Here is a 113758-nt window from a genome sequence, read left to right as displayed (position 1 = left end):
GGGCGGGCCACGCTGGCGGCTGCCGGCCTGGGGGCGGTGGCCTATGGAGGTTACCGAGGCGGGCGTTGGTTGATAGGCCGCCAATCACCTCGCAGCCAGCGGCAGGCGCGCAAGGCAGTTGGCGAGCAGTGGCAAGACAGCCGCGTTGATGCAGTGGGCAAGATCACCAAAGCGCTGGTTAGCGCCGACGATGGCCGCCAGGCTGCGCGTGGTGCTGGCGCGGCAGTGGGGGAAGCCGCAGGGCGCTTGCTCGGAACGCTTGTGCCACTGCTTGGCAAGACGGGTGGCAAGCGCAAAGCAAGTAAGGCGCAGCGTGACCAGTTAAGCAAACTGGGTGGTTATCTGGGCGAAGCATTGGGGGATGCAGGGGGCGGTATTCTGCATGATTGGGTCAGGGCTGAACCTGCGCGGGTAATAGCCGCCGAGCCTAGCCCTGGCGCTTCGTTTTATGCACAAACCGCTGAACCCGGCGTTGAGCAGCAACCGCCTTCAGCCCCAGGGCTTGGTCATGCGTTAGCTGGCGGCCTATCGGCCGTCGTCGCCGGGCATGTTGTTCGCAACCGCGTGCGCAAACTGCCGCGTGCTACCCGACGAAGCGCTGCCAATGCATCGCGTCAGCAGTGGCAAGCGACCCGCATCGATCTGCTCGGTGAGGTAGGCAAGGCGCTGATAACCTCTGACGACAATGAACAGCGGGCACGCGGAGTAGGCAGCGCGCTGGGCGGAATGGCCGGTCGGATGCTCGGGGCTGCCTTGCCGCGACTGAGCAAAGGCCGCTGGGGTAGAAAGTACGGCAGCAAGCTTGGCGGGTATGTGGGCGAGGCCATTGGTGATCTGGCCGGGGCAAGTGCGGTCAGAGGGTTCACCAAGGACGATGCGCAAACCCCACGCAGTGATGCGACGCTGCCAGCGCCAGGGCAGGCGGCAGAGCTGCCTGGCATGCCGCAGCCCGCTCAGCCGTTAACCAATAGCGAGCCTAGCGGTGTCTCGCCCATGTTCGAAATGCTCATGCCAGCTGCCCTTACGCGGCTTGCCCCAGCCGGCCCGCTGCTCAAGCGGATACCGGCGTTGGCAGTTTTGAACGCTGCCGGGCAGATCGCGCAGACCGCCAGTGGCGAGGGCAGCACAGCCCAGAAAATGGAAGGCTATGGCCGCGCGGTCGGTGGGCTTGGTGGCAGCTTGGCAAGTGTTGCGGCTGGCGCGGCACTTGGTTCGGTCATCCCGGGTGTAGGCACCGTGATAGGTGGCCTGGTGGGGTGGGCGGGCGGTGCGTTGTTGGCAAACGGCGGTGAGGCTGCTGGCGGCTGGTTGGGCAAAACCCTTGCAACGGTACTAGGCGCTGGCGATTCCCCTGATAGCCAGCAGGCCGAGCAACGCCCGGCTCAACCTCCGGCTGCCCAGCCGCTCACTGGCCCCCAGCCTGTGGCCACGCCACCGGAGGTGACCCAGCATTTTACCTTCACCGCCAACATGCCAGTGACCTTCAACAACAGCTTTGAAGACCCTAACACCCTGCAGCAACTGGAAGCCATTGCCCGTCGCGTGCTCGACGACCTGATGCGCCAGGCGCGCGCGGTGCAAATGGCCGATCAACCACAGCCCTGAGGAGCACCCATGACCTACCTGGATGAGTTGCAAGGTGGCTTGCATGCACTGGTCAAGGCCGGCGAGCAGGGGCGGCGGCGTGCCGATGCCATGCTCGACCCCATGAACCAGGCGGTTGGCCATGCCAAGGAGGCAGCCAGTCAACTCCAAGCCTTGCCATGGATCGGCCCGCAAATCGGCAAGCGTTTGCAACGCACGATGCGCGCCATCGATGTCGCCAAGCAGCGCGTGGACAACGTGGTGGCCAAGTATGACCAAAGCCTCGAAGTGGTGCGCAAGGTGCGCGACCGCGTCGATGCCTTCGAAGAACACCTGGGCAAGGCCGGCGCGGCTATTGGGCAAGTGGTGGGGGACGTACGTTCGGCGGCCAACGGGGTACTTTCGACCTTCGGCTTCGCGCCGCAGGCAACCCCAGCAGCCGAAGCGATCAAACCGTTCCCGCACCTTTTGGTCTTGCAGCCGCTGCAGCCTAACACCGCACCGTACTACTTCAACCTCGATACCACCGCCTTCGATCAGCTGCGCCGTCAGACGCAATTTCGTTGGGCCGCTCAGGAGCGCTTGAGCCGTCAGAGTGCTCAGCAGGCGGTCAGCCTGGGCGATGAAAGCATCAGCATTCGTGGCGCGATTTTCCCTGGCTTCAAGGGCGGTCTGGGCCAGTTGCAGGCACTGCGCAGCATCGGCCGCCAACTGCTGCCCCTGTCGCTTACCACAGGCTACGGCGAAGTGCTCGGCACCTGGTGCCTGACCCGCATCGAAGAGGAACAAGGCGCTTTGCTGGCCGGTGGTATCCCCCGAAAACAAGGATTTTCACTGGAGTTCATCAGCTATGGACAAGATATGCAAAACCTCTGAGGGCGACCTGCTCGATACCCTTTGTCAGCACTTCTACGGGCATCTGGACGGCAGCGTCGAGGCCGTTCTACAAGCCAATCAGGGGTTGGCTGAACAGGCCCAGCCGTTTCGCAGTGGGGTCATGATCCGCCTGCCGCCGTTGACACCAGCGCCGGCCAAAGTCGTTCAGCTGTGGGACTGATGCCATGCAACCGATATTTCGTATTCAGGCCGACGGCAAGGACATCACCGCGCTGATCAACGACCGCCTACTGTTGCTGCGTACCACCGACAAACCGGGCATGGAATCGGACGACTTCGAGCTGCGCATCGACGCCCGCGAAGGTGTCGTGGCGTTGCCAGCGCGTGGTGCGCTGCTCGAAGTGCACCTGGGTTACGCCGGCCAACCGCTGACCCGGCTGGGGCGTTACACCGTCGATGAGGTTGAGTTGTCCGGCCCTCCCGATACCCTGGTGATTCGCGGCAAGGCCAGTGACCTGCGTGGCACGGGCAGGACCATCCGCAGTGGGAGCTGGGAGGCGGTGCCACTGCAGCGCATCGTTGCCGACATTGGCGCGCGCAACGGCTGGCAGACGGTGTGCCCGGTTCTGGTGAAGGTGCCCAGGGTCGATCAGTACAACGAGTCGGATTTCAATTTCATCACGCGCCTGGCCCGCCAGTATGACTGCACGGCCAAACTCGGCGATGGCCAACTGCTGGTGCTGCCGCGTCAGGCTGGGCTAAGCGCCTCTGGTAGGCCTCTGGGCGTGGTTGGCATTGCCCGCAGCGAGGTCAGTCAGTGGCATTTTCGCTTGGACGACAAAGCCGCCCGCAAGGCGGTGCGCACCCGTTACCAGGACACCGGCACTGGGGCATCGCAGACTATCGAAATGATCAACGAGCAGGCTACCGAAGGCGGGCGGCCGGAGCACACCGACCGGCACCTCTACCCCAATCGCGCGGCTGCCGAACAGGCTGGGCGTGCTCGCCTGGCCAGTTTCAACCGCGAAACCGCTCAGGTTCGCCTGGACCTACCGGGCCGTACCGACCTGTTCGCCGAGCGCAGTGTCGAGCTGCAGGGTTTTGCCGATGGCCTTGATGGGCCTTATCAACTCGATGCTGTGGAGCAGGTGTTCAGCGCTTCGGGTTGGCGCACCACAGTGCAGGGCAATGGCGGTAAGGCGGGCAAGGTCAACACCAAAGGACCTGCGCCCCGCCGTCAGGCCGCGCTTAAGGCTTGAACGATGATACAAGGAGTGTCAGACATGCTCACCGAAACGCAATTGTTGCAGATTCTGCCGAACGCCCGCCCTGTTGCGGGCGTTTTTCTTGCGGCACTCAATATCACCCTGCCACGCTGGGAGATCGACAATCCTATGCGCGTGGCGGCTTTCCTCGCCCAGGTTGGCCATGAGTCCGGCCAGTTCCGCTATGTGAAGGAACTGGGCAACGACCGCTACCTTGCGCGCTATGACACCGGCAGCCTGGCCTTGCGCCTGGGCAACACACCGCAGGCCGATGGCGACGGCCAGTTGTATTGCGGGCGCGGCCTGATCCAAGTGACCGGGCGTAACAACTACCAGGCTTGCAGCCGTGCGCTGTTCGGCGACGAGCGCTTGCTGGTGCAACCGCAGTTGCTCGAGCAGCCCCGCTGGGCCTGCGAATCGGCGGCATGGTTCTGGCACTCCAGAGGGCTCAATACCCTGGCCGATCGCGGCGAGTTCAACCGCATCACGCGGCACATCAACGGTGGGCTCAATGGGTTGCAGGCCCGGCTGAAGCTCTGGGCGCGTGCACGTGAGGTGCTGTGTTGAGAAGTGTGCAGTTGGCGCTTGGCACGCTGCTGCTGGCGCTGGCTGCCGTGCTGGCCTGGCAGGTGCAAGGCTGGCGCTACGGGCGGCAATTGGCACAGTTGGAGCAAGCACAGGCCAGCGCCGAAACTGCCCGGCTGCTGGCTGAGCGCGAGCGGCGTCAGGCACTGGAGCAGCGTCTGGCGGAAAGTGAAACCCGTCATTTCAAGGAGCTTGCCGATGCACAACATGCTCAGGCTCGCCTGCGTGACCGCCTTGCTACTGCCGATCTGCGGCTGTCGGTCCTCGTCGAGCGCGACACCCTCTGCAGCCCAGTGCCCGCCGCCGCCAGCGCCGGCGGGGTGGATCATGCAACCGTACGCGCCGGACTTGAGCCGGCGCATGCTCGACGAATTATCGCCATCACCGACGACGGCGACAGAGGACTGATCGCGCTGCGGGCCTGTCAGGCGTATGTTCGTGGCTTGCGGCCCTGAGCCCTTGCCTGGCGCTATCAGGGTGGTAGGGTAGTGCGCAGCCTTGAAGGAGCTCGCCATGGACCCGATCACCGCCTTATCCACCCGCCTGGGCGAACATCTGCGCCTTTTGAATGCCCAAGTGACCACAGCCGAATCTTGCACTGGCGGCGGCATTGCCGAGGCCATAACCCGGGTGCCCGGCAGCTCGGGCTGGTTCGAAGCCGGCTACGTGACCTATTCCAATGCCCAGAAAACACGGCAGTTGGGCGTGCCCGAGGCGCTGTTCGCCCAGGTTGGTGCGGTCAGCCAGGAGGTAGTGGAAGCCATGGTTCGAGGTGCCCAGGCTGCCAGTGGTGCGCGGTTTGCGGTGGCGGTCAGCGGCGTGGCCGGGCCCGATGGCGGTTCGCCCGCTAAACCGGTGGGCACCGTCTGGATCGCCTGGGCCGATGGCAGCCAGGTCAATAGCGAGCGCCGGCACTTCAACGGTGACCGTGACGCCGTGCGCCGACAGACGGTGATCGCCGCGTTAGACGGCTTGTTACAGCTTGGTGCCGAGTAAATCGACGACAGGGGTTTGCTCGCGCGCTTGCCTGTGGAATAATACTGGCTACTTATACAGGTATTCCGGCCGTCAGGGCCAAGTCGAACACGTGAGGATTTCAATGGACGACAACAAGAAGCGCGCCTTGGCTGCGGCCCTGGGTCAAATCGAACGCCAATTCGGTAAGGGCGCAGTCATGCGCATGGGCGATCACGAACGTCAGGCCATCCCGGCGATCTCTACCGGCTCCCTGGGCCTGGATATCGCGCTCGGTATTGGCGGTCTGCCAAAAGGGCGTATCGTCGAAATCTATGGCCCGGAGTCTTCGGGTAAAACCACGCTGACCCTCTCGGTCATTGCCGAAGCCCAGAAAAACGGCGCTACCTGCGCATTCGTCGACGCCGAACACGCACTCGACCCCGAATACGCTGGCAAGCTGGGCGTCAACGTCGATGACCTTCTGGTTTCCCAGCCGGATACCGGCGAGCAGGCGCTGGAGATCACCGACATGCTGGTGCGCTCCAACGCGGTTGACGTGATCATCGTCGACTCCGTGGCTGCACTGGTGCCCAAGGCCGAGATCGAAGGCGAAATGGGTGATATGCACGTGGGTCTGCAGGCGCGCCTGATGTCCCAGGCGCTGCGCAAAATCACCGGTAACATCAAGAACGCCAACTGCCTGGTCATCTTCATCAACCAGATTCGTATGAAGATCGGTGTGATGTTCGGTAGCCCGGAAACCACCACCGGTGGTAACGCCCTTAAGTTCTACGCCTCCGTACGCTTGGACATCCGTCGTACCGGCGCGGTCAAGGAAGGCGACGAAGTGGTCGGCAGCGAAACCCGTGTCAAAATCGTCAAGAACAAGGTTTCGCCTCCGTTCCGTCAGGCCGAGTTCCAGATTCTGTACGGCAAAGGTATCTACCGTAACGGTGAGATTATCGACCTGGGTGTAGCTCAAGGCCTGGTCGAGAAGTCTGGCGCCTGGTACAGCTACCAAGGCAACAAAATTGGCCAGGGCAAAGCTAACGCCGCCAAGTACTTGCACGAAAACCCGGCTATTGGCACTGAAATCGAGCGTCAGATTCGCGAGAAGCTGCTGAACGCGGGCGCTGTTGCTGCTGCGGGCAAGGCTGCTGCCGTCGAAGCCGATGCCGACGACATGGCTGACGCCGACGCTGGTTACTGATAGCTGCTGGTATGTCCGCCGTGCTAGACACCCCCGTCGCCGTCAGGCGGACAGCCATGGACCTGCTCGCTCGTCGCGAGCATGGTCGCGTCGAGTTGACGCGCAAGCTGCGTCAACGCGGAGCGTCGGACGAGCTGATCGAGACTGCGCTCGATCGGCTTGCCGAAGAAGGGCTGCTTAGCGAAGCCCGGTATCTAGAAAGTTTCATCCGATACCGCTCCGGTGCTGGCTATGGCCCTGCGCGTATTCGCGAGGAATTGGGCCAGCGCGGCCTGAGTCGTAGCGATATCGAACAGGCACTGCGTGAAAGCGAAGTGGACTGGGCGAGGCTGTTGCGCGATACCTGGCAGCGCAAGTTTGCAGGGCAGCGTCCCCATGACCCTCGAAGTCGTGCCCAGCAAACTCGGTTTCTTGCCTACCGCGGGTTTCCCATGGACTTGATCGGCCGACTGCTCAGCGGTCGGGATTTGGACGACTATTAGGTCAGGCTTGTAACCCCATAGGCGCTTCGCGCCGCCACTAGCTGACCTTCAATGCCTCCCGCGCCCGCTGGGTGGTATGCATCGGTTCTGGCTTGGCCCAGTTTTCTGGCAAGTTGATGAAATCCACCAGTTCCCTAAGGCGCCCTTGATCACGGCCATTGAACGCGAATGTCAGGCGTGTGAGGTGGCTGAAGTTGCCTACCTCGTTTTCGGCTCCGCTGTCGGCCTGTTGATGATACCGACCGCTCAGGCGCAAGTCGGCAAATCCCTCCTCGATGTCATGCAATGCGGCTTCGTTTAGCCGGTGATGCATGCGAATCACGAACTGATTTTTCAGCCAGCGGCTGGAGTGGTAGTTACTGTAGAACTGGTTGATTTCTTCAACGGCCTCGTCAGCGCTATGCACCAGGCGCACCAGCTTCAAGTCAGTGGGCAGGATATAGCGGTTCTCTTCGAGTTGATGGCTAATGAAGTTCAGGCAGTCGCGCCAGAATGAGCCACCTGGGGAGTCCAGCAACACCACCGGCACCAGCGGGCTTTTGCCGGTTTGGATCAGAGTCAGTACCTCGAGTGCTTCATCCAGTGTGCCGAAGCCGCCGGGGCAGAGTACCAACGCGTCTGCTTCCTTGACGAAGAACAGTTTGCGGATGAAGAAAAAGTGGAACGGCAGCAGCTTATCGGTGCCATCAACCGTTGGGTTGGCATGCTGTTCGAAAGGTAGGGTGATGTTGAAGCCAAGACTGTGGTCACTGCCGGCGCCTTCGTGGGCCGCAGCCATGATGCCACCCCCTGCTCCGGTAATCACCATGAGGTTGGACCGGGCGAGGGTTGCTCCAAGCTCCTGGGCCAGTGCATACATGGGGTGTTCCACAGGCGTACGAGCAGAGCCGAACACGGTGACCTTGCGACGCCCGCGGTAGCGCTGAAGCATTCGGAACGAGTGGTCCAGTTCGCGCAAAGCCTGCAGGGTGATCTTCGCGTTCCAGCGGTCAGCGTCGTCATGGGCCATGCGCAAGACCGTTAGCATCATGTCGCGGTAAAGGGGCAGGTTAGGGCTATTGGGGGCGACCAGTTGCAGTTGTTGGTCGATCGTACTCAAGTCGATGCCGTGTTCTCTGAAGTGATTGAACAGCAGCTCATTGGATTGGTAAGGCATTCAACGTCTCCTTCTGCAGCAAAACCTCTGACCGGGCCGATGATCTGGCTCGGCCGCGACACTACGTGTGTCGCTGGCTGCCGTGACTCGAGTGTGCATCTCGAGCATTGCAGTGGGCCTTCAAGGCCGTGATGCAGGCTGTTTTGATTTTTCAGGGGCTTCGCTATCAATCTAGACCGTTGCGCTTCATCGCGCCGGGCCGAATGACTTGGCCGCTCGTCGGCCCGCAACCATGGGCACGGAGGGTTTGGTTAACTGGAGAAGCGAAAGGTGCCGATGCGGGAGGTGGCGGTATGCATCGCTTGGTCATCGAAGTAGACCGGCAGCTCTACCAGCAGCTGGAAAATGCCGCTCAGGCACACCATGTAAGCCTGGAAGTTGAATGCCGCCGTAGGTTGGCAGCGCTGGAGTGCCAGTCACGTTATGTGCAGGCCGTGCTGGCAGAGATGCGCGCCGAGGAAGAGCCGCAGCGCGCGGCAGGGGAGCAGGCGACCTAGCTACTTCTTTTTGTTGCCAGCGGTGCAACTGGCAGCATCGAAGGCCTGGTCCATGACCGGTTGATTGGTCTTGTACACGCTGAACCGGTAGACCATCACCGCACCTTTGGACATCAGGTTACGGAACCCACTATTGCGGCAAACGCTATCGCCCAGCTGGCTACGCACTTGCGCAGGGTTTTCCTGCATACGCGCGGCATGCTCGGGGCGCACGCTCAGGTGGTTGACCAGCGCCTTGCCTTCAACGGTGTAGCCCTGGTCGAGGATGTCTTCATTGATGGCGCGGGGAGTGCCGACACTGCTTTGAGTGGCCACCTTCTGCAGCAGCTTGTTGAGCTCGAACTCCTGCTTGGAGGCGGCCTGGGCTACCAGTGGCAGGGTCAGCAACAGGCTCAGGGCCGGGACGATAAAACGCAGCATGAATCTCTCCTGGTTCGATAACTGGCGCTTTGACATGCGCCGGCGGCGGGCGTTCCATGAAAGGCGCTGCATCGCAGGCACGTCCAGGTTGGCCAATGACGCCGATTATAGGGGCACGCCCCCCTCGCTGCACGGCCAAATGACGCGGGCTCTGCTAGACTAGCGCTTTGCTTTTGCCGAGTTACCCCCCGTGTTCAGTTACCATCCCGTCACCGGTTCGCGAGCATGAGCCATGCAGTAGCACGCTTGCGTGCCGAGCGCCTGGCGCGTAGCAACAAGCCTTTCATCGCCCGTGGATCGCGCGCCGAGCGTTGCCCCGATTGCCGGGTGATCGCCACCCATTGCTTATGCGCCTGGAAGCCCAAGGTGCAGGCCGACTCAGGCGTGTGCTTGATCATGCATGACACCGAGCCATTGAAACCGACCAACACCGGCTGGTTGATCGCTGACCTGATCGAGGACACCTACGCCTTCGGCTGGTCGCGCACCTCGGTGGATGACCGCCTCTTGGCGCTGCTCGACGACCCGCAATGGCAGCCTTTTATCGTCTTCCCCGGCGAGTTCGTTGCCCAGCAGCGGGTGGTGAGCAAGGTGGTAGGTGAACCGGGCAAGCGCCCGTTGTTCATCCTGCTCGATGCCACTTGGACCGAAGCTCGCAAGATGTTCCGCAAGAGCCCGTATCTTGATCGGTTTCCGGTTCTGAGCCTGCAAGCCGAGCAGATGTCACGCTATCGCCTGCGTCGGTCCAAACGCGATGACCATTTCTGCACTGCCGAGGTCGCTGCAATGTGCCTGGACCTGGCCGGGGACACTCAGGCTTCGCAGGCACTGGATGCTTATTTGGACGTATTCAGCCTGCATTACCTGAGCGGCAAGCGGCGGCTGCCGGTGGATGAACAGGACGACATCCACCAGCGTTTGCATACCTTCCTATAGTCCAAGGGGCATAGACCCTTATTTGGTACATAATGTTGGGGCTGGCAGCTAGGATGGGCAAGCAGGCAGGGGCGTGGGTATGCCCTCCGTGCTCGGTATCCCTGGCGCCGATTCCCCCCAGGCGCTTCCCTACTCTATGCGCCTGGAACAGAACAGGATCCATAGATAGATGGCCACTTACGAAATCCTGATAGCCGATGACCACCCGCTGTTTCGTAGCGCTCTGCGCCAGGCCGTTACCCTTGGCCTGGGTGCGGACGTGCGCCTGGTTGAGGTGGCGAGTATCGCCGAACTGGAAACCCGCCTGAGCGAAAAAGCCGATTGGGACTTGGTGCTGCTCGACCTGAACATGCCGGGGGCCTATGGCTTCTCAGGGCTGGTGCTGCTACGTGGTCAGTATCCGCAAATTCCGGTGGTGATGGTTTCGGCTCAGGAGGAAGCCGCGGTTGTGGTGAAGTCCCGCGAGTTCGGTGCCAGCGGCTTCATTCCCAAGTCCAGTGGCCTGGAAGTCATTCAGGACGCTGTGAGGAAGGTGCTCGATGGCGAGGTCTGGTGGCCAGCGCAGGCTTTCGAAAAGGTCGATGTCTCGGCCGAAGCCAAGGCTGCCAGCGAAGGGCTGGCCAGCCTCACGCCACAGCAGTTTCGGGTGCTGACCATGGTCTGTGAAGGCTTGCTGAACAAGCAGATCGCCTACGAGCTGAGTGTGTCCGAAGCGACCATCAAGGCCCACGTCACGGCGATCTTCCGCAAGCTTGGGGTGCGTACCCGAACCCAGGCCGCGCTGCTACTGCAACAACTTGAATCGGTTGCCAGCAGCTGAGCGCTTCAGTGTTCACGCTTTTTTGACCCCTGCCGCACTAGTCTGCGGCCTTTCTGCTGTGAAGTGACTCACATGACGCCATCGCCATTCAAAGGCCAGACCGGCCTGAAACGCATCTTCAACGCTGCCGGCTATTCGCTGGACGGCCTGCGCGCCGCCTTCAAGGGCGAGGCCGCGTTCCGCCAGTTGGTATTGCTCAATGTAGTGCTGATCCCGATCGCTTTCTGGCTGCCGGTCAGCCGTGCAGAGCGGGCGATCATGGTAGCCGTGTGCCTGCTTGGGCTGATTGTCGAGTTGTTCAACTCGGCAGTGGAGGCGGCCATTGATCGCATTTCGCTGGAGCGTCATCCCTTGTCGAAAAACGCCAAGGACATGGGTAGCGCAGCACAGTTGGTAGCCTTGACGATGGTTGCCCTGGTGTGGGGCGTGATTCTGCTTTAGGCAATCGCCGGTAGGACGATTTCGTCACTACGGGTGAAGCCGGCTGTGAAGTTGCGGCACAGATCCAGGAATTCACGCATCGCCGAAGTCTGGTACTTCTGTTTGTGCCAGATGAAGTAGAACTGGCGCATCAGGTCCAGCTCCGGGGTTTCCACAGGTACCAGGCTGCCGCGGCGGAATGCATCCCGCAGCGCCAGGCGCGAGATGCAGCCAATCCCAAGGCCGGATTCCACGGCTCGCTTGATCGCCTCGGTGTGTTCCAGTTCCAAGCGGATGTTCAGGCTTGTGCGGTGATGTCGCATGGCCTGATCGAAGGTCAAGCGGGTGCCCGAGCCTTGCTCGCGCAATATCCAGGCCTCCTGCGAAAGGGTTTCGACATCGGCGTGCCCGGCTTTGGCAAGGGGGTGTTGCGGTGCGCAGAACACCACCAGTTCGTCCTCTACCCAGGGCTGCACTTCCAGGTCCGGGTGGTTGCAGTCGCCTTCGATAAGACCCAGGTCAATTTCGTATTGCGCCACTTGGTGCACGATGTGCGCGGTGTTCTGGACATGCAACTTCACCTGGCTTTCCGGGTGAACCTGCATGAAGCTGCCGATCAGCAGCGTGGCCAGGTAGTTGCCGATAGTCAGCGTGGCGCCAACTGCCAGTGAGCCGAAGCCGGACTTACCATTGAGCAGGTCTTCGATCTCTTTGGCTTGGTCCAATAGGGCAACGGCTTGGGGCAGCAACTGGTGGCCAAGGGCATTGAGGGCCAGACGCTTGCCGGCGCGGTCGAACAGTTGGCAACTCGACTGACGTTCCAGCTCGGTGATGGATGTGCTGGCCGCAGACTGCGAAAGCGATAGCACGCTCGCCGCCCGTGACACGCTCTGGTGCTGGGCGACGGCGACGAATACCTGGAGCTGGCGTAGAGTAAATCGCATATCGATATAACCGATAACACATATCTTGATAATTCAGTTAACAGATATTGTGGCTGCCCCTAAACTATCGCGCAACTGCGCGTCTTACGCGCTGCGTTTTTCTTCAGGAGCCCTTTACATGAGCAACATGAACCACGAACGTGTCCTCAGTGTGCATCACTGGAACGACACCCTGTTCAGCTTCAAGTGCACCCGCGACCCGGGCCTGCGCTTCGAGAACGGTCAGTTCGTGATGATCGGCCTGCAACAAGACAACGGCCGTCCGCTCATGCGCGCCTACTCCATCGCTTCGCCGAACTGGGAAGAGCATCTGGAGTTCTTCAGCATCAAGGTCCCGGACGGCCCGCTGACCTCGCAGCTGCAGCACCTGAAGGAAGGCGATGAGATCATCATCAGCAAGAAGCCTACAGGTACCCTGGTACTCGACGACCTCAAGCCGGGCAAGCACCTGTACCTGTTGAGCACTGGCACTGGCCTTGCGCCGTTCATGAGTGTCATTCAGGACCCGGAAACCTACGAGCGCTTCGAAAAGGTGATCCTGGTTCACGGTGTTCGCTACGTCAACGAAGTGGCCTACCGCGAATTCATCACCGAACACCTGCCGCAGAACGAATTCTTCGGCGAGTCGGTGCGTGAAAAACTGATCTACTACCCCACCGTGACCCGCGAACCCTTCGAGAATCAGGGCCGTCTGACTGACCTGATGCGCAGTGGCAAGCTGTTCAGCGACATCGGACTGCCGCCGATCAACCCAGAAGACGACCGCGCCATGATCTGCGGCAGCCCGAGCATGCTCGACGAGACCAGCGAAGTGCTCGACAGCTTCGGTCTGAAGGTTTCGCCGCGTATGCGTGAGCCTGGCGACTACCTGATCGAGCGCGCCTTCGTCGAGAAATAAGACGTATGTCGGATCGAAAAAACGCAGACCCAGGTCTGCGTTTTTTTATTGGTGCAAGGCGGTGAGCTCAACCTTCCTTGACGACCTCCAGTACCTGTATGTGGCCTGGCTGGGGATAGTGCCAGCGCACCTGCACGTCCCAGAACTTCACCCCGTACACCCGCTCAGGCGGTGGCACCTGATAGGCGGGGCGGGGGTCCTGTGCCAGGCACTGCTCGATCAGCTCCATCAGCGGCTGGCCAAGGCGTAGCCCATGTGCATGGGCCTGGGGTAGGGCACCGTCGTTCCAGCTGACTTCGATGGCCGCAGGTGGCTCGCTGGCCATCAGGTTGCTCGCCCCGGCAACACTGTCGGCATAAGGTACATAGGGCTTGATATCCAGTACCGGAGTACCGTCCAGTAGGTCGATCCCGGATAACAGCAGCCGCCCTGGTTCCACGGCTTCCAAGCGCACCACCGATTGGCCGATACCATTGGGGCGGTGGGTGGCGCGGGTGGCGAATACGCCCATCGTCTTGTTACCGCCCAGGCGCGGTGGCCGAACCTTCAGGCGGGGCTTGTCTTCCAGTGCCTGGTGGAACAGGAACAGCAACCACACATGGCTGACCTGCTCCAGCCCAGCCACCGCATCGCCCTGATCGAACGGCGGCAGCAATTCCAGCACCCCGCGGGCGGCTGGCGCCAGCTGGGGCTGACGTGGGATGGCGAACTTCTCCTTGAAGCAGGAATGAACGATGCCGACCGGCTCAACGGTGTGCTGCATGGTCACTCAGCCGCGCACGCGAAGGGTCAGGCCCTTGAGGAAGTTACGCAGCAATTGGTCGCCACATGGGCGATAGTTGTCATGCCCGACCTTACGGAACAAGGCGCTCAGTTCCGGCTTGGACACCGGGAAGTTGACCGACTTGAGGATCGAGTGCAAGTCCTCTTCCTTGAGCTCGAAGGCCACCCGCAGCTTTTTCAGGATGGTGTTGTTGGTCACTGGCAGCTCGACCGGCTGCGGTGGGCGGCTATCGTCCTTGCCACGGCGGTGGATCACCAAACCGTCAAGAAAGTGTGCCATGACCCGCTCCGGGCAACGCACGAAGCCGGCTTCGTCTTCTTTCTTGAGGTAGGTTGCAAGCACGATCGGGTTAACTTCGAGGCCGGACAGCGCGATGATTTCGGCCATCTTGGCGTCGTTCACCTTCAGCATGTAGCGCAGGCTGCGCAGGACATCGTTGTGGTTCATTGCTGAAAAATCCTGTTCAGTAGCCACGCCGGGGCGTGGCGTATTGCTTAAAAACGTTCGGTGGCCGCCAGGTAGCGCCACTGCCCAACGGGCAGCTTGCCCATCGACACACCCCCCATGCGAATGCGGCGCATGCCTAGCACCTCCAGGCGCAGGTAAGCGCACAATTCGGCGATCTGCCCAGGTTGCGGGTTTTTCACGACCAGGCGCAGGTGGGTCTCGTTCTGCCAACTGGCCTTGGCCTTGGGCAGCTCGCGGTCATTGCGCGTGGCGCCGCGCGCCAGGCGCTCCAAGGCTTGAGCAGTGGTCTGGCCGCGAACTTCGATGATGTATTCCTGCTCCATGCGGCGCAGGTCGGCGTCGATCTTGCGAGTCACTCGCCAGTCTTGGGTGAACACCTGCAGGCCGCTGGCGCCACGTTCCAGCGGCGCCAGGCAGGACAGCCGAGCAAAGTGGCCGTGCAGGGGGCGTACACCCTCGCGGTGAGCCTCGCTGAGGTTGCCCATGTTGAGGTGGGTGCGGGTTGTCTCGCTGTCAGCACCGGCCGCCTGATGCGCCAGCAGGGTGACAGGGTCCAGTGCTTCGGCGCGCGCTCCGGGCAGCAGCTCGACCTGTTGAGTGTCGACTTTGAACTGAGGCTGCTCAACTACCACGCCATCGACCGCGACCCAGCCGCCTTCGATGTACAACTCGGCCTCGCGGCGTGAGCAACCGAGCTGCTCGATGAGGCGTTTGGACAGGCGGACGGGTTCGGACATGGGGGCATTCGCAAGGCAGGGAAAGGCCACCATTGTACCTGCCTGTACGCCGTTGATGATGGGAATCTCTGCCGAATCGGCCATATTGGGCGCACGGCACGACATTTTCAGACGCGACCTCAACGCGTTGTAGGAATATGCCTCATGTGGAGTAGGGGATATGGCTGCCCCAGGCCATCCGTTTCCGAGCGACCGACCACTTCAAAGCCTTCGTGCAAATAAAACCCAAGGGCTTGGGTGTTCTGCTCGTTGACATCCAGGCGCTCGGCATTCAGTTCGCCAACCGCATAGCGCAGTAGCCGCCTGCCAACACCCATGCCGCGACAATCGGGTGCCACGAACAGCATGTGTACGCAACCGTTGGCGACACCTGCAAAACCGTGGATGCGCTGGCGATCCCTGCAACAGACCAGCATTACCGCGTCCAGGTAGCGGCGCAGAACGTGCTCGCGCAATAGCAGAATGTAGGCGTCGGGCAAGAAGTCATGGGTGGCGCGTACCGAGTCCTCCCAAAGCTGCACCAGCTTCTCGTAGTCGCCGTAACCAGGCGTTTGCAGCGTCGGCATCGAAGCCATGGCGGTGATTCTCCCAAGGGGTAGAAGAACCATAGCAGGCGTGCTGCCGAACGGCTTATGACAGGCACTGCGACGAGAACAAAAAAGCCCCTGCCGGTTGTTCCCGAAGCTGGGAGGCCGGCAGGGGCTTATTACGCAGCGCCGGGGTTAAACCGGCTCGGCCCACATGTCGTACTCATCTGCATCCACCACACGGCAACGGACTTTGTCGCCAGGCTTGAAGCCGTGGTCACCGTCGATGAACACACTGCCATCGATCTCAGGTGCGTCGAAGAAACTGCGGCCGACCGACCCCTGCTCTTCGACTTCGTCGATCAGCACTTCGATTTCCTTGCCGATGCGCAGTTGCAGGCGGGCAGCACTGATGGCCTGCTGGTGGGCCATGAAACGGTCCCAACGCTCCTGCTTGACCTCATCCGGTACTTCTTCAAGGCCCAAGTCATTGGCCGGGGCGCCTTCGACGGGCGAGTACTGGAAGCAGCCCACACGATCGAGCTGCGCTTCGGTAAGCCAGTCCAGCAGGTATTGGAAGTCTTCTTCGGTCTCGCCCGGGAAGCCGACGATGAATGTCGAGCGGATCACCAGCTCAGGGCATTGCTCGCGCCAGTTCTTGATGCGGGCCAGGGTCCGGTCTTCGAAGGCCGGGCGCTTCATCGACTTGAGCACCTTGGGGCTGGCATGCTGGAACGGGATGTCTAGGTACGGCAGGATCTTGCCGGCGGCCATCAGTGGGATTACGTCGTCGACGTTCGGGTATGGGTACACATAGTGCAAACGCACCCAGGCGCCCAGGCTGCTCAGCGCTTCGCACAGTTCGAGCATACGGGTCTTGACCGGCCGACCGTTCCAGAAGTCAGTCTTGTACTTGACGTCCACGCCGTAGGCGCTGGTGTCCTGGGAAATTACCAGGATCTCCTTGACGCCGGCCTTGACCAGGCGTTCCGCCTCGCTCAACACCTCGCCAACCGGACGGCTGACCAGCTTGCCACGCATCGACGGGATGATGCAGAAGCTGCAGCTGTGATTGCAGCCTTCGGAAATCTTCAGGTAGGCGTAGTGGCGCGGGGTCAGCTTGACACCTTGGGGCGGCACCAGGTCGATCAGCGGGTTGTGGTCCTGGCGTGGCGGCACGACTTCGTGCACGGCGCTGACCACCTGCTCGTACTGTTGCGGGCCAGTCACCGACAGCACGCTTGGGTGCACATCACGGATACTGCCCTCTTCGACACCCATGCAACCGGTGACGATGACCTTGCCGTTCTCCTTGATCGCTTCACCGATCACTTCAAGGGACTCGGCCTTGGCGCTGTCGATGAAGCCGCAAGTGTTGACCACCACTACATCGGCGTCCTCATAGGTAGGTACGACTTCATAGCCTTCCATGCGCAGCTGGGTCAGGATGCGCTCGGAATCGACCAGGGCCTTGGGGCAGCCCAGGCTGACGAAACCAACCTTGGGGGTGGCGGGAGTGGTGGACATGACTAACCTCGGTATTGAATGCCGTGCGCCCGGCCGTAGCCGGGTGCGAGCTTGACGGGCGCTTTTGGCGCCTCTGATCAAAAAGTGCGCAATTCTAGCGAGCGTACGGTCGCTTGACCAGCAGAAATACGACGAACGCTGCGCTATGCTTCGCGCCAGTGCGTCGTGGCAATTGCATGCCCCTGACGCACCTGTGAATTCTACCGGTCTAGATGGCCATGTGCGGGAGTGTTCGATGGTTCAGGCAAGCAGTCACGCCGAAGGCGGGCACGCGGGCGAGCAAGGCGCGACCAGGTCTTTGGGCCTGCTGGTAGCAGCCGTTGGGGTTGTCTATGGCGACATCGGTACCAGCCCGTTGTATACCCTGAAGGAGGTATTCACCGGCGGTTATGGGGTACCGGTCAACCATGATGGTGTACTTGGGATCCTCTCGCTGATCCTCTGGTCATTGCTGTGGGTGGTGTCGTTCAAATATGTGATGTTCATCCTGCGCGCCGACAACCAGGGCGAGGGCGGTACCATGGCGTTGACCGCGCTGGCACGCCGGGCAACGGCGGCCTACCCGCGCCTGCGCACGCTGATGGTGGTCTGCGGGCTGATCGGCGCTTCGTTGTTCTACGGTGACAGCATGATTACCCCGGCGGTGTCGGTGTTGTCGGCGGTGGAAGGTATGGGCCTGGCGTTCGACGGTATCGACCACTGGGTGGTGCCCATTTCGCTGGTAGTGCTGGTGGCGTTGTTTCTGGTGCAAAAACACGGCACGGACAAGATCGGCAAGCTGTTCGGGCCGATCATGGTGGTCTGGTTCCTGGCGCTGGCGGCATTGGGCGTGCTTGGCATCTCGCAGAGCCCCGAAGTGCTCAAGGCATTCAACCCTGCGTGGGCGGTGAACTTCTTCGTCGTCCACCCTGGCATGGGCGTGGCCATTCTCGGTGCCGTGGTGCTGGCGCTGACCGGAGCCGAAGCGCTGTATGCCGACATGGGCCATTTCGGCCGCAAGCCGATCGCTCGCGCCTGGTTCGCGCTGGTGCTGCCGGCGCTGGTGCTCAACTACTTCGGCCAAGGCGCGCTATTGCTGCAAAACCCCGAGGCTGCTCGCAATCCCTTCTATCTGCTTGCGCCGGGCTGGGCACTGCTGCCAATGGTCGGGCTGGCTACCCTGGCCACGGTGATCGCTTCGCAGGCGGTCATCTCCGGGGCCTTCTCCCTGACCCGCCAAGCCATTCAACTTGGTTATATCCCGCGCATGCAGATCCAGCACACCTCTAGCCAGGAGCAAGGGCAGATCTACATCGGCGCGGTGAACTGGACATTGATGGTCGGCGTAGTCCTGCTGGTGATCGGATTCGAGTCTTCCGGCGCTTTGGCGGCGGCTTACGGGGTGGCCGTGACCGGGACCATGCTGATGACCACCATTCTGGTGTCGGCGGTGATGCTGCTACTGTGGAAATGGCCACCGGTGCTAGCGGTACCGATCCTGGTGGGCTTCCTTTTGGTCGATGGGCTGTTCTTCGCCGCCAACGTGCCGAAGATCGTCCAGGGCGGCGCCTTCCCCGTGTTGGCAGGCGGTGTGCTGTTCCTGTTGATGAGCACCTGGAAGCGCGGCAAGCAGATCCTGGTAGAGCGTATCGATGAGGGCGGGCTGCCGCTGCCTATCTTCATCAGCAGTATCCGCGTGCAACCGCCACACCGGGTCGAAGGCACGGCAGTGTTCCTCACTGCGCGAGCTGATGCGGTGCCCCATGCGCTGCTGCACAACATGCTGCACAACCAGGTGCTGCACAGCCAAGTGGTATTGCTGACGGTGGTCAGCGAGGATCGACCGCGGGTGCCGGAGCAGGAGCGGTTCGAAGTCGATGCCTACGGCGATGGCTTCTTCCGCGTGCTGTTGCACTTCGGCTTCATGGACGAACCAGACGTACCGGCGGCCCTGAAGCTGTGCCACTTGGACGACCTGGACTTCAGCCCAATGCGTACCACGTACTTCCTTAGCCGGGAAACCGTGATCGCTTCACGCCTCGAAGGGATGTCACGCTGGCGGGGTAACCTGTTCGCGTTCCTGCTGAAGAATGCCAACGGTAACCTGCGCTTCTTCAACCTGCCGCTGAACCGGGTGATCGAGCTGGGCACCCAGGTAGAGATATGAGTGGGCGGGGCCGCCTGGCGGCCCCGCCTTTTTCAGTTCTGTGCAGCCACGCTGGACTTGCCTTGGCGGGTTTCGATTTCGTCGATCAGGCGCTTGGCGAGCGCGGGGTAGTTTTCGTCGAAGTGGTGGCCGCCTGGCAGCTTCATGCGCTCACCGACTGCAGTTTTGTCGGTGCAGCCACTTTCGTCGGTTTCTTCCACGCCGTACACGCAGACCACCTTGGCCGCGGGCAGTTTGGCCATTTCCGGCCCGGTAGGCGCTTCCTGGCCTTCCTTGCCCAGCCAGCCCTCAACTTCGATCTCGAAGCTGCCGCTGCGCGCGAAGGCCAGCAGCATCACTGCATCGATACGCTGCTGATCCTCTACCGGCAGGCGGTTGTAGATGGCCGGCAATACATCGGCGCCGAACGAGTAACCGGTCAGCACGAAACGCTTGGTGCCCCACTTCTGGCGATAGTGCTGCATCAGCTCCGACAGGTCGGCGGCGCTTTGCTCTGGAGTCTTGTGCTGCCAGTAATAGCGCAAGGTGTCGATGCCGACCACCGGATACCCGAGCTTGGCCATTTCGCCTGCCACGTCGCGGTCCAGGTCACGCCAGCCGCCGTCACCAGACAGGAACAGGGTGACGGTATCGGTGGTCTGGCCGGCTGGGACTTCTACCACCGGAATGGCCAGGGCGTTGCCGTCGCGGCCCACCAAGGCTTGGGTCAGCTGGGCCTTGAGCACTTGGGGCAGGTGGATGTCGTAGTCGCTGATGCTGGTTTCGGCGTTGGCCTGATCGCGTACGAAGGCGGCGCTGGCGTCGTCCGGGTTGTCGTTCCAGGCCACGTTCCAGTGGCCGTGGGGGGCCGACTTCGGCAGCTCGACCTTGCAGCCAGGCTGCTCCAGGATGAAGTCCACCGAAACCGCCCGCGCCTTGTCATCGGTTTGGCTGGCCAGCCAGCGCCATGCCTGGGCAGCCCCTGGGCCAATGCCGGCGACCAGCGTCGGTTTGTCAGCGAGCTGGGTCATTGCCTGATCCATCACCGCTTGTTGCTTGGCGCAGTCATTGGGCGGCAGAACCACCTGAACCAGCTGCGCCTCGGCCGCTTGGCTGAGGTCGAGCAACTGCTTGTCGGTCAGGGCCTGGTCCTGGGGCACGCCAATGGCGACCCGGGCCTTGGCGTGAACGCCTGGAGTGACCCGGGTGATGCGGGTGTCGTTGAGGGTCAGTTGCTCCAGCCTTGCCTCGGGCGCAGGGCGGGTCCACAACCAGAAGCCCGCTGCGCCGCCCAGTACGGCCAGCAAAAGAGGAATCAGTACGTAAAGCCAATAGCGTCGGATCATCAGCGTTTCACCAATCCAGTCAGGCCGCCAGCAATCAGGGCGGCAGTATCGGCCAGTGCTACCAGCGGGTCGAGCCCGGCCGGCACGGCCATGTAACGAGGTTCCCAGTCCGGCTGGAACTTGTCCTTGAAGCGCCGCAGGCCTTGGAAGTTGTAGAGCTGTTCACCACGGCGGAACACCATCGAGCCCAGACGCTGGGTCAAGGGCGCGCCACGCCGTGGCTGCAAGCCTGAAAGCGGGACCATACCCAGGCTGAAACGGCCGTAATCATGGCTTTTGTAATGCAGGATCAGGCCGATCATCATGAACTCCATGGTCAGCTTCGGCGCCTCGGGGTGAGCGCGCATCAGGTCGAGGCTGGCCAGTTCGTTGCTGTGGGTTTCCAGCAGGTTGGCAAATGCCACTGGCCGGCCTTGGAAACGAATCAGAGCGATACGGAAGTGCTGCAGATACTCGGGGCTGAAGCGCCCTAGCGAGAACCCTTTTTCGCGTACGTTCTTGCCATTTAGCCAGGCGTCGGAGATTTCCTTGAGCTCGGCCAGCGGCGCCTGGCCGGGTTCGTGGATTTCCAGGCTTAGGCCATCGCGCCCACCACGGTTCCAGGTGTAGCGCAGGTCCTTCATCTCTTTACCCTTGGCTTCGAGATCGAAGCGGCGCAAGTCGACCCGCGCTTCTTCGCCCAGCTTCAGGGCCGTCAGGCCGATATCCATGTAGAACGGCAGGTTTTCCGCGCGCACCTGGTAGAACACCGGGCGGGCATGGTGAAGGTCGCACAGGTCGCGGAACTGCCAGATCATCTCGGCGCGTTCCTGGGCCGGGCCGATCGGGTCGTAGAGTGCCACCAGGCTGCGGCCGCGACGGGCATACATCAGGAAGGCATTGTCATTGGGGTGGAAAAGCAACGCCTTGTCGCCGGTCAACGCCAGACCGCCGTCGGGTTGGTCAGACGCCTGCAGGATGCGGTTGGCACGCTGCAATTCGGTTTCATCTGGCAGGTGAATGACCGGGCGTGCAGTGCGCAGCAGCCAGGTGAGGGCGACGATCACCAGCAGTACTGCGCTACCCAGTGCAGCACGCAGACCCCGCGGGGCATCGGCGTCCAGGGTGAACTGCCACCATAGCTTGTGGGTGTAGGGCACGTCCTGATAGGCGAACAGCAACAGCCATACCGACGCGCCGACCACGCAAGCGCTGGCCACCAGGTAAACCGGTGAGAACGGCAGCTCGAGCAGCCGGCTCGGCCGATAGAACGAGCGGCGGAAAACGGCCAGCAGCGCGGCGGTGAAGGTCAGCAGGCTGGCCTCCTCCCAGTCGAAGCCTTTGAGCAGCGAGAGTAGTGCGCCAACCAACAACAGCACGGTAGTCAGCAGCCAAGCCGCAGACAGCCTACGGCGCAGGCCTTGAGCCAGTAACAGGCAGAGCACGCCAATCAGGCTGGCGCCAAAGTGCGATGCATCGATCAGCCGGTGGGGTACCAGAAAACCCATGTGTTCGAGGCGCGTGTCGATCTCTGGCGTGGCGCCGGAGAACAGCAGCACCACGCCCGAGAGGAACACCAGGATCGCCAGAATCGGCGCACCCAGCCCCGAGGCCGCCTTGATGGCTTGCTGGGCGTAAAGCAGGCGGCGCGCCTCGTTGGCCAGCAGCAACACGCAGGCCAGCAACAAGGGCAGTACCACGTAGATCAGCCGGTACAGAAGCAGGGCCGCCGCCAGCGGCGCGGCACCCAGTTGGTCGGCGAAAGCCGCCAGCAGGATCGCCTCGAATACACCCACGCCACCGGGTACATGGCTCAGCACCCCAGCGGCGAGGGCCAGCAGGTAAACCAGTACGAAGGCACCGAAGGGCGGGGCCTCAGGCAGCAGCAGGTAGAGCACGGTCGCGGCAGCGGCAACGTCGAGTGCGGTGATCAGCAACTGCAAGGCGGCCAAGCGGCCATCAGGCAGGCGCAGGGTGCGGCGGCCCAGCTGTACCAGCAGATTGTCGGCCAGCGGTTGCTCCGGCAGGCGTCGGCGGTAGAGCCCGATCACCAGTATGGCGCTCAGAGCCAATACAGCGATGGCGATGCCGGCCAGCACTGTTGTAGGCAAGCGCAGTGCAGCTGACGCTGCGGGAAGGTTGCTCAAGGTGGCCAGTGCAGCCAGAGGTGGCAGCGCCGTACCCAAGGAAAGGCTTGCAAACACGGTCATGCGGGCGACTTCGGCCGCACCCAGACCCTGGCGTGCATACAGGCGGTAGCGCACAGAGCCGCCCGATAGCATCGACAAACCGATCGCGTTACCGATGGCAAAGGCGCTGAAGCCGCCCATCACCAGCGTCCTGGCGGGTAACTTGACGGCTGCGTAACGGCTAGCCGACCACTCGTAACCCAGCAGGATCACGAAACCCGCCACCGTTGCCAGCAGCGCACCGGTCAGAGACTTTGCCGGGACCTCCAGCATGGCATCGTGCAAGGCATAGATATCCAGTTCACTCAGCAGGTGCCGGCATGCGATCAGCGCCATGGCAAACAGCAGCAATGTCACGGCCAGGCCGATTGGCTGACGGTAACGGCTCACGCGTTCCAGCCAGGGCAAGCGCTGAGCAGCAGTGGGCAGTGCTGCGGCCAGAGGCACTTCAGGTTCAGGGGTGTGCGATGTCATGAGATGCCTCGGGCGTGGTGCGCGAGGACGGGGAGAGCTGCGGCCAAGTGAAAGTCCCTTTGGTAAACGTATCCGGATATTACTCCGGACAACGTTACTTTCAGTCGTCCGGCAGCGTTAAAGATAGTTCATCCACACGTCGTCATCTCAAACGCGCTGCTTTGACGGTGTTGGAAGTTTTTTCGGGTGACTGAACGCAACGAACCCCGCGCTGTTTTTACACAGGCGGGGTTCGTTCTGACGAATATGGTTGCGGGAGCCGGATTTGAACCGACGACCTTCGGGTTATGAGCCCGACGAGCTACCAGGCTGCTCCATCCCGCGTCAGAGGTGCGCATTGTATAGAGTAGGGCATGTAAGTCAAGCACTTACTTCCATCTGGTTCACTATGGTTGGTTTTGCTTTTCTTCGGCCAATGAAAAAGGCCACTGCGTTAACAGTGGCCTTTTCTTGAATCTGGTTGCGGGAGCCGGATTTGAACCGACGACCTTCGGGTTATGAGCCCGACGAGCTACCAGGCTGCTCCATCCCGCGCCTGTGAGATCGAATTCTACGCAATTCCTGCTCCATGTCAACATATATCGTAAAAAATCCTTTTTCGTTCAGACTCTTAGCCGCGCTCATGGGCGGCGCAGACGTGGCGGGGCCGCAAAGCCGATGCCTCGGGAGACTGTTTCACGGGTGTCGCTATGCGCTACTATCTGTATGAATTTACAGTGGTGGCTATCATCAATGTCCGTGCGCAAGATCATCCATATCGACTGCGATTGCTTTTACGCCGCGATCGAGATGCGTGACGACCCGCGCTTGGCCGGGCGGCCCATGGCGGTGGGTGGCTCGGCAGAGCGCCGTGGGGTGATTGCCACCTGCAATTATGAGGCCCGCGCCTACGGGGTGCGCTCTGCAATGTCGTCCCGGCATGCGCTGAAGCTTTGCCCTGACCTTGAAATCGTCAAGCCACGATTTGAGGCTTACCGGGAAGCCTCGCGGGAGATTCATGCCATTTTCCGTGACTACACCGAATTGATCGAGCCGCTGTCATTGGATGAGGCCTACCTGGACGTCAGTGAAAGTCAGTGGTACGCAGGCAGTGCCACACGAATCGCTGAGGATATTCGCCGACGGGTCGCCCGTACCCTACACATAACCGTCTCCGCGGGTGTCGCGCCTAACAAGTTTCTGGCCAAGATCGCCAGCGACTGGCGCAAGCCCAATGGGTTGTTCGTGATCACCCCCGACCAAGTCGAAGCCTTCGTAGCGGCCTTGCCGGTGGCCAAGCTACATGGTGTTGGCAAGGTCACCGCCGACAAGCTGAGCCGCCTGGGGATAGACACCTGCCTTGATTTGCGTGAGTGGTCACGGTTGGCACTGGCCCGTGAGTTCGGCAGTTTTGGCGAGCGGCTTTGGGGGTTGGCCCGAGGGATTGATGAACGAGCCGTGCAAAACGATAGCCGCAGGCAGTCGGTGAGTGTCGAAAACACTTATGACAACGACCTACCGGACTTGGCCAGCTGCCTGGAGCGCTTGCCTGAACTGCTCGACAGCCTCAATGAGCGGATCGCCCGTATGGACAGCAGTTATCGGCCCGATAAACCCTTCGTCAAGGTCAAATTCCATGACTTCAGCCAGACGACGATGGAGCAGGCGGGGGCGGGCAGGGACTTGGAGAGTTACCGTAAATTGCTGGGGCAGGCTTTCGCCCGTGGTGGCAAGCCGGTGCGTTTACTGGGAGTAGGGGTCAGATTACGCGACCTGCGCGGTGCCCATGAACAATTGGAGCTGTTTCCCGGCAATTAAAAAGGGCCGCGTTGCGGCCCTTCATCTAACGTGCTGCTTACTGCGCACCTGGGTCAGCAACAAGGCGGCCGGTAGCCTTGGTCAGGGCTGACAGAAACTCCTGCTGCAGCTCTGGATCATTGCGCGTCAGCTCGATCAGGCTTTGCTCCATCTCGCTGGCTTCTTCCTCAAGGCCCAGTTCGGACAAGCGCTTCACCCGATGTACCCACTGCCCGACATCGTCATCTTCCAGGTCATCGAAGATCAGCTCATGGGCTTCGCGCAGCTTGTCGCGCAAAGTAGCGCTGACCAGCAGACTTGCATCGCCTCGTACGCCATTGTCCTCGTCCACCACCTGCAGGTGCAGGGTGCCGACGTGGTTCAGATGCTGTTCCGAGAACGGACTGTCCAACAGGTTCAAGCGCAGCACGCCGTTTTTGTCGGTAGTCAGCTCATGGGTCATCTTGCCAGCCTTAACTTCGACCAGTCGCTCGCTCCAAGGGATGCTGGTGAACTCTTCGCGCTTGTCCTTCTGCACTTCGCTGATGCCTGCCAGATTCTGTTGCGCGCGGCCATTGGATGGTGCATTCATGAACGGATTGAGCCCATCGACGCCGTAGCTTAGCCAGTCATGGGTCATGCTTTGCGGAAGATTGCCCAGAGCGAACACGTTCACCACATTGGCGCCGATGCCTGCCACTACGGCCACTGCACCAAGCGGGATCTCATAGATTTCCCGCCAGGGTTGGTAAGGTGTGTAGCGATCGTAGCGCCGGGTCACTTCGTAGTCGGTGACCTCGAAACGCTTCTGTTCATGGATGCGCACCCGCCGTTGCGGAAGCTCCATCACCTTGGGCTCGCCGACATCTATCTGCAGGGTGTGTTCGAGCAGCTTGCGCTCGACGCGCTCCTCATGGTCGCTGCGCTGAGACATCTGGTTGGCGCAACCACTGACGAGCAGAGCACCGCACAATGCGGTGCCCCCCAGGGTAAAGGTACTTCGCTTGGACATGATCACTCGTGCATTGATTATCAGCGGCGAACGCGGGCCTGCAGGAAGCTAAGCACTTCGTTGAGCGGCAGCTGCTTAGCGTCCTGCTCGGTGCGGTGCTTGTACTCCAGATTACCGTCGGCAAGGCCCCGGTCGCTGACCACGATCCGGTGCGGGATGCCGATCAGCTCCATATCGGCGAACTTGATGCCGGGGCTGGTTTTCTTGTCGCGGTCGTCCAGCAGCACCTCGTAGCCGGCTGCGGTCAGTTCGGCGTACAGCTTGTCGGTGGCCTCGCGTACCACGTCGGTTTCATAGCGCAGCGGCACCAGGGCGATCTGGAAGGGCGCCAGGGCGTCGTTCCAGATGATGCCCTTGTCGTCGTAGCTCTGCTCGATCGCGGCGGCAACTACGCGGGACACGCCGATGCCGTAGCAGCCCATGGCCAGAGTGACCGGCTTGCCATTCTCGCCCAGTACCTGGCACTTGAGGGCCTCGCTGTACTTGGTGCCCAGCTGGAAGATGTGACCCACTTCGATGCCGCGCTTGATCACCAGGGTGCCCTGGCCATCCGGGCTTGGGTCGCCTTCGACGACATTGCGCAGGTCGGCGACCTGCGGAACTGGCAGGTCACGCTCCCAGTTCACGCCGAAGTAGTGCTTGTCGTCGATGTTGGCGCCAATGCCGAAGTCGCTCATCAGTGCGACCGAACGATCGATTACGATTTCCAATGGCAGGTTCAGCGGGCCGAGTGAACCTGCACCAGCGCCAATGGCCTCGCGCAGTTCGGCATCGGTGGCCATGACCAGTGGGTCGGCAACCTGTTCCAGCTTGGCGGCCTTGATTTCGTTGAGCTCGTGGTCGCCACGCACGATCAGGGCGACCAGCTTGCCTTCCTCGGCGCCACGCACGATCAGGGTCTTGACGGTCTTTTCGATCGCCAGGCCGTGGTTTTCCACCAATTGCGCGATGGTCTTGGCATTAGGGGTGTCCACCAGGCGCAGTTCTTCGGTTGGCGCAGGGCGCACGGTTTCGCGCGGGATGGCTTCGGCCTTCTCGATGTTGGCAGCGTAATCGGAGCTGTCGCTGAAGATCACGTCGTCTTCGCCCGATTCGGCCAGCACGTGGAATTCGTGGGAGTAGCTGCCACCGATGGAGCCGGTGTCGGCCTGCACCGGACGGAAGTCCAGGCCCAGGCGGGTGAAGATGTTGCTGTACGCCTGGTGCATGCGGTCGTAGGTTTCCTGCAGGGAAGCCTGATCGGCATGGAAAGAGTAGGCATCCTTCATGATGAACTCGCGGCCGCGCATCAAGCCGAAGCGTGGGCGGATCTCATCACGGAACTTGGTCTGGATCTGGTACATGTTGAGTGGCAGCTGTTTATAGCTGGACAGCTCGTTGCGGGCCAGGTCGGTAATCACTTCTTCGTGGGTCGGGCCGACGCAGAACTCGCGCTGATGGCGGTCTTTGAGACGCAGCAGCTCGGGACCGTACTGCTCCCAGCGGCCCGATTCCTGCCAAAGCTCGGCAGGTTGGATGCTTGGCATCAGCACTTCCAGGGCACCGGCGGCGTTCATTTCCTCGCGCACCACGGCCTCGACCTTGCGCATTACCCGCAGGCCCATTGGCAGCCAGGTGTACAGGCCGGAGGCCAGTTTGCGGATCATGCCGGCACGCAGCATGAGCTGATGGCTGATGACCACTGCATCGGCAGGGGTTTCTTTCTGGGTGGCGAGCAAATATTGACTGGTGCGCATGGTTAGCCGTGTCGATTGCCTAAGACGTTGAAATAGCCCCGCATTGTACGGGGGTGAAACGAAGGCGTACAGGATGCCCCAGGGCGTGGCAGTTGTCAGCCAAGAAAAAGCCCGGCAACTGGCCGGGCTTTTCAGGTGCGGTGCACTATAAGCCAGGCTTACAGGATGCTCAGCGGGTACTCGACGATCAGGCGCAGTTCGTCGATCGAGCTCGAACCGTAGTAAACGCCATCGCTGGAGCGGTAGGTAGCCTGACGCACGCGGAAGCTCAGGTCCTTGGCTGGGCCTTCTTGCAGCACGTACTTGACGTCTACGTCACGTTCCCATTCCTTGCCATTGCTGGTGGAACCGGTGTTGGCATCGCTACCACGTACGTAACGGGTCATGAAGGTCAGGCCTGGCACGCCGTATTCGGCGAAGTTCAGGTCGTAGCGAGCCTGCCAGGATTTTTCGTCTTCAGCGTTGAAGTCGGAACGGGCCACGGAGTTGGCCAGGAAGATGGTGCCGCCGCCGTCCACGCCGTAGCCGTAGTCGCCGTCGCCGGTGACTTTCTGATAGGCCAGGGTGAAGGTGTGAGCGCCGATGTTATAGGCGCCGGACAGGCTGAAGGCGCGGTTGTCGAGCTTGGTCACGCCATCTTTCTCGGCGCGCTGCAGGCCCTGGCCATCGCTTTTGGTGTCATAGATGTTGAAGTCGAACACCAGGCCTTGCTTGTCCGAGAGTGGCAGAGCCCAGTTCACGTTGGCGTAGTACTTGCGCCAGTAGTCTTCGACCTTGGAGTAGTACAGGCTGGTGGAAACGTTGTCGGTGAAGGCATAGGTGCCACCAATGACGTCGGCTTCTTTAAGGTGCAGGCTGTCATGGAAGGTCTGGGACTGAGCGTTCAGCGCGGTGAAGCGGCCGGCGTTCAGGGTCAGGCCCTTGATTTCGCTGCTGGTGATCAGAGCGCCTTGGGCTACCTCTGGCAGCAAGCGGCTGTCATCGGTGGCGAACACTGGCATGGCAGTGAACTGATCGCCGACTTTCAGCACGGTATCGGAGATGCGCAGCTTGACTGCGCCGCCGCCTTCGGAGAATTCATCCTGGGCACGGCCATCGGCGTCAGTCGGGAACTGGCCGGTGCTGTGGCGGCCTTTGCCGCTGTCGAGTTTCAGGCCGAGCATGCCGATGGCATCGATACCCACACCGACGGTGCCTTGGGTAAAACCAGACTCATAGGTGCCCAGGAAACCAAGGCCGGTTTCTTCCACGCGGCTTTGAGAGCCTGGCGCGTTGTTACGGAAATCGCGGCTGAAATACAGCATGCGAGTCTTGACGTTCAGCTTGCTGTCTTCGAGGAAGCCCTTGGATTCGTCCTGGGACGAGGCTACGGCCATCTGCGAGGTCCCTGCCGCAACGGCCAGGGCGATCATGCTCCACTTCATCACGCGCATCGTGACTTGCTCCTTTGGTTTTTAGGAAGAGTACCGCTGCGCCCAAGTTTTTTAGTTATATGGGGCAGCTCTTTCTTGTTATGTCGGCGGAAATGTATAGCACGCTGACTGTTGTTGGCGATATGGCAAAGATCATCTTTACGGAACTTTTTGGCCATGTCGCTTTTAAGTAATTCCCTGTCGCAAATCACGCTCCGGTTTAACGGTTCGTGAAACTCCAGCGCTGTCCCAATGCCTGGATTCTGCAGCTTTGCAGCCTCCTGACGAATGAAACTCCCTGGTGCACCCATTTCGCTGTGGTTGTCTGTCGCGTCACCTGACATTGCAGGTGTCGTGCCGACTTGGCGTGGAAGGAATGCAACAAGCGTGCACAAAATTAACAACGGCTAATGAAATTTTCACAAATGCGGTGAGGCTCAGCGCAAAACCGCCGAAAACACGGGCTAGGAGCTGTCAGATGGTGTGCCAGCTTAAAGGTCGGGCGCCAGGGAAAAAGCTGCCATAAAAGTCAATGTGTTACCGGCAACTGTTGATCCACAGTCACTCATGTGAGTAGAAGTGTGGTGCTACACCTATTTGCGGCATCATTTTGGTGCGAAAAGTAGCGCTGTGTTACCGCAATTGTGCGTGACCTGCAGGTTGGCTAGTTTCGGCCTCCATCGCGGGCGGTTTCATGCCGGTTCAAGCGAAGCACGGTATCCTTGGCGCATCCTGTTAAGAGTGGAGACTTTTTGTGTTTGATATGGATTCGCGTTTGCAACAAGATTCCCTGGTGCTGGGTGATTTGCCGTTATGCCGTTTGTTACTCAGCAAAGATGCCAATTATCCCTGGTTCATACTGGTGCCCAGGCGAGCAAATGTGAGCGAAGTGTTCGACCTGAGCGCGCAAGACCAAGCGCAGCTCTGGAAAGAAACGAGCAACCTTGCCCAGGCGCTTAAACAGGAATTCGCAGCAGACAAGATGAATGTCGCGACCCTTGGAAATGTGGTCGGCCAGCTGCATATGCATGTGATTGTTCGCTACGAGACTGACGTAGCGTGGCCTGCACCGGTCTGGGGCAAAGTGCCGGCAAGCGAGTATATTTCGGGGCAGGTCGACGCGATTCGTCAGCGCCTGCGCACAATTCTGACCCAAGATTATCAAGAGGCTCCCTATGTCGCCGGATGAGCGCATCATCGAGCTGGAGACCCGTCAGGCCTTCCAGGACGATACGATTCAGGCACTCAATGATGTGGTGATCGAGCAGGGGCGGGTGATCGAGCGCTTGCAACTGCAAATGGCCGAACTGATCAAGCGCTACGAGGAGATGGTGGGGCAATACGGTAGTGAAGGAGAAGAAGCGCCGCCGCCACATTATTGATAGGCCAGCCCTGGGTTGCTCCAGGGCTGGGCAGTTCAGCGACGGTTGACCGCGACCACGTCTTCGGCCTGCAGGCCTTTGTCACGGTGCATCACCGAGAATTCGACGCGCTGGCCTTCGACCAGAATGCGGTGCCCCTCGCCACGGATGGCGCGGAAGTGAACGAAGATGTCGTCACCCGAATCGCGGGAGATGAAGCCAAAGCCCTTGGATGTGTTGAACCACTTTACGGTGCCGGTATCGCGGGTGCCGGCTTGTGCGGCTGTGCCTTGGCTGGTGCGACCCTTTTTGTTGCTGCGGGCAAATGCGGCTGTCAGGTGCAAGGCAACTGCCAGTGCGGCGCAGACCAGCGCCGCCAGGTTCCCCATTTCCGGGCGTGCCAGCAACGTCAGGGCCTGCAGTACAACAGCCACCGCGAGTAAGGCACACGCCAGGTATTGCAGCTGTTGTCGCGCGCCGCGGTAGTAAACCGGCACGACGGGGGCTAGCAGCAGGTTGAGCAGGCCCAGCAGCGCCAAGTAGACCGCGTCGGGTTGCTGCAGGAAAGGGGTTGCCTCGGTTCTAAGGCTGGGCACGAGCGCGAGCAGCAAAGCCGCAACGCCCGTCACCAGATGGACGATCTTGAACATGGTATGGCTCACAGTTGATTAGGCCGATCACAGGAAGAGCTGGGTGCACGGTGCGCATGAGGTATTGAGCGCGAACACATGGCGGGCCAGCCTATGCACCCGGGCAATAACTGTCCGCACGGGTGGCACGTTGCCTATTTAACAGCAAAGGCACGGGCTTCTCAAACCGAAGGCCGCCGCGCGGTCGTGCGTTGGTCTAGATGCATTTATTTGCGCGGGAAGGTTTTGCCGCTGCTTCCCGCGCCTCGCTCGGCGCTTCATTGAGCCCCAGTTGAGTGAGCTGAGGATGTGGCCAGATGCAAGCAGTCAAGCGTACGGTGAGGGCAGGGGGGTGGCCTGGCAAGCACTGCATAGACCCGTTCAAGGCCGATTTCGATATGTTGCAGACCCAGCCGGTTTCGCGCTCGGTACGGTTGAACGGTTTCTCCACCTGCCTGCGTCTGGAGGCAGTGTACTGGGGTATCCTGGAGCAGATCGCTGCTGTCAATCAGTGTTCGATCAGTGCCGTGCTGTCTTATGTCGATCGCGAGGTGCATCTGCGCCAGGGCGGGGTGCGCAACTTCAGCGGTTTGATCAGAGTGATCTGCGTCGCTTGGTTGCTCGACCCCCCGAGCGCACGCTGATCGCCCGGCGGGCTGCGCAGTGTCGGTTAACCATATATAATCCCGCTTTTTGCTGCCCCCGGCAGCCAGCGTTGTGGTTGACGAGAGACGTTCATGCCCCTTTATGACTATCAATGTGCTTCCTGCGATCACCGGATGGAGGTGCTGCAGAAAATCAGCGCTTCACCGCTGACCGACTGCCCCGCCTGTCAGGCGCCGGCCTTGAAGAAACTGCTGTCGGTCCCTGGCTTTCGCCTGAGTGGCAATGGCTGGTACGAAACCGACTTCAAGACCGGGGCAAAAAAGAACCTGGCCGGTGGCGATAAAGCCGACTGAGTTGAATTGAAGTAGCCGGGTCTTGCAGTATTAGCCCTCTGGGCGGCCAAGGCCTCCAACGAATACACGAATCACGAGAAGCGAAACCACCATCATGATGCGCAGCCATTATTGCGGCCAACTGAACGAGAGCCTGGACGGCCAGGAAGTCACCCTTTGCGGCTGGGTCCATCGTCGCCGCGACCACGGCGGGGTGATCTTCCTCGACATCCGTGACCGCGAAGGCATGGCCCAGGTCGTGTTCGACCCGGATCGCGCCGACACATTCGCCGCTGCCGACCGCGTACGCAGCGAGTACGTCGTGCAGATCACCGGCAAAGTGCGCAAGCGCCCCGACGGCGCGGTGAACGCCAACATGGCGTCTGGCGCCATCGAGATCCTCGGCTACCAGCTGAACGTGCTCAACGAAGCGGAAACCCCACCGTTCCCGCTGAACGAGTACTCCGACGTCGGTGAGGAAACCCGCCTGCGTTACCGCTTCATCGACCTGCGTCGCCCGGAAATGGCCGACAAGCTGCGCCTGCGCTCGCGCATCACCAGCAGCATCCGCCGCTTCCTCGACGAAAACGGCTTCCTCGACGTCGAAACCCCGATCCTCACCCGCGCCACCCCTGAAGGTGCGCGTGACTATCTGGTGCCAAGCCGTACCCACGCGGGCAGCTTCTTCGCCCTGCCGCAGTCGCCTCAGTTGTTCAAACAATTGCTGATGGTTGCCGGTTTCGACCGCTACTACCAGATCGCCAAGTGCTTCCGCGATGAAGACCTGCGTGCAGACCGCCAGCCGGAATTCACCCAGATCGACATCGAGACCAGCTTCCTCGACGAAACCGAGATCATGGGCCTGACCGAGGGCATGATCCGCAAGCTGTTCAAGGAAGTGCTCGACCTGGAGTTCGGCGAGTTCCCACACATGACCTTCGAAGAGGCCATGCGTCGCTACGGTTCCGATAAGCCAGACCTGCGTAACCCGCTGGAATTGGTAGATGTTGCCGACCAGCTCAAGGACGTGGATTTCAAGGTCTTCGCAGGCCCTGCCAACGATCCGAAGTGCCGTGTCACCGCCCTGCGCCTGCCAGGCGGGGCCAGCATGCCGCGCAGCAAGATCGACGAATACACCAAGTTTGTCGGCATCTACGGTGCCAAGGGCCTGGCCTACATCAAGGTCAATGAGCGCGCCAAGGGCGTTGAAGGCCTGCAGTCGCCAATCGTCAAGAACATTCCTGAGGCCAACCTCAACACCATTCTCGACCGCGTTGGTGCAGTTGATGGTGACATCGTGTTCTTCGGTGCCGACAAGTTTAAGGTCGTCAGCGAAGCTCTGGGCGCGCTGCGTATCCGCCTGGGCCACGACTTCGAGCTGCTGACCTGCGAGTGGGCACCGATGTGGGTGGTCGACTTCCCGATGTTCGAAGAGAACGAAGACGGTAGCTTCACCGCGCTGCACCACCCGTTCACCGCCCCCAAATGCACCCCGCAAGAGCTTGAGGCCAACCCGGCCACTGCCTTGTCGCGGGCGTACGACATGGTGCTCAACGGTACTGAGCTCGGTGGTGGTTCGATTCGTATTCACCGCAAGGAAATGCAGCAAGCGGTATTCCGCCTGCTGGGGATCGAGGCAGAGGAGCAGGAAGAGAAGTTCGGCTTCCTGCTCGATGCACTGAAGTTCGGTGCACCGCCTCACGGTGGCCTGGCGTTTGGCCTGGACCGTCTGGTCATGCTGATGACCGGCGCTCAGTCGATTCGCGAAGTGATCGCCTTCCCGAAAACCCAGAGCGCCGCGTGCGTCATGACCCAGGCTCCTGGCATGGTCGACGCCAAAGCCCTGCGCGAGCTGCACATCCGTCTGCGCGAGCAGACCAAGGTCGAGTAATCGGCCCTGGGCGCATCCGGCGGGTGCGCCCTGGCGCTTCGGCGCAGTATTCCCACGTTCCGCCCTTCGGGGCGGAACCTGTTTCTGTTTCAAGGATTCGGAGTCGTTATGGCTGGTCATTCCAAGTGGGCGAACATCAAGCACCGCAAAGAGCGCCAGGATGCCAAGAGAGGCAAGATCTTCACCAAGTGGATCCGTGAGCTGACCGTTGCCGCCAAGCAGGGTGGTGGCGATCCGGCCTCCAACCCGCGTCTGCGTCTGGCGTTGGACAAGGCACTGGGTGCCAACATGAGCCGCGACATCATCGATCGCGCTATCGCCCGTGGCGCGGGTACCAACGAGAGCGACAACGTCGAAGAGCTCAGCTACGAAGGGTACGGGCCCGGTGGCGTGGCGATCATGGTCGAGGCCATGACCGACAATCGCAACCGCACCGCCGCCGCCGTACGCCATGCCTTCACCAAATGTGGCGGCAACCTTGGCACCGACGGCTCGGTGGCCTATCTGTTCGAGCGCAAGGGGCAGATCAGTTTCGCTCCGGGTATCGAGGAAGATGCCCTGATGGAAGCCGCCATGGAGGCCGACGCTGACGATGTAGTGGCCAACGACGACGGTTCGTTCGAGGTCTTCACCTCGTTCAACAGCTTCTACGCGGTACGTAACGCGCTGGAGGAAGCAGGCTTCAAGGCCGCTGACGCGGAAATCGTCATGCAGCCGACTACCAGCGCCGATCTCGACCAGGACGGCGCCGAGAAGGTGCTTAAGCTGATCGACATGCTCGAAGACCTGGACGACGTACAGAACGTCTATTCCAACGCGCAGATTTCCGACGAGATCATGGAAAAACTTGGCTAAGGTGATTTGGCATTCTGTGCCATCGCCGTGAGCTTCCCAGCGCCTGTGCCGGCCCCTTCGCGGGTATGTCTGTTACCACATTGTGTGTGGATGCAGGCATAACAGCGAAGGGGCCGGCAATCTTTTTACCAATGTAACCTCTGAATGACAGGCGCTATGACTCTGATTCTTGGTATCGACCCCGGCTCACGCATCACTGGTTACGGAGTGGTCCGCCAGACCGCCCGCGGCTGTGAATACGTCGCGTCGGGGTGCATTCGCACTGGCAGTGGTGAACTGCACGAGCGGCTGCAGATTGTTTTTCGCGGTGTCAGCGAGATCATCGCCCAGCACGGCCCTGTCACCATGGGCATCGAACGGGTATTCATGGCACGCAACGCCGACTCTGCGCTCAAGCTCGGCCAAGCCCGTGGCGCGGCCATCGTGGCGGCGGCCGAGGCGGGGCTGGAGATTGCCGAGTACAGTGCCAGCCAGGTCAAGCAAGCTGTTGCCGGTAGCGGTGGGGCCAATAAAGAGCAGGTGATGCTGATGGTCATGCATTTGCTCAAGTTGACTCAGAAGCCGCAGATCGATGCTTCCGACGCCTTGGCCATCGCCTTGTGTCATGCCCATACCCGCTCAAACCTAGTGCCCCACGGCCTGGCAACCGCTAGGCGGCGTGGCGGGCGCTTGCGTCTGTAACCGCTTCATGCGCTGATACACATTTTGTTCGGGTGAAACGGTCACCCGACACTTTTGCTGATAGGGTTGAGCGGTCTTCGACCGGCTCCCCGAGAGGAAGGAACGGAACGTGATTGGACGTTTGCGCGGTACCCTGGCGGAAAAACAGCCTCCGCATCTGATTATCGACTGCAACGGTGTGGGTTACGAACTGGAAGTGCCCATGACGACCCTGTATCGCCTGCCCAAGGTTGGCGAGCAGGTGACCGTGCACACTCATCTGGTGGTGCGCGAAGATGCTCACTTGCTTTACGGCTTTGCCGAAAAACGTGAACGCGAGCTGTTCCGTGAGTTGATCCGCCTCAATGGAGTAGGCCCCAAGCTTGCTCTGGCGTTGATGTCAGGCCTCGAAGTGGACGACCTGGTCCGCTGCGTGCAGGCCCAGGACGCAGCGGTGCTTGTGCGCGTGCCAGGTGTCGGTAAAAAAACCGCCGAGCGCCTGCTGATCGAACTCAAGGATCGTTTCAAGGCCTGGGAAACCTCCCCGGCAATGTTCACCCTGGTTTCCGACGGCCCGCTGCCACTTGCCAGCGAGTCCAGTGCCGAAGCCGATGCCGTCAGCGCCCTGGTTTCTCTGGGTTACAAACCCCAGGAAGCCAGCAAAGCCATTGCCGCCATCAAAGACAAGGCCGGCCTTAGCAGTGAAGAACTCATCCGTCGCAGCCTTAAAGGGATGATTACCAAGTGATCGAAGCCGACCGCCTGATCGCTGCCAGTGGCCGCGACCGTGAAGAGGTACAGGACCGGGCGATCCGCCCCTTGCGCCTGGACGAGTACATCGGCCAGCCAGTGGTGCGTGAGCAGATGGCTTTGTTCATACAGGCAGCGCGCGGGCGTGGCGAGTCGCTTGACCACACACTGATATTCGGCCCACCAGGGTTGGGCAAAACCACCCTGGCCAACATCATCGCCCAGGAAATGGGTGTTTCGGTCAAAAGCACCTCGGGTCCGATACTTGAAAGGCCGGGTGACTTGGCGGCCATGCTCACCAACCTGGAACCGCACGATGTGCTGTTCATCGATGAAATTCACCGCCTGTCCCCAGTAGTCGAAGAGGTCCTTTATCCAGCGATGGAGGACTTCCAGCTGGACATCATGATCGGTGAAGGCCCCGCCGCCCGTTCGATCAAGCTCGACTTGCCGCCGTTCACGCTGGTGGGCGCTACCACGCGCGCGGGGATGCTCACCAACCCGTTGCGTGACCGTTTCGGTATCGTGCAGCGCCTGGAGTTCTATAGCGACAAGGACCTTGCCACCATCGTCAGTCGTTCGGCCAACATCCTGGGCCTGGCAATCGAGGATCACGGCGCCTACGAAATCGCCCGGCGCGCGCGCGGCACCCCGCGAATCGCCAACCGCCTGTTGCGCCGAGTGCGCGACTACGCCGAGGTGCGTGGCAAAGGCCAGATCACCAAGGCGGTAGCCGACATGGCGCTGAACCTGCTGGACGTCGATGAGCGCGGCTTCGATCACTCCGACCGGCGCTTGTTGCTGACCATGATCGAGAAGTTCGACGGTGGGCCGGTGGGCGTGGACAACCTGGCCGCAGCCATCAGCGAGGAACGTCATACCATCGAGGATGTACTCGAGCCCTACTTGATCCAGCAGGGGTACATCATGCGTACGCCCCGTGGGCGGGTGGTGACCCGGCATGCTTACCTGCACTTTGGCCTGAACGTGCCTGGCAGCTTGGGGGGTGCCGGTGATTTTTCCGATCCAGGCGATGAATGACAGATCGAAACGGGCTTTTCGTGGTCCTACCGCTGGCATGCCTACCGAGTGCTGGCACTACGACATTGATGATGAAAAAACAGTTGCCGAGGCGGATTGGCAAGCTGAGGAGTAAGCACTAGAGTATGCGCGCGCTAAATGGCCTGGAACCGTTCGCACACCGTTGTCGTGTCTATTACGAAGATACCGATGCCGGTGGCGTGGTGTATTACGTCAATTACCTGAAATTCATGGAGCGCGCGCGCACCGAGCGCCTGCGGCATCTGGGGTTTTCTCAGGCGCAGTTGGCCGAGGACAACCTGCTGTTCGTGGTCCATTCCAGCGAAGCCCGCTATCACGCGCCGGCACGCCTGGACGACGAGCTGAGGGTCACCGCGCAAGTACTTGAACTCAATCGCGCCAGCCTGCGCTTCGTGCAGCAGGTCTGGCGGGAAAAAGATGAAACGCTGCTCTGTGAAGGGCAGTTCCTGGTGGCCGCGGTGCGCGCCGACACTTTCAAACCCCGAGCCATACCGCCCCAGTTGCGCGACGCCTTTGCGGCGGACGGCTGGGGGAATCAATCGAACGCAGGAGAATAAGCGTGGAAGCTAACGTCGTCGACCATACCTCCATGTGGAGTCTGGTCAGCAATGCCAGCGTGGTGGTACAGCTGGTAATGCTGACCCTGGTGGCCGCCTCGGTCACTTCATGGATCATGATCTTCCAGCGCAGCGCCATGCTGCGCGCTGGTCGTCGTGCGCTGGATGCCTTTGAGGAACGCTTCTGGTCGGGTATCGACCTGTCCAAGCTGTATCGTCAGGCAGGCAGCAACCCAGACCCGGACTCGGGTGTGGAGCAGGTGTTCCGCGCCGGCTTCAAGGAATTTTCGCGTCTGCGCCAGCAGCCGGGCGTAGATCCTGACGCGGTGATGGAAGGCGTGGGTCGTGCCATGCGTGTGGCCATTTCCCGTGAAGAAGAAAAGCTCGAGCAGAGCCTGCCGTTCCTTGCCACGGTCGGTTCGACCAGCCCGTACATCGGCCTGTTCGGCACCGTTTGGGGCATCATGAACTCCTTCCGCGGCCTGGCCAGCGCCCAGCAGGCTACCCTGGCCACCGTGGCCCCGGGTATCGCCGAAGCACTGGTCGCCACGGCCATCGGCCTGTTCGCTGCCATTCCAGCGGTCATCGCCTATAACCGTTTTGCGGCGCGCAGCGAAGTGCTGATCGGCCGTTACTACACCTTCGCCGACGAGTTCCAGGCGATCCTGCACCGTAAAGTGCACACCAGCGAAGAGTAATCAGGTACAAGCCCATGGCCCGAGTTCGCCACAAACGCAAGCCCGTCGCCGAGATGAACGTGGTGCCCTACATCGACGTGATGCTGGTGCTGCTGGTCATCTTCATGGTGACGGCGCCCATGCTCAACCAGGGCGTGAAGGTCGACCTGCCCAAGGTTTCCAGCGAAGCCTTGCCGCAGGACAACAACGTCCAGATCCTCACAATATCCATCAAGGCCGACAAGACCTACTACTGGAACCTTGGCAGTGAAGTCGACACCGACAAACAGATGGACAAGGCCATGACCTTGCCGGACATGACCAGCGCAGTGACCAAGATCATTGCCGCCGGGCGTGACCAAGGCAAGCAGACCCAGGTGTTCATTCGTGGCGACAAGGCTGTCGACTACGGCGCCGTCATGGGCGCCATGGGCGGGTTGCAGAAGGCCGGTGTCGGTAACGTTGGCCTGATTACCGAGGCGCCCTGATGCAACAGCGAGAGCCATCCGCCTCGGAAAGTTACTTCTGGCCCAGTATCTGGGCCATTGGCCTGCATGTACTGGTGTTCGCGCTGCTTTTCGTCAGCTTCGCCATGACGCCTGAATTGCCGCCTTCCAAGCCGATCGTTCAGGCTACGCTGTATCAGCTCAAGTCCAAGAGCCAGGCGACCACCCAGACCAATCAGAAGATTGCCGGGGAGGCGAAGAAAACTGCCTCGCGCCAGACTGAAGTCGAGCAGTTGGAACAGAAGAAAGTCGAGCAGGAGGCAATAAAGGCCGCGGAACAAAAGAAAGCAGACGCCGCTCAAAAGGCTGAGCAAGCCCGCGAGGCCGCCGAGGCCAAGAAGGCTGAGGAAGCAGCCAAAGCGGCCGAAGCCAAGAAAGCCGCCGAGTCCAAGAAGGCCGAGGAAGCCAAGAAAGCTGCCGAAAAGCAGCAGGCTGACATCGCCAAGAAAAAGGCTGAGGAAGAGGCGAAGAAGCAGGCCGAGGAAGAAGCCAAGAAACAAGCCGCCGAGGAGGCCAAGAAGAAGGCCGCCGAAGACGCGAAGAAAAAAGCAGCCGAGGACGCCAAGAAGAAAGCGGCGGCCGAGGAAGCGAAGAAGAAGGCAGCTGAAGAGGCCAAGAAAAAAGCCGCTGCAGACGCTCAGAAGAAAAAGGCACAGGAAGCGGCACGCAAGTCGGCAGAGGACAAGAAAGCTCAGGCCTTGGCAGAGTTGTTGTCCGACACCACCGAGCGGCAGCAGGCCCTGGCCGACGAGCAGGGTGACCAGGTAGCCGGCGATTTCGACGACCTGATTCGCATGCGAGCGGCCGAAGGTTGGGCTCGTCCGCCTTCCGCGCGTAAGGGCATGACGGTGACTCTGCAGGTCAACATGTTGCCAGACGGCACCATTACCGGCGTCAGCGTGATCAAGTCCAGTGGTGATGGTCCGTTCGATAGTTCGGCGGTGGCAGCAGTGAAGAACATTGGTCGTTTGACCGAGATGCAGGGTATGAAGCCGAGCGATTTCAACCGTTATCGTTCGTTCAAGATGACATTTACACCTGAGGATCTAGCGTTGTGATTAAACTCCTTCGAGGAATGCTGGTCATGCTCTGCTGCGTGGCTGGCATGGCCATGGCAGAGGAAAAGAACATCCTGGTCACCAGCGGCAGCGATCGGGCCACGCCCATTGCGGTAGTGCCGTTCGGTCTACAGGGTGGCAGCGTGCTGCCAGAAGACATGGCCGATATCATTGGCAACGACCTGCGCAACTCCGGCTACTATTCGCCGATTCCGCGTCAGAACATGATCAGCCAGCCGACCCAGGCCAGCGAAGTCATCTTCCGTGACTGGAAAGCGTTGGGTGCCCAATACGTCATGGTCGGCAGCATCGTGCCGTCGGGCGGTCGACTGCAGGTGCAGTACGCGCTGTTCAACGTCGCCACCGAGCAGCAAGTGCTGACCGGTAGCGTGGCGGGCACCGCCGACCAACTGCGCGACATGGCGCACTACATTGCCGATCAGTCATTCGAAAAACTCACCGGTATCAAGGGCGCGTTCTCGACTCGCTTGCTGTACGTGACCGCCGAGCGTTTCTCCACCAACAATACCCGCTACACGCTGCAGCGTTCGGATTACGACGGGGCCCGCGCAGTCACCCTGTTGCAGTCCCGCGAGCCGATCCTGTCGCCACGCTTTGCGCCAGACGGCAAGCGTATCGCCTACGTGTCGTTCGAGCAAAAGCGCCCACGCATCTTCGTTCAGAACATCGATACGGGTCGTCGCGAGCAGGTGACCAACTTCGAAGGCCTCAATGGTGCGCCGGCCTGGTCGCCTGATGGTTCGCGTCTGGCGTTCGTCCTGTCCAAGGACGGCAACCCGGACATCTACGTGATGAACGTGGCCTCCCGTCAGATCAACCGTGTAACTGCAGGCCCAGGCATCAATACCGAGCCTTTCTGGGGCAAGGATGGCAACACGCTGTACTTCACCTCTGACCGCGGCGGCAAGCCACAGATCTACAAGCAGTCGGTCAGCGGCGGTGGGGCTGAGCGTGTAACTTTCGTAGGTAACTACAATGCCAACCCGAAACTCTCGGCCGATGAAAAAACGCTGGTAATGATTCATCGCCAGCAAGGTTTCACCAACTTCAAAGTGGCGGCACAGGACTTGCAGCGCGGAAGTGTAAAGATTCTCTCGGAAACGAGTCTTGATGAGTCGCCCACTGTTGCGCCAAACGGCACCATGCTAATCTACGCCACCCGCCAGCAGGGCCGGGGAGTCTTGATGCTCGTGTCGCTTAACGGCCGCGTGAGGCTCCCGCTTCCTACCGCTCAAGGCGAAGTCAGAGAACCGTCCTGGTCCCCTTACCTGAACTGATTGCGGCGTATAACGTTTTTGCTTAACACACTGGGGTTTCATTAGGAGTTTCACGATGGAAATGCTGAAGTTTGGTAAATTTGCTGCGCTGGCTCTGGCCATGGCCGTAGCTGTAGGTTGCTCCTCCAAAGGCGGTGACAACGCTGGTGAAGGCGCTGTTGACCCGAACGCTGGCTACGGTGCAAACACCGGCGCCGTTGACGGTTCCCTGAGCGAAGAAGCCGCCCTGCGCGCAATCACCACCTTCTACTTCGAATACGACAGCTCGGACCTGAAGCCAGAAGCCATGCGCGCTCTGGACGTTCACGCCAAGGACCTGAAAGCCAACGGCAACCGCGTTGTCCTGGAAGGTAACACCGACGAGCGCGGCACCCGCGAGTACAACATGGCTCTGGGTGAGCGTCGTGCGAAAGCCGTTCAGCGCTACCTGGTTCTGCAGGGCGTTTCCCCTGCTCAGCTGGAAGTGGTTTCCTACGGCGAAGAGCGTCCAGTTGCTACCGGCAACGACGAGCAGTCCTGGGCTCAGAACCGTCGCGTAGAACTGCGTAAGTAAGTTCTTATGCGTATGTGCCGTCGTGCTGTAACCGTCCTCGCACTCAGCCTACCGCTTTCGGCGTGGGCTGCGGTTCCTGTAGTTGATGACAACGGGGGTGCTTATCCACCTTCCGGTTATGGCACGAGCGGCGCCTATGCCGGCGCAGGGGCTTCGGCCCCTGCTTCGGCGCAGGGCCAGCTGTTCATGCAGTTGCAACAGATGCAGGATCAACTTTCCCGCCAGCAAGGCATCATCGAAGAGTTGCAGAACGATGTGTCGCGCATGAAGCAGGAAAACCTGGAGCGTTACCAGGACCTTGATCGTCGCATCAACAGTGGTGCCGCGCCTGCCGCGACTCCCGACAATTCTTCCACCGGTGGTGCATCCAATGCTGCCGTCGGTGCAGCAGCAGGCGCCGCTGGCGCTGCTGCGCAACAACCGGCCGCCAATAGCGAGCCCGGTGATCCGGCGAAAGAAAAGCTCTACTACGATGCGGCTTTCGACCTGATCAAGCAGAAAGACTTCGACAAGGCCACCCAGGCGTTCAATGCCTTCCTGCGCAAGTATCCCAACAGCCAGTACGCTGGTAATGCGCAGTACTGGTTAGGTGAAGTCAATCTTGCCAAGGGCGATCTGCCTGCGGCCAGCCAGGCTTTTGCCCAGGTCAGCCAGAAGTACCCCAAGCACAGCAAAGTGCCTGATTCGCTGTACAAACTGGCCGACGTCGAACGCCGCATGGGCCATACCGACAAGGTCAAAGGCATCCTGCAGCAGGTCATCAATCAGTACCCTGGCACGTCTGCCGCGCAACTGGCGCAGCGCGATCTGCAGAAGCTATAAGCTTCACCCATGAAATAAACCCGCGCTTGCCGCGGGTTTTTTCGTTAGAATCACGTCCCTTTTATAAACACGCTGTCACGGATAACGCCATGTCGAGTCCGAGGCAGTGCCTGACGGAGGCGGACAGCCTGTTTAGCTGTCACGCCCGTGGCGAGCATGCAAGACACCTTACGCATCACCGAAGTCTTTTACTCTTTGCAGGGTGAAACACGAACGGCTGGGCTGCCCACGGTATTCGTGCGCCTGACCGGTTGCCCCCTGCGCTGCCAATATTGCGACAGCGCCTACGCCTTCACTGGCGGTACGCTTCGTACTCTTGATTCGATCCTGGAGCAGGTTGCTGGCTTCAAGCCACGCTACGTCTGCGTCACCGGAGGCGAACCCTTGGCTCAGCCCAACGCGCTGGCGCTGTTGCAGCGCTTGTGCGATGCCGGCTACGAGGTCTCACTGGAGACCAGTGGCGCTCTCGACATTTCTGGCACCGATGTGCGTGTCAGCCGGGTGGTCGATCTAAAGACCCCAGGCTCGGAAGAGTCGCATCGTAACCGCTACGAGAACATCGAACAGCTGACCCGCAACGACCAGGTCAAGTTCGTCATTTGTTCCCGCGAGGACTATGACTGGGCGGTGTCCAAGCTGATCCAGTACAACCTTGCCGAACGTGCCGGCGAAGTATTGTTCTCGCCCAGCCACCATCAGGTGAGCGCCACTGACCTGGCCGACTGGATCGTTGCCGACAACTTGCCCGTACGCTTGCAGTTGCAGTTGCACAAGCTGCTGTGGAACGACGAACCCGGCCGTTGATTGAGGAGTGAATGAGATGACGGAAAAACGCGCGGTAATCCTGCTGTCCGGCGGCCTCGACTCGGCCACGGTCGTCGCCATGGCCAAAGCCGAAGGCTATAGCTGCTACACCATGAGCTTCGATTATGGCCAACGCCACCGTGCCGAGCTCAACGCTGCGGCACGCGTGGCCCGGGACCTTGGCGTGGTCGAGCACAAGGTCATCGGCTTGAACCTGGATGGGATAGGCGGCTCGGCCCTGACAGACAGCAGCATCGACGTGCCAGAGGCGCCGGGTGAGGGTATTCCTGTGACCTACGTGCCTGCCCGTAATACGGTGTTTCTTTCACTGGCCCTGGGCTGGGCGGAAGTGTTGCAAGCCAGAGATATCTTCATCGGCGTCAACGCCGTGGACTATTCCGGTTACCCGGATTGCCGCCCCGAGTTCGTCGATGCGTTCGAACGCATGGCCAACCTGGCGACCAAGGCTGGCGTGCAAGGGCAGGGGTTCCGCATCCAGGCGCCGTTGCAGAACATGAGCAAGGCGCAGATCGTGCAAGCGGGTATCGCCCGTGGCGTAGACTACAGCCTGACGGTCTCCTGCTATCAGGCCAATGATGAAGGCCAGGCGTGCGGCAAATGCGACAGTTGCCGCCTGCGTGCCGAAGGTTTCAAAGCGGCGGGCGTCGACGACCCAACGCGCTACTTCTGACAAAAGGCTGCCGCAAGTATTGATTTCCCGTTAGAAATCAGTATTATACGCGCCATCCAACGGGTCGTTAGCTCAGTTGGTAGAGCAGTTGGCTTTTAACCAATTGGTCGTAGGTTCGAATCCTACACGACCCACCATATGCAGTAGCCAAAGCCCGCAGCCAGAATTGGTCGCGGGCTTTGTCGTTTCTGGCCCCGTGTTTTGTGTGGCCTGCGAGAGGGGCACTCCGCGCCACTGATGTTCACTCCGCCCACTCGGGGTCGCCGGTGAACACCACGGTAATCCAGCGATCCGGCCCTTCGCCGCCTACCGCCTCGCCAATTTCATTGCGCCATGCGTCCCATTCATCAATGGTTTTCGCGGCCATGGCCTTGGGCACGATGAAATACAACTCGATTTCCCGGGAGCGCCCGACCTTGGCCACATAGGCTCGGTATGACTCCAGCCCGTGGCGTGCAACGAAAGCCCGCGCGACTTCGTCGACATGCAGCTTAAGGTCGCCCGGCGTCACCAAGAAAATCTCCGCCAGGGCCTGACGCACCACCGATAGTGGCAGCGGGATGATCACTAAGCACACCAGCGCCAATACTGCCGGGTCGATATAGGGCGATAACCATTGCCATTGCGTGCCCTGGACGGCATAGCCGAAGCAAAATGCGATCAGCAGCGCTGCGGTGATGCTGGCCGACATCACCCAACCCTTCACGTCCATGCGCACGAAGTCCGAGTTCAATACACGGTTGGCGCGCTGCTCGACCACCGCGATGGTGGCGCAGGCTATTACCGTCAGCGCCGCGTAGACCATGGCAATGCCAAACTCCAGGTGGCGACCGCCCTGCAGCAGGCTGCTGACTGCGTTGATCAGTGCGTAGATGGCAACGCTGCTCAGCAGCATACCGTTGAGCGCCAGTACCATCGGCTCCAGGTGCCAGAAACCCATGGTAAAGCGTTCGCGCAGCTTGCGTGAGAGTTGCAGGCTGGTGGCGTGGGAGGTGATGAGTTTGACCACCACCAGCGACAAGCCACTCATGCTGGCGTCGACCAGTGAATAGACACCGTCGAAGACGATCGAGAACGACCCGGAGGCCAGCCCGAAGCCGATGCCGATCGTGGCGATGAACAGGGTGACGGCAATGGAGGTGCGTAGCAGGCCCTGTTCGCTGTGTGTATCGAAGAAGGGGGATCGGGTAGTGCTGTGCATGTGCTGTGCTCGGTAAATGACGCTCTTGCTGTATTGTCTGCTCCGGCCTGCTTCGCGGGTGAAACCGCCACCGGTACCGTGCTGCCCGTCAGTGCAGCGATCCGCTTGTGGCAGCAGGTTCAACTTTGATGCAGGCGCCCTGGCCCTTACAGGCTAGACGCGAAACTGTTCCATCAATGCTTGTTGCTGGTTGGCCAGCCGGTTCAGGTCCTGGCTGATCCGCGCCGATTCATCGGCCTGGCCCGACAGCGACTCGGTCACATCACGGATGCCAGCTACGTTGCGGTTCACCTCTTCGGCCACGGCGCTTTGCTCTTCGGCTGCCGAAGCGATCTGCAGGTTCATGTCGCTGATCACCGCCACGGCCTCACCAATGCGCTGCAGTGCTGGCAACGCCTGTTCCATGCCCGTGGCGCTTGCCTGAGCCTGGCGTTGCCCTGCATGCATGGCGCCCACCACGTCCTGAGTCCCCTGCTGCAACCCTTCGATCACCTGACGTATTTCTTCCACCGACACCTGAGTGCGTTGGGCTAGGCTGCGCACTTCATCGGCAACTACGGCAAAGCCACGGCCGGCCTCGCCTGCACGGGCGGCTTCAATCGCGGCATTGAGTGCCAGCAGGTTGGTCTGTTCGGCAATGGCGCGGATCACCTCCAGTACCGTACCAATCTGCTCGCTGCGCTGCTCCAGCGCCCGCGCTTCGTCCATGGCCTGATCCATGCCGATGGCCAATTGATCGATGCTCTGGCGGGTGCTGGCGATCAACTGCAAGCCCTCCCGGCTGGCCTGATCGGCGCCCCGCGCGGCCTGCGCTGCTTGAGCCGCATTGTGAGCGACGTCCTGGGCGGTGGCACTCATTTCGTTGGCCGCGGTAGCGACCTGCTCGATTTCGCGCTGTTGCTGTTGCATGCCGTTGCTGGTCTGGCTCGCAATGGCGGCGGACTGGTCGGCGGTACCCCGAGCCTGGAGCACGGAGCCTTTGACTTGGGCGATCACTGGTTGCAGTTTGTCGAGGAAGCGGTTGAACCAGCCCGTCAATTGGCCGAGCTCGTCTTGGCGGGCATAGTCCAGGCGACGGGTGAGGTCGCCTTCACCGCTGGCGATGTCCTCTAGGCGCGCCGCCACCGCAAGAATCGGCCGTGTGACGCCCCGCGCCGTCAGCCACACCAACAATAGGCCGACGACCGCCGCGCTCAGGCCGATCAACAAGCTGGTCAGGTTGGCGCTCTGATTATGGCTGCTCAAGCGCTGATTGAGGGCCAGGGCGGGTGCTTGCAGCACGGCCTCGGGCAGTTCCACCTGCACCTGCCATGGGTTGGCGTCTGGGATGGGAGCGAACGGCTCAGAAACCCGCAGCAGGCCCTGTTGGACTTGCTTGTCGAGCGGCTGGCCCAGCTTGCCAGCGTCGCGACTGTTTCCTGCGAGCAGGCCAGTGGCGCTCACGATGCTCACTTGGCCCTGGCCTTCGAACAGTTCCTTGCGCCCCTCCAGGCTCAATTGCTGAAGGTTATCCAGGCCAATGTCCAGGCCTACCACGCCTACGACCTTGCCGTTTTCCAGCAGGGGCAGGGCGATACTGGTCATCAGTACCTGTTGGCCGTTGACCTCGTCGAGATAGGGTTCCAGCACGCAGGCCCTCGCGGTTTCCTGCGGGCAGGTCAGCCAGCGATTCTTGGCCTGACCGTTGCTGCCGGCTGCGTTGTCGCCCAGCATCGATTCGGGCATCGCTTCGAGTTCCAGAGCGCCTGGGCGAGGCTGGGACCAGTACAACGAGAAGCGCCCTGTTTCGTTACTTGCATCACTCTGCTGGCCGATGAACTGGCTATCCAGATGATCCAGCGCATTGGGCTGGAACACCAGATACAAGCCGATCACGTTCGAGTTGCCGGCAAGGCTGGTGCGTGCTTGACGGGTCAGTTCAGCGCGCAGGTCGCTGCCGCCCCTGGCCCTGAGCGCCTGGACCAGGCGAGCGAAGCCGTTGCCGTATTGGTAGGCATCCATGAAGTAGCGCTGGACCCGAAGTGCCTGGTTTTGCGCGTGGGCCTGCAAGCGCAGACGCGCACTGTGATCGAGCATTTCGCTGCTGGCCTGGTTGACCAGTGCCGCGCTGCGCCGAGACTGCGCCAGAGAGCTGGCTACCAGCAACACGACGATGGCCAGCAGGCAGAGGCCGGCGAGCAGGGTGATTTTCCATTGGATGGACAGGCGGCGCAGCAGCATCTGGGGCATTCCTTCTCGGGCAAGTACAACGCCCGCGTTCAGGCGCGGGCGTTGGCAGTGGCTCAGGTCATTCGGCAACGTAGTTAGGCGGTGCGACGCGAAACGCCTTGGTCAGCCAAGCCAGGTGCAGCAGCCCGGCGAGCGCCCAGAGACCACCGAAGATCAACGAGTGTTCGTTGAGGTCGAGCCAGAGCTTGGCAATGATGCAGAAGCCGATGGTCGGCAGTACCAGGTACTTCATCTTGTTCGCCAGCCCCCGGCGGTTGCCTTCGCGCAGGTAGCAGTGGTTGATCACCGACAGGTTGACGAAGCTGAACGCCACCAATGCGCCGAAGTTGATGATCGAGGTAGCGGTGACGAGGTCGAAGAAGATCGCCGAAAGTGCAATCACACCGACCACTGCAATGTTCACAACCGGGGTCTTGTAGCGCGCATGCAGGCGGGCGAAGACAGTGCTTGGGATGACGTTGTCCCGGCCCATCACATACAGCAGGCGCGACACGCTGGTCTGCGAAGCCAGGCCCGAGGCGATGGTGTTGATCACCGTGCAGGCGATGAAGATCGACTGGAACAACTTGCCACCCACATACAGCGCAATTTCCGGCAGCGCCGCTTCCGGGTCGTGGAAGCGGGCATTGGTGGGGAAGTAGGCCTGCATGAAATAAGACACAGCGATGAACACCACACCACCGATCAGTGCAGTGAGGAAGATCGCCCGTGGGATGATCTTGCCAGGCTCTTTGGTTTCTTCAGACAGGCAGGTAACGGCGTCGAAGCCCAGGAACGAGAAGCACAGAATGGTCGCGCCGGCAGCCAGCGCACTGAACTGCGTCTGCGAGTCTGCGAAGGGGGTCAGGCTCCAGGTGGTGCCCAGCCCTTCGCCTTGGCCCAGGCCGCGCACGCACAGGTAGATGAACACTGACATGATCGCCAGCTGCACAACCACGAACAACAGGTTGAAATGCGCCACAAGGTTGATGCTACGCATGTTGATCAAGCTGATCAGGGTGACGAAGCCTGCCACCCACATCCATTCAGGCACCTCGGGAAACATGGCCGAAAGGTACAGTTTGGCCAGCAGCGCATTGACCATCGGCAGCAACAGGTAGTCGAGCAGCGAAGCCCAACCGACCATGAAGCCTGCATGCGGGCTGATGGCGCGTTGGGTATAGGTGTAGGCGGAGCCGGACTGCGGGAACCGCCGAACCAGCGTGCCATAGCTTACCGCAGTGAACAGCACACCGGCCAAGGCCAGCAGGTAGGCGCTCGGCACGTGGCCGGAGGTGACGCCGGAGACGATGCCGAACGTGTCGAACACGGTCATGGGCGTCAGGTAAGCCAGGCCGATGATGACTACGTGCCAGAGGCGCAGGGATTTACGGAACTGGCCATTGCCGGTGGCGTTTTGGTCATGCTGCATGCTGGTGTGGCCCCATGTTGTTCACCTTTTTGTTTGGAGCAGAGATAGGCGCGTGCTAGGCGCCGGCATCAGGCTGGCAGTGCCTTGGCGAGGAGGTTGAAGCGTGCGGGCAGGGGCATCCGAGCATCTTGACGGCGCGACTTTTTCTTCTTCGTGGATCGGGCGCTGAGCGAGGTGGTGAAAATAAAAAACGATTGATAGCAGGGCGTCAAGTTAAACATGACAAAATGTTGCTATCTCGAGAGGTTTATCGATTAGATGGCTGAAATGTTCAATTTTTGCGCGTTTATTTGCGTTTTTGATCGTCTTTCGTGTCCGTAAAAATTAACAAATGGGCGCGGTGAAATGCCGATTCAGAACATTCTCAAATAATGGATGATGCCGCCTCGGCCGCCACTATGAGGGGAATAGGGTGATATTCTTTGGCCCCAGTGCGGCACAGACCGCGAATTCGCCCATATGGACATCGATCGGTTCTATTCATGAAGAAATCAGTAGGCATTCTCTGCGGCCTGGCCATTGCCATAGCCGGGATCACTACCGCTGGCGCCTGGTACACCGGCAAGCAGCTGCCTGAGCAGCTCGATGAGGCGGTCAGCCGCAGCAACGAGCAGCTCAAGCGAGCGCTGGTCAACTATGGCGGTAGCATGACCGTCGAGCTGGTCGCGCTCGATCGGCACTGGTTCAGCAGCTCAGCGCAGTATCGCCTAAAGGCCAAGGACATCAACCTTGGTCATGGCGAGATCGTCAGTTTCGACCTGGGAGTGACCGATCAGATCGAGCACGGTCCCTTCCCCTGGTCCCGAGTCAAGGCATTTAAACTGCTGCCGGTAATGGCGGTGAGCAATAGCCGCCTGCAGAAGGACGAGCTCACCGCACCGTGGTTCGCTGCGGCGGGTGAGCAGTCGCCGGTCAGTGCCCATACCAGCCTGGGGTACACGGGGGATGTCGACAGCACCATCACCCTGGCGCCGCTCAAACGCAACGAGGCCAATGGCAGCAGCCTGAACTTCTCGGGCATGACCCTGCAGGTCAGCGGTGATCAGCAAGGTAAGGCGTCAACCTTCCATGGCAGTGCAGATCGCCTGGAGATGAAGCTGGTCGGCGATGACCATCCGCCCGCCACTTTCGAGCTTTCGGGGCTCAAGGTCGGCGGTAACCTGGCGGCCAGCAAGCATGATGCCGTGTACGTCGGCAATGTCGACCTGCTGCTGGCCGAGGCCAAGGCAACCCTGGGCGCCAGGCAACAGCAACTGGTACTCAAGGGTATCGAACAGAACCTGCTGCAGACTGTGGATGGCCCTGACACAGTGGGTGGTCGTGCGGATTATCGGGTGGCTGACATCACCTGGGATGGCCGTGCGGTTGGCAGCCTGCAGATGGGGGTGAGCGTCAAGTCGCTCAATGCCCCGGCTTTGCAGTCGCTGTCGCAGTGGTATCAGGCCCACTTGCCGGAGTTCGAAGCGGCCCAGGCTGCCGGTCAGCCGGTGCCGGTGATTCCGATGGACGAAACGGAAAAGGCCAAATTCCAGGGCGACTTGCGGCAGTTGCTGGCGTCCAAGCCCAAACTGGCCATCGAAAACCTGGCGCTGCGCACCGCCAATGGTGAGAGCCGTTTCGACTTGTCGATGGATTTTGCCGAACCGGCATCGTTCGACTTGCCGTCTGATGAGTTGAGTAAGCAATTGATCACCGAGGTCAAGAGCAAGCTTTCCCTATCCAAACCGATGATCGGTGACCTGGCTACATTGCAAGCGCTGCTGGAAGGCCAAACCGATGCCCAGGCGATTGCCGCGCAATCTAGCCAGGCCGGTGAAATGGTCGGGTTGATGGCCTTGCAAAGTGGTCTGGCCACCGTACAGGGCAATGATGTAGTGGCAAGCCTTCACTATGCCGACGGCATGGTCGACTTCAATGGTAAAAAAATGACCGTCGAGCAGTTCGCCATGCTGCTGGCAGCGCATTTTGCCGCGATGCAACCGCAAGGCTGAGGCAATAAGGTGTGCAGGCCTGTTCGCGGTTGACGCCGTTACACAGGCAGGGCGCTCCCTCCAGGAGCTGCCCGAGCCGTGAACAGGCCGGCACAAACCCTGCAAAAACCACTTTTGAATTCCCCTGTTTGGCTGTAGCCTTCGGCGTCCGATAATAATCCGCGCCCGCAGAGGGCCGTGGCGGTGTGTCTGCCGCCCGGCACCCCTAGCCGATCTGCCAGGGCCGGGTGATACACTCGATTCGACGCGCAAGCGCGCGCAGGCCCAGCGATCATGACCCAGATTTCCGAACGCCTTTTGGTTCAGGCTCACCTCGACGCCAAGCAGCCCAACCCGCTGACTGCCGAGCAGGAGGCCGAATACCGTGCGGCCATCGCTGCCGAGCTCAAAGCGCAGAATGCGGTATTGGTGGCCCATTATTACTGCGACCCGGTCATTCAGGCGCTGGCCGAAGAAACCGGCGGGTGCGTGTCCGACTCGTTGGAAATGGCCCGCTTCGGCAAAAATCACCCGGCCGAGACGGTGATCGTCGCCGGTGTGCGTTTCATGGGCGAAACCGCCAAGATCCTCACGCCGCAAAAGCGTGTCCTGATGCCAACCCTCGAGGCGACCTGTTCCCTCGATCTGGGTTGCCCGGTAGAAGAGTTTTCTGCCTTCTGCGATCAGCACCCCGAGCGTACCGTGGTGGTGTATGCCAACACCTCGGCCGCAGTCAAGGCGCGAGCCGATTGGGTGGTGACATCCAGCTGCGCGCTGGAAATCGTCGAAAGCCTGATGGACAACGGTGAGACCATCATCTGGGGGCCGGACCAGCACTTGGGCCGCTATATCCAGAAGCAAACGGGTGCCGACATGCTGCTGTGGGACGGCGCCTGTATCGTCCACGAAGAGTTCAAATCACGCCAATTGGCCGATATGAAGGCGCTGTACCCGGATGCCGCCATTCTGGTGCACCCGGAGTCCCCAGAAGCGGTGATCGAGCTGGCCGATGCGGTGGGCTCCACCAGCCAACTGATCAAAGCGGCGCAGACGCTACCGAACAAGACCTTCATCGTCGCCACCGACCGGGGCATCTTCTACAAGATGCAGCAGTTGTGCCCCGACAAGGTGTTTGTCGAGGCGCCGACCGCCGGTAATGGCGCGGCGTGCCGCAGTTGTGCGCACTGCCCGTGGATGGCGATGAACACCTTGGAGCGCGTGCTCGATTGCCTGCGCAACGGGACCAATGAGATTTTCGTCGACCCGGCGCTGGTGCCCAAGGCGATCAAGCCGCTGAACCGCATGCTGGACTTCACCCAGGCTGCACGCCTGAAGTTGTCCGGTAACGCCTGATAGTGCAGGGGCGCGATGCGCCGCCTTTGCATCCTAGCGCCCCATCATTTCCTGAACCATGCGCCGTTGCTCCATGATCTCGCGCTGGCGCTGGTCGATCTGCGAAGCCAGCGGGAAATTGCTGCCGGCCCGACGCTTGGCATAATCGAGCTGCTGAATAGCCTGGTCGAAATCCCCCACCAATGTGAAATATTCCGCGCGCGCCCGGTGCAAGCCGATGGTATTGCCGGATAAGCCGCGTACTTCAGCCATGTCGTACCACACGTCCGGGTCATCTGGCCGGCTCTTGAGCAGGTCGTCCAGCACTTTTTCGGCGTCAGCCGGCTTGTTCTGTTTCACCAGCAGGTCGGCGCGCACCTGTTTGAGCGGGTAGTTGCCTGGATACAGCCCCTGCATGCGGGTAGCGCGCTGTTGGGCGTCGGCCAAGCGATTGTTGGTGATGTCCAGATCAATTTGCGCCAGGTTGTAGGTAATGTCGTTCGGCGCTTTGGCTAGCAAAGGCTTGAGGTTTTCCCGTGCTTCGTTGAGTTGGCCACCTTTGATCTGAGCCAAGGCCAGGCCATAGCGGGCCGCGTCCAGTTTCGGGTCCTCGTCGAGCTGTGCGCGAAAGCGCTTGGCTGCCAGGCCAGGCGTTTCTTCATAGGTAAGGGCCACGCGGGCACGGATCAGTTGGTAACGCGCACTGTCCTCGATGCCCCCTTTGGGGGCCTGTTCGGCACGGTTGCGGGTGTCGGCGATACGCGACTCGGTCACCGGGTGAGTCAGCAGGAACTCCGGTGGCTTGGCACCGTAGCGATATTGCTGGGCCAGGCGCTCGAACATGGTTGGCATGTTACGGGGGTCGTAACCGGCCTTTTCCAGGTTCTGGATGCCGACGCGGTCTGCTTCCTGCTCGTTCTGGCGCGAAAAACGCCGTTGTTCCTGAATGGCAGCAGCCTGAGTGCCGGCAATCATACCGATGCCGGCATCGCCTGCACCACCGGCCGCCAGCACGATGCCAGCCAGCAGCGCAGCCATCATCGGCAATTGCATACGTTGCTGTGCTTCGACGCCGCGGGCGAAATGGCGTTGGGACAAGTGCGCCAGTTCGTGGGCCAATACCGAGGCATACTCGCCTTCGGTTCTGGCGTTTAGGAACAGGCCACCGTTGACGCCGACGATGCCGCCAGGCGCTGCGAAGGCGTTGAGTTCGCGGCTGTCGATGAGGATGAATTCAAGGCGCCGGTCCTGCAACTGGCTGGTTTCGGCCAGGCGGTAGACGGTGGATTCGACGTAGTCCTTGAGCTGCGGGTCGTTCAACTGCCGGACTTGCCCGCGCAGCAGGCTTAGCCAGGCGCGGCCGAGGTCGTGCTCCTGTTTCGGTGAAACGATCGCGGAGCTGGCGTCGCCCAGTGACGGCAAGTCATCGGCATGGCCGGGCAGGGCCATCAGGCAGGCCAGCGCCAGCAGGGTGGGGCGCAGTAGATTCATGCACAAGCTCGCGTCGATCAAAAAAGCCTTACTGTAGCCGGGTCGCGCGTGCCCGACCAGTGGCGGTATGCTACCGGCCATTTTCCTTAATCTACGCCCCCGCTCTGGAGATGCGCCCGATGAGTGATACCCTGACCTGCGACGCCGAACTCGATGCCAGCGGGCTCAATTGTCCGCTGCCACTGCTCAAGGCAAAGATGGAACTTAACCGCCTGGCCAGCGGGGCGGTACTCAAGGTCACCGCCACCGATGCAGGTTCCCAGCGCGACTTCCGCACTTTCGCTCAACTGGCCGGTCATACGCTGCTGCACGAAACGGCCGAGGCCGGTACCTACACCTACTGGCTGCGCAAGGCCTGAGCCCACCCAAGGATCGTCAATGTTCAAAGTGCTTCGCGACTGGATAGAGCGCTACTTTTCCGATGAGGAAGCGGTGGTGCTGGCGGTCTTGCTGTTCCTGGCTTTCACGGCGGTACTCACCCTGGGCGGCATGCTGGCCCCGGTGCTGGCGGGCATGGTTCTGGCCTTTCTCATGCAGGGCCTGGTCAACGCGCTGGAGCGTCTGCGGGTGCCGACCCGGCTGGCCGTGATGCTGGTATTCGCGCTTTTCATGGGGGCGTTGGCGGTGTTCATGCTGGTGCTGGTGCCGCTGCTTTGGCATCAGCTGATTACGCTGTTCAACGAACTGCCTGGGATGCTGGGCAAATGGCAGTCGCTGTTGCTGTTGCTGCCTGAGCGCTATCCGCACCTGGTGTCTGACGAGCAGGTGTTGCATGCGATCGAATCGGTTCGCGGCGAAATTGGCAAGTTCGGCCAATGGGCGCTGACCTTTTCGCTGTCCAGCCTGCCGCTGCTGGTCAACGCGATGATCTACCTGGTGCTGGTGCCGATCCTGGTGTTTTTCTTCCTCAAGGACCGCGAGTTGATCGGGCGCTGGGTCAGCGGTTACCTGCCGCGCCAGCGCACTTTGCTCAACCGGGTGGGCAGCGAGATGAATCGGCAGATCGCCAATTACATTCGGGGCAAGGGCATCGAAATCCTGATCTGCGGCATCGCCACTTACATCGCCTTCATCACCCTCGGGTTGAACTATGCGGCTTTGCTGGCGTTGCTGGTGGGGTTGTCGGTGGTGGTGCCTTATGTCGGGGCAGTGGTGGTGACCGTGCCGGTCACGCTGATTGCGCTATTCCAGTGGGGATGGGGCGACCAGTTCATTTTGTTGATGACGGTGTATGCGATTATCCAGGCACTGGATGGCAATGTGCTGGTACCGCTGCTGTTCTCCGAAGCCGTGAGCCTGCACCCTGTGGCGATCATCTGCGCGGTACTGCTGTTTGGCGGGTTGTGGGGCTTCTGGGGGATCTTCTTCGCGATCCCGCTGGCGACCTTGATCAAGGCTGTACTGGATGCCTGGCCGCGGCACGAGCCGAGTGTTTCACCGATGCTTTGAAGTGTGCAGCGCTGGCCTCTTCGCAGGTGAACCCGCTCCCACGGTTTTGGTGTGGGCGTTCAGTCGCGAAGAGGCCGGCGCTTGTTTCAAGCCTTGTGCAGCGCTTGCGCAGCAGCCAGCACCGCATCCACATGCCCGGGCACTTTCACGCCGCGCCATTGCTGGCGCAGTACGCCGTCCTTGTCGATCAAAAACGTGCTGCGGTCCACGCCCAGGTATTCCTTGCCGTACAGCTTCTTGAGCTTGATCACGTCGAACAGCTGGCAAAGCGCCTCGTCCTTGTCGCTGATCAGCTCGAACGGGAAGGCTTGTTTGGCTTTGAAGTTCTCGTGCGACTTGATGCCATCGCGAGATACGCCGAAGACCAGGGTATTGGCGGCAGCAAAGGCTTCGTGCTGGTCGCGAAAGCCCTGGCCTTCGGTGGTGCAGCCTGGGGTGCTGTCCTTGGGATAGAAGTACAGCACCACCTGGCGGCCCTTGAGCTCGGCCAGGCTGATAGTCTGGCCGCTGGTGGCCTGAGCCTTGAAGTCGGCGACGGGATGGTCGATTTCTACAGCCATGGCGGGTTTCCTTACATGGGGTTTTGTGGACGCCATGGCTCGATCAGCGCGTCGAGGTTCAGGGCGTCGGCGAAGTCCAGGAACTGGTCGCGCAGCCAGCTGATCTGCGTGCCGGCCGGCAGGATCACGGTGAATTGCGCATTGAGCATGCTGCTGCCGGTCTGCGGCGCCAGGTAGGTGTCGCAGGTCATGGCTTCGAGCTCGACGCGGTGGTCGAGGAAGAACTGGCACAGCTCGTTGATGATATCCGGGCGATAGGCGGCGCTGACGTAGGCCACATATGGCAGGGCCTGCGGACGCACCTCCTGGTCGGCGCTGCGCACCACATCCAGGGTCAAGCCGTGCTTCTTGCCCAGGCTCGGTAGCATGGCTTCAAGGCGTGCCAGGGCGTCCCAGCTGCCGCCTACCTGCAGCACCAAAGCGCTGGTCTCGCCGTGGCGGCTCAGGCGCGAGGTGACCACCGCGCAGCGGTTTTCGAAGGCGGCGCGGCTGAGAACGTTGGCCAGTTCCATGGGATTGGGGCCCAGGGCACTGATGACGAGGAATTGTTCACGGACGGTGGGGGTGGACATGCAGCATTCCTAAAGCGATGAGCGGTCGGTGCAGGACGGGCGAAAGCCTCCTGTCGGCAGAGCCCGGGGCTCGCATGCGAGGACGTGGACACTGGCCGGGGAGCATGGTCGACGGCCCGGCGGGCCGCGCTGCACCGATCAAAGGATCAAGGGTAGCGAAATAAGGCGCCGAGGGGAATGCTCCGCCCGCCTGCTTCGCTTGTGCAAGGTCGATGCCCCCAGTACCATTACCGCTCTCTTTTTCCGGCAGGAGCAGTTACATGATTGCGGGCAGTATGGTGGCGTTGGTCACACCCATGGATGCACAAGGGCGTCTGGACTGGGGCAGCCTCGACAAACTTGTAGACTTCCACCTGGAAAACGGCACCCACGCGATCGTCGCTGTCGGCACTACCGGTGAGTCGGCCACGCTCGACGTCGAAGAGCACATTCTGGTCATCAAGCATGTGGTCGAGCGCGTCAAGCACAGCAAAAAGCCGATCCCGGTCATCGCCGGTACCGGTGCCAACTCCACCGCCGAAGCCGTGCACCTGACCCAGAACGCCAAGAACGCTGGCGCCGATGCCTGCCTGCTGGTGGTGCCGTACTACAACAAGCCGACTCAGGAAGGCCTGTATCAGCACTTCAAGCACATCGCCGAAGCCGTCGACATCCCGCAGATCCTCTACAACGTGCCTGGCCGCACCTCGTGCGACATGCAGGCCGAGACCGTGATCCGTCTGTCGAAGGTCAAGAACATCATTGGTATCAAGGAAGCCACCGGCGATCTGGCCCGCGCCAAAGCAATCCTCGAAGGTGTCGACAAGGACTTCATCGTCATGTCCGGTGACGACCCAACCGCCGTCGAGCTGATCCTGATGGGCGGCAAGGGCAACATTTCGGTCACCGCCAACGTCGCCCCGCGCGAAATGGCCGACCTGTGCGAGGCCGCCCTTGAGGGCAATGCCGAGAAGGCCCGCGCAATCAACGAAAAACTCATGCCGCTGCACAAAGACCTGTTCTGCGAAGCCAACCCGATCCCTGTGAAGTGGGCGCTGGTGGAAATGGGCCTGATGCACAAAGGCATTCGCCTGCCATTGACCTGGCTGAGCGAAGGCTGCCACGAAAAAGTCCGTACTGCCTTGCGCCAGTCCGGCGTACTGTTTTAAGAGGAAGTACACCGCATGAAGCGACTGGCTGGTCTTTCCGCGCTTGCCCTGATTATCTCCAGCACCAGTGGGTGTGGCTGGCTGTGGGGCGAGGATGGCTATTTCCGTGACCGCGGCAGCGATTACCTGCAGGCGCACCCGACTGCACCGATGCAATTGCCACCGGATGCGGCCAACGTCAAACGCCTCGACCCGTTGCTGCCAATTCCGCGCAACGTCGCCGACGACAGCGTCACTGGCGAGTTCGAGGTGCCGCGTCCACAACCCCTGAGTGCCGGCGTCGAAGCCAGCGACTACACACTGCAGCGCAGTGGCAGCAGCCGCTGGGTACTGGCTCAGCACTCACCGGCCGAAGTGTGGCCGGTGGCGCACCAGTTCTTCGAGGACAATGGCTTCCGTATTGCTGAAGAGCGCCCGCAGACTGGTGAATTCAACACCACTTGGCAGCGTTTCGACGAGCTCTCGGCGTCGCTCGGCCAGCGTCTGGCGAGCACCGCCAGTAGCGGCGACAGCGAAGTGCGTGTGCGCGTGCGCATCGAGCCTGGTGTGCAGCGCAACACCTCCGAGGTGTACATCGTCAGCGTCGAGCGCCCGGCCGGTAGCACTGCCGACCCTGCTTTCCCGTCCACTTCCGCAAACAACGGCGCCGATGCGCTGCTGGTCGACGAAATGCTCGCCAGCATGAGCCGCAGCGCCGAGAAGGGCGGTTCGGTATCGTTGCTGGCAGCGCGTGATTTCGACGCCCCTAGCCGGGTCAGCCTGAGCGAAGACGGTAGCGGCAACCCTGTGTTGTTCCTGGGCTCCGACCTGGACCGTGCCTGGTCCGGTGTGGGTCGTGCGCTTGAGCAGGGTGGCCAGTGGCGGGTTGAGGACATCAACCGCAGCCTGGGCCTGTACTACATCAACCTCTCGGAAAAGCCCGAGGACAAGCAGAACGAGCCAGGCTTCTTCGGCCGCCTGTTCGGCAGTGCCCCGACCAAGGAAGAGCGTGAAGCCCGCGCCGAGCGCTATCAGGTACGCCTGAGCAAGGTTGGCGAGAGCGTGCAGGTCACCGTCGAGAAGAACATCAACACCGTGGCCCCGGCCGATGTCGCCCGCCGTGTACTGAGCGCCATTCAGGACCACTTGGGTTAAGTGCGCTTCGCGGTACTTGGAAGCGGCAGCCAGGGAAATGGCACGCTGATCGCCAGTGGTGACACCTTCATCCTGGTCGATTGCGGTTTTTCCCTGCGTGAAACCGAGCGGCGCCTGGCGTTGCTCGGCGTTTCGGCGGCCCAGTTGAGTGCCGTGCTGGTGACCCACGAACATGCCGACCACGTGCATGGGGTGGGGTTGCTTTCGCGGCGCTACAATGTACCGGTCTACCTCAGCCAGGGCACATTGCGCGGCATGCGCAAGCCGGTGGAGGTGGCCGGTTTTCTCGCTTGTGGCGAGCGGTTGCAGGTTGGCGCGCTGCAAGTGAGCGCGGCTCGGGTCGAGCACGACGCTTACGAGCCCTTGCAGTACGTGATCAGTGATGGGCGTCGGCGGTTCGGCATGCTGACCGACCTTGGCTCGTACGATGCGCGGCTGCTCGAGCGTTATCAGGGCCTGGATGCACTGCTGATCGAAGCCAACCACTGCCGTGACCTGCTTGCACGCGGTCATTACCCTGCCTTTCTCAAGCAGCGGGTAGGTGGCATGCACGGACATTTGAACAACCATCAGGCCGCGCGCCTGGTGCAGGAGTTGGGCTGGAGCACCCTGCAGCACCTGGTGCTGGCCCACCTCAGCAGCAAGAACAACCTGCCACATCTGGCCCGCCAATGCTTCGTCGACACCCTAGGGTGCGACCCGGCCTGGCTCCAGGTGGCTAATCAGGAACACGGGCTCGACTGGCGCGAAATCGCCTAGCCCAACACCTCAGCAAGCGGAGCCCAATCATGGAAAAACGCGACGAACTCTACCGCGGCAAGGCCAAATCGGTTTACAAGACCGACGACGCCGACCGCTTGATCCTGCTGTTCCGTAACGACACCTCGGCGTTCGACGGCAAGCGCATCGAACAGCTCGACCGCAAAGGCATGGTCAACAACAAGTTCAACGCCTTCATCATGCAAAAGCTCGAAGAGGCCGGCGTGCCGACTCAATTCGACAAGCTGCTGGGCGACAACGAATGCCTGGTCAAGAAGCTGGACATGATCCCGGTCGAGTGCGTGGTACGTAACTACGCTGCCGGTAGCCTGGTCAAGCGCCTGGGCGTGGAGGAGGGCATCAAGCTGGAGCCTTCCACTTTCGAACTGTTCCTCAAGAACGACGAGAAGGGTGATCCGTTCATCAACGAGTCCCACGTTGTTGCGTTCGGCTGGGGTACCGCCGAGCAACTGGTCGAGATGAAGAAGCTGTCGCTGAAGGTCAACGAAGTGCTGAGCAAGCTGTTCGATGACGCCGGCCTGCTGCTGGTCGACTTCAAGCTGGAGTTCGGGGTCTTCCATGGCCAGATCGTCCTGGGCGATGAGTTCAGCCCCGACGGCTGCCGCCTGTGGGACAAAGAAACCCGCAAGAAGATGGACAAGGATCGCTTCCGTCAGGGCCTGGGCGACGTGATCGAAGCCTACGAAGAAGTTGCCAAGCGTCTGGGCGTGCCGCTGTAAGCTGCGCGTTCACGCAAGCGCCTGATACCACGTGATTTTTTTTGAAAAAAGGTTTGCCTTTCAAGAATTCGCTGGTATGATGCGCGGCATTGGAGAGATGCCGGAGTGGTCGAACGGGACGGATTCGAAATCCGTTGTACTGGCAACAGTACCTAGGGTTCAAATCCCTATCTCTCCGCCATACGCGAAGTAAACAAAGCCCCGAAACGGTTCCGTTTCGGGGTTTTGTCGTTTTCGGCCCAGGACCAGGGTGAACACCTTGTGTTTCGATCGTCTGCCATCCGCACCCTCGAGCGTATGCAACCCGTTCCAAGTCCTAATCCGCCACCCTCACAAGGGTACTTCCGGGCGCGCATAATCACTGATAGCATCCGGCCACTTTCCCAAGGCTGGCGAGGAGCTTGCGCCTTGACGGAATGTGATCTCTAACGCGCAAAAATGCCAAACACGCAGACCAGCGGCGCTCACGTTCTTGTGCGGGCAGCCGATACATCGTGTTCAAGCGGTGCAATTCATTACAGGGACGTAGCGAGATGAAGCAGGTTGTCTGGGGTGCGGTGCTGGCATTGTTCTGCGCTGGGGTGATGGCTGCCGACGCTGGCGACCCGTTGTTGGACGCTGCCAGCGCCACTGCTGGCGAAGTTCGTGGCGTGCTACGTGCCCGTTCCCAGGCGGTGCTGGCTAGTGAGTTGCCTGGCCGAGTGGTTGAAATCCCCTACGCCGAAGGGCAGGCATTCAATAAAGGCGATGTGCTGGTGCGTTTCGACTGCAGCGCTTACCAGGCTCAGGCCAACGCCTCCGCCGCTGCCGTACGTGCTGCCCGGGAAGAACTGCGTAACAAGCAGCAACTGGCGGCGTTGAATTCGGTCGGCCGTTTCGAAGTAACGTTGGCCGAGGCGCGCCAGTCCCAGGCTCAGGCTGAATCGCAGGTTTATCAGGTGCAGGTGCAGCGCTGCCAGATCAAGGCACCGTTCGATGGCCAGGTGGTAACGCGTCGAGTGCAGGCTCACGAGAGTGTGGCCAGCGGTGCGCCGCTGCTGGAAATCGTCGATAACCGTTCCCTGGAAATCCACCTGCTGGTGCCGTCGCGCTGGCTTGGCAGGCTCAAGCCCGAGCAGGCTTTCAGCTTCGTACCCGATGAGACTGGCAAGCCTATCGAGGCGGTGGTCAAGCGACTGGGTGCGCGGATTGACGAGGGCAGCCAGACCCTGTTGCTGATAGCCAGCGTACCGGCCAACACGCCGGGGCTGCTGGCCGGTATGAGCGGTACCGCGCAGTTTGCGGAGCGGCCATGAACGCCCCGGTGCCAGGCGCGCTCGAGCAACTGCTTGCCCATTATCTGAAGTTGGAGCGTCAGGCCCGCAGCGCATCGTCGTTGGAGACCCTGGCGTTCAGTATGGTCAATGACAGCCAGCCGTTGTTTGGCTACCGCCATGGTGCTTTGCTGATCACCGGCAAGGTGCGCGCTTTGACCGGCATCAGCGCTGTGGAACCCAACGCCCCGTTCGTGGTGTTCATCGAGCGCGTCGCTGCGCGGTTGGCGACCAGTGAGCGTTTCGCCCTGGCCGGAGTAGTGCCGGCTGAGGACCTTGACCAAGCTAGCCGCGAAGAATGGCAGGGCTTGTCGGCGCCCTATGGGTTCTGGCTACCGCTCAAGGACCGTAAAGGCGAAGTGTTCGGAGGGTTGTGGCTGGCCCGCGACAACCCTTGGAACGACGCCGAGCAGGCCTTGCTTGTGCAGTTGGGCGACTGCTATGGCCATGCCTGGTGTGCCCTGCAGCCTGGTAAGCCATGGCGTCTGCGCTGGCCGGCTCGCACGCGCTGGGCGCTGGCCGGCGTGCTGCTGCTGACCTTGCTGGTGCCGGTGCGGCAGTCGGTGCTGGCGCCTGCCGAGGTGGTGCCACGCAACGGCCAAGTGGTCGCTGCGCCGTTGGACGGGGTCGTTGCGCAATTGCAGATCAAGCCAAACCAGGCCGTCCAGGCCGGGCAGGTACTGGTGCGCTTCGATGCCACCACGCTCAAGGCTCAGGCCGATGTGGCCGAGCGTACCCTTGGCGTCGCAGAGGCCGAATTGCGCGCCAACAGCCAGCGGGCATTCTCCGATGCAGACTCCAGTGCCCGGCTCGACCTGCTGGCGGCCAGGGTCGAACAAAAGCGTGCCGAGCGCGATTACGCTCGTGATCTGCTCGGGCGCAGTGAGGTGCGCGCCGAGCGCGATGGCATCGCGGTATTCGCCGATGGCCAGCGTTTTGTCGGCAAGCCGATGCGCACCGGTGAACGCTTGATGGAGATCGCCGACCCAGCCCAGGCCGAGCTTCGGATCGAGTTGCCGGTGGCTGACGCCATAGGGCTGGCGCCTGGTGCCGAGGTTGCGCTGTTTCTCGACAGCGACCCGTTGAACCGCCACGATGCCACGCTTGAACGCATGGCTTATCAAGCTCAGACGACCCCGGCCGGGCAGTTGGCCTACCGGCTGGATGCCAGCTTCGGGCAATCGCCGCCGCGCATTGGCCTGCGTGGCACCGCCAAGGTATACGGTGCCCGTGCTCCACTGGCGTTGTACCTGCTGCGTCGGCCCTTGGCGGCCCTGCGCCAGTCGGTGGGCCTGTGAGGCTGCCGGCGCTTCGCCCAGACCTTCAGCTTTCGCCGGGGGCGCCGGCGCTTGATGGCGCGCCCCAGTGGACCCTGGCCGACCCGCTGCGCGGGCGCTATTTCAAACTCGGCGCCCCGGCCATGCGCTTACTTCGACATTGGGATCTGGGTGACCCTGGGCAAGTGCTGAACGCGGCCAATACCGAGCCAGGGGCACCGTTGAACGGCCAGTCCCTGGAGGAACTGCTGCATTTTTTGCGCGGCCATGACCTGATCAGCGCCACCGATGCCGAGCAGCGCGCCACTTATGCGGCGAAGGCTGCGGCGCAGCGCCAGGGCATCTGGAGCCTGGTGTTGCACAAGTACCTGTTCTTCCGTGTCGCGCTGTGGCGGCCAGATGCGTTTCTCAACCGCACCTGGCCTTGGCTGGAGCGCTACGGCCCGAACCTGTTGCGTTTTGGTTTGCCAGCCGTGCTACTGCTGGGCGTGTTTCTGGTGATGCGGGACTGGGAGCGTTTCCTTGCCACTTTCCCGCACCTGCTCAGCCTCGGGGGCATGGCGGCGTTCGCCATCGCGTTGGGTTTTGCCAAGCTGTGCCATGAGTTCGGCCACGCCTACATGGCCAAGCGCGCCGGTTGCCGGGTGTCGAGCATGGGCATCGCCTTCATGGTCCTGCTGCCGATGCTCTATACCGATGTCAGTGATGCCTGGCGCGTGCAGGACCGCCGCACACGCCTGCTGATCGGTGCAGGCGGTGTGCTTGCCGAGCTGCTGTTGGCTTGTATCGCCCTGCTGGCCTGGTCGTTGCTGCCGGACGGGGCAGGGCGCACCGCTGCTTTCATGTTGGCCAGTGCCACCTGGATCACAACGGTGGCTATCAACGTCAACCCACTCATGAGGTTTGACGGCTACTTTCTGCTCAGTGACCTGTGGGGCGTAGACAACCTGCAAGGCCGCGGCTTTGCCCTGGGGCGCTGGCACCTGCGCGAATTGTTGTTCGGGTACGGCGAGCCGATGCCTGAACGCTGGTCACCGAAGCTGCGTCGACGGTTGCTGTGTTGGAGCTACGCTTCGTGGCTATGGCGCGCCGTGCTGTTCTTCGGTATCGCATTAGCGGTGTATCACTTGTTCTTCAAAGTGCTCGGCATTTTCCTGATGACGGTCGAGCTGGTGTGGTTCATCGGCCTGCCGATCTGGCGCGAGTGGCAGCATTGGTGGAAGCACCGCCAAGCGGCCCAGCCACGCAAGGTACTGCTGCTCGGTAGCGGCCTGGTGCTGATGTTGGCAATACTGCTGCTGCCATGGCGCAGCAGCGTGGAAGTGCCCGCGATGCTGGAGGTGGCGCGCTTGAGCCCCCTGCATGCCCCGGCTGCCGCGCAAGTGCGCCAGGTGCAGGTCAGCGATGGGCAGGCGGTGGAGGCAGGCCAGATCTTGCTGAGCCTGGTGTCGCCCGACCTGGAGGCGCGGATGGGCATAGGCCGGCGCGAGATCGAGATTCTGCAACTACAGTTGCGGCGTCAGTCCGGGCGCAGCGAGACGGCGGCGGACAGCGGTATTCTCGAACAGCGCCTGGCCGAGGCCGTGGCCGAGTTTCGCGGCCTCGCCGCTCAGCGCGACCGCTTGGTATTGCGTGCGCCCCACGCAGGCATCATACGGGACATGGCCGACAACCTGGTGCCCGGGCGCTGGGTCAGTTCTGAGCTGCCGCTGGTCTACGTGGCTGAAAGTGGCCTGCGCTTGCGCGGTTACTTGGCCGAATCGGATCTATGGCGGGTGAAGCCGGGTGCTGACGGCCAGTTCGTTGCTGACGATGTGTTGCGTGACGCTCTGCCGGTGACGCTGCAGTCGATGGACGCCAATGGCGTGGCGTACATCGATCAGGAGGCGTTGATTTCTGAGCATCACGGGCCTATTGCAACCCGCCGTGACGATCAGAAGCGCGCTCAGCCCTTGCAAGGGCAATATGGTGTGCAGTTTCAGTTACGCCACCCCACATCCTTGGCTATAACTCATCCGGTGCGCGGCGTTGTTGTGCTCGAGGGGCAAGGCGAGTCGTTGCTAGCTGCGGCATGGCGACGCACGGCAGCAATTGGGGTGAGGGAAAGTGGATTTTGATCGTGCGATTGTAGGACAGTTGCGGTAATCTGATATCAATGCGCCACGTAACTTGGCGTGGTGCAAATTTACAAATAACAATAGCTTGCTAAGTGATTAGCCGAAGTTTCAGGGATGAGTGCATTGATGTGCCAGGACGCTGTGACTCTTCGTGCGCTGCAATCAGACGATATGGCGTTTCTTGAGCGCCTATATGCGCAGACCCGTGCGCAGGAAATGTCACATAGCGGATGGTCTGCCGAGCAGATCGCTCGGTTCCTCAGCCAGCAGTTTCAAACCCAGCATGCTTATTATCAGGCCCACTACAGCGGCGCCGAATTTCTGATCATTGAGCACAACGGCCAAGCCATTGGTCGGCTCTATCGGTTCTGGGGCAATACGAAAGCCAACTTGATCGATATCGCGTTGATCTCTGAATACCAAAACCAGGGTATTGGCACCACGTTGATTGATGAAATGCTACAGCGTGCCGATAAACAAGGCGTGATGGTCGAATTGTTCGTTGAAACCTACAACTGCGCCCAGCGCTTGTATGGCCGCCTCGGCTTCGCCGTCGTCAACCAGTCGGGGGTGTATCTGCGGATGCGCCGTGCTCCCAGGGCCCTTTCCAGGAATGTTTCATGAGCGCACAAGACTTCCACGCCATTCCCAGTCAAGCAGAGCTCGAACAGGCAGATCCTCAAGGGTTTGTGTTGCAAGTGGCGCCAGGCCAGGGTATTCGAGTCAGCCTGGCCGGTGTTTACCCGGAAGTGGCGATGAATGAGCGCTATGAGTGCTATTCGCTCGTATTGTCGGTGCCGGCAGAAGTCACGCTGCCGTCGCAGATGTACCGGTTATTCGGCCCCAATGAGCAGCAATGGTTATTACTGTTCACGCCCATCATGCCAGGCGCCGACGGGCGCGCCAGACTGGAAGCGATCATCCATCGCGAAAAAATTCAGTCAACGGCTGACTGCTGAAGATTTCAACAGACGCAACTCAACTAAGGAAGTGTGTGATGAGCGATCCATTTATCGGCGAAATCAAGATGTTCGCAGGCAACTTCGCGCCCCGTGGTTACTCCCTGTGTAACGGCCAGAGTATGTCTATTTCGCAGAATGCCGCGTTGTATTCTTTGCTCGGTATAACCTATGGCGGTGACGGCGTTAGTACTTTTGCCTTGCCGAATTTCCAGGGGCGGTCGCCGGTTCATTGGGGTACGGGAACCGGCCTGCAACCTGTAACTATCGGCCATGCGGCAGGTGCTGAAACGGTTACTTTGCAGCAGAGCAACATGCCCATCCACAATCATCCGATCACCGCTTCAACGGCCGAAGGTACCAGCAACAAGCCATTGGCCGATGGTTATTTGGCTGCCGCAGTCGACAAAGACTTGAACCCTATCAATATGTATGCGGCTGCACCCGCGTCTGCGGTAACGCTCCAAAGTGCAACTGCCGGTGGTTCGGCGCCTTTGGCTACACGCAGCCCTTATTTGGCCGTCAGCTTCATCATCGCCCTGATAGGCGAGTATCCAACTCGCGACTGATGCACGACTGGCGGCGCCTTGCAGGGCGCCGCCATTTTTTTCGCAGCGTTGTCGTCGATGGCAGGGCTGTAGCACACCCGGAGGTGCACCATGAAACTCATCGAACGATTCATCCGTAAGGCTGATGCGCAGCTGCCGCTAGCCGACCCTGTCGCAGCGCCATTGCTGATCGCCTTGGAGCCACGGATCATGTTCGATGCATCTGTTGGGGCAGTTGCTCAGGATGCAGCGCAGTCCACCGCTGAGTCGACCGTCGACAGCACCTCCAAAGAGCAAACTGCGCAGCAAGACCGCACCAGCAACGATGGACGTCTCACCCAGAACACCCAAGACAGTAGAGCTGCCCAGCGTCAGGAGGTGGTGTTCGTCGATGGTCAGGTCGGTAATGTCCAACAATTGCTGGCCGGTCTGGCTGGCAACGCCGAAATCGTGGTGCTTGACCCGACCAAGGACGGCTTGCAGCAGATGGCCGATTACCTCCAGGGTCGTGAAGCCCTGGATGCGGTTCACCTGCTGTCGCACGGCGCCGACGGTACGGTGCAAGCAGGTAACCTGTGGCTGGCATCGAGCAACTTGGCCGAGCACCGTGCCGCGCTCGAGGGCATCGGCGCTGCGCTAAAGGCTGATGGCGACCTGATGATCTATGGCTGCCGTGTGGGTGACAGCAGCGTCGGGCAGAACTTCATCGAGCAACTGGCGAGTATCACAGGTGCCGATGTCGCCGCCTCTACGGACGATACCGGGTCTGCGCTTCTGGGCGGCAACTGGACGCTGGAGCGCAACACAGGTGCAATCGAAACTTCGGCATTGACGGTCGACGGCTACGAGGGTGTCCTGGTCGCCAGCTGGAGCACCTCCAGTACTGCGCCGTTCAGCGTCACCATCGGCGCGGCCGGGCGAACCGTGGTTGGGGATTTCGACGGCGACGGTGATGCCGACATCCTATACCAAACCGCCGGCAACGGTAGCGTCTGGGCCTATGCCCGCAGTAATGGTGATGGCACCTTTACCCAGCTTACACAGGCTCAATCCCCGTTCGCCGGTTTATCGCTGCCTGATCATAACAACTCCAACTACTTCGTCGCCGACTTCGATGGCGATGGGGACGTGGATCTTCTGGTGGGGGTCAATGGTACCCAAGGTAGCTATTTCCGTAACGACGCAGGGGCCTTCGTCGTCGCGTCCAACGCGACACTTCCCACGGTTGCCAGCGGTTCGCGCATGGTGGTCGGCGACTTCGACGGTGATGGTGATGCCGATATCCTCTATCAGAGCGGCGGCAATGGCAGCGCCTGGGGCTATGCGCGCAGTAATGGCAACGGCACATTCACCCTGCTGACCCAAGCCCAATCACCCTTCAGCGGGCTCAGTTTGGTGGATAATGCCGGTAACAACTACTTTGTCTCCGATTTCGATGGCGACGGCGATCTTGACGTGCTGGCCACCGTCAGTGGTCAGACTGGCAGCTACTACCGCAACAATGGCAATGGAACATTCTCCAGCCTGTCTACCAGCGGGTTCCCAACTCCCTTGGCCAACGGCCGGGTAGTTGTCGGCGACTTCGACGCAGACGGCAGCGGGGACATTCTCTATCAGACCGGTGGCAATGGGACTGCTTTCCAGTTCGCTAAAAGCAATGGCGACGGCACCTTCACCATCACCAGCATCGGATCATCACCTTTTGCCGGGCTTAGCCTGAACGACCACACCGGGGCCAACTACCGCGTTGGCGATTTCGATGGTGACGGTGACCTGGACTTGTTTTCCGCAACAAATGGCAGCTTTGGCGCCCTTTATCTGCAAAATGGTTCCGCTCCTGAGCTCGTCGCCAGCTCGCCCGCCGACAATGCCACCAATGTCAGCCCTAACGCGAACATCACGCTGACCTTCAGTGAGTCTGTAACCAAGGGCGCAGGCACCATCGATATTGTGCGCCTCTCGGACAACACCATCGTCGAGAGCATCCCCATAGGCAGTTCACAGGTTACCGGCTCCGGTACTACCTGGACCATCGACCCGTCGGTCTTGCTGGAGGGTGGCGTGGGCTATGCCGTGCGGGTAGGTCCGAAAGCCTTCGTGGACGCCGACGGCGCCGTGTTCAAAGGTATTTCCAACAACACCACGCTGAACTTCACGGTTGCCGCAGTGGCAGCCCCGGTAATCGGAAACCTCAACGGCGATTCCGTCACCTACGTGGAAAAAAGCGCCTACGCTCTGCTCGATGCCGGCAGCAATGCGACGGTCACCGACGCCGACTCGGCCAGCTTCAGCGGCGGCAAGCTGACGGTGCAGGTCACAGCTGGCGGTACGTCCGGTGAAGATGTGCTGTTCATCCGCGATCAGGGGGCAGGGGCCAACCAGATTGTGCTGTCCGGCGCCTCGGTGCTGTACAACGGCCTGGTGCTGGGCACTTTCACCGGCGGCAGTAACGGCAATCCACTGGTGATCACCTTGACCAGCAATGCTACTGCGGCCACGGTCACAGCGCTGATCCATAACCTTGCATACCGCAATTCCAACACCACCGAGCCGTCGACAACGGTGCGCAGCGTGTCGATCAGCATGGATGACGGTGCTGGCGGTAGCAGCACCGTCTCGGTGGTCAGCGTGGCCGTCGCGTCTGTCAATGATGCACCTTCGGTCAGTGTATCGGCGGCCAACCCGACCTACACCGAGAACACCGCAGCCGTGCAGCTGTTCAGTGGGGCGACGATCAATACCGTGGAGTCCGGGCAGAAAGTGGCCCAGATCACGTTCACCGTCACCAATGTCGCCAATGGCGCGGCCGAGAAGCTGGTCATCGACGGCAGTGACGTGGCCCTGGTCAATGGCAACAGTGTGGTCACCACCAACAACGGCACGCAGGTCACGGTCTCGGTGGTCAGTGGTACAGCCACTGTCATCCTCAGCAGCAGCGCAGGCCTGGATACGTCGACGGCGCAGACCATCGTCAATACTCTGGCCTATCGCAATGACAGCGACAGCCCGAACACGGCCAACCGGGTAGTGACCCTGAACACCCTGAGCGATAACGGAGGCTCCGCCAACGGCGGCCTGCCGACCACGGCAGTGGGCATCTTCAGTACTGTCTCGCTAGTGAGCGTCAACGATGCTCCGGTGTTGTCAGGCGGGCCTTACAGCCTGCCGAGCATCACCGAAGACACGACCGCAACTGGCATGCAGGTTTCAACCCTGCTGGCCAACTACACCGTGGTCGACGCCGACGCCGGTGCCTTGAGCGGCATCGCGGTGGTGGCCAGGGGCGGCAACGGCACTTGGCAGTATTCCTCCGATAACGCCAACTGGACTGACTTCGGTGCCGTGTCCAATACCAGCGCGCTGTTGCTCAGCGCCACCACCTATCTGCGCTACGTCCCCGACGGCGCCAACGGCGAAACCGCGAGTTTCACTTTCCGTGGCTGGGATCAAACGCAGGGTAATGCGTCTGTCAACGGTATCCGCAGCACTGCCGATACCTCCAGCAACGGCGGCGCTTCAGCATTCTCCAGCGCTACTGCAGTGGCCAACCAAGGGGTGACGTCCGTCAACGATGCACCTGTGATGACACCCGTCTCACCTAGCCTGAGCGGGCTCACCGACACCGCTGTAAACAACGGCGGCAATACCGTCCAATCACTGTTGGGCGGGGTCACCGATGTCGATACCGGCGCCCTCAAGGGTATGGCGGTCACCGGCCTGACCGGCACCTATGGCAAGTGGCAGTACAGCCTCGACGCGGGCAGCACCTGGAATGATGTGGGGGTGGTTTCCTCCAGCGCTGCGTTGCTCCTCACCGCGCAGAACCTGGTGCGTTTCGTGCCTGACGGCATCCATGGCGAAACCGCGACCATCACCTACAAGGCTTGGGATCAAAGCAGTAACGCCGGCCTGCAGGGCAGCAAGGTCAGTGTCCTAGCCTCCGGTGGCACGTCGGCCTATTCCATGGCCAGCGATAGCGCCAATGTAGTGGTGACGGCGGTCAACGACGCGCCAGTGGTTACTGTAAGCGGCACCCCGGCGGCCTGGATCGAAGGCAATAACGTGCCTTCAAGCCCAATCGCGGTGGACCCGGCCCTGACCTTGGCCGATACGGACGGCCCCAATCCGCTTGGGGCTACCGCCCGCCTGCTGACTTACTACAGCGCTCAGGACAGCCTCAGCTTCATCAACGACGGTGTGTCGATGGGCAATATCGTCGGCGTGTGGAATGTGGGCACTGGCACCTTGACGCTTACTTCCGCGGGCAACCAGGCAACCGTGGAGCAATTCCAGGCCGCCCTGCGTGCGGTGAGCTACAACAACGCCTCGGACAACCCGAACTCCACCACCCGCACGGTGCAGTTCATCGTGACCGATGGCGGTAATCTTGCGTCTGCTGCCGTGACCCGTGACATCACCATCACCGCCGTCAACGATTCGCCAGTCATCACTGCTGTAGCCGCCTTGCCGATCATCGAGGACACACCCACCGCGCTCAGCCAGATCAGCTTCAGCGATGTCGACTCCACATTGGGTATCGTGACCTTCTCGGTCGCCAGCGGTACCCTCAGCGCGACCGGCGCCGGTGGTGTGACAGTGGGGGGTACCTCGACTGCGCTCACCTTGAGCGGCACCTTGGCCAATATCAACCTGTTCATCGCCAACAATCGCCTGGTCTTCACTCCGGCGGCCAACGCCAGCGGCGATGTGCAACTGACCATCAACGTCAACACGTTGAGCGTTTCTGACGCCACCACCAGCTTGACCTTGCAAGTCGCTGCAGTGAACGATGCGCCCGTGGTTACCGCGCCGGCGTCGATCACCGTGACCGAGGATGTGGCGAGCGTGATCAGCGGTATCAGCTTCAGCGATGTGGATGCGGGTGCGAGCACCGTCACTGCTACCTTCTCGGTACCCAGCGGCACGCTGAGCGCCAGCAGTGGGCTGGGCGTCACCGTCGGTGGCGCCGATACTGGCGTGCTGACCCTGTCCGGCAGCCTGGCCGATATCAACCTCTTCATCGCCGCCAACAGCGTGACCTTCAAGACCACGCAGGATGCCACCAATAGCGTGATCCTTACGGTCACCCTCGACGACAGCGGCAATACCGGCGGCCCTGCGCAGACCGACAGCAAGACCGTGACCCTCAATGTCAATGCGGTCAACGATGCGCCGGTGAACAACCTGCCCGTAGCGCAGACTGCCCAGCAAGGCATCGGCCTAGGCTTCAATACTGCCAACGGCAATGCGATATCCATCAGCGATGTCGATGCAGGCAATGGCCTGCTAACCGTGTTCCTGAGCGCGACCAATGGCACTCTAAGCCTTGGCAGCCTCAGCGGTATCACTCTGCTGTTGGGGACGGGAACCAACAACCCGTTGATGATCTTCGAGGGTACCCGTGCCAACCTCAATGCAGCCTTGCAGACCCTGACCTTCACCTCTGCTAGCAACTTCATCGGCAGCGCCACCCTCACCATCGAGACCAATGACAATGGCAACAGTGGAAGCGGTGGGGCGAAAACCGATATCGATACCCTTACGATCAACGTCATCCCATTGAACCCCAGAGTCACCAGTGTCTCGGCCCAAGGGCTGGACCGCACTGTGAAGGTGGGTGATGAAGTGTTGATCAACGTGGTGTTCGACCAGGTGGTCAACGCCGATACCAGCGGTGGGGTGCCTAGCCTGCTGCTGGAGACTGGCTTGGTTGATCGGGCGGCGGTTTACTTGAGCGGCTCGGGCAGCAATACACTAGTGTTCAAGTACACCGTGCAGGCAGGGGATGTCAGTGCCGACCTGGACTTCCAAAGCACGGCGGCGCTGCAACTCAACGGCGCGATCCTGGCCAATGCCAGCAATGACCTGGCGGTCCTTACCCTGCCGAGCGTGGGGGCCAGCGACTCTCTTGGTGGGCGCAGCAATATTGTGGTCGACGGTGTGCTGCCACGGGTGGCGAGCGTCCAGGCACCGTCCGACGGCACTTACATCACCGGCCAGAACCTGGATTTCACCGTCAACTTCAGCGAGCAGGTGGTGCTCGATACGCTTGGCGGGGTGCCGCGCATTGCTGTCACCTTGGATAACGGCGGCACCGTTTATGCTGACTATGTATCCGGGTCCGGTAGCACTGCCCTGGTATTCCGCATGACCGTGGCCAACGGCCAGCTCGACAGCAATGGCATTACCGTAGGTAGCAGCATCGAGCTCAATGGCGGCGCCATCCGCGACTTGGCGGGCAATACCATTGTTGCCACCCTGAACAATGTGGCCAGTACTGCCGCTGTCAATGTCGACGGCGTTGTCCCAACGGTGGTGAGTGTGGCGCCGCCGCTGGAGGGCCACTACAAGGCCGGCGATGTGCTGACCTTCACCGTCAACGCCAGCGAAGCCGTGCAAACCGGCGCACTGGCGCCGCGTCTGGCGCTGGATGTGGGCGGGGTCACCCGTTATGCCAGCTACGTGTCTGGCAGTGGCACGTCGGCGCTGGTGTTCCAGTACATCGTCCAGGCGGGCGACAACGACAGCGATGGCATCGCGGTCAGCAGCCTCGACCTGCGTGGCCAAACGCTGACGGACCTGGCCGGCAATGACCTGAACCTTGCCTTGAACGGCGTGGGCAGCACTGCCGGGGTGCACGTGGACACCACCGCACCGGGCGCCAGCAGCATCGTGCGCATCGATGCCAGCCCGAACAATGCCAGCTCGGTGCGCTTCAGCGTGACTTTCAGTGAAGCCGTCAGCGGCGTGGACGCCAGTGATTTCAACCTGATCTTCGGCGGCAGCGCCGCTGGCAGCATCAGCAGCGTCACCTCGTTGGATGGGCGCACTTACACCGTGCTGGTCGATGGCCTGAGTGGCCAGGGCAGCTTGCGCCTGGACCTGGCCGGCAGCGGCACCGGTATCGTCGATGCCGCCGGCAACGCCGTCAGCGGTGGCCTGACCGGTGCCAGCTACAGCATCGACCGCATCGCGCCAAGCGTGGTCAGCGTGCAGGTGCCGGCTAACGGTACTTATGTCGCTGGCCAGAACCTGGACTTCATCGTCAACACCGATGAAGCGGTGCTGCTGGATACCAGCACTGGCACGCCACGCCTGCAAGTGACCTTGGACAATGGCGTCACGGCCTATGCCAACTACCTGTCCGGCGCGGGCAGCACCGCGTTGGTGTTCCGCCTGACGGTGGTCAACGGCCAGCTCGACAGCAACGGCATCACCCTGGGCAACAGCATCGAACTCAATGGCGCGACCTTGCGTGACAGCGTCGGCAACGCTGCCAGCACCGCCCTGGTGGGTGTGGGTGATACCAGCCTGGTGCGCATCGATGCCGTGTCACCGACGGTGGCCAGCGTGCAGACACCTGCCGATGGCAATTACCAGGCCGGCGATGTGCTGACCTTCACCGTCAACGCCAGCGAAGCCGTGCAAACCGGCGCACTGGCGCCGCGTCTGGCGCTGGATGTGGGTGGGGTCACCCGTTATGCCAACTACGTGTCTGGCAGTGGCACGTCGGCGCTGGTGTTCCAGTACATCGTCCAGGCGGGCGACAACGACAGCGATGGCATCGCGGTCAGCAGCCTCGACCTGCGTGGCCAAACGCTGACGGACCTGGCCGGCAATGACCTGAACCTTGCCTTGAACGGCGTGGGCAGCACTGCCGGGGTGCACGTGGACACCACCGCACCGGGCGCCAGCAGCATCGTGCGCCTCGATGCCAGCCCGAACAATGCCAGCTCGGTGCGCTTCAGCGTGACCTTCAGTGAAGCCGTCAGCGGCGTGGACGCCAGTGACTTCAACTTGATCTTCGGCGGCAGCGCCGCTGGCAGCATCAGCAGCGTCACCTCGTTGGATGGGCGCACTTACACCGTGCTGGTCGATGGCCTGAGTGGCCAGGGTAGCCTGCGCCTGGACCTGGCCGGCAGCGGCACCGGTATCGTCGATGCCGCCGGCAACGCCGTCAGCGGCGGCCTGACCGGTGCCAGCTACAGCATCGACCGCATCGCACCAAGCGTGGTCAGCGTGCAGGTGCCGGCCAACGGTACTTATGTCGCTGGCCAAAACCTGGACTTCATCGTCAATACCGATGAAGCGGTGCTGCTGGATACCAGCACTGGCACGCCACGCCTGCAAGTGACCTTGGACAATGGCGTCACGGCCTACGCCAACTACCTGTCCGGCGCGGGCAGCACCGCGTTGGTGTTCCGCCTGACGGTGGTCAACGGCCAGCTCGACAGCAACGGCATCACCCTGGGCAACAGCATCGAACTCAATGGCGCGACATTGCGCGACAGCGTCGGCAACGATGCCAGCACCGCCCTGGTGGGTGTGGGTGATACCAGCCTGGTGCGCATCGATGCCGTGTCACCGACGGTGGCCAGCGTGCAGACACCTGCCGATGGCAACTACAAGGCCGGCGATGTGCTGACCTTCACCGTCAACGCCAGCGAAGCCGTGCAAACCGGCGCACTGGCGCCGCGTCTGGCGCTGGATGTGGGCGGGGTCACCCGTTATGCCAACTACGTGTCTGGCAGTGGCACGTCGGCGCTGGTGTTCCAGTACATCGTCCAGGCGGGCGACAACGACAGCGATGGCATCGCGGTCAGCAGCCTCGACCTGCGTGGCCAAACGCTGACGGACCTGGCCGGCAATGACCTGAACCTTGCCTTGAACGGCGTGGGCAGCACTGCCGGGGTGCACGTGGACACCACCGCACCGGGCGCCAGCAGCATCGTGCGCATCGATGCCAGCCCGAACAATGCCAGCTCGGTGCGCTTCAGCGTGACCTTCAGTGAAGCCGTCAGCGGCGTGGACGCCAGTGACTTCAACTTGATCTTCGGCGGCAGCGCCGCTGGCAGCATCAGCAGCGTCACCTCGTTGGATGGGCGCACTTACACCGTGCTGGTCGATGGCCTGAGTGGCCAGGGCAGCTTGCGCCTGGACCTGGCCGGCAGCGGCACCGGTATCGTCGATGCAGCCGGCAACGCCGTCAGCGGTGGCCTGACCGGTGCCAGCTACAGCATCGACCGCGTCGCGCCAAGCGTGGTCAGCGTGCAGGTGCCAGCCAACGGTACTTACGTCGCTGGCCAGAACCTGGACTTCATCGTCAATACCGATGAAGCGGTGCTGCTGGATACCAGCACTGGCACGCCACGCCTGCAAGTGACCTTGGACAATGGCGTCACGGCCTACGCCAACTACCTGTCCGGCGCGGGCAGCACCGCGTTGGTGTTCCGCTTGACGGTGGTCAACGGCCAGCTCGACAGCAACGGCATCACCCTGGGCAACAGCATCGAACTCAATGGCGCGACCTTGCGTGACAGCGTCGGCAACGCTGCCAGCACCGCCCTGGCGGGTGTGGGTGATACCAGCCTGGTGCGCATCGATGCCGTGCCACCGACGGTGGCCAGCGTGCAGACACCTGCCGATGGCAATTACCAGGCCGGCGATGTGCTGACCTTCACCGTCAACGCCAGCGAAGCCGTGCAAACCGGCGCACTGGCGCCGCGACTGGCGCTGGATGTGGGCGGGGTCACCCGTTATGCCAACTACGTGTCTGGCAGTGGCACGTCGGCGCTGGTGTTCCAGTACATCGTCCAGGCGGGCGACAACGACAGCGATGGCATCGCGGTCAGCAGCCTCGACCTGCGTGGCCAAACGCTGACGGACCTGGCCGGCAATAACCTGAACCTTGCCTTGAACGGCGTGGGCAGTACTGCCGGGGTGCACGTGGACACCACCGCACCGGGCGCCAGCAGCATCGTGCGCATCGATGCCAGCCCGAACAATGCCAGCTCGGTGCGCTTCAGCGTGACTTTCAGTGAAACCGTCAGCGGCGTGGACGCCAGTGATTTCAACCTGATCTTCGGCGGCAGCGCCGCTGGCAGCATCAGCAGCGTCACCTCGTTGGATGGGCGCACTTACACCGTGCTGGTCGATGGCCTAAGTGGCCAGGGCAGCCTGCGCCTGGACCTGGCCGGCAGCGGCACCGGTATCGTCGATGCCGCCGGCAACGCCGTCAGCGGTGGCCTGACCGGTGCCAGCTACAGCATCGACCGCATCGCGCCAAGCGTGGTCAGCGTGCAGGTGCCAGCCAACGGTACTTACGTCGCTGGCCAGAACCTGGACTTCATCGTCAACACCGATGAAGCGGTGCTGGTGAACAGCAGTAACGGCAACCCTCGCCTGGCGATCACGCTGGACGACGGCCAGGTGGCATACGCCGACTATGTGTCCACCTCTGGCGGTACTGCGCTGCTGTTCCGCCTCAGTGTCACCCGTGGTATGGCCGGCAATAGCAGCTTCGCCGTCGCCCCAACGATCGACCTGAATGGTGGCAGCCTGCGTGACACCCAAGGCAACGACGCCAACACGGGCTTGAACAACCTGGGCGATACCCGAGGCATTCTGGTCGATGCCAAAGCACCTCAGCCAAGCAGCATCGTGGTCGATGGCCCTGTGTCGCCCGGCGACCGTACCCTGAGCTTTACCCTGACATTCGACGAAGCGGTCAGCGGTGTCGATGCCAGTGACTTTTCGGTGCTCGGCAGCAACGCTGCCAGTGGTGTAGTGCAGTCGGTGCAACAACTTGACGGTCGAACCTACCGCATCGTGGTGGGTGACCTGCGCGGGCAGGGCAGCCTGGCGTTGAGTCTCAATGCAGCGAACAGTGGCGTTCAGGACAGCGCAGGCAACGCCTTGGGCGTGTCGATGGTCGGCCAGGCGCAGTCGATCCAGACCCAGGATGCCGGTGACCTGGAGTATCGCTTGAACCCACCGCAAGCCCCAGGCACGCCTCAAGCGCCGTTAGCCCCGCCGCGGTTGCCAGCGCCCGTGATCGACGCGGGCCTATCGCCGCTGCTACCGCCGCCATTGTTCGATGTGCGTAGCGTCGGTGGTGACTTGCGGCCACTGGGCACGATTTTCCTCGGCAATGCCAGCAGTGCGCCGAGCTTTATCGCTCAGGTATTCGGCACCAGCGACCGCGGTTTCTCGGGCCTGGCCGGCAGTGCAGGGATGGGCGGCGGTGAAGGAGGGGTGTTTGGCAGCAGCACCCTTGCCAGCCTATTCAGCCAGCAGGTGCCGGGCGTCACTGAGATGAATGTCTTCAACGGCAGCCAGTGGAAGCAGAGCGATCTCAGTCAAGGCTTGCGAGGCGTGTTCGGAGCACCGACCTTCGGCCAGCAACTGCAGCAGATCAATGAAATCGACCAGCGCCACGTGCGCGAGTTGGCCAAGGCCTTGGCTCAACCGACAGCGATCGGACAGCGGGCATGAAACACAGCATGCACTTTGATAACACGGCCGTACCAGGGGGCGGTCCAAGGATGAACAATAGCCACAAACTCTTCGCCACCAGCCTGTTGGTATTGGCCATCAGCGGCTGCGCCGTGACCAGCCAGCCGATCGACCGTAGTGTCAGCGAGGCACGTGCCAGAACCGACCTTGCGACCATGTTCAAGGATCAGGAGCCAATCAAAGGGCCACTGACTCTGCACCAAGCCATGGCACGCGCGGTCAAGTACAACCTCGAGGCCCGCCTGAAAGTCATGGAAGAGGCGCTGTCTCAGCGCCAGGTCGATCTGGCTCGCTTCGACATGCTGCCGCGTATGGCCCTGGCCGCAGGTTACGCCGGTCGTAACAATGTGGGGGCGTCCAGTAGCCAGAGCATTCGCACTGGCACCCAGTCCCTCGAACCTTCGACTTCCCAAGACCGCGACCGCGACGTGGCCGACCTGACCATGGTGTGGAACGTACTGGACTTCGGTGTCAGCTACGTCAGTGCCAAGCAGCAGGCGGACCAACGCCTGATTCTCGAAGAGCGTCGGCGCAAGGTCATTCACACCATTACCCAGGATGTGCGTTCGGCCTACTGGCGCGCCGTGGCTGCCCAGCGCTTGCTGAGCCAGATCGATAGCCTGATGGGGCGCATCGACCAGGCTCGTGACAACAGCCAGCGCATGGCCGCCCAGCGCTTGGGCGACCCCGTGCAAAGCTTGAGCTACCAGCGCGCCTTGATCGAGGCCACCCGTCAGCTGGAAGAGCAGCGCCGTGCGCTGTCTTTGGCCAAGACCGAGCTGGCTGCGCTGATCAACTTGCCGCTCAATACCGACTTCACCCTCGCCGCTGAAGACAGCTATCAGGTGCCGACTTTCAAGGCCGACTTCGCCCAGCTTGAGCAGCAAGCACTGGCCAGCCGCCCGGAGCTGCGCGAACAGGACTACCAAGCGCGCATCAGTGCGGCAGAAACCCGCAAGGCCATGCTGCGCCTGCTGCCAGGGCTGGAGCTGTCGGTTGGCGGTCACTACGACAGCAACTCGTTCCTGACCAATCAGAGCTGGGCCGATTACGGGGTCAAAGTCACCTGGAACCTGTTCAACGTGCTCTCAGGGCCAAGGGCGATCAAAGTCGCCGAAGCGGGCGAGGATGTAGTCGCCGCCCGCCGTCAGGCAATGTCCATGGCAGTGCTGGCGCAACTGTACGTGGCCAATGCCAATTTCAACGAGGCGGTGCGGCAGTTCCATACCAGTGAAGAACTGGCGAGCCTCGATGGGCAGATTGCCGAGCAATTGCGCAACCGCTATCAGACCCAGAACATAGGTGAGTTGGAGCTGATCCAGGGCGAGCTGAACAACCTGCAGACTCAGCTCAAGCGTGATCTGTCCTACGCCGAAATGCGCAAAGCATACGCTCAGTTGTACATCAGCTCGGGGGCCGACCCGTTGCCGGACTCCTTGCCGGACGACAGGCTGCAGACCATCGCAACTGCCCTGCAGAACAGCGAGGCCGGCTGGAACCGCTGATACCGCTGGCTCAGTAATGGCGTTCAGCTGCTAGCTAGCTGGCCGAGCGCCTTGCCTGAGGGTTCGAATCGGTCGCTGGTGGCCATGCGTACGTTACGCAGCACTCGGGTTTCTACGTGCAAAGCGTACAAAGCCTCGGCTCGATAGCTGACCATCAGCGTGCGGCGTTTGGCGCCGCTGATGTTGCGGCTGGCTGCATGCACCAGCTCGGCATCGAACACCAAGGCATCGCCAGCGCGGCCAGCCAGCTGTATCGCTTGCGATTCGTCGTCGAAGTCAAAAGGGGGCTCGCCGGCATGCGGTCGATGGCTGCCCGGCACGATGCGCGTGGCACCATTGTCGGGGCCGAAATCGTCCAGATAAATGAGTGCGCTCACCGTATCGCCCGCACGCACCCCCGAGCCGTCACGATGCAACCTTTGGTGGCCGCCACCGGCAACTGGGTCGCGGCCTTCAACCTGGGCCAGAAAGAACCGCTCGCCCAGCAGCATCCCGCTGCTTGCCAATATTTCAGGCAGGCGACAAACGGCCTGAATTTGCCGATGTTCATCCAGTTGTGCATAGCGCCAGTTGGAGTTACGCGGCACAGGCCATCGTTCTGGGGGCTGCACGCCGGCTTCGAACACCCTGCGCAGGTCATCCAGCCACTGCTGTGGGATCGCCTGACGGAGCAGGATGTAGCCTTCTTGATGGGGCTGGCCGCGTTCGGTCATGGGTAGTCACATCCGTGTTTTCCAGTCGGCAATCATAGCGAGCGGGGTAGGCCTTTACGAGCTGGCTTCAGGCGCTGTGACAAGCTGTCACTGGGGCAAAGCGCCTAATTGACCGAAAGGGCACCAATTTGTTTGTGCTGACGATTCGGTTACAATCAGCGAAACGATTCAGCCTTGCCAGTCAATTCGACAAAAGCCTGAAGCGTTTTCTGGTTCTTCAAGCCGCTGAACAATGATCATAAAAAGCCTGCGCGCAAGAACACGAAGCATCTGGGTCAGCCACAGGCCCACCCTCCGTTCTACTGACTGGAATTGATCAATGTTCAAGAAAGCTGGCAAGACCTTGCTGGGTCTGGCTGTTGCTGCGAGCTTCATGCAAGCGCACGCCGCAGAAACCAAGAAAGTCGATGTGCTGCTGGTCGGCGGCGGCATCATGAGCTCCACCCTGGCCGTGTGGCTGCACGAGCTGGAGCCTAGCTGGTCGATGGAAATGGTCGAGCGCCTCGATGGCGTGGCCGAAGAAAGCTCCAATGGCTGGAACAACGCAGGTACCGGCCACTCCGCGCTGGCCGAGCTGAACTACACCCCGGAAGACAAAGACGGCAACGTCAACATCTCCAAGGCCATCGAAATCAACGAAGCCTTCCAGATCTCCCGCCAGTTCTGGTCGTGGCAGGTTCGCCAAGGCGTGCTGAAGAACCCGCACTCGTTCATCAACACCACCCCGCACATGAGCTTCGTCTGGGGCGATGACAACATCAAGTTCCTCAAGAAGCGTTACGAGGCACTGCAGGCAAGCCCGCTGTTCCGCCCGATGCAGTACTCCGAGGACCACGCGCAGATCGCCAAGTGGGTCCCGCTGATGATGGAAGGCCGTGACCCGAACCAGAAGCTGGCGGTCACCTGGACGCCTATCGGCACCGATGTCAACTTCGGCGAAATCACTCGCCAGTTCGTGGGCCACCTGCAGACTCAGAACGGCTTCGACCTGAAGTTGTCCAGCGAAGTGCAGGACATCACCCGCAACGAAGACGGCTCCTGGCATGTCGAGTACAAGAACCTCAAGGACGGCAGCACCTCGGCTACCGACGCCAAGTTCCTGTTCATCGGCGCCGGCGGCGGCGCGCTGAAGCTGCTGCAGAAATCGGGTATTCCAGAAGCCAAGGAATACGCAGGCTTCCCAGTGGGTGGCTCGTTCCTGGTGACCGAGAACCCAACCGTGGCCATGCAACACATGGCCAAGGCCTATGGCATTGCCTCCACTGGCGCCCCGCCCATGTCGGTACCGCACCTGGACACCCGCGTGCTGGACGGCAAGCGCGTGATCCTGTTTGGTCCATTCGCCACTTTCTCGACCAAGTTCCTGAAGAACGGCTCGTACTTCGACCTGCTGAGCAGCACCACCACGCACAACGTGTGGCCAATGACCAAGGTCGGTATCGATCAGTACCCGCTGGTCGAGTACCTCGCCGGCCAGCTGATGCTGTCGGATGATGACCGTTTCGAAGCCCTGCGTACCTACTTCCCGAATGCCAAGAAGGAAGACTGGAAGCTGTGGCAGGCCGGTCAGCGTGTGCAGATCATCAAGCGTGACGAAGAGAAGGGCGGCGTGTTGAAGTTGGGCACCGAAGTGGTGGCTTCCCAAGACCGTACTATCGCGGGTCTGCTGGGCGCCTCGCCGGGTGCATCGACCGCAGCGCCGATCATGCTGAACGTGCTGGAAACGGTGTTCAAGGAGAAGGTCGCTACCCCTGAGTGGCAGGCCAAGATCAAGCAGATCGTACCGAGCTACGGCACCAAGCTTAACGACTCTGCAGCGGCCACCCAGAAAGAGTGGAACTACACCGCAGAAGTGTTGCAACTGGCCAAGCCGCCGGTCATCGACGAAAGCGTCGGCACCAGCGTTGCGCCAAGCGCACCGGTCGAAAGCAAAGCCGAGAACGACATGGCCCTTTAATCAGGGAAGTCGGCGAAACAAAGCCACGGGTATCCCGTGGCTTTTTTCATTGCGCCAAAGGTGCGCCGTCGGGGCCAAGCTCCTGCAGCACTTCGGTGAGGTTCAGGCCCACGGCCAGGGCCAAGACGCTGACTTCGCCCTCGCAGCCGGCCGGAACCACCGTCGCTTCGCTTTCGGCGCTGAGCACCATTTGTTCACCTTGTGCTACATGCCGTTCAGAGCCATCGGCCATTTCCAGGACCAAACTGCCAGAGGTGGCAAACAGCAGCAGATCGCTCTGCGGGCTCAGGCGGGCAGGGTTTTGCAGGTGGCGGTACTCGGCGATCCACCCATCGCGTAGAAAGGTCTTGCTCAGGGCATAAGCCAGCGAGCATTCCAGCGACAAGTCAGCCAGTTCACCTAGCACTTGGTCTTGAGGGACTTGGGGCATCAGGCGGGAAAACTCGCTCAGGTTGGTCAAGGTGATCTTCCGGCGAGCACGGCTCATAGAGGTTTCCTTTTCAAATCCGTACCTCAAGCCAGCAGCGTGATCGCCACGTGCGCGGCAACACCGGCACACACGCTGTAGATCAAGCTTCTCGTCCAGTAAGCGACGATGACCACCGGAATCGCCGCCAGCAGATCGGTCGTCAGGCCCAGCAGCGAGCCGTCCTTGGCCACCAGCAGAGCGGGTACGGTGATGCTGGCGATGATCGCGACCGGCAGGTATTCAATGACGTCATTGAACAGCTTGGGAGACTTCTCCATCTTCAGCAGAAATGGGGTCGCGCGGGTCAGGTAAGTGATGGCGGCCATGAGCATCACCGCTGCGATCAGGTAGTTCTTTTCAGGCATAACCCGGCTCCACAACCTACGGCAGTTGCGATGAATACGTTCAAGGGCGAGGGCGCGTACATGTTCAACAGGCAGGTGGTGACGACCACCACCAGGGCGATGACGGCTTTGGTGAATGTGCTGCACAGCGAGATCAGCACGAAGATCATCATGGCGGTCAGGGCATAGTCCAGCTTGAACTGGGAAAACCGGTTCAACGCATCCGAGGCCACCGCACCCAATACCGCGCCGGCGATCCAGCTGGCATGGCAATAGGTATTGAACTGCAGCAGGTAGGCCGCCGACGTGGGCCTGCCATTTTCCAGGCGTTGGCTATGGAAGGCGAACGACTCATCGGTCAGACCGAAGGCATACAGCAGCTTCTGCGGTTTGCTGATCGGCAGCTGCGCGCTGCGTTTGGACATGTACATCGCCATCAGCATGTGCCGCGAATTGATCAGCAGTGTCGACAGGGCGATGGTGATCAGAGGCGCATGGCTGGTCATCAGCGCCAGTGCGGCGAATTGCGCCGCCCCGGCGTAGACGAACAGGCACATCGCCGCTGGCAGCCACAAGGGCAGGCCGGCGTTGATGCACATCACACCAAACACGAAGCTGACGACGAAATACCCCGTCACGATCGGCAAGGCGTCGACCAGGCTCTCCTTGCGTGAAGCGCTAAGCAATACCGACGAAGTCACAGGTCGACCTCGCAGGTGATTTCACCACGGGTTTGCTCGAACCCCTGCTTCTGCCAGAAACTCAGCGCTTTGAGGTTGTCATCCTCGACGAACAGAAATACCCGGCGGATGCCATGCTGGCGAAAATCATTAAGGATGGAGCTTGCCAGTGAGGTGCCGATCCTGCTCTGGCGATAATCCGGCGCCACCGCCATGTGGTTGATCGTACCCCGCGTACCCATCAAGCCGCCGGTCACCGCGCCAACGATAGTGCCGGTCTGGTTTTCGGCCATGTAGCAGTAAGTGTGCTCGGAGCCCAGCAAGCCTTGAAGCAGACCCTCGTCCTGCCAGTCGCAGAACGAGGTTTCCTCGAAACGTCGGAAAAAGTCGACGATCTTACGGGCGTGAAACGGCGTGGCTTTTTTGATGCTCAGACCATTGATATGTTCGGCCGGTGAGAACTTCGGCGCCTGGCCGATATAACTAATCGATAATGTCATGCTCGCTGCCCGGTCGAGAGAAGGAAATCGCGATAATCTGCCGGTAGCCCATTTCAGAGGCGCTGGGGTTGATCGCCGGCGTTACGTAGTGCTGCAACTCCCGATCGAGGAAATACGTGGTGTCGAGAATATTCAAATAGGTACCGGAGTCGATCACGTTCGATTGCTTGTCGTAGATGTTGCTGGTGGCACCTTCAACATTGTGACGGCCCCAGAAGTGTACGCCACTGAATGGATAACCGTCGCAGTGAATGCCTTCTGGCGTGATTTCGATTTGTGCACCCGGTTTGATCTCGATGCGGATCTGGTGCACCTGGCATTGCCAATTGACCGCATGCAGCTCCTGCGGCAGCACGGCCTTGTAGACGTCGAAGTCCAGGCGGATCAGCGAGCGCAGGATCGGTGAGTTGAAGACCTCCGCGCTGATGTCGTCGAAGTGCCGCGACATGCCACCGACATAACTGTTGTGGGCTTCAGATTGCTCATACGCACGGTGATTGAGTTGGTTCAATTCACCGGTAACAGGGTTGAAGTCAAAGTCACTGTAACGGCGGTAGCGCGTGCCTTTGTCGGCTTGCCCATAATAACGGTCGACGCCCATGGTTTCCCAACTTTTGGAGAAATCCACAAACTCTTTGAATCCACCATTCAATGCGTAATCGCTGCCCAGTACATTGACCGTCTTCTTTTGACGCAGGGCAGTTTCAATGTTTCGGTTGAGTGTCAGCATGGCGATCTCTTCAAATTAAACGCTGACAAAAATTTATCAGTTGAATCCCATCTGGAAACTTCACTTTTTTTTGACGTGCCTCAACCATTGCTTGCTACCCGACCAGCGTGCACCGTTAGCGTGCAGACAGTGTTGGCGCTTGTGCGTTATCCTTTCCGCTTTCGTTGACGGCCTGCGTCAACGGGATGGGGAGGGAGATTGAATGGACATCAAGGTGCTCAAGAACATCGTGAAAGTCGCCCGAACAGGGTCTATCACCGATGCGGCCGAACAGGTACATGTCACGGTCCAGGCCTTGGCCGCTCAGTTGAAAAAGCTAGAAGATCATTGTGGCTTCAAGTTGTTCGACCGGACCAACAAAGGGGTTTCACTCACTCAGGAAGGGCTGAGCCTGCTGCCGCATGTTCTGGAAATCGTGCGATGTTCAGAGCGCATGCAACTGAAGATCAACCAGTTGCGCCAGAGCTGCAATCAGCGTCTGCCATTGCGCGTTGCCTTGAACAGTACGTTGTCGATGGAAATCAACCAGCAGATCATGGCGGCGGTGGTCAGCAAGCTATCTGGCTACAGCCCGATATTCAGTTGCTCTGAGTCCCCTGACAACCTTACCAAGCTGGGCAAGGATGAGGCAGACATGGTGGTGGTGCTGGGCGACAGCGTCCCTGACAACTACCATTCGGTGCCGCTGAAGGGGTTGAGCATCGAAGTGGTCGCCTCGTCGTCCAGCGATGAGCGTTCAGCGCCCAATGCGGTGATCAAGCCACTACCCGAATGCCCCTATCATGCGATCTTCAACCGCTTCGCCGAGCGCCGGCCCGGCATGCTGGACGCCGCAACCGTATTTCATTCTGGCAGCGAAATCGTGAGTGTTTCGATGATCAAGAGCTTTGGTGGCGTGGGCGTGCTGTCGCGTGCCGTCGCCGAGGCCAACGAGATGTTCATCTGGCCGGGGTTTTCCGATTTTCTCGACGTGTACCTGGTCATGAAGGAACCCTGGATCATCGAAGAGGAATTTCCGCTGCTGTCCGCGGTACCCACCCCCATCCGCAGCTTCGACGCCATCAGCGCCTGAGCCAGACGCCACGGCCCGCCGTGGCGTCCAGTCGTCTGAATACCTGCCGAGCACATCACTTCTGCCGCAAGATGCAGTCCAGCAAGCCTGGGAAGCGTTCGTCGAGCATGTCGGCGCGCAGTGAGTTCATGTGCGTGGTGCCTACATTGCGGGTGTGCACCAACCCGGCGTCGCGCAAAACGCGAAAATGGTGCGACATGCTCGACTTGGGCCGCCCGCCATCAAGTTCGCCACAACTGGCCTCTGCCACACCGGCCAAATGGCGGACAATGCCCAAGCGCACGGGGTCGCTCAACGCATAAAGCACGCGTTCGAGAATCAGGTCTTCAGGGTTGGGGTGTGAGTAGGCTCGCATGAGCACATAATAACGGGGGTTTCGTTTATTGCCATAGTTCGATTATGATCGAACTATCGTATTCAGATGATCGGAGTTTTTCCATGTCCGCTTTGTTCCAGCCCTACAGCCTCAAAGACGTCACATTGCGCAACCGTATCGCCGTTCCGCCCATGTGCCAGTACCTGGCCGAGGAAGGCCTGATCAATGACTGGCACCAAGTGCACTACGCCGGCCTGGCCCGCGGCGGCGCCGGGCTGCTGGTGGTCGAAGCCACAGCGGTGGCACCTGAAGGCCGAATCACTCCCGGTTGCGCTGGCATATGGAGTGACGCCCATGCCCAGGCGTTCGTTCCAGTGGTGCAAGCCATCAAGGCCGCCGGCTCCGTACCAGGCATTCAGATTGCCCATGCTGGGCGCAAGGCCAGCGCCAACCGCCCTTGGGAAGGGGACGACCACATCGCGGCTGAAGATGCCCGTGGCTGGGACACCATCGCCCCGTCAGCCGTTGCCTTTGGCGCAAATTTGCCGAAGGTGCCGCGCGAGATGACCCTGGACGACATCGCCCGGGTCAAACAAGACTTCGTCGATGCCGCCCGCCGCGCACGTGATGCCGGTTTCCAGTGGATCGAACTGCACTTCGCCCATGGCTACCTCGGCCAAAGCTTCTTCTCCGAGCATTCCAACCAGCGTACCGATGCCTACGGCGGTAGCTTCGAGAACCGCAGCCGTTTCCTGCTGGAAACGCTGGCGGCGGTACGCGAAGTCTGGCCAGAAAACCTGCCGCTGACCGCGCGCTTCGGTGTGCTGGAGTACGACGGCCGTGACCAGCAGACCCTGGAAGAGTCCATCGAGCTGGCACGCCTATTCAAGGCAGGCGGCCTGGACCTGCTAAGCGTCAGCGTTGGCTTCACCGTGCCTGAAACCAATATCCCGTGGGGCCCGGCGTTCATGGGACCGGTGGCTGAGCGCGTGCGCCGCGAAGCCGGGCTGCCGGTAACCTCGGCTTGGGGCTTTGGTACGCCGCAATTGGCCGAGCAGGCGCTGCAGGCCAACCAGCTGGACTTGGTATCGGTGGGGCGGGCGCACCTGGCCGACCCGCACTGGGCCTACTTCGCTGCCAAAGAGCTAGGCGTGGACAAGGCGGCCTGGACCTTGCCGGCACCCTATGCCCATTGGCTCGAACGCTATCGCTGAAACTGGCAGGGGCCGCTTGGCGGCCCCACCGTGAAATCGTCCAGTCGGTACCGCCAGGTGGCGGTGAATCAGGCCGGCTGAAACAGGCGCCTGGCTTCGTTGAAGCACTGCTCGGCAATCGCCGAGCGAGGCTCGCTGCGGCGCAGCAGCAGGCCGACCGGGCTGTGGATACTGGCGTCGGCGATGGGGATGATGCGCAAGTGTTCGCTGAGGCCTTCCAGGCCGCACCCCAAGGGCATGATCGCGCAGCACACGCCGATGGTGATCGCCTGAACCAACTGGAAGGTCGAGTCGCTTTCCAGCACGGCGTTGGGCTCAAGGCCACGGCTGCGCAGGCTCAGGTCCAGCGACTGGCGGTAGTGCATGCCTTTGCTCAGCAAGCCCAGGGGAATGTCGCCGAGCTCGTCCCAACGCAGGCTGTCGGCTTCGAAATGGAAGTGCTGGGTATCGTAGAGCAGGCCCATGGTGGTGGTGCCAAGTTCGATCACTTCGAAGAAATTGGCGTTGACCTGGTCGAGGTAGCAAATGCCCAGGTCGAGCTGGTTGCGGCTCAGGCCATCCATGATTTGTTCGGTGCTGTGCGAGCTGAGCTGAAACTGCAGTTCGGGGTATTGCTCACGCAGCGGCAGCAGCAGGTGCATGGGGTTGAAGCTGGCCAGCGGCACCGTGCCCAGGCGCAGGCTACCGACCACCTGGCCACGGCAACTGGCCGCTTCTGCCTGCAGGCCGTCATGGGCGGCCAAGAGGGTGCGAGCCCAGGCCAGAATCCGCTCGCCGGCCTCGGTGAAGCCTTCGAAGCGCTGACCGCGCTTGACCAGTACCAGGTCCAGTTCATCTTCCAGGTTGCGCAGGCGCATGGACAGGGTTGGCTGGGTGATATGACACAACGCCGCCGCCTGGCCGAAGTGGCGGGTCTGGTCGAGGGCGATGAGGAACTTGAGCTGCTTGATGTCCATGTAGGTGCCTGGCGTCTGGTTGTGCAGACCTTAACCCACGTCTGCGATAGATGTCATTGATCGGACGGTACGGTATATCGATTGGACGCTGGCATGGCTTGCCTCTAGCGTGACGACACTGCCAGACAAGGAGCTTAAAGAGTGCGCGTTCAACTGGATGCGGCCTTCGTGCCGCTGAATATCGCCGTGCTGACCGTCAGCGATACCCGTACGTTCGATAACGACACCTCCGGCGAGCTACTGGCCAGTCGTTCGGTGCAGGTAGGCCATCGTTTAGTGGCGCGGGCACTGCTCAAGGACGACCTGTACAAGATCCGCGCCCAGGTCGCCACCTGGATCGCCGACGATGATGTGCAGGTGGTGCTGATCACCGGCGGCACCGGGTTTACCGGGCGTGACAGCACACCGGAGGCCGTGCAGTGCCTGCTCGAGCGTAGCGTCGATGGCTTTGGCGAGCTGTTTCGTGCCTTGTCCATTCTGGATATTGGCAGTTCGACGGTGCAAAGCAGAGCCCTTGCCGGAATTTCCAACGGCACCTTGGTGTGCTGCCTGCCTGGCTCGACTGGGGCTTGCCGTACCGCCTGGGAAGGCATCCTGGTGGAACAACTGGATGCGCGGCATCGGCCGTGCAATTTCGTCAAGCATCTGAAGCCTGTGGGCGCTTGTCAGAGCCGCGGTTGACCTGCACCTCTTCGCGGGTAAACCCGCTGCCCCTGGTTCGGTACAGCCGCGAATGCGTCAACTCAGCACATGATCCACTGGCCGCAAAACCGGCGGCAATGGTTCGACGCCCAAAGCCCCCAGCACATCCCGCTCCACGGTCCTGACCATGGCATCCATCGGCAAGTCGTTTTCGTCCCGCCCGAACGGGTCTTCCAGCTCGTTGCCGATCGCATCCAGGCCAAAGAAGGTGTAACCGACGATGGTGGTGAACAGCGGTGCCAGCCAGCCCAGCGGTTCAGCAAGGGCGAACGGCAGCAGCAGGCAGAAAATGTAGATGGTGCGGTGTAGCAGCAGGGTGTAGGGGAATGGCAGCGGCGTACCCTTGATCCGTTCGCAGGTTGCCTGCACCTCGGTCAACCCGGCCAGCCGCTGTTCCAGCAACATATAGCGCCATTCACTGAGCTGCCCTTGCTCGGCCAACTGCGAGCAGTGCTGGCCAATATTGCGCAGGATGCCATCGCACAGGTTATGCGCGGCCACCGGGGCGTTGGCGTTCAGCCAAGGGCCAGCGGCATCCCTTTCGCTTTCTTCGCGTAACCGTGCACTGAGCCCGTGGGCAAAGCCACACAGGCTGCGCAGCAGTTCGGCGCGCAGCGGTGCGTCGGCAATCACCGCGCTTTCGCGCACGAACGAGCGGGTCTCGATGATCAGTTTGCCCCAGGCTTTGCGCCCCTCCCACCAGCGGTCATAGCAGGCGTTGTTGCGAAAGCTCATGAAGATAGAAAGTGACAGGCCCAGCAGGGTGAAAGGGGTGGCGCTGACCGGGTAGAAAAACGCCGGGTAATGCCGCTCGACCAGCACGATCAGCGCAGCCAGCAAGGTGACCATCAGGCAGCGCAGAGCGATGCGCTTGATGATCGAGCCCTTGAGGGTGAACAGCACGCGAAGCACATCGGGGCGCGGGTGGACGATCATGGCGGTCCTGAGGCGGCCGTTCAGCCGCCGGTCATGTTCATGAAGCGCAGGATCTGTACCTCACCACCGACTTCGAAGTGGTGGCGATAGGGCTTGAGGTGCAGCGAGTCGCGGATGGCTTTCTCCAACCGCGCAGCATCACCTGGATGGGCACGTAGCACCTGCTTGAGGTCCATTGAGTGTTCATTGCCAAGGCACAGCAGTAACCGGCCCTCGACCGTCAGCCGCACCCGGTTGCAGGTGGCACAGAAGTTGTGGCTGTGCGGCGAGATGAAGCCGACACGGGTGTTCCCAGCCTCGGCCAAGCGCCAGTAGCGCGCTGGGCCTTGGGATGACTCTGTGGACTCGATGAGGGTGAAATGGTCACTCAGGCGGTCACGCACCTCATCGCTCGAGCAGAACGACTCGCCGCGCTCGTGCTCGCTGATGACTCCCAGCGGCATCTCTTCAATGAAGGTGATGTCCAGCTCACGGTCAATGGCAAAGCGCACCAGGTCGACCAGTTCATGCTCGTTGCGGCCCTTGAGCACCACGCAGTTGAGCTTGGTGCGCTGGAACCCGGCCTGGCGCGCAGCGTCGATGCCGGCGATGACCTGGTCGAGGTCGCCAGTGCGGGTCAGCTGCTTGAAGCGCTCGGCATCGAGGCTGTCCAAGCTGATGTTCAGGCGCGTGACGCCTGCATCGAACAGCGGCTGGGCCAGGCGCCCGAGCTGCGAGCCATTGCTGGTCATGCACAGCTCGCGCAGGCCGGGCAAGGCGCCGATGCGCCTGCACAGGTCGACGATGCCCTGGCGCACCAACGGCTCGCCACCGGTCAGGCGAATCTTGCGGGTGCCGAGGGCTACGAATCGCTCGGCGACCAAAAACAGTTCTTCGAGGCTGAGGATCTGCTGACGTGGCAAGAACTGCATGTCTTCGGCCATGCAGTACACGCAGCGAAAGTCGCAGCGGTCTGTGACCGACATCCGCAGGTAGTCGATTTTCCGGTTGAAGCCGTCGATCAGGGCCGGACTGTTTTGTTCCACGTTGGCGCTCGAATAGGGGCTTTGCTCCAAGCTATAACCTGGCAGCTAAGGCGTCAAATTGCTTTCCCTGACTGGTCGATCAATGGGCTCTATCATTTGATCGCAGGTCAGCAATGCCCATGGGCTCTGGCGCCGCGTGGGCGGCGCTGGGTTGCAAGGGCACTGAGCATTGTCAACCTGCCGCCCGGTGATCGAAACCGCTTATCACCCCGTAAGATCTTTCGATTAGACGCGCTTTCTTACGCTCCATAGGCTGAAAAAAAGCATCGAAGCGTGAGGATCGAGTACATGAGCCAGGATCGACACATCAGGGACTACAACGGCCCCGCTGCGGGCTGGGGCGCGCTCAAGAGCGTGACCAAGAGTTGGCTGGGCAGTGACAACGCGTTCAAGAACCTGCGGGCCATGCTCAAAACCAACCAGAACGGTGGCTTCGATTGCCCAGGCTGCGCCTGGGGCGAGTCGTCGGAAAGCGACATGGTCAAGTTCTGCGAGAACGGCGCCAAGGCAGTCAACTGGGAGGCCACGGGTCGCTCGGTGGATCCGGCATTCTTCGCCCGATACAGCGTCAGTGCATTGCGTGAACAGACCGATTACTGGCTCGAATATCAAGGCCGCCTGACCCACCCGATGCGTTACGACGCGGCCACCGACCACTACGTTGAAACCACCTGGCAGGAAGCCTTCGAGCTGATCGCCAAGCATTTGCGCGCGCTTGAGTCCCCCGATCAGGCGGAGTTCTATACCTCCGGCCGAGCCAGCAACGAAGCGGCGTTCCTCTACCAGTTATTCGTCCGCGCCTACGGCACCAACAACTTCCCCGACTGCTCGAACATGTGCCACGAGGCCAGTGGCGTCGGCATGGCTGAAACCCTGGGCGTCGGCAAGGGCACGGTGGTGTATGACGACCTGGAACTAGCAGACGCGATCTTCGTCATCGGCCAGAATCCTGGCACCAATCACCCGCGCATGCTCGAACCGCTGCGTGAGGCGGTCAAGCGCGGTGCCCAGGTGGTGTGTTTCAACCCGCTCAAGGAGCGTGGCCTGGAACGCTTCCAGCACCCGCAGCACCCCTTTGAAATGCTCAGCAACGGTTCCGAGCCGACCAGCAGTGCCTACTTCCGTCCTGCGCTGGGTGGCGACATGGCGGCCATGCGTGGCATCGCTAAGTTCCTTTTGCAGTGGGAGCGCGAAGCCCAGGCACAGGGCGAGCCAGCGGTGTTCGACCATGCTTTCATTGCCGAGCACACCAGTGGCCTGGATGACTACTTGGCGGCACTGGACGCTACACCGTGGGAGCATATCGTCAAACAGTCGGGGCTGACCCTGGCCGAGATCGAGCTAGCGGCGCGCATGTACCGCAAGGCAGAACGGGTGATCATGTGTTGGGCCATGGGTATCACCCAACACCGCCATTCGGTGCCGACCGTGCAGGAAATCGTCAACCTGCAGCTGCTTCGTGGCAATGTCGGTAAACCCGGCGCTGGCCTGTCGCCGGTGCGCGGCCACAGCAACGTGCAGGGCGACCGCACCATGGGCATTGATGAGAAGCCCAAGGCGGCGCTGCTCGACGCGCTCGAAAAGCGTTTTCGCTTCCGAGTGCCACGTGCTCACGGGCACAATGCGGTGCTGGCCATCAAGGCGATGGAGCAGGAGCAGGCCAAGGTGTTCATCGCCCTGGGCGGTAACTTTGCCCAAGCCACGCCGGACACCCCGCGTACCCATGCTGCGCTGCGCAAGTGCGCGCTGACCGTGCAGATTTCCACCAAACTCAATCGCTCGCATCTGGTGACCGGCCGTGATGCACTGATTCTGCCGTGCCTGGGGCGAACCGAAATCGATCTGCAGGCCGAGGGCCCGCAGGGTGTGACCGTGGAAGATACTTTCAGCATGGTGCATATCTCCAACGGCCAATTGCACCCACGCTCGCCGCACATGCGTTCGGAACCCTGGATCATTGCCGGCATGGCCAAGGCGACGCTGGGCAACCAGCCGATCGACTGGGAGTACGCGGTAGCCGACTATGGCCGGATTCGCAGCATGATCGCCGACGTCATTCCGGGCTTCGCTAACTTCAATGAGCGTATCCAGCACCCTGGCGGCTTCCACTTGGGCAACCAAGCAGCCGACCGCAAATTCCGAACCATCACCGGCAAGGCGCGCTTCATGCCCGTTGCATTGCCTGAGGAACTGGTCAACGCCAAGGTGTTGGCGCGCGGCGACAAGCCCGACCTGATCCTGCAGACCATGCGTTCCCACGACCAGTACAACACCACGTTGTACGGGCTCGACGACCGCTATCGCGGCGTGTTCGGCCTGCGCGAGGTGGTGTTCGTGAGCGAGGCGGACATCCGCCGCCTGGGCTTTGAGCCCGGTGAGCATGTTGACCTGGTGTCGCTGTGGGAGGATGGCGTGGAGCGGCGAGTGTCGGGCTTTCGTCTGGTGCCTTATGACATCCCTGATGGCCAGGCAGCGGCGTACTACCCAGAGACCAATCCGCTGGTGCCGCTGGAGAGTTATGGGGAGGGTACCTACACGCCAACTTCCAAGTTCATCGCGATCAAGCTGGAGAAAGCCAAGGCCGGAAATCGGATCGAGGCCGTGCTCACCGCTGATTGATGGATACTTTTGCTGGCCCCTAAGCGGCTAACGTCGCACCTAGCCTCAGTGGGTGCGGCTTCAGCCGCGATGGGGTCGGCGCCTTTCAGGCACGATGCACCGGGAAGGCCGTGGTGTACTTCATCTGTTCCATCGCAAAGCTGGAGGTGATATTCGACAGCCCCTCTGTGCGGGTGATCAGCTTTTTGTAGAAGCGGTCGTAGGCTGCGATATCACCCACCACGACCCGCAGCATGTAGTCCCAGTCCCCGGACATGCGATAAAACTCCATCACCTCCTCGAACCCTTTCACCGTATTGGCAAATTGCTCAAGCCACGCGCTGTCGTGGCGTTGAGTCTTGAGCTGGACGAACACGGTCAGCCCCAGCCCCAAACGTTCGGGGTCGAGCAGGGCGACGCGACCTAGGATGTAGCCGTCTTCCTCCAGGCGCTTCACGCGCTTCCAGCAAGGGGTGGTCGATAGGTTTACCGCCTCGGCCAGATCCTTCAGCGAGATTGACGCATCGCGCTGCAGTAGGGTGAGGATGTGTTGGTCGAAACTGTCCATGGTAGGGAACCGGCGAGAAATATTTTCCCCAGACTACCCTACGCCTAGGAAAATTTCCTGCGCGCTTCAGCATTGCCGCCGTAACAGGTTATTGCCATAGTTGCAGGCTTGAATTCTGCCAAAAATGGGCCTGACCATGTCTGACAAGCCGCGTAATTTCGCCACCCGTACCATCCACGCCGGTGAGCAGGCCAGCGTTGCCGACAACGCCATCTTCCCGCCCATCTACACCGCCAGCTCCTATATCAAGCGCAGCCTTGATGACCACCCACAGTACGCTTACAGCCGGGTAGGCAACCCAACTCGGCATGCCTACGAAAGCTGTGTGGCCGCCTTGGAGGAAGGCGTCGGCGCGGTAGCCTGCGCGTCGGGGGTCAATGCCACCGCCACGGTACTGGAGTTATTACCCAAGGACGCCCATGTGGTGGTGATGAACGGTGTTTACGGCGGGACGTTTCGCATCCTCGAAGATTTCCGCGGGCGTACTTCGGGCCTGACCACCACCTATGTCGACCTGAACGATGTCGCGGCAGTGGCCGCGGCCATCAAGCCCGAAACCCAGTTGATCTGGATCGAGTCACCCACCAACCCGTTGCTGCACCTGGTGGACATCCAGGCGGTCTGCGACCTGGCCCGCGCCCGCGGGATCCTGACCTGCATCGACAACACCTTCTGCTCACCTTGGAACCAACGGCCGATCACTCTCGGCGTAGACCTGGTGATGCACTCGGCGAGCAAATACATCGGCGGTCATTCCGACCTGACTGGCGGTGTGGTGGTGGCAGCCAACGATGAACTGCTCAGGCGGCTGCGCAAAATCAGCATGGCGGTGGGGGCGATTCAGGGGCCATTCGACTGCTACCTGGCCCTGCGCGGGATCAAGACCCTGGACGTGCGCATGGAGCGCCAATGCGCCAATGCGCTACAAGTGGCGCGCTTTCTCGAAGGCCACCCGCAGGTCGAGCAGGTGTTCTACCCAGGGCTGCCTAGCCACCCGCAACATGCCCTGTGCCAGCGTCAGATGCGTAGCGGTGGGGCTGTGGTAGCCATGAAAGTCAAAGGTGGTGACAGAGCAGCGCTCAATAGGTTGATTGAGGCACTGCACATTTTCGTGCTTGCCGACTCCCTGGGAGGGGTGGAGAGCATGATCAACCATTCCTGGAGCATGTCGCACAACTCGTTGACCCCTGCACAGAAGGCCGAGATGGGTATCAGCGAGAACCTGTTGCGCTTGTCGGTGGGGATCGAAGACTACCGTGACCTGATCGAGGATCTGGACGGCGCACTGAAGGCCTCAGCGGCTGGATAGCAACGCTGCCCCTATCGCCGCTGTGCCGACGATAGGGGCAACCGGAAGGTTCAGGCTTTAGGCGGATGAATGATTCGTTCGATCCTGTCCTTGAGCAGCAGCCGCTCCTTGCGCAGGCGGTTGACTGCGTCGTCGCTGGTGCCGTTGGCCTCTGCAGCGAGCACCTCTTTGTCTTTGGTGTTGTATTCCTTGTGCAGCTTGTGAAGGTCCTGGTCCTTGTCTATGAGCGCCTGGAATGCGTCAGCGGTAATGTGCAGGTCAGCGAGCAGGTCATGCGGAACTGGCATTTTTTCACCTCTGTCAGGGTTGTCGTTAAGATCCTGACCTTTGAGGATAGCTGCGTTTGGCCGCCTGCGTGGTTGGGTGGCCCAGCAACCGGGGTTTCGCCAGGCTGAACGGTTGCTGAACAAAATGTACGCAAAGTTTAAAAATGCATCGGCTCACGGATTTGTTACCGTCTTTTTCACAAAAAATTGATGGTGCGCTTTCTAGAGTTCCGCAACTTTCCCACGGTGCCGTCCGGCCCTGGGGTTGATAACAACTCTTGATTGCGAACGCCGATGCTCAACTTCAAATCCCTGCGGACTGAATGGGTCACGCTGTTGGCCAGTGTTTACCTGCTGGTCGGTCTGAACATGTTCCTCTGGGGGCACCTGCAAGAGGTAGTGCCTGCCGGGCCGACGGGGCTGTGGCTGTCCCTGGCGTTTGCCGTGCTTATGCTGTTCGCGTTCAATTTAGTGTTGACGTTGTTCGCTTTTCGCTACGTATTCAAACCGCTATTGACCGTGCTGTTCATCAGTGGCGCAAGTGCCGCTTACTTTATGAACCAGTATGGCGTGCTGATTGATTCGGGCATGTTCCGTAACATGGCCGAAACCAATATTGCGGAAGTGCGCGACTTGATGTCGTTCAAGTTTGCCGCCTACATACTTTTGCTTGGCATACTGCCGTCGGTACTGTTGTACAAAGCGCAGATCGCCTACCGCCCGTGGCACCGTGAAATCTTGGGCAAACTGGTGGTCAGCGGCGCGTGCGTGGTCGTATTGGGCTCTGTGGCACTGGTCAATTATCAAGGCTTGTCGTCGCTGTTTCGCAATCATCACGAACTGCGCCTGATGCTTACCCCAAGCAATGTCGTGGGCGCGACTATCGGTTATGTCAACGAGCGCGTCGGTACCGCAGCGCGGCCGTTCCAGTCGTATGGCGAAGATGCCAGGCGCGATGGGGCCTGGCAGAAACACGCGCGCAAATCATTGACCGTGCTGGTGGTGGGTGAAAGTGCACGAGCCGATCATTTCGGTGTGCTGGGATACGGGCGCGACACCACTCCGAACCTTGCCAAGGAACAGGGCTTGCTGAGTTTCAGCGATGTGCATTCCTGCGGGACCGAAACGGCCGTCTCGGTCCCGTGCATGTTTTCTGGCATGAAGCGCAAAGACTACGATGCTCGCGTGGCCAAGAACCGTGAAGGGCTGCTGGACATCCTCCAGCGTGCCGGGTTGGCCGTGCAGTGGCGCGATAACCAGTCGGGGTGCAAAGGCACTTGCGACCGGGTGCAGTTCATCGATGTCAGCAACCTCAAAGACCCGCAATTGTGCGCTGGCGGCGAGTGCCATGACGAAATTTTGCTGCAGGGCCTGAGCGAGTTGCTCGACAACCTCGACAAGGACACCGTGCTGGTGCTGCACCAAATGGGCAGCCACGGCCCTGAGTACTTCAAGCGCTATCCGGATGGGGGCGCACGCTTCACCCCGGTATGCCAGAGCAATGCCCTGAACCAATGCACTCAGCAGGAAATCATCAATGGCTACGACAATACCCTGGCCTACACGGACAAGGTTCTGGCTGCGCTGATCGATACCTTGCGCAGCAAGCAGGACCAGGTCGACACCGCCATGATCTACCTGTCCGACCACGGCGAGTCGCTGGGCGAGTACAACCTGTTCCTGCACGGTACGCCCTATGCCATCGCCCCGGAACAACAAAAGCACGTGCCTTTGCTGACTTGGTTCTCCGACAGCTACAAGGAGGACTTTGGCATCGACACCCAGTGCCTGGCCAAGCTCAGCGATGCACCGCTGTCCCAGGACAACCTGTTCCACTCGATGCTGGGGCTGCTGCAGGTGCGTACCGAGGTGTACCAGCAGTCGCTGGACATGTTTGCCAGCTGCCGGCCGTGGTTGGCCGCTCAGCGCTGAAGCCGTTCATCTAAACCAGGGATGGCGCAGGTTTCACCCCCAGGGCCCGCGCCGTATATACTGCGCGCCAATGTTTGTGGGAGAGCCTTGTGGCCATCGAAATTCACTGGATCCGTGACGACCAGACCCTGGCCGAACACTGCCGCACGTGGCGCGAACTGCCGTACGTGGCGCTCGACACCGAATTCATGCGGGTCGACACCTTCTACCCCAAAGCGGGCCTGATTCAGGTCGGGGACGGGCAGAGGGCTTTCCTGATCGATCCGCTGCTCATCGGCGACTGGCAGCCCTTGGCCGCACTCCTGGAGGACAGCAGCGTGGTCAAGGTGCTGCACGCCTGCAGCGAAGACCTCGAAGTGTTGCTGCGCCTGGCTGGCAAGCTGCCGCAACCCTTGTTCGACACGCAATTGGCGGCGGGTTACCTGAACCTGGGCTTCTCCATGGGCTATTCGCGCCTGGTGCAAGAGGTGCTGGGCATCGAACTGCCCAAGGGCGAAACCCGTTCCGACTGGTTGCAGCGGCCGCTCTCGGACACCCAGGTCAGCTACGCCGCCGAAGATGCCGTGCACCTGGCCGAGCTGTTCGAGGCTTTGCAGCCGCGCCTGTCCGCTGACAAGTACGCCTGGGTGCTCGAAGACGGTGCCGAGCTGGTGGCGGCGTTGCGCCGTGAGGTCGATCCCCAGATGCTGTACCGCGATGTGAAGCTTGCCTGGAAGCTCGGGCGCCAGCAGTTGGCTGTGCTGCGTGAGCTTTGCGCCTGGCGCGAGCGTGAAGCGCGTAGCCGCGATGTGCCCCGTAACCGCATCCTCAAAGAGCACTCGCTGTGGCCCATCGCCAAGAGCCAGCCCGACAACTTGTCGGCGTTGGCCAAGATCGAAGAGATGCACCCGCGCACCATTCGTCAGGACGGCGCCCAGTTGCTGGAGTTGATCAAGCGCGCGGGCAGCCTGCCAGCGGAGCAATGGCCACAGCCGCTCCCTGAGCCCCTGCCGATCGAAGCCGCTGGTATTCTCAAGCGCCTGCGCGCCATCGGCCAGGCCGAAGGCGAGCGCCTAGGCATTGCGCCTGAGCTGATGCTGCGCAAGAAAGCCCTGGAAGCCCTGCTCAAGAGCGGCTACCCCAATGGCCCCTATCAATTGCCCGATTCGCTGCGCGGCTGGCGCCGTGAGCGGATGGGCCAGGCCCTGCTGGATGACCTTGCAGGCGCTGGAGAGTCACAATGAAACGTATCTGCTCGATTTACAAAAGCCCACGCAAGAACGAAATGTACCTTTATGTGCTCAAGGCCGACGGCCTGGAGCGCGTGCCTGAAGCCCTGCTGCCGTTCTTCGGCACGCCGCAGCATGCCTTCGACCTGGTGCTCGGCCCCGAGCGCAAGCTGGCACGTGAAGACATCACCAAGGTGCTGGAAAACCTCGACAACCAGGGTTACCACCTGCAGATGCCGCCGCCGGACGATGAGTACATCGAGCACCTGCCCGAAGAGCTGCTGCGCCGTAACGACCCGGCCTGACCATGCGGGTACTGATCGCCGAGCATGATCATGCTCGATATACCGCGCTGTTACGCCAAGTGATGCCCGAGCTGCAGGTCCTGACCAGTGGCGACTCGGCCGAGCTTGCCCGCCAGGCACCCGATTGCCCGGTATGGCTCGGCCAGCCAGACCTGCTGGCGAGCCTTTTACGCCAGGGCCACAAACCGCAATGGGTGCAGTCGACCTGGGCTGGCATCACCCCATTGCTGGCCGAGGGGTTGCCGCGGGACTACCGGCTGAGCCGCGCCGTGGGCATTTTTGGCCAGGTCATGGCTGAATACATGCTGACCTACATGCTCGGCCATGAGCGCGAAGTGCTGTCGCGCCTGGTCAGCCAGGTTGAGCGGCGCTGGGATGATCGACCAGGGCGCACGCTGGAGGGGCGCAAAGCGCTGATCGTCGGTACCGGCGATATCGGCCAGCGGGTGGCTGAATTTCTCGTGCCGTTCGGTGTGAGCCTGTACGGCATTGCCAGCAGCGCACGCGAGCAAGCGCCGTTCGTCGAAGTGGCGGGCCTGGCGGACTTGCCTCGGATGGTCGGGGAAGTGGACTACGTGCTCAACCTGCTGCCCGACACCCCGGCTACCCACGACCTGTATGACGCTGCATTGCTGCGCTGCTTCAAGCCAACAGCACTGTTCATCAATGCTGGGCGCGGCGCAGCGGTGGTCGATGCCGACCTGGTCGAGGCGCTCAAGCAGGGGCATCTGGCTGGGGCGGTGATCGACGTCTGCCGGCAGGAGCCCCTGCCGCAGCGCCATCCATTCTGGACGGCCTGGGGGTTGCTGCTGACCGGGCACAGCTCGGCACCGACTTCGCCTGCGGCCATGGTGCGATTGTTTGCGGACAATCTGCAGGCCTATGCCCAAGGGCAGGCGTTGCGCGGGGAAGTCGACTTCGCCCGGGGTTATTGATCTGGCCAGCACTTGCCACCTAGGGACAGGCCCGCTTGCACCAGCGGGCTCCTGGTACTGACAAGCGGTCTAGCGTTGCCGAAGGCCAGGCTCTAGACTGGCGCCGCCGCGCACCGCGGCCTGAAAGATGAGTGCAGGAAACCTGTGTGATGATCGCTGACAGCACGCCGTTCTGGCGGCGCAAGACCCTCGAACAACTCAGCCCGCAAGAGTGGGAGTCACTGTGTGACGGCTGCGGCCTGTGTTGCTTGCAAAAGCTTGAGGACGAAGACGACAACAGCGTCTATTACACCCGTATTGCCTGCAAACTGCTGGACCTTCAGAGCTGCCAGTGCAGCGATTATCCCAACCGCTTCGCCCACGTACCGGACTGCATCCAGCTCACGCCGGGCAAGGCAGACCAGTTCAAGTGGCTGCCGAGCACCTGTGGCTATCGCCTGGTCAGCGAAGGCAAGGACCTGCCTGATTGGCATCATTTGGTTTGCGGTGACCGCAAGCAAGTGCATGAACAGCGCATTTCACAAGCTGGGCGTATGCTCAGTGAGCATGAAGTGGACGAAGACGACTGGGAAGACCACCTGATTTTCCGCGCCAGCTGAGTGGCGCCCCCGTCGCCTCTGAGTAACAAGGAGTTTCGCTATGCGTTGCCAGTGGGTGTTGCTGCTAGGGCTTGTGGCCTGTTCGTCTGCCTGGGCGAAAAAAGTCGACCTCGATTATCAGGTGCGCTTGTTACCTGCCAATGGCCAGGCCGAAGTGCGCCTGACCTTGGCTGAAGGCAGTGCCGTGCGTAGCCTGGACTTCGACTTAGGAAACAGCGGAGCCTACAGCGGCTTTCAGGCTGATGGCCAGTGGCAGCAGCAGGGCGAGCGTGGTGTATGGCACCCAGCAGCGGGCAAGACCAGCCTCAGCTACCGTGTGAAGCTGGACCAGAAGCTGCGCAGCGGCGCCTTCTCGTCACGCATCACCCCCCACTGGGCGTTGTTCCTTGGTGATCAGCTGGTGCCTCCTGCACGGCTCGACCAGCAAGACGGCACCGAGTTGGTGGCGCGGCTGAGCGTTGACCTGCCCGAGGGTTGGAAAAGCATCGAGACCGCCTGGCCGCGCATTGGCAAGGACAAGTTCCGCGTCGATAACGTATCCCGGCTGTTCGATCGCCCGACTGGCTGGATGCTCGCAGGGGAGCTTGGTAGCCGCCGTGCGCGCCTTGGCCAGACGGATGTAACCGTGGCAGCGCCAGTGGGGCAGGGCATGCGACGGATGGACAGCCTGACCCTGATGACGTTCGTTTGGCCGCAACTGCAGGCAGTGTTCCCACGTAACCCGGCCAAGCTACTGGTGGTGGGCGCCCGCGACGGCATGTGGCGTGGGGCGGCAGCCGCCTCTGGCTCAATCTACCTGCACAGCAGCCGGCCAATGGTCAGCGAGAACGGTAGCAGCACACTGGTGCGCGAGCTGGTGCAGCTGTTTGCGCAAATCCGCGTGGGCGATAACAGCGACTGGTTGGGTGAGAGCCTGACCGAGTACTACGCCACCGAACTGCTGCGCCGTGCCGGAGGTATCAGTGATGATCGCTACGAAGTCTTGCAGGCGCGCTTGCAAAAGCATGGGAGCAAGGTCAGCCAATTGCGCGCAGCGCATGCCAGCCCGGCGCAAGTGGCACGCGGGGTGATGTTGTTGCAAGCGCTGGACAAGGAGATCCGCATTCATACCCAGGCCAAGCGCTCCCTGGATGATGTGACGCGTGCACTGATGCGCCTGCCCAGCGTAAGCACCGAAGAATTTATACAGATCAGCGAGAGCGTACTGGGGCGTCGTTCTGAAGTACTGCAGAGCAAAGCCCTGCAGTAGCCGTGTGGCAGCGGTATCACCGGCGAATGAGCCTGGCAGGCTGCAGGGCGATCAGCTGCCGGTCAAAGGGTCTTTTCCGGTAACCGTCACCCCGCTGGTGGCCGCCTCGGCGCTGGCCTTGAGCGCCTCGAGGTCCGCTGCGCTGCGCTGAATGTCTGAGCGCAAGCGCTGATATTCCTGGCGATGTTTCTGCCACCAGGCCTTGGTCGCGCAGTGCCCACTGATGCCGCGGGCGACCGCCAGGCCGCCGACTGCCATCTGCAAAAGCCCGAGCAGCCCGCCGTGGCGCAGGCCTTTGGTAAACATCAGCGCGCCGCCGGCCAATGACCCCGCCCGCTCCAGGCCGTGAACATTGTGTGGCTCGCGTTTCTGGTTGGAATGGATATCAAGCATGACAAGCCCTCCGTGTGTAATGTTCACAGCTGACCTGCAGGTTCGGATCACCGTTCACTCGGTTTGCCCAAGGGTGTAGCGGCTTACTTGAATTTTGGCCCAGAGCGGGTATTCAGACCTTTGGCCATACGGTCATACAACACCACGTTGACCGTCGCCGCCAGGTTCATGCAACCCTGAGTGGGGATGTAGATGGTTTCTTCGCACCAGCCGCGCACTTCATCGCTCAACGAGCCATCCTCAGGCCCGAAGATATAGATCGCCCGATCCGGGTGAGTGTACTCGGGCAGCGGCCGTGCGCCGTCCACCAGCTCGACTGCCACCGGGGTGCAGCCCAGCGGAATGATGCGTTGCAGGTCGTCGATGCTGATCAGCGGGATGTCGTAGTGCACTCGCTTGGTGTCGGTGACGAAGTCGCGGGCGCGTTCATAGCGCTTGCCGGTGTAGAACACCGAGTTGACCCCGTAGCAACCCGCGGCGCGCATCACCGAACCAACGTTCTGCGCAGATTTAGGGTTGAACAGGCCAATGCAGCTGTACCGTTTGTTTGCCACGTGCCGGTGCCCTTCACGAAAAAAGAGCGCGATTATACGGGCTTGCCGGCAACTGCGGTGGGCAGGGTGACAGTCAGTCCTTTTTAAGCATGCCCGCCAGCCCGGCAAACGGGTTGTGGGTGGCTTTGGCGATGCTTGGGGTGCTGGTGGAGCCTTCGCTGAAATACTGCTGGTCGGTGTAGCGCGAGTGTTCGTTGTCGTGGCAGTACAGGCACAGCAGCTCCCAGTTGGAGCCGTCTTGCGGGTTGTTGTCGTGATTGTGGTCACGGTGATGCACGGTCAACTCGCTCAGGCGCTTGCCGGAGAATTCACGGGCACAGCGGCCACACACGTGCGGGTACATCTTCAGGGCTTTGTCGCGGTAGCCCATCTCCTTGTCGCGCTTGGCGTCGGCGAGGATGCGGTCGAGGCGGGCGGTGGCGGCGGAGGTAGAAGCCGAACTCATGGTGTTTCCTTTGTGCTGATCAGGCAGATGACGGTTATGCCATTGAGTCTAGCGCGCTTGCAGGGCAGGCGGACAGGCGAAAACCTGAATATAGGCGTAGCCTGTTCAAAGGTTCCCGACAGGAGGTTGCTGATGTACCACGCGCTCCTCGCCCTGCTGCTTGTCGCTGCCATGCCTGCGGCGCAAGCGACGGGTACGCCCACTCGGCTTAACACAACGGTACCCGGTGCGCCGGGTACGCCGACGCCTACGCCTTATCCGCAGATCACCCCCAGCACGCCACCGAAGGCCTACAACGGTGCACCGGGTGCGCCCTTGCTGCCGCCGATGCCGGTGCCAGGGCCGCCGAAGGACCAAGATTTGCCGGGTTTGCGTCAGGAGACAGGCAAACCACCAGTGCAGGATGATCGATAAGCGATTGCACAGGGCTGTGGGGGCGCCATACCCTCACGCAACGCCCAGCTCGCCAAGCACGAACGCATATTCCAGTGCCACATCGCGCAGCCCTTGGTATCGCCCACTCATGCCGCCATGCCCGGCGCCCATCTCGGTCTTGAGCAGCAGCAGATTGTCGTCGGTCTTGAGCGTTCGCAGGCGCGCTACCCATTTGGCCGCCTCCCAATACTGCACGCGGCTGTCGTTGTAGCCGGCTATCACCAGCATGGCTGGGTAAGCCTGGGCACTGACATTCTCGTACGGTGCATAGGCCTTGATCCGTGCATACACCTCAGGGTCCTGCGGGTTGCCCCATTCGTCGTACTCCGTGACGGTGAGGGGGAGTTCAGGGTCGAGCATGGTATTGAGCACATCGACGAACGGCACCTCAGCGATGGCGCAACGGAACAATTCCGGGCGCAAATTCAGCACCGCGCCCATCAGCAAGCCACCGGCGCTGCCGCCGCTGATGGCCAGCCGCTCGGGCGCCGTGACGCCTTGGCTGATCAAGTGCTCGGCACAAGCGATGAAGTCGCTGAAGCTGTTGTGTTTGTGTTCCTGCTTGCCAGCGCGGTACCAGGCCTCGCCCAGTTCGCCGCCACCACGCACATGAGCGATGGCAAAGCCTACGCCACGCTGCAAAAGGCTCAAGCGAGCGTGGGAGAACCATGGGTCCAGGCTTTCGCCGTAGGCGCCATAGCCATACAGGTAAAGTGGCACGGCCTTACCCTGGTCTTCGCGGCGGCGCACCAGGCTGATCGGCACCTCAGTGCCATCGGCAGCGGTTGCCCACAGGCGCTCACTGACGTAAGCGTCGGCGTCGAACGGGCCAAGCACAGGGGTTTGCTTGAGCACTGCCTGGGCACCGGTGGCCAGCTCCAACTGGCGCACCTGGGCGGGGCGGTTGAGGGCCTCGTAGCGCAGGCGTATACGCTTGCTGTCGAATTCCAGGCTGTCTTGCACATACAGGCTGTAGGCAGCATCCGGCAGGTCCACGCGGTAGGCTGGAAGGCCTTGTGGCCGCACCTCGATGATGGGCAGGCCGCCCTCGCGCAGGCTCAAGGTGAGCGCCTGGGCGTTCAGGCTCAAGCCCTCGATCATGGTGTCATCGCGATGCGGCACCAGCACCTGCCATTGCTCCTGGGTCGGGACCGAGGTGGCTGGGGCATGATAGAGGGCGAAGTTGATGCCTTGCCGGTTGCTGCGGATGAACCAGTGCCACTGGCCATCGAGCTGGCCGTGATCAGGGAAGTACTCATGGCCCTCTACCCGTGGAGCCAGGCAGGTGAACGCCGCTTGCGGGGTGCTGGCATCGAGCACCCAGGCTTCGCTGGTGGTCTTGCTGTTGAGCAGCAGTACCAATTGGCGCTCCGAGCTGGTGCGGTAGCAGTGCAGGAAAAACCGCCCGTCCGGTTCTTCGAACACCGTGCTGGCCTGAGCTTCGCCCAGCGTATGGCGGCGCAGGCGCCAAGGGCGATGGGTGTCGTCGAGCTGGGCGAAGAACAGGGTCTGACTGTCGTTGGCCCAAGTCATGCTGCCGTCGCAGTCGTCGAAGGGCAGGGTGGTCAGGTTGCCACTGGCCAGATCCTTGATATACAGGGTGTAGATTTCATCGCCACTGGTGTCCAGGCTGTAGGCCAGCAGGCGGTGGTCGGGGCTGACGTTGAACGTGCCCAGCGACAGGAAACCGCCGTTGGCCAGGGCGTTGGGGTCGAGCAGCAGTTGTTCCTGGCTTTGATCGACCGTATTGGAATCGTCCGCTGGGCGTGGGCAGCGGTAATGGCGTGGGTACTCGTCACCTGCGGTGGTACGGGTGTAGTAAAGGTACGGGCCCCAGGGCGAAGGCAGCGACAGGTCGGTTTCCAATATGCGGCTTTTGATCTCTTCGAACAACTGCTCGCGCAGCGGCGCCTGGTCGGCCAGGCAGGCTTGCTGGTAGGCATTTTCTGCTTGCAGATAATCGAGCACCTGCTGGGTGTCGCGTTGTTGCAACCAGGCATAGGGGTCGCCGGTTTGGTCTTGGTGAGCAATGGGGGGCTGGGGCTTGGTTGGCATCGGGGATCTCTTGACCGGAGCATGGGACGCTGTTTGCGCCCTGAAATGTGTTTATCATAGGCATCTATTTGTCTGGCTTGCACCAACACCATGATCGAGAACGACTACACCTTTGCCTGGGGCCTCTACGTTGTCGCGGCGCTGGGCTGCCTGCTGGTGGGCTTCAAACTCACTGGCTGGATGTGGCGCTGGCTGCGCGAACCGCTGCGGGTGATCCTGGCGGTGCTGCTGTTCACGCCGACCATCGTTGACCCCGTCAAAGACAGTTTCGCTCCGGCCATCGCCATCACCGCTTTGGATCTGGCGTTCAAGGTCGGCAACAATGCCTGGCGAGCGATTTCCGATTTCGCCATGTATGGCATGTTCGCCTTTGCCCTCTACATCGTCTTCGTGCTGGTGCGCTGGCCGCTGGAAAAGCGCGCCCGCGAGCGCCGCGCCATGGCCCAGGCGGCTGCTGAGCGCCGCGCGGCCGAGGACAATGCCGTGGTGCAAACGCCGCTGGCCGCCGAGCGCAACGACCGTTATCGCGACGATCCGCCACCTGCCGCGCCAGCCGCCGGTCGCGGCCGGGTCGAGCCACGGCTGTAAAATCAGGTACTGCTATGTGTGAATTGCTGGGCATGAGTGCCAACGTCCCAACCGACATCGTCTTCAGCTTCACCGGCTTGATGCAGCGCGGTGGGCGCACCGGGCCGCACCGGGACGGCTGGGGCATCGCCTTCTACGAGGGGCGCGGCCTGCGCCTGTTCCAGGACCCGGCAGCAAGCAGTGAGTCGGAGGTCGCCAACCTGGTGCAGCGCTACCCGATCAAAAGCGAAGTGGTGATCGGCCATATTCGCCAGGCCAACGTAGGTCGTGTGTGCCTGTCGAACACTCACCCCTTCGTGCGCGAAATGTGGGGGCGCAACTGGTGCTTCGCGCACAATGGCCAGTTGGGCGAATTCAAAGGCCAGGCCACGTTCTATCGCCCGGTCGGTGATACCGACAGCGAAGCGGCCTTCTGCGACCTGCTCAACCGCGTCCGTGCGGCCTTCCCAGAGCCCGTGGAGGTCGAACAACTGCTGCCTGTGCTGGTGGAGGCGTGCGCGGAGTATCGCGGCAAAGGGGTGTTCAATTGCCTGCTCAGCGATGGCGACTGGCTTTTTTGCTTCTGCTCGACCAAGCTGGTGCATATCACTCGGCGCGCACCATTTGGCGCAGCCCGTTTGAAAGATGTCGACCTGATTGTCGATTTTCACACCCAAACGACCCCCAACGACGTAGTCACCGTCATCGCCACCGAGGCGTTGACCGAGAACGAAACCTGGAACCGCTACGAGCCCGGCCAGTGGGCATTGTGGCGGCATGGAGAGTGCGTTTCGCAAGGCCAGAGCTAAGGACGCTGCATGTTCATCAGTTATCTGCGTTTGCTGTTGTTCACCTTCGGCCTGCTGGCCGGTATCCAGGTGCCTGGGCTGGTCAAGGACTATAGCCAGCGAACCGAGGCTCACCTGTTCGAGTCACGCCAGGCGCTGGACGGCTTCAAGCAGACTGCCGAGCGTTTTTTCAACGGGGATCTGCAGGCTTTGGTACGCCATTACCGCGCCAGTGACGACCCGGTGTTCCTCAGCGATGCCAACAGCATCGAGAGCCTGCTGATTCGCAATCAACGCCTGGAAGACGAGTGGCAGGCACTGCAGGGGTCGTGGCTGAGCCGCACCTGGCATGTGCTGGTACAGCCAGACCGGCAACTGCGCGAAGAGACGCTCAAAGGCTACAGCTACCAGATTCTGCTGGTACCCGAGGCGATTGGCTGGGGTATCGGTGTTGGCTTCTTGCTGGCCTTCGTGGTTGAGAGCCTGCTGCTGGGAATCGGCTGGGTAATCCTGGGTGGGCGCCGCCGAGGCACGGTGAAAGAGAGCTGGCGCTGATTGCTCTGTTGCCAAGCGCACTCACAGGAGTATCCCTGCCTCTGGGGGCCAGCTTGCTGTGAAGCGGGCTGGCCCGCGAAAGGGGCGGTGCAGGCAGAGCACAACTGTCAGGCCAGCACTATCCGCTGTTCGCCTACTTCCCGCGCATAACGTTCGAGTACTTGCCGGCACACCCCGACCACCTCGTCCACCAATGCCACGCCGGTCTGCCAAGCCACCACCAGCTCAAGGCTGGGCGGTGACGGCAACCCATTGAGCAGCACCAGCTCACCGCGTGCCAGCTCAGTGGCCACCAGCGCCGGTGGCAAAGCACCAATGCCGAAACCATCGCGCAGCAGCCGCGTGATCGCCGCGACCGAGTTCACACAGTTCAACCGAGGCGCCTGGGCTCCGGCTGCCTGTAGCAGGGTGAGTACCTCCTGGTGCGGCCGGGAGTTTTTCGAGAAAGTGACGATCCGCTCGCGGCCAAGCTCGGCCAATGAGTCATAACCGCGCTGGTACACCGAGTTGGCCGCCACCACCCAGCCCATCGGGTAGCGCGCCAGGTCCTGGCTGCGGATCGACTGTTCGCGTAGCAGGTCGGTCTGCAGGATCAGGTCCAGAAAGCCCTTTTGCAACTGCTCGCGCAGATTCAAAGCGGTGTCGGCAACCAGCTCGATTTCGACCTGCGGGTAGCGCTCGCTCAACTCCGCCACCAACCCGCTCATCCAGGTATGGATCACCGTGTCCATCACGCCTAGGCGAATTCGCCCGACCTTGGCCCGGTCGCTGTCCAGTGACTGCTTCATGGCCTTTGCCGTTTCCAGCATGCGCTCGGCGTGCTCCAGCACTTTGCTGCCCTCAGGTGTCAGGCTGACCCCGCGCGAGTCGCGCAGCAGCAGTTTTACCCCAAGGTCAGCTTCCAGCGCGGCAATCCGGCTGGATACCGACGCCTGTGTAGTGAACAGCCTATCGGCGGTGAGACGGAAGCTCTTGAGCCGGGCGACCCACACGAAAGTTTCAAGGAAGCGAAGGTTCATGATCAGTTTTTCTTGTTCCAGACCGGCGGTTTTTCTCGTTGGACTCAGGCGGCGGCGCCTCTGAACATTAAGCCAGGCCGCGACGCCTGACGTCGCCCATAAAACAATACCAACAAGCCGAGGCAAGCATGAACCCAAGTGGCGTGCAGCAGCAGGTGCAATCCCCTGCTTCGACCGGGCCGTTCGCCTGGTACCGTGACATCGACTCCCAGCAACGACGCACATTCTGGAGCTGCAAGATTGGCTACGGCCTGGACGGCATGGACACCCAGATGCTCAGCTTCGTGATCCCTACGCTGATCATGCTGTGGGGCATCAGCACCGCCGAGGCCGGGCTGATCCACACCAGCACATTGATCGCGTCGGCAATCGGGGGCTGGGTCGCGGGTATCCTCTCCGACCGCATCGGGCGTGTGCGTACCTTGCAACTGACAGTGTTGTGGTTTGCCTTCTTCACCTTCCTCTGCGGCTTGGCTCAAAGCTACGAGCAACTGCTGATCGCCCGTACCTTGATGGGCTTTGGTTTTGGCGGCGAATGGACGGCAGGCGCGGTGTTGATAGGGGAGGTCATCCGCGCCCAGGACCGTGGCAAGGCGGTGGGTATGGTGCAGTCGGGCTGGGCCATTGGATGGGGCCTGACGGCGATACTCTATGCGCTGCTGTTCTCCTGGCTGCCGGCCGAGCAGGCCTGGCGTGCGTTGTTCCTGCTAGGCCTGGTGCCGGCGATTTTCGTGATCTTCGTGCGCCGCCTGGTGAAAGACCCTCAGGTGTACCGCCAGGCCAAAGCGGTGGAAAAAACCGAGGCACCTGCGCACTTCTATGAGATTTTTGGCCCCAGCATGCTCTGGACTACCGTGCGTGCGTCGTTGCTGACCACCGGTGCGCTGGGTGGCTACTACGCCATCACTTCATGGTTGCCCACCTTCCTCAAGAACGAACGTGGCCTGAGCGTGTTGGGCACCGGCGGCTATCTGGCGATGGTGATCGTCGGCTCCTATGTCGGGTATGTGGTCAGTGCCTATCTTTGCGATCTGCTGGGGCGCAAGAAGAATTTCATTCTGTTCGCGGTGGGGTCGTTCATCATCGTGCTGCTGTACACCCAGCTGCCCGTCAGTGATGCAGTGATGCTGTGGCTGGGCTTGCCACTGGGTTTCTTCGCCTCGGGGATTTTCAGCGGTATGGGCGCCTTTCTCACCGAACTGTTTCCCACGCGTGTACGGGGTTCGGGGCAGGGCTTTTGCTACAACATCGGCAAGGTCATCGCTGCGCTGTTTCCGCTGATGATCGGCTTGCTTGGCCAGAAGATCCCCCTGGGCCTGGGCATTGGCGTGTTCGCTGCGGTGTCTTATGGCGTAGTGATCATCGCAGCGCTGAGCTTGCCGGAAACACGCGGCAAACAGTTGCAGGCGCGGTAAGGTAGGCCTATGAACACCGTCACGGGAGCACATCTGGTGAAACCCCTGCTACTCAATTGCGACATGGGCGAAAGTTTCGGCAGCTGGCGCATGGGCCTGGATGCCGAGGTCATGCCCCATATCGATTGCGCCAACATAGCCTGTGGTTACCACGCAGGCGATCCGAGCATCATGCGGCGTACCGTCGCCTTGGCGCTGGAGCATAACGTGACCATCGGGGCTCACCCGGCCTACCCGGACCTGGTCGGCTTCGGCCGCCGCTCGATGGCCTGCAGCGCTGAAGAAATCCGCGACCTGCTGCATTACCAGGTCGGCGCTCTGGATGGCATCTGCAAGGTGCTCGGCGGCCGCGTGGCGTATGTGAAGCCCCACGGCGCGCTGTACAACGACATGATGGCTGACCCGCGCACACTGCGCACCGTGTTGGAGGCCGTGGCAGCCTATCAGAGCGGCCTGCCGCTGGTGCTCATGGCCACTGCCGACAACCGCGCGGCCCAGGCGTTGGGCGATGAGGTGGGGGTGCCGCTGTGGTTCGAAGCCTTTGCCGACCGCGCCTACACCGCCAGCGGCCACCTTGTGTCGCGGCGCCTGCCTGGGGCGGTGCACCATGAGCCGGCTCGGGTGATCGAGCAGGCGCTGCGCCTGGCCAGGGGGCAAGCGCTGGTGGCGGACGATGGCAGTGCATTGAAACTTGCAGCCAGTACCCTGTGCGTGCACGGCGACAACGACAGTTCGGTGGCTGCGGTGCGGCAGATCCGTCAGGCACTGGAGGGGTTGGCGCTGTGATGACGCTGCGTATCGAGGTGGTGGCCATCGACAGCCTGATGGTGCGCCTGTTCGACCGGATAGACGAGGCCAATATGCCCTGGGTGCTTGCCGCCAGCCAGCTGCTGAGCGCAGTGTTCGGTAAGCATCTATTGGACCTGGTGCCTTCCTATACCACGCTGATGCTGCAATCGGACCTGCCACCGCGTCAGGCCAGGGCGCTGATCGGCCAGGCGTTGACTGGGCTGCAGGCTGACACCGGTAATACGGGCCAGCGTCATGAAATCCCGGTTTGGTACGACGCCAGCGTTGGCCCGGAATTACCCGTACTGGCCGCTCGCACGGGGCTGAGTGAAGCCGAGGTGATCCGCCTGCATAGCCAGCGCGAGTACCCGGTATTTGCCTTGGGCTTTGCCCCAGGTTTCGGGTTCATGGGGCTCGTCGACGAGCGTCTGGCCAGCCCGCGCCTGAGCACGCCGCGCAAGCGGGTAGCGGCCGGCAGCGTCGGTATCGCCGAACGCCAGACGGCCGCTTACCCGGCTGTGTCGCCAGGAGGCTGGAACCTGATCGGCCGCACTGCGGTGCGCCTGTTCGATCGTGAGCGCGAGGGTTATAGCCTGCTGCAACCGGGTGATCGCGTGCGTTTCGTGGCGGTGTCGAGGGCCGAGTTTATGGCCCTGGGTGGGGATGTGGAGAGGCAGGCATGAAGCGCTTGAGGATTGAGGCCAGCAATGCGTTGTGTCAGTTGCAGGATGCTGGTCGCTTCGGTGTGCGCCACTTGGGGGTGACTCAGGGCGGGGCGTTGGACTGGGTAGCGATGCACTGGGCCAATTGGCTGCTCGGTAACCCACTAAGCGCGCCGGTGGTCGAGGTGGCGCTGGGTGGCCTGACTCTGGTGGCCGAGCAGGATTGTGTACTGGCGCTAGCAGGGGCGGACCTGGACGCACGGGTAGACGATCAGCCACTGCTGCCCTGGCGCAGCTTTGCCCTGGCCCAAGGCCAGCGCCTGACCCTCAAACAGCCCAAGCATGGGGTACGCGCGTATCTGGCGGCGCCGGGCGGGTTTCTTGGTGAACAGGTGTTGGGTAGTTGTGCCACGGTCGTGCGCGAAGCACTGGGGGGGATCGAGGGTGACGGCAGTGCACTGGCGCAAGGGCAGGCCCTGACCTACCTTGGCGCTTCACCCGCCCTGCGCGAGGTGCCGGCGCAGTTGCGTCCGGTTTATGCACAAAAGCCGTCGCTCGACCTGGTGATGGGCGCACAGATCGGTGACTTCAGCGGTATCAGCTTGTTCGATGCTTTCAACCGTGATTGGACACTGGACAGCCGCGCCGATCGCATGGGCATCCGCCTGCTGGGGCCGCAGTTGGTTTACCAAGGCAAGCCGATGATTTCCGAAGGTATTCCGCTGGGGGCGGTGCAGGTGCCGCCGGACGGGCAGCCGATCGTATTGCTCAATGACCGACAAACCATCGGCGGTTACCCGCGGCTGGGGGCGCTGACGCCTTTGGCGTTGGCTGAGCTGGCGCAGTGCATGCCGGGGACGCAGGTGCGGTTCAGGGCGGTGGTGCAGGACCAGGCCTGGCAGCAGCATCAGGCCTATGGTCAGCGTTGGGCGTGAGGGGCAGGGGCTGCCAGGCAGCCCTCTGGCTACTTGGACAGGTACCGCATGCCTTCCTCCAACCCCTGCAAGGTCAGCGGGTACATCTTGTCTTCGATCAGCTCACGCACCAGCTGCGTGGAAGCCGTGTAATCCCAGGCCTGCTTGGGGTAAGGGTTGATCCAGATGATCTTCTTGAATTTCTCCATGAAACGCTGGATCCACACATAACCGGCTTCTTCGTTCCAGTGCTCTACGCTGCCACCCGGTTGGGTGATTTCGTAGGGCGCCATGGCGGCGTCACCGACGAACACCACTTTGTAGTCATCCCCGTATTTGTGCAGCAGGTCAAACGTTGAGAAGCGCTCCGACGTACGGCGCAGGTTGTTCCTCCACACCGATTCATAGACGCAGTTGTGGAAGTAGTAATACTCCAGGTGCTTGAATTCGGTCTTGCAGGCCGAGAACAACTCTTCGCACACTCTGACGTGCGCATCCATCGAGCCGCCAATATCGAACAGCAACAGCAGCTTTACCGTGTTGCGCCGCTCAGGACGCATCTGGATATTCAGAAGCCCAGCGTCACGCGCGGTATGGTCGATGGTGCCGTCGATATCCAGTTCTTCGGCGGCGCCTTGGCGGGCGAATTTGCGCAGCCGGCGCAGGGCCAGCTTGATGTTGCGGGTGCCCAGTTCCACCTGGTCGTCGAGGTTCTTGTATTCGCGCTGGTCCCACACCTTGACTGCCTTGCCCTGGCGCTTGCCGGCGTCGCCAACGCGAATGCCTTCAGGGTTGTAGCCGCCAGAGCCGAATGGGCTGGTACCGCCGGTGCCTATCCACTTGTTGCCACCGGCATGGCGTTCTTTCTGTTCTTCAAGGCGTTGCTTGAAAGCCTCGATAAGCTTGTCCAGGCCGCCTAGCGACTGGATCTGCGCGCGCTCTTCATCGCTGAGCGAACGCTCGAATTCCTTGCGCAGCCACTCATCGGGGATCAGTGCCTCGATGTGCTGGTCGAGGTTTTCCAGGCCCTTGAAGTAGGCGGCGAATGCGCGATCGAATTTGTCGAAATGCCGCTCGTCCTTCACCAGAATGGCGCGAGCCAAATAGTAGAAGGCGTCCATATCGGCGAACACCACGCCCTTTTGCATGGCGTGGTGCAAGTCGAGCAGTTCGCGCACCGAGACCGGCACCTTCGCCGCACGCATCTCATTGAACAGGTTGAGCAACATGGCCCGGCTCCAATCAGCGGTTGCCGCGTCGGCTCATGAAAGCCAGGCGTTCGAGCAGTTGTACGTCCTGCTCGTTTTTCACCAAGGCACCGGCCAACGGCGGAATGGCCTTGGTTGGGTCGCGTTCGCG

At 61.2% G+C, this 113758-nt stretch carries 109 protein-coding genes, 4 tRNA genes and 3 pseudogenes (2 of these 116 running past the window's edge); 73 read left to right on the top strand and 43 right to left on the bottom strand.

What is annotated here, in order from left to right; genetic code table 11:
- From HU725_RS17370 to recX, 9 genes are all read left to right on the top strand, one after another.
- Window positions 1–1605: the 3' portion of a hypothetical protein gene (locus tag HU725_RS17370; protein ID WP_186478700.1), read on the top strand. 615 nt of this gene lie to the left of the window's left edge; 1605 of the gene's 2220 nt are visible here — the last part of the coding sequence; its start codon lies off the left edge, out of view; its stop codon occupies window positions 1603–1605.
- Between the two features lie 9 nt (window positions 1606–1614).
- Window positions 1615–2460, top strand: a complete 846-nt coding sequence (locus HU725_RS17365) for a phage tail protein (protein WP_186478699.1) — start codon at window positions 1615–1617, stop codon at window positions 2458–2460.
- Complete coding sequence (locus HU725_RS17360) at window positions 2435–2641, top strand: tail protein X (protein WP_186478698.1); 207 nt, start codon at window positions 2435–2437, stop codon at window positions 2639–2641. Before HU725_RS17365 ends, HU725_RS17360 begins: the two co-directional genes overlap by 26 nt.
- A gap of 4 nt (window positions 2642–2645) precedes the next feature.
- On the top strand, window positions 2646–3680 hold the full coding sequence (locus HU725_RS17355) for a phage late control D family protein (RefSeq protein WP_186478697.1): 1035 nt from the start codon (window positions 2646–2648) through the stop codon (window positions 3678–3680).
- 24 nt (window positions 3681–3704) lie between these two features.
- Window positions 3705–4253: a glycoside hydrolase family 19 protein gene (locus HU725_RS17350; protein ID WP_186478696.1), complete on the top strand. Its 549-nt coding sequence runs from the start codon at window positions 3705–3707 to the stop codon at window positions 4251–4253.
- Entirely contained in the window at window positions 4247–4726 is a 480-nt protein-coding gene (locus HU725_RS17345; protein ID WP_186478695.1) for a lysis system i-spanin subunit Rz, read from the top strand. Before HU725_RS17350 ends, HU725_RS17345 begins: the two co-directional genes overlap by 7 nt.
- 58 nt (window positions 4727–4784) lie before the next feature.
- Complete coding sequence (locus tag HU725_RS17340) at window positions 4785–5267, top strand: CinA family protein (RefSeq protein WP_186478694.1); 483 nt, start codon at window positions 4785–4787, stop codon at window positions 5265–5267.
- A gap of 103 nt (window positions 5268–5370) precedes the next feature.
- The gene (gene recA, locus HU725_RS17335) at window positions 5371–6438 is read left to right on the top strand and encodes a recombinase RecA (protein WP_060479486.1); all 1068 of its coding nucleotides are present in this window, start codon (window positions 5371–5373) and stop codon (window positions 6436–6438) included.
- An 11-nt stretch (window positions 6439–6449) separates the two neighbouring features.
- Window positions 6450–6920 (top strand): recombination regulator RecX, encoded by a 471-nt coding sequence (gene recX / locus HU725_RS17330; protein WP_186478693.1) that lies wholly within the window; start codon window positions 6450–6452, stop codon window positions 6918–6920.
- 37 nt (window positions 6921–6957) lie between these two features.
- Here the strand turns inward: recX and HU725_RS17325 are convergent, their stop codons facing one another.
- Complete coding sequence (locus HU725_RS17325) at window positions 6958–8076, bottom strand: LOG family protein (RefSeq protein ID WP_186478692.1); 1119 nt, start codon at window positions 8074–8076, stop codon at window positions 6958–6960.
- A 293-nt stretch (window positions 8077–8369) separates the two neighbouring features.
- On the opposite strand from HU725_RS17325, the gene HU725_RS17320 reads away from it, so the two are divergent.
- A complete protein-coding gene (locus HU725_RS17320) occupies window positions 8370–8573 on the top strand; it encodes a hypothetical protein (protein WP_060479483.1) in 204 nt (67 codons plus the stop codon).
- Here the strand turns inward: HU725_RS17320 and HU725_RS17315 are convergent, their stop codons facing one another.
- Window positions 8574–8993, bottom strand: a complete 420-nt coding sequence (locus tag HU725_RS17315) for a quorum-sensing-regulated virulence factor family protein (protein ID WP_060479482.1) — start codon at window positions 8991–8993, stop codon at window positions 8574–8576.
- A gap of 225 nt (window positions 8994–9218) precedes the next feature.
- Here HU725_RS17315 and HU725_RS17310 point away from each other — a divergent pair, with 225 nt between their 5' ends.
- The 3 genes from HU725_RS17310 to HU725_RS17300 all read left to right on the top strand — a co-directional run bounded on the left by HU725_RS17310 (window position 9219) and on the right by HU725_RS17300 (window position 11190).
- Complete coding sequence (locus HU725_RS17310) at window positions 9219–9929, top strand: tRNA-uridine aminocarboxypropyltransferase (RefSeq protein WP_186478691.1); 711 nt, start codon at window positions 9219–9221, stop codon at window positions 9927–9929.
- Between the two features lie 169 nt (window positions 9930–10098).
- A complete protein-coding gene (erdR, locus tag HU725_RS17305; RefSeq protein WP_060479480.1) occupies window positions 10099–10749 on the top strand; it encodes a response regulator transcription factor ErdR in 651 nt (216 codons plus the stop codon).
- Between the two features lie 72 nt (window positions 10750–10821).
- Entirely contained in the window at window positions 10822–11190 is a 369-nt protein-coding gene (locus tag HU725_RS17300; protein ID WP_060479479.1) for a diacylglycerol kinase, read from the top strand.
- Here the strand turns inward: HU725_RS17300 and finR are convergent.
- Window positions 11187–12113, bottom strand: coding sequence for a LysR family transcriptional regulator FinR (gene finR / locus HU725_RS17295; RefSeq protein WP_060479478.1), 927 nt, complete (start codon window positions 12111–12113; stop codon window positions 11187–11189). The genes HU725_RS17300 and finR overlap by 4 nt on opposite strands.
- 118 nt (window positions 12114–12231) lie before the next feature.
- Between finR and fpr the strand changes: the two genes are divergently transcribed.
- Window positions 12232–13011 (top strand): ferredoxin-NADP reductase, encoded by a 780-nt coding sequence (gene fpr, locus HU725_RS17290; RefSeq protein ID WP_060479477.1) that lies wholly within the window; start codon window positions 12232–12234, stop codon window positions 13009–13011.
- Window positions 13012–13078: 67 nt separating this feature from the next.
- Here fpr and tsaA read toward each other — a convergent pair whose 3' ends face one another.
- The 5 genes from tsaA to rimO all read right to left on the bottom strand — a co-directional run bounded on the left by tsaA (window position 13079) and on the right by rimO (window position 17054).
- Window positions 13079–13774, bottom strand: a complete 696-nt coding sequence (gene tsaA / locus HU725_RS17285; protein ID WP_186478690.1) for a tRNA (N6-threonylcarbamoyladenosine(37)-N6)-methyltransferase TrmO — start codon at window positions 13772–13774, stop codon at window positions 13079–13081.
- Window positions 13775–13780: 6 nt separating this feature from the next.
- Window positions 13781–14242 (bottom strand): YehS family protein, encoded by a 462-nt coding sequence (locus tag HU725_RS17280; RefSeq protein WP_060479475.1) that lies wholly within the window; start codon window positions 14240–14242, stop codon window positions 13781–13783.
- A gap of 47 nt (window positions 14243–14289) precedes the next feature.
- Window positions 14290–15000: an rRNA pseudouridine synthase gene (locus HU725_RS17275; protein WP_186478689.1), complete on the bottom strand. Its 711-nt coding sequence runs from the start codon at window positions 14998–15000 to the stop codon at window positions 14290–14292.
- Window positions 15001–15119: 119 nt separating this feature from the next.
- Window positions 15120–15575, bottom strand: a complete 456-nt coding sequence (locus HU725_RS17270) for a GNAT family N-acetyltransferase (protein WP_186478688.1) — start codon at window positions 15573–15575, stop codon at window positions 15120–15122.
- A gap of 147 nt (window positions 15576–15722) precedes the next feature.
- Window positions 15723–17054: a 30S ribosomal protein S12 methylthiotransferase RimO gene (gene rimO / locus HU725_RS17265; RefSeq protein WP_186478687.1), complete on the bottom strand. Its 1332-nt coding sequence runs from the start codon at window positions 17052–17054 to the stop codon at window positions 15723–15725.
- A 235-nt stretch (window positions 17055–17289) separates the two neighbouring features.
- Between rimO and HU725_RS17260 the strand changes: the two genes are divergently transcribed.
- A complete protein-coding gene (locus HU725_RS17260; RefSeq protein WP_186478686.1) occupies window positions 17290–19200 on the top strand; it encodes a potassium transporter Kup in 1911 nt (636 codons plus the stop codon).
- 32 nt (window positions 19201–19232) lie between these two features.
- Here HU725_RS17260 and HU725_RS17255 read toward each other — a convergent pair whose 3' ends face one another.
- The 4 genes from HU725_RS17255 to HU725_RS17240 form a co-directional block, all read right to left on the bottom strand.
- Window positions 19233–20525: a virulence factor family protein gene (locus HU725_RS17255; protein ID WP_186478685.1), complete on the bottom strand. Its 1293-nt coding sequence runs from the start codon at window positions 20523–20525 to the stop codon at window positions 19233–19235.
- Window positions 20525–23167: a bifunctional lysylphosphatidylglycerol flippase/synthetase MprF gene (gene mprF, locus HU725_RS17250; protein WP_186478684.1), complete on the bottom strand. Its 2643-nt coding sequence runs from the start codon at window positions 23165–23167 to the stop codon at window positions 20525–20527. The genes HU725_RS17255 and mprF overlap by 1 nt, the downstream gene beginning before the upstream one ends.
- 247 nt (window positions 23168–23414) lie before the next feature.
- Window positions 23415–23491, bottom strand: a tRNA-Met gene (locus HU725_RS17245).
- A 133-nt stretch (window positions 23492–23624) separates the two neighbouring features.
- A tRNA-Met gene (locus HU725_RS17240) sits at window positions 23625–23701 on the bottom strand.
- 204 nt (window positions 23702–23905) lie between these two features.
- Here HU725_RS17240 and dinB point away from each other — a divergent pair.
- Window positions 23906–24964, top strand: coding sequence for a DNA polymerase IV (dinB, locus tag HU725_RS17235; protein WP_186478721.1), 1059 nt, complete (start codon window positions 23906–23908; stop codon window positions 24962–24964).
- A gap of 37 nt (window positions 24965–25001) precedes the next feature.
- On the opposite strand, the gene HU725_RS17230 is transcribed toward dinB, so the two are convergent.
- From HU725_RS17230 to HU725_RS17215, 4 genes are all read right to left on the bottom strand, one after another.
- A complete protein-coding gene (locus HU725_RS17230) occupies window positions 25002–25955 on the bottom strand; it encodes a hypothetical protein (RefSeq protein ID WP_186478683.1) in 954 nt (317 codons plus the stop codon).
- Window positions 25956–25975: 20 nt separating this feature from the next.
- Entirely contained in the window at window positions 25976–27691 is a 1716-nt protein-coding gene (locus HU725_RS17225) for a proline--tRNA ligase (protein ID WP_060478846.1), read from the bottom strand.
- 158 nt (window positions 27692–27849) lie between these two features.
- Complete coding sequence (locus HU725_RS17220) at window positions 27850–29124, bottom strand: OprD family porin (RefSeq protein ID WP_186478682.1); 1275 nt, start codon at window positions 29122–29124, stop codon at window positions 27850–27852.
- Window positions 29115–29447: a hypothetical protein gene (locus tag HU725_RS17215; protein ID WP_186478681.1), complete on the bottom strand. Its 333-nt coding sequence runs from the start codon at window positions 29445–29447 to the stop codon at window positions 29115–29117. Before HU725_RS17215 ends, HU725_RS17220 begins: the two co-directional genes overlap by 10 nt.
- A 410-nt stretch (window positions 29448–29857) precedes the next feature.
- Between HU725_RS17215 and HU725_RS17210 the strand changes: the two genes are divergently transcribed.
- Together HU725_RS17210 and HU725_RS17205 are read left to right on the top strand one after the other, a co-directional pair.
- Window positions 29858–30292, top strand: a complete 435-nt coding sequence (locus HU725_RS17210) for an HIT family protein (protein ID WP_186478680.1) — start codon at window positions 29858–29860, stop codon at window positions 30290–30292.
- Window positions 30279–30485, top strand: a complete 207-nt coding sequence (locus HU725_RS17205; RefSeq protein WP_060478849.1) for a SlyX family protein — start codon at window positions 30279–30281, stop codon at window positions 30483–30485. Before HU725_RS17210 ends, HU725_RS17205 begins: the two co-directional genes overlap by 14 nt.
- A 35-nt stretch (window positions 30486–30520) precedes the next feature.
- Here the strand turns inward: HU725_RS17205 and HU725_RS23010 are convergent, their stop codons facing one another.
- A complete protein-coding gene (locus HU725_RS23010) occupies window positions 30521–31114 on the bottom strand; it encodes a cold-shock protein (RefSeq protein WP_186478679.1) in 594 nt (197 codons plus the stop codon).
- A gap of 296 nt (window positions 31115–31410) precedes the next feature.
- Between HU725_RS23010 and HU725_RS17195 the strand changes: the two genes are divergently transcribed.
- The 17 genes from HU725_RS17195 (at window position 31411) to HU725_RS17115 (ending at window position 44352) form a co-directional block, all read left to right on the top strand.
- Window positions 31411–31737, top strand: coding sequence for a ribbon-helix-helix domain-containing protein (locus tag HU725_RS17195; RefSeq protein WP_186478678.1), 327 nt, complete (start codon window positions 31411–31413; stop codon window positions 31735–31737).
- Window positions 31738–31830: 93 nt separating this feature from the next.
- On the top strand, window positions 31831–32052 hold the full coding sequence (locus HU725_RS17190) for an FmdB family zinc ribbon protein (RefSeq protein WP_060478852.1): 222 nt from the start codon (window positions 31831–31833) through the stop codon (window positions 32050–32052).
- Between the two features lie 94 nt (window positions 32053–32146).
- Window positions 32147–33922, top strand: a complete 1776-nt coding sequence (aspS, locus tag HU725_RS17185) for an aspartate--tRNA ligase (RefSeq protein WP_060478853.1) — start codon at window positions 32147–32149, stop codon at window positions 33920–33922.
- A gap of 108 nt (window positions 33923–34030) precedes the next feature.
- Window positions 34031–34777: a YebC/PmpR family DNA-binding transcriptional regulator gene (locus tag HU725_RS17180; protein WP_186478677.1), complete on the top strand. Its 747-nt coding sequence runs from the start codon at window positions 34031–34033 to the stop codon at window positions 34775–34777.
- Between the two features lie 156 nt (window positions 34778–34933).
- Window positions 34934–35458 (top strand): crossover junction endodeoxyribonuclease RuvC, encoded by a 525-nt coding sequence (ruvC, locus tag HU725_RS17175; protein WP_186478676.1) that lies wholly within the window; start codon window positions 34934–34936, stop codon window positions 35456–35458.
- 109 nt (window positions 35459–35567) lie between these two features.
- The gene (gene ruvA, locus HU725_RS17170; protein ID WP_060478856.1) at window positions 35568–36185 is read left to right on the top strand and encodes a Holliday junction branch migration protein RuvA; all 618 of its coding nucleotides are present in this window, start codon (window positions 35568–35570) and stop codon (window positions 36183–36185) included.
- Window positions 36182–37228 carry a Holliday junction branch migration DNA helicase RuvB gene (ruvB, locus tag HU725_RS17165; protein ID WP_060478857.1) on the top strand — a complete coding sequence of 349 codons (1047 nt, stop codon included), beginning with the start codon at window positions 36182–36184 and terminating at the stop codon, window positions 37226–37228. Before ruvA ends, ruvB begins: the two co-directional genes overlap by 4 nt.
- 125 nt (window positions 37229–37353) lie before the next feature.
- Complete coding sequence (gene ybgC / locus HU725_RS17160; protein ID WP_060478858.1) at window positions 37354–37806, top strand: tol-pal system-associated acyl-CoA thioesterase; 453 nt, start codon at window positions 37354–37356, stop codon at window positions 37804–37806.
- A gap of 2 nt (window positions 37807–37808) precedes the next feature.
- The gene (gene tolQ, locus HU725_RS17155; RefSeq protein WP_009684054.1) at window positions 37809–38504 is read left to right on the top strand and encodes a protein TolQ; all 696 of its coding nucleotides are present in this window, start codon (window positions 37809–37811) and stop codon (window positions 38502–38504) included.
- 14 nt (window positions 38505–38518) lie between these two features.
- Window positions 38519–38971 carry a protein TolR gene (gene tolR, locus HU725_RS17150; protein ID WP_008090221.1) on the top strand — a complete coding sequence of 151 codons (453 nt, stop codon included), beginning with the start codon at window positions 38519–38521 and terminating at the stop codon, window positions 38969–38971.
- A complete protein-coding gene (gene tolA / locus HU725_RS17145; protein WP_060478859.1) occupies window positions 38971–40047 on the top strand; it encodes a cell envelope integrity protein TolA in 1077 nt (358 codons plus the stop codon). The genes tolR and tolA overlap by 1 nt, the downstream gene beginning before the upstream one ends.
- Before the next feature lie 17 nt (window positions 40048–40064).
- Window positions 40065–41345 (top strand): Tol-Pal system beta propeller repeat protein TolB, encoded by a 1281-nt coding sequence (gene tolB / locus HU725_RS17140; RefSeq protein ID WP_186478720.1) that lies wholly within the window; start codon window positions 40065–40067, stop codon window positions 41343–41345.
- Between the two features lie 55 nt (window positions 41346–41400).
- On the top strand, window positions 41401–41898 hold the full coding sequence (gene pal, locus HU725_RS17135; protein ID WP_060478860.1) for a peptidoglycan-associated lipoprotein Pal: 498 nt from the start codon (window positions 41401–41403) through the stop codon (window positions 41896–41898).
- 6 nt (window positions 41899–41904) lie between these two features.
- Window positions 41905–42720 (top strand): tol-pal system protein YbgF, encoded by an 816-nt coding sequence (ybgF, locus tag HU725_RS17130; protein WP_060478861.1) that lies wholly within the window; start codon window positions 41905–41907, stop codon window positions 42718–42720.
- Window positions 42721–42876: 156 nt separating this feature from the next.
- Complete coding sequence (gene queE, locus HU725_RS17125) at window positions 42877–43524, top strand: 7-carboxy-7-deazaguanine synthase QueE (RefSeq protein WP_186478675.1); 648 nt, start codon at window positions 42877–42879, stop codon at window positions 43522–43524.
- Between the two features lie 16 nt (window positions 43525–43540).
- Window positions 43541–44215, top strand: coding sequence for a 7-cyano-7-deazaguanine synthase QueC (queC, locus tag HU725_RS17120; protein ID WP_186478674.1), 675 nt, complete (start codon window positions 43541–43543; stop codon window positions 44213–44215).
- Window positions 44216–44276: 61 nt separating this feature from the next.
- Window positions 44277–44352 (top strand) — tRNA-Lys (locus HU725_RS17115).
- 104 nt (window positions 44353–44456) lie between these two features.
- On the opposite strand, the gene HU725_RS17110 is transcribed toward HU725_RS17115, so the two are convergent.
- From HU725_RS17110 to HU725_RS17100, 4 genes and pseudogenes are all read right to left on the bottom strand, one after another.
- Window positions 44457–45416 carry a cation diffusion facilitator family transporter gene (locus HU725_RS17110; protein ID WP_186478673.1) on the bottom strand — a complete coding sequence of 320 codons (960 nt, stop codon included), beginning with the start codon at window positions 45414–45416 and terminating at the stop codon, window positions 44457–44459.
- A gap of 153 nt (window positions 45417–45569) precedes the next feature.
- Window positions 45570–46325 (bottom strand): methyl-accepting chemotaxis protein, encoded by a 756-nt coding sequence (locus HU725_RS23215; protein WP_371326778.1) that lies wholly within the window; start codon window positions 46323–46325, stop codon window positions 45570–45572.
- Window positions 46326–46427: 102 nt separating this feature from the next.
- Window positions 46428–47417, bottom strand: a pseudogene (locus tag HU725_RS23210) (cache domain-containing protein); the annotation flags it as partial.
- Between the two features lie 286 nt (window positions 47418–47703).
- Window positions 47704–49056 (bottom strand): APC family permease, encoded by a 1353-nt coding sequence (locus tag HU725_RS17100; RefSeq protein WP_060478875.1) that lies wholly within the window; start codon window positions 49054–49056, stop codon window positions 47704–47706.
- 482 nt (window positions 49057–49538) lie between these two features.
- On the opposite strand from HU725_RS17100, the gene HU725_RS17095 reads away from it, so the two are divergent.
- Window positions 49539–51047, top strand: coding sequence for a YdgA family protein (locus tag HU725_RS17095; RefSeq protein ID WP_186478671.1), 1509 nt, complete (start codon window positions 49539–49541; stop codon window positions 51045–51047).
- A gap of 273 nt (window positions 51048–51320) precedes the next feature.
- Window positions 51321–52379 (top strand): quinolinate synthase NadA, encoded by a 1059-nt coding sequence (gene nadA, locus HU725_RS17090; RefSeq protein WP_186478670.1) that lies wholly within the window; start codon window positions 51321–51323, stop codon window positions 52377–52379.
- 33 nt (window positions 52380–52412) lie between these two features.
- On the opposite strand, the gene HU725_RS17085 is transcribed toward nadA, so the two are convergent.
- Window positions 52413–53849 carry a M48 family metalloprotease gene (locus HU725_RS17085; RefSeq protein ID WP_186478669.1) on the bottom strand — a complete coding sequence of 479 codons (1437 nt, stop codon included), beginning with the start codon at window positions 53847–53849 and terminating at the stop codon, window positions 52413–52415.
- Window positions 53850–53968: 119 nt separating this feature from the next.
- On the opposite strand from HU725_RS17085, the gene HU725_RS17080 reads away from it, so the two are divergent.
- Together HU725_RS17080 and HU725_RS17075 are read left to right on the top strand one after the other, a co-directional pair.
- Window positions 53969–54208, top strand: a complete 240-nt coding sequence (locus HU725_RS17080) for a sulfurtransferase TusA family protein (RefSeq protein WP_060478878.1) — start codon at window positions 53969–53971, stop codon at window positions 54206–54208.
- 19 nt (window positions 54209–54227) lie between these two features.
- Window positions 54228–55298 carry an AI-2E family transporter gene (locus HU725_RS17075; protein ID WP_186478668.1) on the top strand — a complete coding sequence of 357 codons (1071 nt, stop codon included), beginning with the start codon at window positions 54228–54230 and terminating at the stop codon, window positions 55296–55298.
- Window positions 55299–55384: 86 nt separating this feature from the next.
- Here HU725_RS17075 and HU725_RS17070 read toward each other — a convergent pair whose 3' ends face one another.
- Window positions 55385–55858, bottom strand: coding sequence for a peroxiredoxin (locus HU725_RS17070; protein ID WP_060478880.1), 474 nt, complete (start codon window positions 55856–55858; stop codon window positions 55385–55387).
- Window positions 55859–55869: 11 nt separating this feature from the next.
- Window positions 55870–56430 carry a glycine cleavage system transcriptional repressor gene (locus HU725_RS17065; RefSeq protein WP_009682012.1) on the bottom strand — a complete coding sequence of 187 codons (561 nt, stop codon included), beginning with the start codon at window positions 56428–56430 and terminating at the stop codon, window positions 55870–55872.
- A 260-nt stretch (window positions 56431–56690) separates the two neighbouring features.
- Between HU725_RS17065 and dapA the strand changes: the two genes are divergently transcribed.
- From dapA to HU725_RS17000, 14 genes and pseudogenes are all read left to right on the top strand, one after another.
- A complete protein-coding gene (dapA, locus tag HU725_RS17060; RefSeq protein WP_186478667.1) occupies window positions 56691–57578 on the top strand; it encodes a 4-hydroxy-tetrahydrodipicolinate synthase in 888 nt (295 codons plus the stop codon).
- Window positions 57579–57593: 15 nt separating this feature from the next.
- A complete protein-coding gene (gene bamC, locus HU725_RS17055) occupies window positions 57594–58712 on the top strand; it encodes an NlpB/DapX family lipoprotein (protein ID WP_186478666.1) in 1119 nt (372 codons plus the stop codon).
- On the top strand, window positions 58713–59471 hold the full coding sequence (locus HU725_RS17050; protein ID WP_060478883.1) for an MBL fold metallo-hydrolase: 759 nt from the start codon (window positions 58713–58715) through the stop codon (window positions 59469–59471).
- Between the two features lie 29 nt (window positions 59472–59500).
- Complete coding sequence (gene purC / locus HU725_RS17045; RefSeq protein WP_011535129.1) at window positions 59501–60211, top strand: phosphoribosylaminoimidazolesuccinocarboxamide synthase; 711 nt, start codon at window positions 59501–59503, stop codon at window positions 60209–60211.
- 91 nt (window positions 60212–60302) lie between these two features.
- Window positions 60303–60392 (top strand) — tRNA-Ser (locus tag HU725_RS17040).
- 403 nt (window positions 60393–60795) lie between these two features.
- Window positions 60796–61506 (top strand): efflux RND transporter periplasmic adaptor subunit, encoded by a 711-nt coding sequence (locus HU725_RS17035; RefSeq protein ID WP_225915548.1) that lies wholly within the window; start codon window positions 60796–60798, stop codon window positions 61504–61506.
- Window positions 61503–61734: pseudogene (locus HU725_RS23205) on the top strand (HlyD family secretion protein); the annotation flags it as partial. The gene HU725_RS17035 and the pseudogene HU725_RS23205, both read left to right, overlap by 4 nt.
- An 89-nt stretch (window positions 61735–61823) precedes the next feature.
- Window positions 61824–62822 (top strand): annotated as a pseudogene (locus tag HU725_RS17030) (efflux RND transporter periplasmic adaptor subunit); the annotation flags it as partial.
- Window positions 62819–64918, top strand: coding sequence for an efflux RND transporter periplasmic adaptor subunit (locus HU725_RS17025; RefSeq protein ID WP_186478663.1), 2100 nt, complete (start codon window positions 62819–62821; stop codon window positions 64916–64918). The pseudogene HU725_RS17030 and the gene HU725_RS17025, both read left to right, overlap by 4 nt.
- A gap of 114 nt (window positions 64919–65032) precedes the next feature.
- Window positions 65033–65542 (top strand): GNAT family N-acetyltransferase, encoded by a 510-nt coding sequence (locus HU725_RS17020; RefSeq protein WP_225915496.1) that lies wholly within the window; start codon window positions 65033–65035, stop codon window positions 65540–65542.
- Entirely contained in the window at window positions 65539–65877 is a 339-nt protein-coding gene (locus HU725_RS17015) for a DUF6916 family protein (protein WP_186478662.1), read from the top strand. The genes HU725_RS17020 and HU725_RS17015 overlap by 4 nt, the downstream gene beginning before the upstream one ends.
- Before the next feature lie 38 nt (window positions 65878–65915).
- Window positions 65916–66446: a phage tail protein gene (locus HU725_RS17010; RefSeq protein ID WP_186478661.1), complete on the top strand. Its 531-nt coding sequence runs from the start codon at window positions 65916–65918 to the stop codon at window positions 66444–66446.
- Window positions 66447–66536: 90 nt separating this feature from the next.
- Complete coding sequence (locus HU725_RS17005; protein ID WP_217872359.1) at window positions 66537–77699, top strand: DUF4347 domain-containing protein; 11163 nt, start codon at window positions 66537–66539, stop codon at window positions 77697–77699.
- A gap of 50 nt (window positions 77700–77749) precedes the next feature.
- Entirely contained in the window at window positions 77750–79225 is a 1476-nt protein-coding gene (locus tag HU725_RS17000) for a TolC family protein (RefSeq protein ID WP_186478920.1), read from the top strand.
- Between the two features lie 23 nt (window positions 79226–79248).
- Here HU725_RS17000 and HU725_RS16995 read toward each other — a convergent pair whose 3' ends face one another.
- On the bottom strand, window positions 79249–79938 hold the full coding sequence (locus HU725_RS16995; protein ID WP_186478879.1) for a phytanoyl-CoA dioxygenase family protein: 690 nt from the start codon (window positions 79936–79938) through the stop codon (window positions 79249–79251).
- 319 nt (window positions 79939–80257) lie between these two features.
- Between HU725_RS16995 and mqo the strand changes: the two genes are divergently transcribed.
- Window positions 80258–81895: a malate dehydrogenase (quinone) gene (gene mqo / locus HU725_RS16990; protein ID WP_186478880.1), complete on the top strand. Its 1638-nt coding sequence runs from the start codon at window positions 80258–80260 to the stop codon at window positions 81893–81895.
- A gap of 46 nt (window positions 81896–81941) precedes the next feature.
- Here the strand turns inward: mqo and HU725_RS16985 are convergent, their stop codons facing one another.
- Genes HU725_RS16985 through HU725_RS16965 form a run of 5 tightly spaced genes read right to left on the bottom strand, consistent with a single transcriptional unit; the run spans window position 81942 to window position 84618 of the window.
- Window positions 81942–82382 carry a hypothetical protein gene (locus HU725_RS16985; protein WP_186478881.1) on the bottom strand — a complete coding sequence of 147 codons (441 nt, stop codon included), beginning with the start codon at window positions 82380–82382 and terminating at the stop codon, window positions 81942–81944.
- A 26-nt stretch (window positions 82383–82408) separates the two neighbouring features.
- Window positions 82409–82729, bottom strand: coding sequence for an AzlD domain-containing protein (locus HU725_RS16980; RefSeq protein WP_060480400.1), 321 nt, complete (start codon window positions 82727–82729; stop codon window positions 82409–82411).
- Complete coding sequence (locus HU725_RS16975) at window positions 82708–83409, bottom strand: AzlC family ABC transporter permease (protein WP_060480399.1); 702 nt, start codon at window positions 83407–83409, stop codon at window positions 82708–82710. Before HU725_RS16975 ends, HU725_RS16980 begins: the two co-directional genes overlap by 22 nt.
- The gene (locus HU725_RS16970) at window positions 83406–83888 is read right to left on the bottom strand and encodes a GNAT family N-acetyltransferase (RefSeq protein WP_060480398.1); all 483 of its coding nucleotides are present in this window, start codon (window positions 83886–83888) and stop codon (window positions 83406–83408) included. The genes HU725_RS16975 and HU725_RS16970 overlap by 4 nt, the downstream gene beginning before the upstream one ends.
- On the bottom strand, window positions 83872–84618 hold the full coding sequence (locus HU725_RS16965) for a 2OG-Fe dioxygenase family protein (RefSeq protein WP_186478882.1): 747 nt from the start codon (window positions 84616–84618) through the stop codon (window positions 83872–83874). Before HU725_RS16965 ends, HU725_RS16970 begins: the two co-directional genes overlap by 17 nt.
- 202 nt (window positions 84619–84820) lie before the next feature.
- Here HU725_RS16965 and HU725_RS16960 point away from each other — a divergent pair, with 202 nt between their 5' ends.
- A complete protein-coding gene (locus tag HU725_RS16960) occupies window positions 84821–85690 on the top strand; it encodes a LysR family transcriptional regulator (RefSeq protein ID WP_186478883.1) in 870 nt (289 codons plus the stop codon).
- Between the two features lie 55 nt (window positions 85691–85745).
- On the opposite strand, the gene HU725_RS16955 is transcribed toward HU725_RS16960, so the two are convergent.
- Window positions 85746–86045 carry an ArsR/SmtB family transcription factor gene (locus tag HU725_RS16955; RefSeq protein WP_186478884.1) on the bottom strand — a complete coding sequence of 100 codons (300 nt, stop codon included), beginning with the start codon at window positions 86043–86045 and terminating at the stop codon, window positions 85746–85748.
- An 83-nt stretch (window positions 86046–86128) separates the two neighbouring features.
- Between HU725_RS16955 and HU725_RS16950 the strand changes: the two genes are divergently transcribed.
- Window positions 86129–87220, top strand: a complete 1092-nt coding sequence (locus HU725_RS16950; protein WP_186478885.1) for an NADH:flavin oxidoreductase/NADH oxidase — start codon at window positions 86129–86131, stop codon at window positions 87218–87220.
- 68 nt (window positions 87221–87288) lie between these two features.
- On the opposite strand, the gene HU725_RS16945 is transcribed toward HU725_RS16950, so the two are convergent.
- Window positions 87289–88176 (bottom strand): LysR family transcriptional regulator, encoded by an 888-nt coding sequence (locus tag HU725_RS16945; protein ID WP_060480393.1) that lies wholly within the window; start codon window positions 88174–88176, stop codon window positions 87289–87291.
- Between the two features lie 141 nt (window positions 88177–88317).
- Between HU725_RS16945 and moaB the strand changes: the two genes are divergently transcribed.
- Window positions 88318–88857, top strand: a complete 540-nt coding sequence (gene moaB, locus HU725_RS16940; RefSeq protein WP_060480392.1) for a molybdenum cofactor biosynthesis protein B — start codon at window positions 88318–88320, stop codon at window positions 88855–88857.
- Between the two features lie 57 nt (window positions 88858–88914).
- Here the strand turns inward: moaB and HU725_RS16935 are convergent, their stop codons facing one another.
- Window positions 88915–89814: a bestrophin family protein gene (locus HU725_RS16935; protein WP_186478886.1), complete on the bottom strand. Its 900-nt coding sequence runs from the start codon at window positions 89812–89814 to the stop codon at window positions 88915–88917.
- Window positions 89815–89834: 20 nt separating this feature from the next.
- On the bottom strand, window positions 89835–90839 hold the full coding sequence (moaA, locus tag HU725_RS16930) for a GTP 3',8-cyclase MoaA (RefSeq protein WP_186478887.1): 1005 nt from the start codon (window positions 90837–90839) through the stop codon (window positions 89835–89837).
- Window positions 90840–91127: 288 nt separating this feature from the next.
- Here moaA and HU725_RS16925 point away from each other — a divergent pair, with 288 nt between their 5' ends.
- Window positions 91128–93458 (top strand): FdhF/YdeP family oxidoreductase, encoded by a 2331-nt coding sequence (locus tag HU725_RS16925; RefSeq protein ID WP_186478888.1) that lies wholly within the window; start codon window positions 91128–91130, stop codon window positions 93456–93458.
- 85 nt (window positions 93459–93543) lie between these two features.
- On the opposite strand, the gene HU725_RS16920 is transcribed toward HU725_RS16925, so the two are convergent.
- A complete protein-coding gene (locus HU725_RS16920) occupies window positions 93544–94005 on the bottom strand; it encodes an Lrp/AsnC family transcriptional regulator (protein WP_060480389.1) in 462 nt (153 codons plus the stop codon).
- Window positions 94006–94129: 124 nt separating this feature from the next.
- On the opposite strand from HU725_RS16920, the gene HU725_RS16915 reads away from it, so the two are divergent.
- Window positions 94130–95314, top strand: coding sequence for a trans-sulfuration enzyme family protein (locus HU725_RS16915; protein ID WP_060480388.1), 1185 nt, complete (start codon window positions 94130–94132; stop codon window positions 95312–95314).
- 50 nt (window positions 95315–95364) lie between these two features.
- On the opposite strand, the gene HU725_RS16910 is transcribed toward HU725_RS16915, so the two are convergent.
- The gene (locus tag HU725_RS16910) at window positions 95365–95601 is read right to left on the bottom strand and encodes an HP1242/YdcH family protein (RefSeq protein WP_060480387.1); all 237 of its coding nucleotides are present in this window, start codon (window positions 95599–95601) and stop codon (window positions 95365–95367) included.
- A gap of 273 nt (window positions 95602–95874) precedes the next feature.
- On the opposite strand from HU725_RS16910, the gene HU725_RS16905 reads away from it, so the two are divergent.
- The 6 genes from HU725_RS16905 to HU725_RS16880 all read left to right on the top strand — a co-directional run bounded on the left by HU725_RS16905 (window position 95875) and on the right by HU725_RS16880 (window position 101808).
- Window positions 95875–97512, top strand: a complete 1638-nt coding sequence (locus HU725_RS16905; RefSeq protein WP_186478889.1) for a phosphoethanolamine transferase — start codon at window positions 95875–95877, stop codon at window positions 97510–97512.
- A gap of 89 nt (window positions 97513–97601) precedes the next feature.
- Window positions 97602–98735: a ribonuclease D gene (gene rnd / locus HU725_RS16900; RefSeq protein ID WP_186478890.1), complete on the top strand. Its 1134-nt coding sequence runs from the start codon at window positions 97602–97604 to the stop codon at window positions 98733–98735.
- Window positions 98732–99025 (top strand): YcgL domain-containing protein, encoded by a 294-nt coding sequence (locus HU725_RS16895; RefSeq protein ID WP_060480567.1) that lies wholly within the window; start codon window positions 98732–98734, stop codon window positions 99023–99025. The genes rnd and HU725_RS16895 overlap by 4 nt, the downstream gene beginning before the upstream one ends.
- A 2-nt stretch (window positions 99026–99027) precedes the next feature.
- Window positions 99028–99960: a D-2-hydroxyacid dehydrogenase gene (locus tag HU725_RS16890; protein WP_186478891.1), complete on the top strand. Its 933-nt coding sequence runs from the start codon at window positions 99028–99030 to the stop codon at window positions 99958–99960.
- A 149-nt stretch (window positions 99961–100109) separates the two neighbouring features.
- Window positions 100110–100559 (top strand): YcgN family cysteine cluster protein, encoded by a 450-nt coding sequence (locus HU725_RS16885; RefSeq protein ID WP_060480565.1) that lies wholly within the window; start codon window positions 100110–100112, stop codon window positions 100557–100559.
- A gap of 40 nt (window positions 100560–100599) precedes the next feature.
- Window positions 100600–101808, top strand: a complete 1209-nt coding sequence (locus HU725_RS16880) for a hypothetical protein (RefSeq protein WP_186478892.1) — start codon at window positions 100600–100602, stop codon at window positions 101806–101808.
- Window positions 101809–101859: 51 nt separating this feature from the next.
- Here HU725_RS16880 and HU725_RS16875 read toward each other — a convergent pair whose 3' ends face one another.
- The 3 genes from HU725_RS16875 to HU725_RS16865 all read right to left on the bottom strand — a co-directional run bounded on the left by HU725_RS16875 (window position 101860) and on the right by HU725_RS16865 (window position 103200).
- On the bottom strand, window positions 101860–102201 hold the full coding sequence (locus HU725_RS16875; RefSeq protein WP_060480563.1) for a DUF2892 domain-containing protein: 342 nt from the start codon (window positions 102199–102201) through the stop codon (window positions 101860–101862).
- An 83-nt stretch (window positions 102202–102284) separates the two neighbouring features.
- On the bottom strand, window positions 102285–102755 hold the full coding sequence (locus tag HU725_RS16870; RefSeq protein WP_186478893.1) for an RNA methyltransferase: 471 nt from the start codon (window positions 102753–102755) through the stop codon (window positions 102285–102287).
- A gap of 73 nt (window positions 102756–102828) precedes the next feature.
- Window positions 102829–103200, bottom strand: a complete 372-nt coding sequence (locus HU725_RS16865) for a YajD family HNH nuclease (protein ID WP_023381762.1) — start codon at window positions 103198–103200, stop codon at window positions 102829–102831.
- A gap of 132 nt (window positions 103201–103332) precedes the next feature.
- On the opposite strand from HU725_RS16865, the gene HU725_RS16860 reads away from it, so the two are divergent.
- Window positions 103333–103614: a hypothetical protein gene (locus HU725_RS16860; RefSeq protein ID WP_060480561.1), complete on the top strand. Its 282-nt coding sequence runs from the start codon at window positions 103333–103335 to the stop codon at window positions 103612–103614.
- A 33-nt stretch (window positions 103615–103647) separates the two neighbouring features.
- Here HU725_RS16860 and HU725_RS16855 read toward each other — a convergent pair whose 3' ends face one another.
- Entirely contained in the window at window positions 103648–105690 is a 2043-nt protein-coding gene (locus HU725_RS16855; RefSeq protein ID WP_186478894.1) for a S9 family peptidase, read from the bottom strand.
- Between the two features lie 90 nt (window positions 105691–105780).
- Here HU725_RS16855 and HU725_RS16850 point away from each other — a divergent pair, with 90 nt between their 5' ends.
- The 3 genes from HU725_RS16850 to HU725_RS16840 are packed head-to-tail and all read left to right on the top strand — an operon-like array spanning window position 105781 to window position 107600.
- Window positions 105781–106278, top strand: coding sequence for a hypothetical protein (locus HU725_RS16850; protein WP_060480559.1), 498 nt, complete (start codon window positions 105781–105783; stop codon window positions 106276–106278).
- 14 nt (window positions 106279–106292) lie between these two features.
- Window positions 106293–107066: a class II glutamine amidotransferase gene (locus HU725_RS16845; protein WP_186478895.1), complete on the top strand. Its 774-nt coding sequence runs from the start codon at window positions 106293–106295 to the stop codon at window positions 107064–107066.
- A 9-nt stretch (window positions 107067–107075) separates the two neighbouring features.
- The gene (locus HU725_RS16840; protein WP_060480557.1) at window positions 107076–107600 is read left to right on the top strand and encodes a DUF2937 family protein; all 525 of its coding nucleotides are present in this window, start codon (window positions 107076–107078) and stop codon (window positions 107598–107600) included.
- Between the two features lie 107 nt (window positions 107601–107707).
- Here HU725_RS16840 and HU725_RS16835 read toward each other — a convergent pair whose 3' ends face one another.
- Window positions 107708–108619 (bottom strand): LysR family transcriptional regulator, encoded by a 912-nt coding sequence (locus tag HU725_RS16835; protein ID WP_186478896.1) that lies wholly within the window; start codon window positions 108617–108619, stop codon window positions 107708–107710.
- 128 nt (window positions 108620–108747) lie between these two features.
- On the opposite strand from HU725_RS16835, the gene HU725_RS16830 reads away from it, so the two are divergent.
- Genes HU725_RS16830 through HU725_RS16815 form a run of 4 tightly spaced genes read left to right on the top strand, consistent with a single transcriptional unit; the run spans window position 108748 to window position 112420 of the window.
- Window positions 108748–110034, top strand: coding sequence for an MFS transporter (locus HU725_RS16830; RefSeq protein WP_186478897.1), 1287 nt, complete (start codon window positions 108748–108750; stop codon window positions 110032–110034).
- A 9-nt stretch (window positions 110035–110043) separates the two neighbouring features.
- The gene (locus tag HU725_RS16825; protein ID WP_186478898.1) at window positions 110044–110820 is read left to right on the top strand and encodes a 5-oxoprolinase subunit PxpA; all 777 of its coding nucleotides are present in this window, start codon (window positions 110044–110046) and stop codon (window positions 110818–110820) included.
- Window positions 110820–111506, top strand: coding sequence for a 5-oxoprolinase subunit PxpB (pxpB, locus tag HU725_RS16820; protein ID WP_186478899.1), 687 nt, complete (start codon window positions 110820–110822; stop codon window positions 111504–111506). The genes HU725_RS16825 and pxpB overlap by 1 nt, the downstream gene beginning before the upstream one ends.
- Window positions 111503–112420, top strand: a complete 918-nt coding sequence (locus HU725_RS16815; RefSeq protein WP_186478900.1) for a 5-oxoprolinase subunit C family protein — start codon at window positions 111503–111505, stop codon at window positions 112418–112420. Before pxpB ends, HU725_RS16815 begins: the two co-directional genes overlap by 4 nt.
- Before the next feature lie 29 nt (window positions 112421–112449).
- On the opposite strand, the gene HU725_RS16810 is transcribed toward HU725_RS16815, so the two are convergent.
- Together HU725_RS16810 and HU725_RS16805 are read right to left on the bottom strand one after the other, a co-directional pair.
- The gene (locus HU725_RS16810) at window positions 112450–113628 is read right to left on the bottom strand and encodes a vWA domain-containing protein (RefSeq protein ID WP_186478901.1); all 1179 of its coding nucleotides are present in this window, start codon (window positions 113626–113628) and stop codon (window positions 112450–112452) included.
- 13 nt (window positions 113629–113641) lie between these two features.
- Window positions 113642–113758, bottom strand: the 3' portion of a protein-coding gene (locus HU725_RS16805) for an AAA family ATPase (protein WP_186478902.1). The gene runs 729 nt beyond the window's last position; the window shows 117 of its 846 coding nt (coding positions 730–846); the start codon falls outside the window, past its right edge — the gene reads right to left on this strand; the stop codon is at window positions 113642–113644.

It is taken from the genome of Pseudomonas promysalinigenes (assembly GCF_014269025.2).
Taxonomy (GTDB): Bacteria; Pseudomonadota; Gammaproteobacteria; order Pseudomonadales; family Pseudomonadaceae; genus Aquipseudomonas; species Aquipseudomonas promysalinigenes.
This window is presented reverse-complemented; position numbering and strand designations above follow the sequence as displayed.

Bases quoted from the DNA above. Each gene is read 5' to 3' on its own strand.
- HU725_RS17365 (WP_186478699.1), top strand. From the start codon at position 1,615: ATGACCTACCTGGATGAGTTGCAAGGTGGCTTGCATGCACTGGTCAAG.
- HU725_RS17360 (WP_186478698.1), top strand. From the start codon at position 2,435: ATGGACAAGATATGCAAAACCTCTGAGGGCGACCTGCTCGATACCCTT.
- HU725_RS17355 (WP_186478697.1), top strand. From the start codon at position 2,646: ATGCAACCGATATTTCGTATTCAGGCCGACGGCAAGGACATCACCGCG.
- HU725_RS17350 (WP_186478696.1), top strand. From the start codon at position 3,705: ATGCTCACCGAAACGCAATTGTTGCAGATTCTGCCGAACGCCCGCCCT.
- HU725_RS17340 (WP_186478694.1), top strand. From the start codon at position 4,785: ATGGACCCGATCACCGCCTTATCCACCCGCCTGGGCGAACATCTGCGC.
- recA (WP_060479486.1), top strand. From the start codon at position 5,371: ATGGACGACAACAAGAAGCGCGCCTTGGCTGCGGCCCTGGGTCAAATC.
- recX (WP_186478693.1), top strand. From the start codon at position 6,450: ATGTCCGCCGTGCTAGACACCCCCGTCGCCGTCAGGCGGACAGCCATG.
- HU725_RS17325 (WP_186478692.1), bottom strand. From the start codon at position 8,076: ATGCCTTACCAATCCAATGAGCTGCTGTTCAATCACTTCAGAGAACAC.
- HU725_RS17320 (WP_060479483.1), top strand. From the start codon at position 8,370: ATGCATCGCTTGGTCATCGAAGTAGACCGGCAGCTCTACCAGCAGCTG.
- HU725_RS17315 (WP_060479482.1), bottom strand. From the start codon at position 8,993: ATGCTGCGTTTTATCGTCCCGGCCCTGAGCCTGTTGCTGACCCTGCCA.
- HU725_RS17310 (WP_186478691.1), top strand. From the start codon at position 9,219: ATGAGCCATGCAGTAGCACGCTTGCGTGCCGAGCGCCTGGCGCGTAGC.
- erdR (WP_060479480.1), top strand. From the start codon at position 10,099: ATGGCCACTTACGAAATCCTGATAGCCGATGACCACCCGCTGTTTCGT.
- HU725_RS17300 (WP_060479479.1), top strand. From the start codon at position 10,822: ATGACGCCATCGCCATTCAAAGGCCAGACCGGCCTGAAACGCATCTTC.
- finR (WP_060479478.1), bottom strand. From the start codon at position 12,113: ATGCGATTTACTCTACGCCAGCTCCAGGTATTCGTCGCCGTCGCCCAG.
- fpr (WP_060479477.1), top strand. From the start codon at position 12,232: ATGAGCAACATGAACCACGAACGTGTCCTCAGTGTGCATCACTGGAAC.
- tsaA (WP_186478690.1), bottom strand. From the start codon at position 13,774: ATGCAGCACACCGTTGAGCCGGTCGGCATCGTTCATTCCTGCTTCAAG.
- HU725_RS17280 (WP_060479475.1), bottom strand. From the start codon at position 14,242: ATGAACCACAACGATGTCCTGCGCAGCCTGCGCTACATGCTGAAGGTG.
- HU725_RS17275 (WP_186478689.1), bottom strand. From the start codon at position 15,000: ATGTCCGAACCCGTCCGCCTGTCCAAACGCCTCATCGAGCAGCTCGGT.
- HU725_RS17270 (WP_186478688.1), bottom strand. From the start codon at position 15,575: ATGGCTTCGATGCCGACGCTGCAAACGCCTGGTTACGGCGACTACGAG.
- rimO (WP_186478687.1), bottom strand. From the start codon at position 17,054: ATGTCCACCACTCCCGCCACCCCCAAGGTTGGTTTCGTCAGCCTGGGC.
- HU725_RS17260 (WP_186478686.1), top strand. From the start codon at position 17,290: ATGGTTCAGGCAAGCAGTCACGCCGAAGGCGGGCACGCGGGCGAGCAA.
- HU725_RS17255 (WP_186478685.1), bottom strand. From the start codon at position 20,525: ATGATCCGACGCTATTGGCTTTACGTACTGATTCCTCTTTTGCTGGCC.
- mprF (WP_186478684.1), bottom strand. From the start codon at position 23,167: ATGACATCGCACACCCCTGAACCTGAAGTGCCTCTGGCCGCAGCACTG.
- HU725_RS17230 (WP_186478683.1), bottom strand. From the start codon at position 25,955: ATGTCCAAGCGAAGTACCTTTACCCTGGGGGGCACCGCATTGTGCGGT.
- HU725_RS17225 (WP_060478846.1), bottom strand. From the start codon at position 27,691: ATGCGCACCAGTCAATATTTGCTCGCCACCCAGAAAGAAACCCCTGCC.
- HU725_RS17220 (WP_186478682.1), bottom strand. From the start codon at position 29,124: ATGCGCGTGATGAAGTGGAGCATGATCGCCCTGGCCGTTGCGGCAGGG.
- HU725_RS17215 (WP_186478681.1), bottom strand. From the start codon at position 29,447: ATGTCAGGTGACGCGACAGACAACCACAGCGAAATGGGTGCACCAGGG.
- HU725_RS17205 (WP_060478849.1), top strand. From the start codon at position 30,279: ATGTCGCCGGATGAGCGCATCATCGAGCTGGAGACCCGTCAGGCCTTC.
- HU725_RS23010 (WP_186478679.1), bottom strand. From the start codon at position 31,114: ATGTTCAAGATCGTCCATCTGGTGACGGGCGTTGCGGCTTTGCTGCTC.
- HU725_RS17195 (WP_186478678.1), top strand. From the start codon at position 31,411: ATGCAAGCAGTCAAGCGTACGGTGAGGGCAGGGGGGTGGCCTGGCAAG.
- HU725_RS17190 (WP_060478852.1), top strand. From the start codon at position 31,831: ATGCCCCTTTATGACTATCAATGTGCTTCCTGCGATCACCGGATGGAG.
- aspS (WP_060478853.1), top strand. From the start codon at position 32,147: ATGATGCGCAGCCATTATTGCGGCCAACTGAACGAGAGCCTGGACGGC.
- HU725_RS17180 (WP_186478677.1), top strand. From the start codon at position 34,031: ATGGCTGGTCATTCCAAGTGGGCGAACATCAAGCACCGCAAAGAGCGC.
- ruvC (WP_186478676.1), top strand. From the start codon at position 34,934: ATGACTCTGATTCTTGGTATCGACCCCGGCTCACGCATCACTGGTTAC.
- ybgC (WP_060478858.1), top strand. From the start codon at position 37,354: ATGCGCGCGCTAAATGGCCTGGAACCGTTCGCACACCGTTGTCGTGTC.
- tolR (WP_008090221.1), top strand. From the start codon at position 38,519: ATGGCCCGAGTTCGCCACAAACGCAAGCCCGTCGCCGAGATGAACGTG.
- tolA (WP_060478859.1), top strand. From the start codon at position 38,971: ATGCAACAGCGAGAGCCATCCGCCTCGGAAAGTTACTTCTGGCCCAGT.
- tolB (WP_186478720.1), top strand. From the start codon at position 40,065: ATGCTGGTCATGCTCTGCTGCGTGGCTGGCATGGCCATGGCAGAGGAA.
- pal (WP_060478860.1), top strand. From the start codon at position 41,401: ATGGAAATGCTGAAGTTTGGTAAATTTGCTGCGCTGGCTCTGGCCATG.
- ybgF (WP_060478861.1), top strand. From the start codon at position 41,905: ATGCGTATGTGCCGTCGTGCTGTAACCGTCCTCGCACTCAGCCTACCG.
- queE (WP_186478675.1), top strand. From the start codon at position 42,877: ATGCAAGACACCTTACGCATCACCGAAGTCTTTTACTCTTTGCAGGGT.
- queC (WP_186478674.1), top strand. From the start codon at position 43,541: ATGACGGAAAAACGCGCGGTAATCCTGCTGTCCGGCGGCCTCGACTCG.
- HU725_RS17110 (WP_186478673.1), bottom strand. From the start codon at position 45,416: ATGCACAGCACTACCCGATCCCCCTTCTTCGATACACACAGCGAACAG.
- HU725_RS23215 (WP_371326778.1), bottom strand. From the start codon at position 46,325: ATGCAACAGCAACAGCGCGAAATCGAGCAGGTCGCTACCGCGGCCAAC.
- HU725_RS17100 (WP_060478875.1), bottom strand. From the start codon at position 49,056: ATGCAGCATGACCAAAACGCCACCGGCAATGGCCAGTTCCGTAAATCC.
- HU725_RS17095 (WP_186478671.1), top strand. From the start codon at position 49,539: ATGAAGAAATCAGTAGGCATTCTCTGCGGCCTGGCCATTGCCATAGCC.
- nadA (WP_186478670.1), top strand. From the start codon at position 51,321: ATGACCCAGATTTCCGAACGCCTTTTGGTTCAGGCTCACCTCGACGCC.
- HU725_RS17085 (WP_186478669.1), bottom strand. From the start codon at position 53,849: ATGAATCTACTGCGCCCCACCCTGCTGGCGCTGGCCTGCCTGATGGCC.
- HU725_RS17080 (WP_060478878.1), top strand. From the start codon at position 53,969: ATGAGTGATACCCTGACCTGCGACGCCGAACTCGATGCCAGCGGGCTC.
- HU725_RS17075 (WP_186478668.1), top strand. From the start codon at position 54,228: ATGTTCAAAGTGCTTCGCGACTGGATAGAGCGCTACTTTTCCGATGAG.
- HU725_RS17070 (WP_060478880.1), bottom strand. From the start codon at position 55,858: ATGGCTGTAGAAATCGACCATCCCGTCGCCGACTTCAAGGCTCAGGCC.
- HU725_RS17065 (WP_009682012.1), bottom strand. From the start codon at position 56,430: ATGTCCACCCCCACCGTCCGTGAACAATTCCTCGTCATCAGTGCCCTG.
- dapA (WP_186478667.1), top strand. From the start codon at position 56,691: ATGATTGCGGGCAGTATGGTGGCGTTGGTCACACCCATGGATGCACAA.
- bamC (WP_186478666.1), top strand. From the start codon at position 57,594: ATGAAGCGACTGGCTGGTCTTTCCGCGCTTGCCCTGATTATCTCCAGC.
- purC (WP_011535129.1), top strand. From the start codon at position 59,501: ATGGAAAAACGCGACGAACTCTACCGCGGCAAGGCCAAATCGGTTTAC.
- HU725_RS17035 (WP_225915548.1), top strand. From the start codon at position 60,796: ATGGCTGCCGACGCTGGCGACCCGTTGTTGGACGCTGCCAGCGCCACT.
- HU725_RS17020 (WP_225915496.1), top strand. From the start codon at position 65,033: ATGAGTGCATTGATGTGCCAGGACGCTGTGACTCTTCGTGCGCTGCAA.
- HU725_RS17015 (WP_186478662.1), top strand. From the start codon at position 65,539: ATGAGCGCACAAGACTTCCACGCCATTCCCAGTCAAGCAGAGCTCGAA.
- HU725_RS17010 (WP_186478661.1), top strand. From the start codon at position 65,916: ATGAGCGATCCATTTATCGGCGAAATCAAGATGTTCGCAGGCAACTTC.
- HU725_RS17005 (WP_217872359.1), top strand. From the start codon at position 66,537: ATGAAACTCATCGAACGATTCATCCGTAAGGCTGATGCGCAGCTGCCG.
- HU725_RS17000 (WP_186478920.1), top strand. From the start codon at position 77,750: ATGAACAATAGCCACAAACTCTTCGCCACCAGCCTGTTGGTATTGGCC.
- HU725_RS16995 (WP_186478879.1), bottom strand. From the start codon at position 79,938: ATGACCGAACGCGGCCAGCCCCATCAAGAAGGCTACATCCTGCTCCGT.
- mqo (WP_186478880.1), top strand. From the start codon at position 80,258: ATGTTCAAGAAAGCTGGCAAGACCTTGCTGGGTCTGGCTGTTGCTGCG.
- HU725_RS16985 (WP_186478881.1), bottom strand. From the start codon at position 82,382: ATGAGCCGTGCTCGCCGGAAGATCACCTTGACCAACCTGAGCGAGTTT.
- HU725_RS16980 (WP_060480400.1), bottom strand. From the start codon at position 82,729: ATGCCTGAAAAGAACTACCTGATCGCAGCGGTGATGCTCATGGCCGCC.
- HU725_RS16970 (WP_060480398.1), bottom strand. From the start codon at position 83,888: ATGACATTATCGATTAGTTATATCGGCCAGGCGCCGAAGTTCTCACCG.
- HU725_RS16965 (WP_186478882.1), bottom strand. From the start codon at position 84,618: ATGCTGACACTCAACCGAAACATTGAAACTGCCCTGCGTCAAAAGAAG.
- HU725_RS16960 (WP_186478883.1), top strand. From the start codon at position 84,821: ATGGACATCAAGGTGCTCAAGAACATCGTGAAAGTCGCCCGAACAGGG.
- HU725_RS16955 (WP_186478884.1), bottom strand. From the start codon at position 86,045: ATGCGAGCCTACTCACACCCCAACCCTGAAGACCTGATTCTCGAACGC.
- HU725_RS16950 (WP_186478885.1), top strand. From the start codon at position 86,129: ATGTCCGCTTTGTTCCAGCCCTACAGCCTCAAAGACGTCACATTGCGC.
- HU725_RS16945 (WP_060480393.1), bottom strand. From the start codon at position 88,176: ATGGACATCAAGCAGCTCAAGTTCCTCATCGCCCTCGACCAGACCCGC.
- HU725_RS16935 (WP_186478886.1), bottom strand. From the start codon at position 89,814: ATGATCGTCCACCCGCGCCCCGATGTGCTTCGCGTGCTGTTCACCCTC.
- HU725_RS16925 (WP_186478888.1), top strand. From the start codon at position 91,128: ATGAGCCAGGATCGACACATCAGGGACTACAACGGCCCCGCTGCGGGC.
- HU725_RS16920 (WP_060480389.1), bottom strand. From the start codon at position 94,005: ATGGACAGTTTCGACCAACACATCCTCACCCTACTGCAGCGCGATGCG.
- HU725_RS16915 (WP_060480388.1), top strand. From the start codon at position 94,130: ATGGGCCTGACCATGTCTGACAAGCCGCGTAATTTCGCCACCCGTACC.
- HU725_RS16910 (WP_060480387.1), bottom strand. From the start codon at position 95,601: ATGCCAGTTCCGCATGACCTGCTCGCTGACCTGCACATTACCGCTGAC.
- HU725_RS16905 (WP_186478889.1), top strand. From the start codon at position 95,875: ATGCTCAACTTCAAATCCCTGCGGACTGAATGGGTCACGCTGTTGGCC.
- HU725_RS16895 (WP_060480567.1), top strand. From the start codon at position 98,732: ATGAAACGTATCTGCTCGATTTACAAAAGCCCACGCAAGAACGAAATG.
- HU725_RS16890 (WP_186478891.1), top strand. From the start codon at position 99,028: ATGCGGGTACTGATCGCCGAGCATGATCATGCTCGATATACCGCGCTG.
- HU725_RS16885 (WP_060480565.1), top strand. From the start codon at position 100,110: ATGATCGCTGACAGCACGCCGTTCTGGCGGCGCAAGACCCTCGAACAA.
- HU725_RS16880 (WP_186478892.1), top strand. From the start codon at position 100,600: ATGCGTTGCCAGTGGGTGTTGCTGCTAGGGCTTGTGGCCTGTTCGTCT.
- HU725_RS16875 (WP_060480563.1), bottom strand. From the start codon at position 102,201: ATGCTTGATATCCATTCCAACCAGAAACGCGAGCCACACAATGTTCAC.
- HU725_RS16865 (WP_023381762.1), bottom strand. From the start codon at position 103,200: ATGAGTTCGGCTTCTACCTCCGCCGCCACCGCCCGCCTCGACCGCATC.
- HU725_RS16860 (WP_060480561.1), top strand. From the start codon at position 103,333: ATGTACCACGCGCTCCTCGCCCTGCTGCTTGTCGCTGCCATGCCTGCG.
- HU725_RS16855 (WP_186478894.1), bottom strand. From the start codon at position 105,690: ATGCCAACCAAGCCCCAGCCCCCCATTGCTCACCAAGACCAAACCGGC.
- HU725_RS16850 (WP_060480559.1), top strand. From the start codon at position 105,781: ATGATCGAGAACGACTACACCTTTGCCTGGGGCCTCTACGTTGTCGCG.
- HU725_RS16845 (WP_186478895.1), top strand. From the start codon at position 106,293: ATGTGTGAATTGCTGGGCATGAGTGCCAACGTCCCAACCGACATCGTC.
- HU725_RS16840 (WP_060480557.1), top strand. From the start codon at position 107,076: ATGTTCATCAGTTATCTGCGTTTGCTGTTGTTCACCTTCGGCCTGCTG.
- HU725_RS16835 (WP_186478896.1), bottom strand. From the start codon at position 108,619: ATGAACCTTCGCTTCCTTGAAACTTTCGTGTGGGTCGCCCGGCTCAAG.
- HU725_RS16830 (WP_186478897.1), top strand. From the start codon at position 108,748: ATGAACCCAAGTGGCGTGCAGCAGCAGGTGCAATCCCCTGCTTCGACC.
- HU725_RS16825 (WP_186478898.1), top strand. From the start codon at position 110,044: ATGAACACCGTCACGGGAGCACATCTGGTGAAACCCCTGCTACTCAAT.
- pxpB (WP_186478899.1), top strand. From the start codon at position 110,820: ATGACGCTGCGTATCGAGGTGGTGGCCATCGACAGCCTGATGGTGCGC.
- HU725_RS16815 (WP_186478900.1), top strand. From the start codon at position 111,503: ATGAAGCGCTTGAGGATTGAGGCCAGCAATGCGTTGTGTCAGTTGCAG.
- HU725_RS16810 (WP_186478901.1), bottom strand. From the start codon at position 113,628: ATGTTGCTCAACCTGTTCAATGAGATGCGTGCGGCGAAGGTGCCGGTC.